Origin of the sequence: Desulfatibacillum aliphaticivorans DSM 15576 (assembly GCF_000429905.1) — a bacterium.
Lineage (GTDB): Bacteria > Desulfobacterota > Desulfobacteria > Desulfobacterales > Desulfatibacillaceae > Desulfatibacillum > Desulfatibacillum aliphaticivorans.
The window spans coordinates 56,541-171,883 of sequence record NZ_AUCT01000008.1; the positions used below are offsets into that span (position 1 = coordinate 56,541).

A 115,343-nucleotide genomic window follows, 5' to 3' on the forward strand; every position below is an offset into this window, starting at 1 on the left:
GATAGTAGACGAAATAAATGACGAACAGGGCCTCTCCAAGAGCGCAGAAAAGAGCCACAAAGGTGGCCATGCGGTCAAGCACAAGCCCGAACCAGGTAATGGCCAGAGCAATCTTGACGATGACGCCGATAACCAGAACCCCGTGATTTTTCTCCGGGCCTTTGGATACAACGCCGAAGCCCACGCCCAAAGCCAGGATAAATATCCAGAAGCACCTGTTCAGGATGATAGCGTAATCCTCTCCATAGAGCACGTCGTAAAAAATTTTCATGTTGAATTCCGGCCAGAAGGAGGCCGGAGCGGCGAAAAAAATATTCCAAATGGCGGCAATTATAAAGAATTTTCGCCATTGCGAGTAGGACCACTTCGACGGCGCCAGTTGAGAAAACCTGCTAAGCATGTCACCCCCCATTTCTTTTGGGAATAAAAGACGATTAATGAGGTATTTGTATTGCAAGCCCCGTTGACTGTCAAGGGTTTAGGGATTGGATGAGGTCCGGAGCGCAGGTTGCGGGCTCCGTGCGGATTAACTCGGCTTCCAGGCGGTCCAGAAATCTTTCCGCCAGATCCCGGCTCAGTACGTTTTGGCAGAACCCTAGCGTAACCAAAAGGCTGTCGCCCAGGCCGGAGATGCAGACAGTCACCACGGGCGGAGTGGATCGGGTTGCTGTGACGCCCGCCCAGGCGGCTGGCGCGCCGTTAAACCGGAATTTTTCCGGGTCGATCACCCCGGCGTTGGTGAACATGAGGCCCAAGTCGCCGGTGGAGGCGGACTTTTTCTTGAGGATGTCGCCTATTCCGTCGTGAAAGCGCAACCCCACGGAAAAGGGCATGGTTTTAAATACGGCGGCGGACAGGGGAATGTTGCCCATGCCAATGTATTCCTGCTTGAGCTTCTGAAAAGCGTCATGGACGATTCGGAGCAGGGAATTGTAATCCCCCGGCAGTCCGCGCCCCACATTGATGTAGGAAAAGCCGGAAAGGTTGCACACGGACTCGGCCTGGCCGCCGGGAATGTAGCGCCTCAGGTCCGCCGTGGCCACCATTCTGGCGTAGGCTTTGGGATCGGAGTTCAGCAGGGAGTAAAAGGCCCGGATGGCGGCCGTGGCCGCAGTATCGTTGATGGTCGCGCCCCGGGCCTTTCCATAGGCCTTTAATCGTCTGAAATCTTCCCCGGCGATCACCCGGGTCAACAGGGTTCGTCCTTCAGGAGGCTGAAAGTCCAGGGGAGCCCTGCGCTTGCTCCGTCCCCGGAGAAATACATGGGCGTCCGCCATGGTTCTGCGCAATACGCCCAAACGATCCCGCCAACCCATGTGGCGAAAAACCTGGGCAAGGCCCCGGGCGCCATGGATATTGGAGGGGGGGATGTAATAAGGATCGCGTTCCAGGCGGTTGTAGGTTCTAGCCAGCAGATAAGCCAGGTCCTTGACTCCCCCGCCGTCGCTGGCCACGTGATTCACCCGAAGGCACAACAGGTCGTTCCGGCCCCGCAGCACCCAGACGCGGGCCTGGGGCCCCTGGTGCACGTCCAGGTCCGGCAGGGAATCCCAATAGCCTCCGGGGTCGTCCTCATCAAGGGGATTTTCCACCAGCGTACAGATTTCCTCCGCGTTCAGATCGGGCAGGCGCTCCCAATGTTGCCCAAAGGCGGTTTCCACGAATCGGCATCCCAGGATCGGCTCCGCGTCCAGGCACATGCGCATGGCTTGCTTAAGGCGAACGAAATCAAGCCTGCCGTTCAATTGGGCGATCAAACCGAAATTGGCGCAATGGGAGTTGCGCATCCAATAGAGGATTTTATCCTCCAGGACTACGGGAAACCGCTTTGGAATGTTCTGGTTTTCGGGTTGCATGGTTGGTCCGCTTCCTTTAACGGCCGCGTTGCCCAGCCGGCCCATTTCAACCTGCCTTTGTTTCATGTCATGCCTGGTCTTTGCGAATCTTCCTGAAGCTCCGCATCATGTACCATCCCATGGGAGTCAACAGCGCCGGGGATAAGCGATAGGCCCTCCAGGCCAGCTTGGCGTGAAAGGGAAACACAATGATTCCCTTGTTCCTGGCTACGCCCTTAAGAGTAAGCTCCGCCGCCTTGTCCACCGGCAGCATGGGAAGGGTGAAAATATTCTTCACATCCTTGTTGTCAGCCTTGTGTATGGGGGTTTTTTCCCAGATTTCCGTTTCAATGAGGCCGGGGCAAACCAGGCTGACCTTAACCCCCAAACGGGCGGCTTCGGCCCGCAGCGTGGACGTGAGCCCCACCACCGCGTGCTTGGATGCGGAATACGGCCCCTTGACCGGAAAGGGCAACAGCCCTCCCAGGGACGAAACGTTTACAATATGCCCGTGGCCCTGGGCGGCCATGGCTGCATAGGCGTAGTGGGAGCCGTACAGGACGCCCATGAGGTTTACGTCCAGCACCCTGCGCCAGTCGTCCAGGGACAGGTCGCGCATTTCTCCCGCAATGCTGATGCCCGCGTTGTTGAAATAATAATCCAGCCGTCCGCGCTCCTGCACGGTCCGGTCAATGATCTTTTTAACGTCCTCTTCCTGAGTCACGTCCACCTGGGCGGCGGTTGCGGACCCGCCCTGGTCCCTGACTTCCCGGGCCGTTCTTTCCACCCGGTCCAGGTGATGGCCCGCCGCGATTACAAAAGCGCCGCTCCGGCCCAAAGCCAAACAAAGGGCCTTGCCGATTCCGGCCGCCGCTCCGGTGACTACGGCAATCTTTTCGTTGAAAACATCCATTTCACCGCCTATTCACGGGATTAGTCGATTTCATCGTCCTGTGAATACAAGGGTATGGCTCGACGCCTGGGTTTTGCAACCCTTTCCCCAAAATAAAACTGCTTGTATTAAAATATTAGCGATGGGCCGAAAGCCCCCTCCGAGCTTCGGCGTCTTAACAAGGCCGACTTTTCCCGGGCTTCAAAGAAATCCGGAATATATGATTGACCGCTGTGCGATGAGTCGTGGTCAGCGGTCAGGCCAGTCCGTTATTTTGAAAGAACTCGGTAATCTCCCGTTTAATCTCCTGCTCCGAGGCGAAACGGGGGTCAAAAGAGTCCGTAGATAGAAATAATACAGGAAGATCGGACTTTTGGCAAACATCCCGTATTAATTTTCCCATGGCCCAGCCCCCTTTACAGCCCTGGTGCCGGGTGAAAATCATGCAATCGCCCGAGTATTCCTCCAAAATGCGCTTTAATTCCTCGGTGAAAAACTCGGCCGGGCCGCGCAATTGGCGCGCCATGGCAATATTCAAATGGGATCGGGCCAGGTCCCGGATCATGGTTTCCCGGGAGGACAGGTCGATCATGTTGGTATTGACCCTGCCCATGAAATCCGCCACGGTCACGGCGCCGAAACGCCGGTTCAACCAGGGCTCCAAAAAATGAAAGCCGATGGGGATGTCCCACCAGATGACCCGGATTTTCTGCTTTTTGATAAATCCCTTGCCCTTGGCGAGCCGGGCCTTGGCGTTCTCGCAAATCATTCGGGCGAACTGAAGCCCGTTTTCCGTGCCATGGGCCGCAATGCTGTGCTGCCACCCCAAAAGCAGGCAGGTCAGGTTGCACGGCGACGGCACAGCCCGGGCCATTTCCGTATATTCCTGCAGCAGGGCGTTGGTCCTGTTAATGTTGTCGCACACCTGAGCCAAATCGTCCCAGTTTACTTTCAGGCCGGTGTTGTCCTCCAGAAAACCGATCAACTCCAGGAGGTTGTCTGCGTAATAATCCACGCTGTCGTCATCGTCCCAATAGGGGGTGTCCACGGAAAACAGCGGCGCTTTGGTCAGGTATTCCAGGGTTTGATAGCTGGAAACCACGGAATCGCACGGATGGGAGCTTGAAATAAGCAAATCCGGCTTGGGCGCCTGATGAGTCAAATAAGCGCCTATGGCCGCCTTGCCTGCGGAGCAAAACTCCGTGGGCAGCCCTTCCCGCTCTGCAGCCTCGATGATCTTCACCGTGGTGTGCGTGCCCATATTATGCCCCATGATGGCCATGGACTCGGGCACATACATGACCACGTCCAGCACCCGCAGGATTTCGTTGGACAGGTTGAACTCGGACCACACCACCGGCCAGGTCCCTTTTTCCGCATACAACAGGTCGTCCATGTATTCCAGGTAATCAAGGTATACATAGCGCATGGCCTTGAGGTCCGCGGGCCTGACCAGGCCCCCGCCGATCATGGAGAAACTGTGGCGACGGGCGCTGTTGGACCGGGTTTCCCTGCCGGGTATGACAAAACGCAGCAGGCGCGTGAAGACATACACCAGCCTGGGAAACCTAAGCAGAAAGATCAAAAGCCTGAGCCTGCGCCGTTGATACTTCCACACCTGGAGTTTTTTTAATGCTTTTTCCCCCACACTGACTTCCTGCATCTATTGTAAAACAAAGGAATGGTAAGGCACGGAGCGCAAATCGGGGATGCCTTGCGGCTTTGGGACAACCGTACAGAAAAGGTATGGCACGGGGCCGAATTATTGTCAAGGCGTTGAAAACTGACAAACCGGAGCGTCAGGCTTGAACAGATAGTATTTTATCCTGCCGGAATTCACCCCGGCTTGGACTAAGCCGCTCCTGCAAAACTCCATTTATCCTGCTACTCCGGCTTGACCGCCTGATGGGTTGCGTAGGCCTTGGCCAGGAGTTTGTCCTCGAGATTCTTAAAGTCCACTTCCACGTGCACGGTGGTTCTGCTGCGGTTGATGACTATTGCGGTTGCATGGACCACGCCTTCTTTCATGGGGCGAAAATAAGACACCCGAAGGTCTGTGGTTTTGACGATTTCATCAGGCTTTAAGACGGTCATGGCCGCAATGGCCGACAAGGTGTCGCCCAGGGCCGCGTAAAAGCCTCCGTAGACCTCGCCCCGGCTGTTGCCCATGCGTTCGTCAAAGGCCCATTCGGCGTGGACCATGCCTGGCGCCCATTTTTTCAATTTGGGCAGGCCAAGGGTTTCGTGCGCCCTGGACGTAATCAGGGGTTCGCCGGGCGAGTCTTCCAGCAGGCTGTCCAGCACCTTGTTCCAATCGGTCATCAATATGGTCTCCGGGCGTCAAAAATTATGGGGCAATGCAGGGCGTCCAATCCTTAAAGATAGATACTTAGCACAATAATCGCGTTTACGACCAATCCAGAAGAACACCTTTTATCCATCCGCATTTTTATTGTGCATGTCCCTGACTCCAAGACGCCTTATTCTCATGCCACCATTGGATATATTTTTCTGCAATGTCAGGCTCCGATTCAAACAAATCCCATTGTTCAAGATCCACTCCCGTAATCTCCTTGACAGCATACCATAAAAGAAAATCGCCCCCTTGCCAGTCGTTATCCTTATCCTTCTGCAACTTTTCCATTATAACGGGCAAGGCGGGAGGGCCGAGGTTTATTATGGCGCCAAACGGCTCATTTTCCACGTACGTAGAACGCAATGAGCTATACATCACGTCCGGCGTGTCACAATAAATTTGCCAGTTTCGATAGGCTTCATCAAATTGGCCTTTTATGGTCACGGTTTTTTCCGGCTGGGTGCTGGAATGGCCGACGCCCTGATCGGACGCGATTCCATGAGACGTCAGAGCAACCAACGATAACCCCACACACAGCATAACCATTTTAATATACAATGATTTATTCATACTCCCCCTAAAGTCCTGAGTATTGAGTTTGCAGCAGTTTCAAAAAAAACGTTTGCGCCTTATTCGTAGAACTTATTTGAATACCATGTCTTTTCAACGACGTCGGAAAAATTTGTCAGCAACACCTCCCGTTCATAAACAAGCTGCTCGTCAAACCGTAAGGTAGCGATATATACTAAAAAATCAGATCCATAGTGAAGTTCCAGGCAATAGCCCTTGTCAGTTGAAATGAGAGCGGCTGTGCTCACATCAGCAATGTCACAAAAAGCGCTTCGAGCGATATATATCGGCTTTGAGTTTACGCTGATCATAATATTATCGACAATACTGCACGGAAACTTGGAATATGTGCAGCTGGTATGCTTTGTTGCTGGAGACGGCTCATGTGGGGAGCCAATATCAACCTCATGAGCGCTAATCACAACTTCAATATTCTCTGTTTCAGACTCGAATCTTAAAGTAGTTTCACCGCTGGAATTCACTTGCTGCTTGACGGGCTCGAAAGACGCCTGTGCGTAAGTTGCGAAGCCAAAACAAAAAATGAGCATTAGTGCGGATAATATTCGCATAGCGCCTCCTGCTTTAACTGCCCCATATCAACCATAAAATAAGCATGTTATAGAAATCAATCAGCATATGAAAGCCTAAAAAGCAGATTTTCATTGTTTTTCCATCATCGGAGTTTCTGTAATTGTAAAACTTGCCAAAATACAGTCAATGGCCTCCTGGTCCAGGCCGATGAAATCGATCTCGTATGATTTGTCATCTTTCCCAAAAACCCAACACCTGACAGGGCCAAAGGCCGCTCCAATATCCGGGGGATTTGGCGTTGGAAATCCCAACTGGATAATGTTCAAGTTTTCGGTGGAGGCAGTATATTGATGCTCATCTGCATTGAGCGGCTTCATCATCAGCAGAAGAAACGCTCGCCAGATCTCTTCCTTGGAGTCAAAAAAGGAAATTTGATCCGGCGTGACCTGGAGCTGACGCCTGTTGAATTCATATAAGCTCACAGGTTCGTCGCCGTACAGCATGTTCTTCAGGTCGCGATACTCCTCGCTTTCCTGAAAATCAGAGGGGCATTTCCTTACGTGCACTGCGGCGGCGCTTTCAAGAGAATATGAAAAAACCCATTCCGTCGCCGACATTTTTTCAACAGGGTGTGGAGAAACAAAGAAAAAACCCGGGGCGGCGATTTCAACCTCACTGGGAGAATGGCTTGTACACTCTATGCGCCCCCGGTCTTCCAAAACAGCGTTGTAAGCGCTGGACTTGTCCCGCCCATACTTGAATTTTACCATACTCCAGAGAAAAAGCCTCTCATGCATGGCGACCAGGGCATACATACAAACAACTATCACAACGCTAACGACGATCCACACATCCCGCTTCCGCTTAAAAGTGTTCGCCATTAGTGCGTCTCCACGCTGCGGCCCTCGCCGTCTCCTATCTGTAATGGGAATTGCCACTTTTGAATTAACCAGAACAATCTCAAAAACTCAACAATTATGGCATAATGCTGAAAATAAAACCGCCTCGCCCTTGGAAAATATGGCCATCTCGTATACAATCAGCCAAAGGGCGTCGGATGAACCTGCGCGCATGCTTTTTCCTTAATGAACGGCATTAGTCATATTTCAATCTTTTTATGAGGGAAACGGATATTGGCGTTTTGGAATAAAATAAACTATCCAAGAACATTCATCCCGTTGGGAATTTTCTGTCTAATCGTCATTGTTATCGCCTTATCATGGTGGAAAGCAGTTTCCCTTTCTTCGGGAAAAAGTTTCGACATCACCCCTGAAAACTATCAAATCCCCGTTTATCCCATAGCCAAAGTAATCAATAGATATTCCAGGCTTGATCGACAGGCGAAAGGGTTGGACTTTAGAGTCAGACAAAACTTTCCCGCAAGGGACCTGAGGGATTTCTATGAAAAGGAGATGAAAGCATTGGGCTGGAGCCCATACCAGGATCGAAAAAACAAAAAGTCTGACAGAACGTGGATGGGACGCGTTTCCAGGTCAAAGGAAAATCCTCGATACATTGCCGAGTATACGGCGGATTGGATACATTACGAGCGTTTGGAAAAGGCACGGCTGATGCTGAGCTATTCTTGGACGAACTATGACGACCGCTCAAAAATCGACTATTCCAACAACCAAGACCTGTCCGGAACTATTACTATTACGCCTTATGCTAAAAGGCGCTTTCATTAAGCGGGAGCCTGGAATGGCAGTTTGCTCTATTCAATTTTAGGACCACAAATTAATTTCCGGGCCGCCTTGTTATGTAAAATTAATGTCTTATCTTTTACGGGCGGTCCGGAACCCGGCTTTGAACTGGATTTACAATTCTCGATAACGCCGGGCGCCTGTTCCCTTGACTTTAGGCGGCAGGTAACATAGAAATCACAAGCAATCAGGCGGGGGAATCCACCGGACGGATTTCGCCTGAAACAAATTGAATCAATTGGGTAAAATCCTCATGCGCAGGCGCAGCCGACAAATATTGTCCCTTTTATGGACCTTGCTGGTTTTGGGATTGTTAGTCCCACTAGGAAGCCTGTTTGCGGACCAGACACGCCCGGAGTCCGGCGCGGAGCAAGGCGCGCTGCAGGAGAGGACCGACGTCGCCCATTTGTATTTTATCAGCCCCAAGGGGTATCACCTGGCGGCGGAGGATCGCCGTTTGGAAGCCAATCAGGCGCCGGCCTTGCACGCCAAAGCCCTGATACAAGCCCTGTTGGACGGCCCCCGGGGCGACGGTTTGCGATGCATACCCGAGGATACGCGGCTTTTGGCCGTTTATGTTCGGAACGGACTGTGCTATGTTGATTTTTCCCGGGAGATCTCGCAAGGGCTTCCCGGAGGCGCCGAGGCGGAGTACATGACCGTATTCGCCCTGGTCAACACCTTGTGCCTGAACGTCCAGGATATCTCCTCCGTTAAAATCCTGATTGAAGGTAAAGAAGCTGAAACCCTTGGCGGCCATGTGGAACTGACTTATCCATTTGGCGCAGACATGACGATAATACGATGAGTAAAAAAATACCTGTAAGCAAAATGCGCAATATCGGCATCATCGCTCATATTGACGCTGGAAAAACCACGGTGACCGAGCGCATCCTGTACTACACCGGACGCTCTCACAAGCTCGGCGAGGTCCACGACGGCGAGGCCGTTATGGACTGGATGACCGACGAACAGGAACGGGGAATCACCATTACCTCGGCGGTGACCACCTGCCATTGGGACGGCCATGAAATCCATATTATTGACACTCCCGGGCATGTGGACTTCACCATCGAGGTGGAGCGCTCCCTGCGGGTGCTTGACGGCGCCATCGGCGTTTTCTGCGCCGTGGGCGGGGTTCAGCCCCAGTCGGAAACCGTGTGGCGGCAGGCCGACAAGTACCATGTCCCCAAAATGGCCTTTGTGAACAAAATGGACCGCATCGGCGCGGACTTCTTCGGCACGGTCCAGGAATTGAAGGACATCCTGGGCATTAAGCCCCTGCTGCTCCAGATCCCCATTGGCGCGGAAGACGCCTTTGAAGGCGTTATCGACCTGTTGAACATGGAGCAGATCACCTGGGACGAAACCAGCCTGGGCGCCTCGTTTCAAAGATCGCCTCTGGAAGGCGACCGGGCCGAAGAGGCCGAGACCTACCGGGAGCAGCTTGTGGAAGACGTCGCGGAATTCGACGACGAGCTGATGGAGCTCTACCTGGAGGAAGGGGAAGTCTCCAAGGATAGGCTGATCCAGGGCATCCGCAAGGCGACCATCGAATCCGGCGCCGTGCCGGTCCTGTGCGGATCCGCCTTGCGCAACGTGGGAGTTCAGCCCCTGCTGGACGCCATCACGGCCTTTTTGCCGAGCCCCAAGGAAGTTCCTCCGGCCCGGGGCGTGCATCCCGAGTCCAAGGAGGAAATCATCTGCGGCAATTCGGAGAAGGACCCCCTGGCCGCCCTGATTTTTAAAGTATCCATGCCCGAAGGCCGAAAGCTATGCTTCGCCCGCATATACAGCGGCAAGCTCATCGCCGGCCAGGACGTGTTCAATCCCACTTTGGGCCGCAAGGAAAAGCCCGCCCGCATCTTGTCCATCCACGCCAACAAGCGGGAACGCATCGAACAGGCGGGCGCGGGAAACATCGTGGGCATCGTGGGCATGAAAGACTCCTCCACCGGCGACACCTTGTGCACCATGGACAAGCCGGTCATGCTGGAGCGCATCGAAACCTACGAGCCGGTCATTTCCATCGCCGTGGAGCCCAAGACCCACAGCGATCAGGAAAAACTTCCCGCGGTTCTGGATAAGCTCATGGCGGAAGACCCCACATTCAAGGTGCGGGAGGACGAGGAAACCGGCCAGACCATCATCTCAGGCATGGGAGAATTGCACCTGGAAATCCTGGTCAGCCGCATGCAGCGGGAATTCAACACCCAGGTCAACGTGGGCAAACCCCAGGTCGTCTACCGCGAAACCGTGGGCAAGGAAGCCGTGGGAACCGGATTGTTCGACCGCGAGGTCGCCGGCCACAATCATTTCGCCCAGGTGGACATCCGCCTGGAGCCCCGGTCCAGAGGGACGGGCAACACATTCGCCGTGGCCCCCGGGTTCGACGCCATCCCGGAACACCTCATTCCTCATATAGAGCAAGGCGTGATGGAAGCCTTTGGCAGCGGCGTGGTCATGGGTTACCCCGTGCTGGACGTAGCCGCCACACTGGCGGGCGGCGTTTTTCGGGAAGGCGCAGGGACCGACCTGGCGTTCCGCGTGGCCGCCTCCATGGCCGTGAACGACGCCTTGCTGGCTGCGGACTCCGCATTGCTGGAGCCCATCCTGGACCTGGAAATCACGGCGCCGGAAGCCAATACCGGCGACGTCATCGGAGATTTGAACTCCCGGGGCGGCAAAATCGAAGCTCTGGAATCCGCCACCGGCGTGGGAATCATCAAGGCTGTGGCGCCCTTGTCCAAGATGTTCGGGTACTCCACCGATCTGAGGTCCGCCACCCAGGGCCGGGGAACCTTTAGCATGAAGTTCTCCCATTACGACAAAATTTAGCACTCCCCATAAACAGCAAAGCCAGGCTGCGATCGCCGCAGCCTGGCTTTTTTTGTCTGCTACTCCCCTGCGTATTTGGCCAAGTCTGCTTCAAAATCCAGGGTGGAGCGGATAAAATCGTATTTTTCCGGCTGGAAGGGCGCCACCCGTTTTTCCTCCGGCTGAATCTCCAGGCTCAGGGCCTCGGTGGGGCATGTGGTGGTGCAAAGCCCGCATCCAATGCAGCGGCCGGGATCCACGCTGATAACGTCCTCGCCTTCCGTAAAGGCGTCCATGGGGCACCTTTCCACGCAGGTTCCGCAATTGATGCATTCTTCTTCATTTAATTGCACCACGTAGTCCGAAGTCGCCATCAAAGCCGGTTTGGGGAAAAATTTGAAGCTCTTTAAAATCCCGCAACACTCCCGGCAGCAGTTGCAAATGCCTTCCACGCTCCGCTTGTCCCCGGCCAATTGGTGAACCAGGCCTTCCTCCTCCGCCTGCTTGATGATGGCAATGGCTTCTTCCTGGGAGATATACCGGCCGATTTTCAGGGTTTCGGCGTAAAGCTCGGCGTAAAAGCCAAAGCTGATGCACATTTCCTTGGTCTGGTTGCAGGGCTTGCCGATAATCCGGGTTTTGGCCTCGCAGGCGCAGGGGGTGACGGCGATTTTATCCTTACCCTGGATGATCTTGACCACATCGTAATAAGGGGCCACCGGCAGGTCGGCATTGACCTGCCCCTCCACAGGGATGGTTCTCACAAGGCGGCCTTTGGGTATGTATTCTTTTGCAAGATACTTTTGCAGCTTTTTGGCGACCTCTTTGAACTCCGGGTTGTCCGCCATCAACAGGCAGGCGTGTTCCAGCAATCCGTGCATGAAAGGAGCCACGGAATAATATTTGGCGTCTTCCTTTATCTTGGGAAAGGTCAGGCCCTTTTTCAGCATGCCGGTAAGAATTCTTTCCGCTTCCGCCAACTCCATCCCGGCCTTTTCCGCAATGATATGGGTAGGCTGCAGATACCGGCGAAGATGCAGGTACATCCGGGCTTCTTCTTCCGTAAACAGCACTTTTAAAAACTCAATTTCCACCTGGGATTCGGAGGCGTTGAATCCCACGGAGTATTGGTCGACATGTTCCCTGAGTTGGTGATAAAGCTGGTCGTCCATTGCCATGGCTCCATGTGTGCGGGTTAATGAAAGGCGGCTTTGCCGGAAAAGAGAATTCGCCGCCAATTAATCGAACGTTCGCTCGATTTTATAAGAATATACCCATGGGTATTTTATGTCAAGCGTTGGAAAGCAGGGCTGAATTTCACGCCCACCCTCGATCATCCTCAAGCAGAAAATGAGGCCCTAAACTTTTTGATGAAATCCACGGGATGATAGGACATCTTGGCCTTGCGCAGGCCTTCGTCGCCTGTGTCCTGCTCCCGATTGACCAAGGCGAAATCCGCGCCGGCGTTTTCCAGGAATTGCTGGTTGACGGCCTGATAGGAGCCATGGAAATCGGGGGATCCTTTTTCAAAATGGATCAGCATCATATGGGGTAAAAAGGCCTCGCCTATGGTGTAGGCCGCAAGTTGATCCTCCACATAGATAAGCCCGCCCATGATGTTGGATAGGGAGTCCCAGTGGTCCAGGACTTTGGAAATGCCATCATTCTCGGCGGCCAGGGTTTCCACGGACTCGCAGTCCCGCCATTGGCACCAGGACTCCTGCAAACTCAGGGCCTCTTTGGCGTTGGAGGCGTCCATGGGGACGTACCGGGCCGGGTAGGATTTTTTGAAGCGGTTCAGGTGATTTTTCTTGGAGTGGTACTTTTTGCCGCTAAGCGCAACCAGGTCAGGGACGGAGTACAGATAATCCCATTGGCCCCGGTCCTCTTCCAATTGCATGGAAAGGCCCTGTGCGTTTCTCCAGAAAACCGCCAGCTTTTCGGGAATGCGGGAAAACGCGGCCGAGCCGCCTAATCCTTCCAGGGCTTGGGGCCAATCCACAGACTCCCAATCGCCCATGGGCGCCCAATACACGGTTTGCGGGCGGGTCTGGCGAATCCAGACCAGAGGGCCGGTCCAGGCCCATTCCAGGCCGTGGGCTTCCTGCCAGGCGAACAGGTTGATGAAGCTGTATTCCGAACTGGGCTCCGGGCACTTTGCAAGGAAATCCAGATAGGCATTTTGACGGTCCAGATTGATTGGCTCGAATGATAAAGTCATGACGTCTTCCGGCTTGGTTATAATTCAAAACTGCCGGAATGAATTGTAGTCCAGGGTCAGGCGCAGTTCAACTGATTGTTTGAAAGGAAATCAGGCAGGGGAAAAATTTGGTTGATGATGGGGGCGGCCTCTCCGGATTTAAGGGCCGCAACCAGGTCTTGCCACCCGTTGACGAACCGGGGGAAGTGCGTGGCGGACCGGCCCAACTCCTCCAGGGAATGGGCGTCGCTGCCTCCTACGGTGTTGATGGGGTATTTGGCCTTCCACTGGGCGATCATGCCGTTTTCTTCAAAAGTGTTCCGGCCGTTCATCTCTTCCACGGCGGCGACCATTCCGTCGGCGGCGAGCCGCTCTTCTCCGGGCCTTTTTTTCCGGAACGGATGGGCTAAAATCGCCGCCCCGCCCATGGCGTCCATCCTGGCCAGAATCTCGTCCGCGGACAGACCGCCGGGGAAATCCAGGTCCGGCCCGAACAAAAGCAGATCTCCTTGCGGCGTGGCGTACTCCGTCCCCACAATCACAACCAGGCCGTCCAGCATAAACCCGTCCCGGGAGGAGACGGGGCCGCTGGCCTCATAGTGGTCCGTGATGCACACCCCGTCCAGGCCGCGCAGACCGGCAAAGGCCTTGATCTGGTCCATGGTCAGGTTGCTGCACGGAGACGCCGTGCTATGTACGTGGAGGTCAAGTATCATGGTGAAAAGTATAATAATATTTTCTCAATAGATCAAATCGATAATTCCAATCTTTCGCGGCGCATTTATAGGATGGAATAATGTATGGCTTGGCGCCGATTACCGCCCCATGATATGCTTGAAGCATGGCTAAGACGTGCATCCTCATATTGCTGGACGGCCTGGGAGACCGGTCCTATCCTGACCTGGGAAACAAAACGCCCCTGGAGGCGGCGCGCACCCCTTTTTTGGACCTGTTGGCATCCCGGGGATCGTGCGGCGCCTACCACGCCGGGCTTGCCGGCCAGGCCTTGCCCAGTGAAAACGCCCATTTCGCCATGTTCGGATACCGGCCCGAGGAATTTCCCGGCCGGGGCTTCCTGGAAGGCCTGGGCTGGGGCCTGGACATGCATCCCGGGGAAATCGCCCTGTTGACCCATTTTTCCCACGTAAGCGTCCAGGGCGGCGCGTTGATTCTGGAGGAAAAAAGGCCTGGGGCCAGCGTTCAGGAAGCCAGGGAGCTTATTGAGGCCGTGGCCTTCTGGCAGACCGGGGACATCTGGTTTCGATTTCATCACACCAAAGGCGTGGACGGCATTTTGTCCGCAGGAGGGCCGGTTTCCCGGTTCATCACGGACAGCGACACCATGACGCCCGGCGGCCCCTTGTGCGCTGTGCGCCCCTGGTCCACGCACGCCAGCGATCCCAAGGCCGTAAACACGGCCAAGGCTTTGTACGAGTATCTGCGATTCGCCCATCAGCGCCTGGATGAGCATCCCGTAAACATCAAGCGCAAGGCGCGGGGGGAATCCCCGGCCAACGCCGTGGTCACGCAACGGGCGGGGGCGTATTCGGACGTGGAGCCCTTTCACAGGCGGTGGGGCATCCGGGGCCTGAGCATATCCTCCGGCGCCGTCTACCACGGTCTGGCCCGTTTTATCGGCATGGACGTCATCAAGGATGGAGACACGGACAACCCAGGCGAAGACCTTGCCCGCCGGCTGGATAAGGCCCTGGAAAAATCCGGCCAATACGGTTTGATTCACGTGCACACCAAAGCGCCGGACGAAGCGGCGCATAAAAAGGACGCAGGCTTGAAGGTGCAAGCCATCGAAGCCCTGGATAAAGGCCTGAAAAAGGCCCTCGCCAACCGCCTGGACGATCCCGACATCCTGATTGTCGTGACCTCGGACCATTCCACCCCGTCCACGGGGCCGCTGATCCACTCCGGAGAAACCGTGCCTTTGGCCTTGCTCGGCCAGGGAGTGCGGGTGGATCAGGTTAAGGCGTTCAGCGAAATCGCATGCGCCCAAGGCGCGTTGGGGCAGTTGAGGGGCCGGGAGTTTTTGCTGACCATCCTGAATCACCTGGACCTGGCCAAACTGCACGGGACTATGGACACCCCGGACGACCAGCCTTTCTGGCCGGGCGCAAGGGAGCCTTTCACCATTTGACCTTCGGCTGCACAAATTCCACATGGAGAAATTGATGTACGGACTCGTCCACGGAAGATTTCAAATTCTGCATAACGATCACATGAAATACATTTTGGCCGGGGCGGAACAATGCGACCGCCTTGTCATAGGCATTACCAATCCAGACCCCGCCATGACCCGGGAGGACGGCGCGGACCCCGCCCGCAGCCAGCGGGAATCCAACCCTTTGTCTTATTGGGACCGTTTCCGCATGGTGGACGCAGCCCTGCGGGAAGCCGGCCTGCCCCAAGACAACTTCTCCGTAGTCCCCTTTCCCATCAATTTTCCGGAATTATGGGGGAATTATGCGCCCCTGGACGCCAAATTCTTTTTGACCATCTACGACGCCTGGGGAGAACGCAAACTGGCCATGCTCCAGGAAAACGGGCTCAATGTCCATGTTCTTTGGAAACGCCCCCCCGAACAAAAAGGCATTACCTCCACCCAAATCCGTCAGGCCATCATTGCAGGCCAGCCCTGGGAGCACCTGGTTCCGCCCTCCGTTGCGGAAATCATAAAGGAAAAAAGCGTCATGGCCTGTATTCGCTCCTTGGCCGCCGCAAACTGACTTCGCTCGCAACCCTTTGATATTCTAATAATCTATTCTACAAATAGACATTCGGAATATCGCCGCTCTTATTTATCAATATTATCAATTTGACTGATTAATACTATCTATATATTCTTCCCGCGTTTTTGCATCATAAGACTCTATCCATAAGGAGAACACTGTGGAATCGCCTATTGTCATTGGAAAAAGAAGTAAAAGCGCCTTGATCAATAAAGTCATGGAAATCCTGCCTGACGGCGGAAATCTTAATTTATGCCTCACTTGCGGCGCCTGCGCCTCCGGTTGTCCGGCGGCCGGCCTGGAGGGAATGGATCCCCGCAAGTTCCTTCGCATGGCGGCCCTGGGCCTGGATGAGGAAATTGCCAAAACAAACTGGGTTTGGTTTTGCTCTCAGTGCCAGCGGTGCACCTACGTTTGTCCCATGAACATCGACATCGCCGGCCTGGTTTTTGAGGCCCGCCAGCTTACTCCCCGCGAAGAGCGTCCCAAGGGCATCCTGGGAAGCTGTGACATGGCCTTGCGCAACGAGTCCTGCAGCGCAATGGGCGCTTCGCCGGAAGACTTCCAGTTTGTGGTCGAGGATGTGGCGGAGGAAGTCCGCGAGACCCAGCCCGGATGGGAAGAATTGCAGGCGCCCGTCAACAAGCAGGGCGCGGAATTTTTCGTCTCCCAGAACTCCCGCGAGCCCGTGACCGAACCGGATGAAATGATTCCGTTGTGGAAAATTTTGCATCTTGCCGGCATTGACTGGACCTATGCCACCACCGGCTGGGGCGGCGAGAACTACTGCATGTTCCTGGCTGACGACGAAAACTGGAAAAAGATCGCCAAGATGAGCCTGGATTCCGCCCGCGATCTTGGCGCCAAGGTGTATTTGAACACGGAATGCGGCCATTCCACATACAGCATCTGGAAGGGCCAGCAGAAATTCAATATTGAGACTGAGCTCGAAATCGCGCCCATGGTCATGTACTACGCCAAGTGGATCAGGGAAGGAAGGCTCAATCCCAGCTCCGATTGGAACAAAGACCTGCAAATCAAGTTCACGGTCCAGGATCCCTGCCAGCAGGTGCGTAAGAGCTTCAAAGACCCACTGGCTGACGACCTCCGGTTTGTGGTCAAAAAGATTGTGGGCGAAGACAACTTTGTGGATATGACCCCCAACAAGTGCAACAACTTCTGCTGCGGCGGCGGCGGAGGATTCCTCCAATCCGGCTTTCCCGAAGCGCGGTATGAATATGGACGGCTGAAGTTCAACCAGATCAAAGCCACCAAGGCGACATACGTTGTGACGCCCTGCCATAACTGCCACGCCCAGATTCATGACCTGAACGAGCACTACGATGGCGGCTATCAGACGGTTCACCTCTGGACCATGCTGGCGCTTTCCCTGGGCGCGCTGGGCGAAAACGAGCGCGAATATCTTGGAGACGACCTGAAGGAAGTGTGGCTGCCCGGAGAACCCGGAACCCCTGATCCCTTTGCCAAGAAATAACCAAGGAGAAAACAATGTCCGAATGGGAACCCAAAATCGCAGCGTTTTTCTGCAATTGGTGCACATACGGCGCAGCGGACTTGGCGGGAGTGAGCCGCTTGCAGTATCCACCCAGCTTCCGGGTGATCCGCGTCCCGTGCAGCGGCAGGATCAGCCCCAAGTTCATTCTGGCCGCATTCCGCCACGGAGCGGACGGGGTGTGGGTGTCGGGCTGCCATCCTGGAGATTGCCATTACATTGAAGGCAACTTTTACGCCAGGCGCAAGTTCGCCCTTTTCAAAAATCTCATGGAGCACATGGGCATTGAAAAGGACAGGCTGCATTTTTCGTGGATCTCGTCCGCCGAGTCCACCAAGTTCCAGAGGGTGGCCTTGGAAGTCATTGACGCCGTCAAGGCGCTTGGGCCGGGAGATCATTTTGTAAAGCATCCCGTCAACAGCCTGGACGCCCTGCCCGGGGAGTTGAGATAGGATTTGCTCACGGAAGGTGACGTGACTATGGAAGGTCAAACTGTAATAGGCTCCACCCTGGTTGTGGGAGGGGGCGTTGCAGGAGTCAAGGCCGCGCTGGATCTGGCCGACTCCGGCTACTACGTCTATTTGTTGGAAAAGGAGCCCGCCATCGGCGGCATTATGTCCCAGTTGGACAAAACCTTCCCCACCATTGATTGCTCCATGTGCATTCTGGCGCCTTATCTGGTGGAAACCGCCCGCCACCCCAACATCGAACTGGTGACGTACTCCCAGATCGAAAAGGTGGAAGGCAAGGAAGGCGCTTTTCGGGTCTCCGTCAAGAATAAAGCCAGAAGCATTAAACTGGAAGATTGCACCGGGTGCAGGGCCTGCGTGGACGCCTGCCCGGTGGAGAATATCGTCAATTAATAAGCGGGCGGGCGATCCTGCAGCGCCGGGGTCGCCCGCCTGAAGCAATTGTCAGCGTTTTCGTCATGATTAAATGCGTATATTTAGACGCCAAATTCGATAAGCAGGTTCGGACCGTGTCCAGAGCCGGGAAAAAAGGGGCTCTCGCCGCTGACAAGGTCAAAAGCATCATTGACGCCCTTGTGGACGGAGAGACCGACGACTTCGGCAGACTGGGGTCATTGACCAAGCACGGGGAAGCCCGCATCGACAAATGCGTCAAGTACGATCTGGGCGCCGGCTACAGAGCGGTCTGCGCCTGGGACAAAGAGTCCTTCTACGTCCTTTTCGTCGGCAGTCATGATGAGTGCGATCGCTGGATAGAAACCAACCGCGGCCTTTCTTTAGACCAGGATCTTTCCATCGGAAGGGCTTTAAAAGTCCGACAAAATTTCCCATCCAGCGCCTGCTCTGAAAGCCAGCCGGAACCGGACGAAGAGGATCATTTTTACCCCGAGTCCATCGACCAGCAGACCTTGCGCAAAGTCTTTTGCGGCCTTTGCGGCCAAAGCGCTTAAGGTCTGAGAAAGTTTTCAAACAAACATCATTTAAGGAGGGCTGAATGGCTTCTGAATACGGAGGCATGTGGAAATCGTTAGGCATGGACCTGGGCGCGCACGACCAGCTGTTGGCGGTTTTGGGCCAGGGGTATACGGATGTATTTCTTTCCCAGGCCAACAGGCCCAAAGGCATGGACTATTTCAATTTTGTCATGTCCGAAGTGCATGGTCTTAGAATCAAGGAAATGCTGGAAGCCAGGGAGCAAGGCGAAAAGATCGTCGGCTCCTACTGCGTTTTCGTGCCCGAGGAAATCGTCCGGGCTGCAGGCGCCACCCTGGTGGGTTTATGCTCCGGCGGCGACTTCGCCATGGAGGAAGTGGAACGGGTGCTGCCCAGAAACACCTGCGCACTCATCAAGTCGTCCTTCGGCTTTAAACTCGGCAAGGTCTGCCCCTACCTGGAATCCGCGGACATGATCGTGGGGGAAAACACCTGCGACGGCAAGAAAAAATCCTACGAGGAGCTGAACAAGCTGGTTTCCAATCTTTACGTCATGGACCTGCCCCAAACCAAATCGGAAAACGCCAGGGCGCTGCTGAAAGCGGAATTCGTCCGGTTCGCCAGGGCCGTGGAGGAATTGACCGGAAACCCCATTACCGTGGAAAGCCTGAAAAAGGGCATTGCCATTACCAATGCAAAGCGCCAGGCCATGCACAGGCTGGAAGCTCTCCGCAAGGCCGATCCGGAACCCATTTCCGGCCTGGACGCACTTTTGGCCAGCCAGGTGTCCTTTTATGATGCGCCCGTCCGCTTTACCGAGTCGGTAAACGCCTTATGCGACGAGTTGGAAGAGCGCATTAAGGACAATGTGGCCGTGTTCCCGGAAAAGACGCCCAGAATCCTTATGAGCGGCTGCCCCATGGCAGTGCCCAACTGGAAGCTGCCCTGGATTGTGGAAAGCTCCGGCGCCGTCATCGTGGGCGAGGAATCCTGCGTGGGCGAAAGAGGGCTTCGCAACCTGACCGACGACTCGGGCCAGGACGTGGAATCCCTGATGGAAGCCATTGTGGATCGCTATTTCAAAATCGACTGCGCCATCTTCACCCCCAATGAAGACAGGGCGGACCACATCGTCCAAATGGCAAAAGACTACAAGGCGGACGGCGTCATCCAATACGCCCTGAACTTTTGCCAGCCTTACCAGATAGAAGCCATGGGCCTGGAATCCAGGATGGAGAAGGAAGGCATCCCCATGCTCAGAATTGAAACGGATTACAGCCCGGAAGACGCCGAACAGCTTAAAACCCGGGTGGAAGCCTTTGTGGAAATGATCGGCTGATTATGATTTTTGCAGGACTGGATATTGGCTCTCGCAGCATGGAGCTTGTGCTGCTGCAAAAGGGCCGGATTGTGGAATGGAGAAAGACCGACACCGGTTACGATCCCCTGGGGCAGGCCTCCCATATTATGGAGGGCTTGTCCTGGGACAGCCTGACGGCCACCGGCTACGGGCGTAAGCTGATTTCTGACAACCTGAACGCTCAGGCGATTACGGAAATCCAAGCGCACGCCCTGGGAGTCAGGGAACTGTTCCCGGAAGCGCGAACCGTCCTGGACATAGGCGGCCAGGACACCAAAGCCATGGCCCTTTTGCCCAACGGCAAAATCTCCCGCTTTGAAATGAACGACCGCTGCGCCGCAGGCACGGGCAAGTTTTTGGAGTTTATGGCAACCAGCCTGTCGCAGCCCTTGGAGAAATTCGGGGGCTTTGCATTGACCGGAAGGCCGGGAGTCAGCATAAACAGCATGTGCACGGTTTTCGCCGAGACGGAGGCCACCTCATTAATGGCCAAAGGATGCAAAGCCTCTGACATCGCCCTGGCCCTTCATCATTCGGTGGTGAGGCGCAGCCTGTCCATGCTTAAGCGGGTGGGTTTGAACGACCCAGTGGTGTTTACGGGCGGGGTTGCACGCAATCCGTGCATGGTGAAATTGCTGGAGCAGGATCTTGCCATGAATCTTTGCATTCCGCAAAATCCTGAAATGACGGGCGCCCTGGGCGCCGCTCTTTACGGGGCTTCCAAAGCTCGGGCCCATTCCACCGCCTCCAAATAGCAGGCGGGTATATTATGATCCGGGAGGCCAAGTTTTTGGGCGCATTTGTGCACCTCCTCCCAGTTGCCGCGCTCGTAGTTTTGCACCAATTTTAAAAAAAATGCGCCCTCTCCCTTATTATGGATCAAGGCGTCCTTGATGGCGCCTTCCAAAGGAAGTTGGTTAATGCAGTTTTCCATGGAGTCGTCCAGCAAGGCGTCCAGTTGAGAAAAAAGGCCTAAAGTAAACAAGTCTATCTGCATGTCCCCCTTGGACGTGGAGCACCGCCCCAACAGGTCGCAAAACCTGGCTCGGATAGCCGAGCTAAGCACCAACTCGTCAGGTTTGTCCACCCCCAGTTGATTCATCATCAACAATGAAGTGAAGCGCCTGATCGCATCCAGCCCCAGCAGGCTGACGGCATGCCGTATGGAGGATACTTTCTGCACCGTGGCGAAATAGGCCGAATTGATGTAACGCAGCAGCTTGTAGGAGATGCCGGCGTCCCTGCCGATCAGCTCTTCCAGTTCGTTCAGGGATAAATTTGGATTCGCTATTTTAGCCATGATTGCCAACAGATTGATTTTTAGGGGAGGAATCCCTGTGGACTGGACAATGGCGGGCTTGGAAAAAAAGTAGCCCTGAAAATACTCAAAACCCATCCCTAAGTACTTCTGAAACTCTTCATGGGTTTCCACCTTTTCCGCCAGCAAACGCACCGGATAGCAGGATACTTGGTCCAGCATATCCACCAGTTCGTTTTGGGGAGTGGAAAGGACGTCGAACTTCACAATGTTCGCAATTTCCAGGAGGGGATGCCAATCCGGCGTCAGCACAAAATCATCCAAAGCAAAGCGAACGCCTTGATCCGACATACTCCTGCAGGCTTCCACCAATTCCGGGGTGGGCCGCACGGTTTCCAGGATTTCCACCACCATTCTGGTAAAAGGCAGATGCAGCGGAATTTTCTCCAAAAGCAAATTTTCGGGAAAATTTACAAAAGCCCTGGATTTTCCGGCCAGATTTTCAAGGCCGACAGTCAAAAAGCTATCGGAAAGCAATCTGTTGGTGGCGGTCTCGTGATCCAGGTCCGGAAAACTGTTTTCCATGCTTGTGCGAAACAGGAGTTCATACCCATACACCCTTTGCTTTCTATCCAAAATTGGCTGCCGGGCTACATATGCCTTCATGCGTTAGTCCTCTTCGTATCGCTTCCTTCATATATACAAAATCTTATTATCTATCCGTCATCAAGGCTCCCGGCCCCAACGAAATATACGCCGGCACCAGTTCCGCCATTTTAGGAAGCATGTGAGGCCCAAGCCCCAGGGTTTTCATACTGGATTCCATATGCGCGGGGCTCATATTCTCCAACTCCAGGCCGGTGTTGAATCTGGACATTAATACCTCACACACATAGACCAGGCAGGCCATGGTTTTGCCCTTTTTGGCCTGGGAAGGATTATGGTGGCAGCAAATGGCAGCCTGCAAAATATTGGGCAATTCCCACGCTTCCGCCAGGCGTCGCCCGGCTTCCGTATGGCTGATCCCTATGAGATCCTGCTCGGCTTCGGTCAAGGATTCCTCTCCCACCTGGGTGCGGCGATAAAACAGGGGAAACGCCTTGCACACGTATTGATCCAGGGCGGCCCGGCCTATGTCGTGGAGAAGGCCGGCGGTATAGGCCACCTCCGGCGGCACAACCTTTAGCTTTCGGGCAAGCCTTTCGCACAAACGGGCCATGCCGACAGCATGGTGGAACAAGCCGCCTTTGCAGAGCGAGTATCCGTCATGATTATGGCTGGAGTAAAATATCTCCACATACGCGGAAACGGCTATCTGCAACAGGGTTTTGTCGCCCAGTACAAGGATGGCTTCATCAATGGACCTCACCTTCCTGCCCAGGCCGATAAAGGCGGAATTGCACAGATTCAACACTTTGGCGGCGATCACCTGATCCTGCCGGATTTCCTGGGCCAAATCCTTTAGATCCGATTGCTCATCCTGGATCATCCTGGTGATTTTAAGGGCGATCTGAGGGATGGGCCGAACCCGGCTGATCAGGGAGTTCAACTCTTCCTCGGTGGGTTTTTTCAAATCAATTTCGGTCGCTGGTATCAAATCCTCAGGGGGAATGATTTCCGGCTCCATGGCGCTTAAATCCAGCCTTAAATTGCAGGTGAAATACCCCCCTGTTTCCGAACGGACGACGGGAATCCCCTCCTTCGCTAGGATTTCAAAAACCTTTTCCGCAGTCCGCCCGCCTACGTCCAACTCCAAGTCCAGGTTGGATATGGGCCCCACCAGGGCGCCGCCCGCCACAAAGGCTTCCATCCGCTTTTTAGAAGCGCCGTGCGCTTCCAGGTCAGCTATGAATAAGGGGAGGCCTGTGGTCGCATATCGTTCTTTGGGCCAAGCCTCATAAGTTCCGGCGGGCTCCGGCAGCAGCAGATGGCAAATGCCCCCTATGCCGGCCTCACGATCTCTAATGACCACTCCCACACAGGTTCCTAAAACAGCTTGCAGCACCGCCTTGCGCCTTCCGCTGATGGCGTAGCATCCTGAATCTACATATTCCGTGCCTAAAAACATTTGTTTCATCATTGTCGTAGGCCTTTTAGTTTATTTGCAAATGGGTTCGGCAAAAAACTTCGCCCTAAAGCAACACAATACTTGGATTTGATGCAAAAAGCAGTCCAGGTTCCTAATTTTTTCAAGAGACGATAAAAAACAAAGGAAAGAAGAGTGAAATTTTATGGAGACCGCGCTCATACAAAGTGCTGAAAAATTTCACGGATGCAAACAAGCGGTGCGGTCGGTAAGCCTGGAGCAAAAAAGGCGAAGGATAAATGACGTCAAGAATATGTCATGCCGGAGGAAAAATTCCTATTTACCAGCCAAGACAATAATTTTACCAGTAACAAACAAACCAAAACTCCCTGGATTCCCAGCTTGGGCAACAGGACCAAACCCATCACCAGAGCGCCGCCCGCGGCGCCCGCCAGGTCCGCCCAATAGAGATTGGCCGTAATTTGCGCTTCGTGCCCGGAGCATATCCTGGAAGCGGCTGCGAATTGCCCGCCGACAAACCAGCCGGAGGCTGCAATCAAAAGAGGCAGGACAACGTAGCCCATGAGGGACAAAACCCACCCGTGGGCCGCATGAACGCACACAGGTCCGCACGCAAGGGCCAGCAACGCCGCCGCCATAAGCCCTGTTTCGCCCCTTTTATAGCGTTTCACGGCGTTTTTTTCGCCCTTCAGGGACAAGTATCCCCCGGCGGCCGCGCCGACCATAAAAAGGGTGATGAACAGGCAAAGGATCGTATAGGCGTAGCCGTAAACCACCTGGAACAAAAGGACCAAAGCAAGCTCCACGCCCATGCCGGCAAAGCCGGAAGTCATTATGGCAAAGCGAATCCGATCTTTAAAGCCCGCCATAACCGCCAGGCTTAAAACCAGCATGGTAACGCCCCAAAACAGCCATTGAGAACTTTTTGACTTTGTCATCCATAGATCCAACATGTGGCCGAAGGCCCAGGGGCTTAAGTCCCTGTTTGGCTTCACCGCCTCTTCATTCAGGAGGTCTGCCAGGTTGTCCATACGGAACGGATCCGTCATGGTTGCCAAATCTATGTCAACCAATTGTCTTGTGGAAATGTTTCTTGCAGCCAGGACGCCGGAGACGTCCGGGTCCAAGGGCGATTCGGAAGCCATAAAATAGTGGGTAATGCCCGGAAATACCAGTACGTGGGCAAAGGTTTTTTCCAAAGCCTGGAAAACGGTCCGGTTAAGGGCCAGGCCGCCTTTCTCCAGGTAGTTGTCCGCTCCCGCCAGGGAGAAGTAAAGGACGCCTTCCGGATGCAGAGACCTTTTGGCTTCCTTGAAAAAATCCTGGGTGTAAAACCGGTTGATCTGGGCGTTTTCCGGGTCAGGCAAGTCGATGATGATTACATCGTACTTCCGCTTTGACTCTTTGATGAACAGTCGCCCGTCGCCCACGTGGGCGCTGACTTCCGGACGCTTCAGGCTGTGAAACAAACGGTCGTCCAGATTAAGAATGCTTTTGTCCAGTTCCACATAATCTATTCCGGAAGGCGCGTGTTTGGCTATTTCTTCAATGGAGCCAAATACGCCGCCTGCAACAACCAGCACCCTCGCGCCTTCCGGAACCTGGCACATGGCCGGATGCACCAGAGCTTCCACGCTGGCTTCATCGGAAGAAAAAAGCAGGATGCCGTCCTGCCACACATTGTATTGATCGCCCGTCCGGGTAATGGCAAGCTGGCAAAACGGGCTGTTTTTCCAGGTGATGATTTCCTGCCCCGGGAGTCGCCAGGACCGGGACGCGGGGGCCAGCAAAAAGCTAAAAGCAATCATTGCGGCAATGCAAGCGCTCAGGGCATAGGAAAGCAGGGGCCGATCCTTTCGCCCCAGGATCGCGGCGGCCAAGGCATGCAGCAAGCCGAAAAAAGCCAAGGTCTGCCAATGGGAGAAAAAATGGACCAGGATAAGGGAAAAAACCAGCCCGCCCAGGATATCCCCCACTGTGTCCGTGACATACGCCCTGGCCGCGGCGCCGCCGCTTTGATCCAGCCTGACGGCTAAAGGGATCATGGCTCCGCTGACCAGCACATAGGGAAGAATGATGATGGCGCCGAACACCGTGGAGGAGCTTAATCCCAGCATCTGCCCCCTGACCCAAAGGAGGGGAAGCGCGCGAATGGCGGCGATTTGCATCAGGGGCAATACAGCGAGAATCAGGTGGCCTGCAAAAAGGCGACGCAGAGGGGAGCCCGTGGAGCGCGCCAGACGCGCGGCGATTTTGCTGCCCAGACCTCCGGCAAGCAGCCAGATTCCCAGGGCGACGCCCACCACCAACTCGTTGCCGCCGAAGGTGGACATAAATTCCCGGACGACCACAAGCTGTGTGGCCACGGAGGAGGCGCCCACTGTCAGGAGGCATATGTGAAAACGGGTGAGCTTCATCTTTTCCGGTGCAATGGAAGGAACGGGAGAAAGACGCAAGGCGCAAAAGCGTGCATGCGCAGGCCGCGCCTTAAAACCGCCCGCACATAATACCAGCGCAATTAAAAAAATAGGCGGGCCGCGGCCTTTTTTATTTCAAATAGTCCAGCTCTTTGGGCAAAGCCACCCCTTTGCCCATGGAATCCTCTCCATAATTGACGCTGGCCAAGATGGCCAGATCGTGCAAAGCGCGGACGTCTCCGGTGAACATCACCTCGTCCACGTTTTCCTTTTTTATCTTGCCGCCGGCCCACTGCATGTCCAACACGCTGCTGGCGTCAAAGCGGTCGCCGTTCACGATCATCTCCACCTGGCCGCCGTAATGCTGCACCACCTTGGCCACCATCAGGGACGGCCGGGAGTGGAAGCCCAGCTTTTGCGGCACGCCCACGGTAATGGAGTCCCGCTTCATGTTTTCGTTCAGGACATCCTGGGCCAGATTCATGCCCTGAGTCAGGAATTCGCAGACGTAAAACAGGCCGTAGTTCACCGTGACTTCAAGCAGTTCATCGCCGTTGATCACTTCCATCAGACGATCGCTGACCTGTTTGTAGACGTTCTTGAATCCGGCGTCCAATAAATGCCGTTCATAATAGTGCAACAGGCCGCCGGTGAACTCCAACAAGTGCAGGACAATGGAAAAATAGCTGCGGAACTTCTTGAGCCCGCGATTGCCTGACCGGTATCCGCCGTGGATCACGTAAGAGTCAAACTCGCTTTGGAGGTTATGCACCACCATCTCGTATTTGCGAATTTGCACTTCATTGGCTTTGGACGGAACCAGGTTCTGAATTTGCTCAATGGTCAGGGGCTCGTAAAAGGCGAGATGATCGAATGTCTTGACAATATTCAAGAATTCGCTCGCCAGGCCGACGATGCTCTCTTTTTTCTGGTGCTTTTCAGCGTCGTCGATATCAGACTCCAGGATCTCATCCGTAGAAACCCTGGGAAAGTCGGAAGGCGAGAACATGTCGTCAGGAACGGGGATTTGCAGGCGCCTGGCTTCCTCCAGAATAGCCGGAGCAAGGCGTTGGAGGCATCTGGTTAAGAAGGCCAGGGCCCTTTCCCCCTGGGCGTCGAAATCCTTGGGGGATTCCAGCTCATAAAAGGGCATGCGGTTGAAAATATGCTTTTGAGAATACGCCGCCCTGGAAAGATGCCTGACCGTTGCGCATAGCTCCCTGTAATAATACCAGTTTCTATTATTCTTGGCGCCGTGGAAATCGAGCAAATCCTCCAATAGCTGCGAGGAGGCAATCAACAAAGAGTACAGCCTTTTAGTGAAGGTGTCCCTGCCCGGCTCCACTTGCATGAGATATTTACAGCATTTGAGGTAATCAGCGGAAAAAATCGCTACTTTTTCTTGAAAACTAAGCTCCCTGGGCGCGGCGTCCGTCATAATCAGAACATGTCCTTCTCGGTTTCGCTAATCACTTTATCCAGGCGTTGTTTCAGGCCCGAAGGCAACCCCTCAATATCCACGTTCAGGAACCCCCGGACAATGGTGGAAACCGCCTCTTCCTCGGTCAAGCCTCTGGCCATGAGATATTCAATTTCCCGGTTGTCAATTTTTCCCACCGCCGCTTCGTGGGACATTTCCACGCCCGGCACATGAGCTTCCAGCTCCGGAATGGCCAGCATCAGGCCGTCTTTGAGAATCAGTCCCTTGCATTCCAGATGGGCTTTGACTTCGGGAACCAGTCCCACCAGCTTACCTTTGGCCAGGATGTCCCCGCCGAAGGTAATCGCCCGGGAGATGATTTCCGCCTTGGTTTCCGGCGCCTCCAGGATGACGTTGGAGCCCACATCCAGGGTGCTGCCCTTGTCCGCCACCAGAATGCTGTTAAAACGGGCTATGGCGCCCCTTCCGCGCAAATGGGTGGTGGGAGACATCTGAAGCGACCCCACGGGCCTCAAAGAAATGTAATTGGATATGAGCACGCCGCCTTCTTCCACGTAGCCCACGGTCCGGGGCCGGACGTTCACTTCCTTGCCCCAGTCGTGAATCATGGTGAAAGAAAGGACTGCGCCTTTTTTAACGTAAAACTCGGTAATGCCCACGTGCAGGCCGGATATGAGATGGGGCGAGGTGGCGCATCCGTTGATAATGGACAGGTGCGAGCCTTCCTCGGCGATCACCAGATTATGCACGTTCTGGGCGAACTGCTCCTTCTCAATGTATAGACAGGACTGGACCGGCGCCTGAATGATCTGGCCGGGCTGGCTTCGGATGAAGTACCCTTCCGCGGGCTGTTCGTGCGCCCAGGAGGTGTATTCGTCTTTGCCGGGATCCACGCCCTTCCACAGGTAGGGAGACAGGTCGAACTTATCTTTGGCCTGGGTGATGGACATGATGTCCACCCCTTTTTGCTTGGTTTTGCTATGGAGTACGGACTGATCCTTGACGATGAAGGTGCCGGCCCGGAAGTCTTCGGAGGCGTCCACGCCCACGCTCAGGAACTTGTCGGCGTCCGCCGGGTTGATGGCTTTCAGGTCCGCAAGATATTCGTGATTGGTCTGACCTGCTTGATAGTCGGACAAACGAGGATTTTTTGCTTGGTTGTCATTTTTCATTGAGGGCACCCCACGCATTCCGCATAACCGTATTCACGGATCCATTTGAGGATTTCCCGGGCGTTCTGGCTGCACCGGAGCACGCCGTCGTACAGGACCTGTCCGCGATCCGCGGTGATGTAGTCCAGGATGTATCCTGTATGAGTGATGACCAGGCAGGACTTTTTCTCTCTTTTTGAGGGAAGTTTGCAGGTGGGATTCTTCGGAACGCCCCGATGAAGCAGGCGGTTGATGGCGTCGCCCACCACGGCCATGTTTTCCAGGTCCACGCCGCTTTCCGGCTCATCCAAAAGCAAAAGATCCGGCTCCTGGGCCTGCAGTTGCAGCAGTTCGGAGCGTTTGATCTCGCCGCCGGACAGATTTTCGTTCACGTCCCGCTCCAGAAAGCTCTTGAAAGCCAGGTCTTCGGCCAGGGCGTCGATGTCCGTGTTTGGATTTTTCCGGCAGATTTCCACCAGGGTGCGGGTTTTAAGGCCATGGATGGTGGGCGGCCTTTGAAAAAGCACCCCTATGCCCAGCTCCGCACGCTCGTTGATGGGCATGAAAGTGACGTCATGCCCTTTAAAGGTGATTTTACCGTGGGTGACCGTGTAGCCGGTGAAGCCCATGATAGTCATCATCAGGGTGGTCTTGCCCGATCCGTTGGGGCCGAACAGGACGTGGGTCTCCCCATCGGGAATTTCCATGTTGACGTTTTTCAGGATGGGTTTGTCCCCCACCTGCACGCCCAGGTCTTCGATAAGCAGCATCGCGCTATTCCTAGTATAAGGTTAGTCGTGTTCCAGCCCCCTCCGCGGAAGGGGCCCGGCCATCCCTGCTATTTGGATCAAGGCAGTTTAGCGGGTCAAAGGAAACCGTAAGCCGAATTCTGTTCCCTGGTCGGGTCGCCCCGGCCAGGGCGGCGGCCATTCATCTAAGGGCGCCGGTTGCCCGACGCCTCTTGCAACCTACCCGGGAGCCTACAGCGGGCCGCTGCATGAGCTCCCCTATTTGGTCTTGCACCGGGTGGGGTTTACCCAGCTTCCCCGATCGCCCGGGGAACTGGTGCGCTCTTACCGCACCGTTTCACCCTTACCGGGCAGGCCCGCTCAAAAGCGAGACTGCCAGGCGGTATACTTTCTGTTGCACTTGCCTTCGCGTTGCCGCGACTCCGCGTTACGGAGCACCCTGCCCTGCGGTGTTCGGACTTTCCTCCGGGAGGTGAAACCCGGCGGCCGCCTGGTCTCCTCTGGCCCGCTATTCTTCTTCAGGCTTTCGCCAATATAATATACGGTCGCAGTGAGGGCAAAACAACATTCTGTCGCCCACCTGCAATTCATTGTATATCTGGGGCGGAATTCCCATGTGGCAGGCCTTGCATACGGCGTCTTCCACCGCGGCCATGGCCATGGAGTCCCTGTTGCGCAAAATCAAATTGTACCGGGACAAAATTTGCGGTTCCACGGATGCGCAGATTTTCGACCTGGAGGATTCGAAGGTTTTGAGCTTTTTTTCCACGTCTGCGGAGCGGGAGGAAACGTTGGCGGTTTCATCCTCAACCGCAGTCGCCACGGCCTTCTTTTCTTCTTCCAGGCCGCTTATGACTTTTTGGGTTTCCTCCACCTGGGTCATGATTTCCATGACCTCTTCCTCCATGTCGGCAATCCGTTTGGAGCCGTCATCGATCTCCCTAAGAAGGGCTTTATACTCCCGGTTGCTTTTTATGGACGAAAGGCGCTCACGGCTTCTTTCCGCAAGGGCTTTCGCAGCCTCTATTTCCCCCTCCAATTCCCTCTGCCTTTTCTGCACGGCTTGCATTTCTTCCGTCTGGATGCTGATTTTCTCGGCCAGTTCCTGTAAATCGGTTTCCAGCGAGGTGAGCTTGGCGCGCCCCTCCTCCAGTTCGATCTGGACCTTGTTGGCCTGGTTGTCAATATCCTGTAGCTGAACCAGTGCTTGAATTTGTTCTTTCACAACTCCTCCGTTAAAAGTCAATAAATGGCAAAAGGGTCTTGTTCCAAACTGCAGGGTTCTGTGATTACATCCAGCCCCTGAGCGTCGCATTGTTCCTGAATGAAATGGGCCATGGCCTCCACCATAAGGTGCTCCGAGGCGAAATGGCCCACGTCTATAAACGCCAGTCCGGCGTCTTCCACGCTCCGTGCGTGGTGATATCCCATATCTCCGGTAAGGTAAACCTGAGCCCCAGAAGCAAAAAACTCCGGGAGCAGCGAAGAACCGCTTCCGGAGCATAGGGCAATAGCGTCCACCTGTAGATTTTTGTTTCCTACCGCCCGGACCCATTTGAGGCCCAGGCGCTCCTTGACCCGTGCGATAACGTCCTCCAAGGCGCCCGGTTCCGGCAAGCGGGCCACGCGTCCCAGTCCGGGCTGGTCCGCCTGGCCGGGGACAAGGTCTTTTTCGGACTCCAGGCCAAGGCGTTGGGTCAGGATGTCGTTGACGCCCCCGCGGGTTTTGTCCAGGTTTGTGTGGGCGGAGTATAAGGTCAGATTATGCCTGACGGCCAGGGAGATGATTGCTCCCATGGGCGTGGCAAGGTCCAGGCTTTTCAGGGGGCGGATAAGCAAAGGATGGTGGGTGAAAAGCATGTCCACATTGTTTTTACAGGCAGCTTCCACCACCAAGGGAAGAGGATCCAGGGCCGTCCAGATCTTTTTAACCGGATCGTCCATGCGGCCAAGGGCCAAGCCGGTGTTGTCCCAGGTCTCCGCCAGCGCAGGAGGCGCTGCGTTTTCAATGATTTCAACTATGTCCCTGACCCGGGCCTGCGGCATTGGTCGCCTCTCCCCTTCGCTAAATAAAAAGAGGCGCGGTGTGTGCTGCCCGCGCCCCTTTAGTCCTGGAGGGTGTTTTCTGATGCTTCCCTGTCCAGTATTTTACAATTGTGTTTAGCAATTTCCTTTTCCCCTAACGTCCGGACTCCTTTGGCGCCCTTGGACCATGCTTTCGGATCTTCAGGGCGATGATGGGCCCACCTGGGTTCGAACCAGGGACCTACCGGTTATGAGCCGGTGGCTCTTCCAGCTGAGCTATGGGCCCATTCCCAAAGCAATCTGGGCATAAAACACCACATTGGGGATGATGTCAAGCCTTAGAGGTCAATAAAACTCTTAAGTTTTTGACTTCTAGAGGGATGACGCAGCTTGCGCAGCGCTTTAGCCTCAATTTGCCTGATGCGCTCCCTGGTGACAGAGAAGTCTTTCCCTACCTCTTCCAATGTATGGTCGGCCTTTTCTCCTATGCCGAACCGCATGCGCAGAACCTTTTCCTCTCTGGGGGTCAGCGTGGCCAAGACCTTTCTGGTCTGCTCCGCAAGGTTCAAGCTGATAGCAGCTTCCGAAGGAAGCATAAACTTCTTGTCCTCAATAAAATCGCCCAAGTGGCTGTCCTCCTCCTCGCCGATGGGGGTCTCCAAACTAATGGGCTCCTTGGCGATTTTCAGCACACGACGGACCTTTTCCAAAGGAAACTCCATTTTTTGGGCGATTTCCTCGGGGGTGGGCTCTCTCCCCAATTCCTGGACCAAATACCGAGAGGTCCTGATCAGTTTATTGATGGTCTCAATCATGTGCACCGGTATACGGATGGTCCTGGCCTGATCGGCGATGGCCCTGGTTATGGCCTGTCTGATCCACCAGGTTGCGTACGTGGAAAACTTATACCCTCTGCGGTATTCAAATTTATCCACCGCCTTCATTAAGCCTATGTTGCCTTCTTGTATCAGGTCAAGAAATTGAAGGCCCCGGTTAGTGTATTTTTTGGCAATGCTCACAACCAGCCGCAAATTTGCGCGAATCAGCTCGGCTTTTGCATCCTTGGCCTTGCCGCGGCCCGACCAAATGCAGGCCCTCACCCTTTTCAGGGCCAGGCTGTTGGCCTTCAGGGCCAGTTCCCGGTCGCGGATGGAAGTTTGTATTTCCACCACTTGGTAGTAATATACTTTTAACTGGGATTCTTCCAGATCGCAGCACTCGCCGGCCCAGGAGCAGAAATCCTCCAGGCAGGAGCAGTGGCTCCTGAGATCGGAAACCGCCACCCCCAGGTTCTGGGCGCAGCAGTTCAAGCCCTCGTGCTGGGCTTCGAACCAGTCGATCTGGCGATAAATCTTGCTCTCGATTTCACTGACCACCTGGTGCTCCAGGCGCCAATCCTTCAACAAGGCGAAAATACGCCTGTTTCGGCGGTTGACGCTTCTGCGGACCCGGCGGCGTTCTTCAGGATCCAGGGGAGGCCCGGAGCCGAAGAGCTTTTCCCGGAACTCCATATTTTCCTGATGGATGGCTGCGATGCTGTCCAGAATCTCCGAGATGCGCGCCATCTGGGTGGACTCATCCACAAAATTCTCGCCTTCATCCACGTCCCTAAGCACATCCTTAAGGCGAACCTCGCCCTCGGCCATTTCGGTCCTGAGGTCTATCAAATGCTCCACGCCGATGGTGGTTTCCAGAAGGGCTTTCAGGACTTCCTGCTCCCCTTCTTCGATTTTTTTGGCGATCTCTATTTCCCCGTCCCGCGACAGGAGGGAAACCATTCCCATTTCACGAAGATACAGCTTGACCGGGTCGGAAGACCCTCCCGCATCCAGAAGGTCGGGCTTGGGGACTTCCGGTTCGGAATCCTGGTCCTTGGAGTCATCGTCCATTTTAGAGGAGTCGCTGACCGTGATTTTTTTACCGTCCAGGATTTCGATGTCCATCTCATCGAACATCATAAGGGTGTCGTCTATTTGATCGGAGGACACCATATCTTCGGGGAGGGCTTCGTTTAACTCATCATAGGTTAAATATCCCTGCTTTTTGCCTTTGGAGATAAGCTCCTGTAGTCCGGCTTGCGCTTGCTTGATTTCTTCGGACTTTGCCTTCCCTTTTGCCTTTGCCATGGAGTATCGCTCCTTTGCTAATATTTGGCCCCGACCTTGAGGTTCCGGACCTGTAACGCCTTTAACAACTCGTTCTTTTCAACCAATAAACGAAGGGCCAGGTCGTGATGGCCTTCCGTCTGGGCTTGCTGAATCCTGCGGTCCAATTCAGCATGGTTCCTTCGGGTGATGCTTTGCTCAAACTGGTCTATGATCGCCATACACCCCGGGAGCTCCAGGGGGTCGTCATGGGCCAAAATCCGCGCCAGCAGGCTCCGGTCGTCCTGTTCCACGGCCAGGTTCATGATGCCTGCGCCTTCGGGATCCCCTCCCGCCTGGATGAACTCCAGGATGCGCAGGCCCAAGGCCCGCACCCGATTGGAGGAGAAATACTTGATCAAACGCTTCTCCGCCACTTTCGGGGCGCATTCCGGGCAGCGGACCATCATTTGCAAAATGGCCGTTTCCATCCTGTCCGGAGCCGGTTCGGCGGGTTTGGCTTGTTCCTCATGGACGGTTCCCGGCAGTCTTTTGGGTCGGGTTTTTGCGGCGTCCCTTACCGCGTCAAGCACTGCCGCCTCGTCCACGCCCAGCTTTTCGGCGATTTGCTTAATGTACAGGGAACGGGTTACGCCGTCCGAGACGGCCGCGACCTGCTCCTTGATCTCCGCCACGACATTGGCCTTGCCTTCAATGGAGAGTCCGTGCCTGGCTATAGCCGATTCCATAAGAAATGGAATCATATCCTGGCTATTTTCGGCAGCTTCCAAAAAATCTTTAGCGCCAAAATCGCGAACAAAGGAATCAGGATCGTGCCCTGCAGGCAGGACAAGCACCTTGGCCTGCACCTTTTCGGCCTCAAAAAGAGGCAGGCTTTTCCGGGCTGCATTGATTCCCGCCGTATCCGAGTCAAAGACCAGCACCACTTTTTTGGCGTACCCTTTTATTATGCGGACGTGGTCCGGGGAAAGGGCTGTGCCGCAGGTGGCCACTGCATTCCGAATGCCGTGGGCGTATAGGGCCAGAACGTCAAAATAGCCTTCCACCATGAAGGCGACTCCGGTTTTCCGGCACTCCTGGCGCGCCTGATACAGGCCGTAAAGCATCCGTTTTTTATCATAAATGGGCGTTTGGGGAGAATTGAGGTATTTGGGAAGGGCGTCATCCATCACCCGGCCCCCAAAGCCTGCAATTCTTCCGCTAATATCGTGTATGGGGAAAATAATGCGGTTGCGGAATCGGTCGTAGACGTTTCCGCCGCCTTCCTTTTGCACCAGCAAACCGGCTTTTTCGGCCCTGTGCGAAGGAACCCCTTTCCCTTGCAGGAAACCGGAGAGGGCCCGCCATTCATCCGGGGCGAAGCCCAGCATAAAGGTTTTGAGCGTTTCCTGGGGCATTTCCCTTTTTTTCAGGTATTCCCTTGCCTGGGACGCCTGGGGGGCGTTGAGGCTTTTTACGAAAAAGTCCCGGGCAAAGTCGTTAGCCGCATAAAGGGCGTCCCTTTCGGCCACGATTTTTTGCTGCTGCGGCGTCATTTTTCGGGGGGCGAGCTCAATTCCCGCGCGGGCGGCCAAAGAGGCCAGGGCTTCGGGGAATGTGAGATTGTTCTGGCGCATGACAAAATCGAAGACGTCCCCTCCTTCGCCGCATCCAAAACAGTGGAAGAACTGGCGATCCGGGTTAACGGAAAAGGAAGGGGTTTTTTCGGCGTGAAAAGGACATAGGCCCACAAAGTTATTACCGGCTTTCTTCAGAACCATGTAATCCGAAATCACGTCTACTATATTGACGGAGTTTCTCACATGGGAGATCTGGTCGTCCGGAGAAAAACGAGCCAAAATACATCCTTTCAAAAGGAACCAGGGCCGGTCGCATAACACGTCCGGCGGCGAACAAAAAAGAGCCAGGGGCTATAAAATACGCAAGGCCCGCGTCTCAGGACGCAACAGTAGCTGTAGCATCCGGTGAAGACGTGAGCCCATCCGGGAATTGGCCCCTTGGCGAGCCAGCTTATTTTGTGCGGCGGTAATCAAAAAACTTTTAGCCCCCCTGGCAAAAAGCCTGACGCCACAAAACACGATCATCAACCATCAGAAGTTAGTGACAGCCTGACCGCTTGTCAAGAAAATTTTTTTTCTTGTTTTAAAAAGGGCCTTGATCGGTTGATCGAGGCCCAGGTTTGGATCAAAAAGGGTTGTAATCCGGGTCGACGCCTTCCATGGCCGCGGATACGGCTTCGGCCAGATCAAGGGTTCCCACGTATAAGGCGCGTCCCGTAATGACGCCCACCACGCCGTCTTTAGCCAGGGTTTTCACCGCCTTGATGTCCTTGATGGTGGAAACGCCGCCGGAAGCCACAACGGGTATGGATATGGCCTGGGCGAAAGCCCGGGTCTGCTCTATGTTGGGGCCGGTTTGCATGCCGTCCCGATGGATGTCCGTAAAATTGATGGCCGCCACGCCGGCGTCCTCAAAGGAGCGGGCCAGGTCCACGGCCCTGACGGAAGTGGTTTCCGTCCAGCCTTCCACGGCCACCATGCCTTCCTTGGCGTCAATGCCCACGATGATTTTGCCGGGAAAGCGCTTGCAGGCGTTCTTGACCATCTCGGGATTGCGAATAGCCTCGGTGCCGATGATGATATTGGAAACGCCTAAATCAAGATAGGTTTCCATCGTGGCAAGATCGCGAATGCCCCCGCCCACCTGGACCGGCTTTTTGACCGTTTCCAAAATCTTTTTAATGGCGCCCAGGTTTTTCGGGGTTTTTTCAAAGGCTCCGTCCAGATCCACCACATGAATGCGAGCGGCGCCCATGCCCTCCCACTTGGCGGCCATGGCGGCGGGGTCGTCGGAATATACAGTCTGGGCGTCGGCCCGGCCTTGACTAAGGCGGACGCACTTGCCCTGGCGAATATCAACAGCAGGTATGACTATCATTGTTTGGGAAAAGTCTCCAAGGCTTTGTCCAGGCCGCCGGCCGCCAGTTTTTCGGCCGTAACCCAGGCGCCGCCTCTTTTTACGAATTTACTGAAATCAAACAGGTTGTCCGAAAGGGCCTTTTGGGTCTCGTCGTAGCGGCCGGACCACAAAATTTTCTGTTGGGAAACCTGCAGCAAGTGTACGTCAAAGGCCACGGAGGCCGGGGTGTCCACGGAAAAGGCCTTGCCCACCCGGTTGCGAAAACGGTACACATGGCCGGCGGCCACCCCGTCCACGCCCATTCTCTGTCCCACCTCGCAAACCATCTGGCGGGAAAGAATAATGGAGTTATGGGCGTTCATGACCTCTTCAAGCACGCCCTCGGCGTCTTCAAAAGGAATGGGCGTAAAGCCGGTTTTTTCCTCCAGGAAAGTAAACATTTGCTGGGTCATGTAAAGACAGGCGCCCTCCTCCACGGGTCCAGTCTCAAAGGCCTGGCCCGAAATGGGAGACCGCACGCCTTCATCCGGGCCGTACAGTTCGGCCATATCCACAAAGGGGAGCACCAAAACGGTTTTGATTCCCTCGGCGTTGGCGGCGGGAGCGGGAGGAGTGGAAGCGCACCCCGCCCAAAACAGAACAGCCGCGACCGTTAAAGCGACGCATGCCGCGGCGATTGGCCTCTTACGGCCCCTTTTTCCCAGAACTGGCATATCTACAAAACCCCTTTGGTTGAAGGTATACCCCGGACGTCGGGATCTATGGAAGCAGCCTGGCGCAGAGCTCTCCCCCACGCCTTGAACACCGCCTCGATCATATGGTGGTCATTTTCGCCGTACGGAACCTGGATGTGGCAGGTCGCTCCGGCTTTATTGACAAAAGCCCGAAAAAACTCCTGGGGAAGCTGGGTGTCGAACTCTCCGATGGACGGCCCTACAAAAGGTACGCTGAAGACCAGGAACGGCCTGCCGGACAAGTCCAGGGCGACCTGGGCCAGCGCCTCGTCCATGGGAACGACGAAAAAGCCGTAGCGCCTAATTCCCGCGCCGTCGCCCAAAGCCTTTCTGAAAACCTCCCCCAAAACCAGCCCCACGTCCTCCACCGTGTGGTGCAGGTCCACTTCCAGATCCCCCACAGCCTTAATCTTCAGATCAAAGCGGCCGTGGCACCCGAACAGGGTCAGCATGTGGTCGAAAAAACCGATGCCCGTGTCCACCTGGACCTCCCCGGTCCCGTCCAGGTTCAGGGCGATTTCCACCTGGGTCTCTTTGGTGGTCCGGCTGAGCGAACCAATTCGATTTTTTTGCTTGGTTTCCATGATTATCTCCCCATTAACCCGGATTATTATATGGATCGAAGGCATAAGTCAATAAGCCGCAGCAATTCCCTCTTCCTCTGTTGAAAAAAGAGGCTTTTATCTTGAAAAACCTGTCAGGTTTTAATACCATGGCCCTAGCATGAGTTTTCGTTATGCAGGGAGGGGAAGCCAGACGCCGGGGGGGCGCCGCTTTACATCCGTATTTTTGGGCGCTATCGCCCTCCATAAGGCTTTTCGGCCTTTCCTCGTCCGCATCCGTTGCAACCACCTTTTTAATTCAGGAGAAAAAAATGAAAAAAATCCTGGTGTTAGCCTCCGCCTTTCTGATCCTTACGGTCGCGGCCGGCGCCGCTTACGCGGGCGAGGGTTTGGGCGTTTATTTTGGAGCAGGCGGGTCCTACGCTTTTGAGTGCATGGATATCGACGAATATAATGGATATTACGTGAGCGAGTACGGCATTTCTCCTGAATTGGACGGAACCTACGGGTTTTACGCCCTGTTTGGAGCGCGCATTCCCATTCCGGAAAAGGCCCGGGTCGCCCGGCTGTTTTATTTTGAACTGGAAGGCAATTATCTGCCCGGATTTGAGGGGTCGGAGGAATCCGTCCTCGCCGCAACCAAAGGCGCCAAACTGGACGTGGAATTGGACGTGACCACCGTCACCGGCGCCATCAAGTTCGCCCCTAAAATCGGAGATATCGAGGTTTTCAGGCCTTACGCGTCCCTGGGCGGGGGGCTTATGATCGGAGAGATCACCACCACAGCCTCGTACAAGGGCTTTGGAGTTACGGGAAGCAACACGGAATACGACCCGTGCTTCAAAGCCGGCCTGGGCTTTGACTATTATCTGACCGAATCCATCTCCCTGAACATGGAAGCCACCTACGTCACCGGATTCCACGACCTGGACGAGGTAAGGTACGTGAACGGCTCCGCCGGCTTCGCCTTCCACATGTAAAACTCCAATTCCATAAAGCTCACGCCCCGGCCCTTCTCCTGAACCGGCCGGGGCGACTTTAAGATGCAAAATTTCCGCGAAAATAATTTGGAAAAAAATTTCGGTCCTTACCTAAAGCCAAAACAAGCCCTAAAAATCCAAGATCTCTAAAACCAAGGTGTTATCCTGCTCATAAAGATCCCACCCTAAAATTTTTTTGCTCCCGCCGCTTAATAAGAAAATCTTATTATCTATTGACAACAGAATAATAATTTTATATTATCTCATCAGGAGGAGAATGATGGAGACGCACGATTTGGCATTGCGCCTGAAAAAGGCAAGGGAATCTGTCGGCCTCACACTAAAAAGCGCCGCCGACAAGATGGGGTTTAGCAACTATCAAACGCTGGGTTCAATTGAAAACGGAGCGAGAGAAGTTAAAGCCGCTGAGATAATTAAATTCTCAAAAATTTACTATTGCTCAATCGACGTTTTGATAGGAACCGGAGACCATAATGATGAGAAACCCCGTTTATTATGGCGCCGCGCTCCTGAAGAACACGTTCGTAAAATGATTGAAAAACGGGTCCATAAACTTGCCGAACAGTGTGTATGGCTCCAAGAGGCCCTAACTATATCCTCGCGCAGAAAATTCAAAACCTTTGTTTCGGACCGAGAGGAGATAGCAACAAATTTCAAGGTTGATGACATAGCAAGGCAAGCCAGGAAATCTCTTGACTTAGGCAGGCGTCCATCCCTTAGCTTAAAGGATGCATTAGAACAGCAGATGGGAGTAGTGGTTATTTATGATGCGTTGTCCGATGCTGGTTCAGCGGCATCCATGGTACACCCACGATATGGCGCCATCGTTGTCATCAATTCAAACGAATCCCCCTGGAGGCAAAACTATGACTTAGCTCATGAATTATTTCATTTATATACATGGGAATTGTTTACCCAAGACGAGCTTCAAGATCCGGTCCTATTCCATGATATAGAAAGGAAAGCTGATCGTTTTGCATCGACGCTCTTATTGCCAAGTGAAGAAATTCAAAGCAGAGTGCATCAAAAGTTAGATGAAAACAAAAAGCTGTCCAAGGCTGACTTTGTTGATATTGCAAGAGAATTCGGGGTTTCGACGCAGGCCTTGGCCTATCGGATGAAAAATGCAAACCTCATTTCTTGGGAAGTCGCCGACAGGATTGCTAAAAATGAAGAGGTTTTGGGTTTGAGTAAAGATCGCCGTTGGGATGAGCGCGAAAAGGCTCCAAAATCTGAAATACTTACGGACCTTGCAATACGGGGATTGCGTAAGTCAATTATTTCTCGGGGAAAATTTGCTGAGTTGTGCGGTATTGACCGTTGTGATATTGATGATTTTATAAACGAAAAGGGAATATTATATAACGACGGAGAGAGTTTTGAAATTATGGATTCTTGATGCTGACGTGATAATTGATCTCCTGTCTTTAGGGGTTTTTGACAATCTACTTAAACACTGTCAATTGCACCTCTCAACGACAGTGATTGAAGAAGTGCGTTTTTACAAAACCGGAAAAGCCAAGATCCAGATAAATTTTAGAACTGACTACGTTAATACCCGCAAGGTTATTGAAGAGTCGGCAACAGTTGACGACTTGAAAGAAATTACTGAACTACTGCCAATGGCAATTAAAAGAGGTATCGGACCAGGAGAACTTGAGTCCCTTGCCGTTCTTAATAAAAACAGAAACTTGGTATTTTGCTCCATGGATGGATTAGCCATCAAATCTCTTCCTTTTTTAGACCTATCGCAAAATGGAATCTCAGTAGAAAAACTTTTACAGAAGTCAGGCATTTCTACAAAAATTCTTAAAGAACCTCATATGGAGCAGTATTTCCAAACAAAACTAAAGGATGGGCAAGAACTTAAAATCAAGGGTTTTTAACTCATTCACCTCTTCGTTCTCGGTCCTCGCAAGGACGCCCCCTGCTGACAAATCATATACAAAAAATTGAACTAGAAAATGGAGCATCCGCCTCATGGGGATGAGGTTCGACGGGACGTCGGAACAGAACCTGAGACGTGCTGATGTTTCTCTTTCAAGCCGAATTTCCTTGACCAATCAGAACGCTTAGTTTATTTTGCGAACAGTGTTCTGTTTTATGATCAACTATCATGAGGGAGGAGTAGAGTTAATATGCAAACCAATCTTGGACACATTCTGGCCAATAGAGCCTTTTTATCGCCCAGCCTGGAAGCCTGCGTAGGCGCTGACTATCGCTACACATACGCCCAGGAAAACGCCCGGGCCAACCGCTTCGCCTCCGCCTTGAAGGCCAACGATTTCAAAAAGGGAGACCGCATTGCCGTGCTTTGCAAAAACAACGAGCACATCATCTGCGCCTTGATGGGCGCCGCCAAGATGGGCGTGGTCGCCGCCATCCTGAACTGGCGGCTCACCGCCCCGGAGTTGGAATACATCCTGAACAACTGCGGCGCGGACATGCTGATTTACGACGACGCCTTCGCGCCTGTGGTGGACGAGCTCAAAGGAAACATTCCGACCCGCCTTTTTGTGAGCAAATTCGCAAAGGGGAAGGATCCGGACTTTGAGGATTTCCTGGCCCAAGGATCGGAAGAGGAGCCTTCCATCAAGGCCGGCGGGGACGATCCCTGCGTGATCATGTACACCTCGGGCACCACGGGAAAACCCAAGGGCGCCATGATCAGCCACAACAATGCGTTCTGGGCGTCTCTGGGCCTGACCCACACCCTGCCGTGGGCGTATAAGGAGCGTTATCTGCTCGTGGCGCCGCTCTTCCATATCGGCGGGCTATCGCCGGTGTTCGCCAACATTCACAAAGGCCTTACCACGGTCTTTATGCCGGATTTCGACCCGGTCGGCATGTACAGGACCATCCAGGACGAACGCATCAATTTTATGATGACCGTGCCTTTGATGCTCATGGCCATGGCCATGGTTCCACCGGATGTGGTGGAGAAGTTCGACCTTTCCAGCCTGAATTTCTTTGTATGCGGCGCTTCGCCCGTGCCGCCCTCTTTGATTCATCTATATAATGAAAAAGGCTTCAAAATCGCCCAGGTTTACGGCGCCACGGAATACACCGGCGCCATCACCTTCTGGACTCACGAAATCGGCATGGACAAATGCGCTTCGGCCGGAAAGCCGGTTTTCCACGGCCAGGTCAAGGTCTGCAAGCCGGGGAGCGACGAGGAAGTCCCGGCCGGCGAAGTGGGCGAACTATGTTTATTCGGCCCCCAGGTGTTCTTGGGGTACTGGAACAACCCTAAGGCCAGCGAAGAGGCTTTGACGGGCGGGTGCTATCGCTCGGGCGATTTGGGAAGGATCGACGAAGACGGTTGCGTGTATGTGATCGATCGCTTGAAGGACATGATCATCAGCGGCGGCGAGAACATTTACCCGGCGGAAATAGAACAGGTCCTGCAATCTCATCCGGCGGTGGCCGAGGCCGCGGTTACGGGAAGGCCTGACGAAAAATGGGGCGAAATTCCCGTGGCCCACGTGGCCGTCCGTCCCGGCGAAACCATAACGGAAGAGGACATCCTCCAGGTCTGCCGCGACAATCTGGCTGGCTTCAAGCGAGTCAAGGAAGTGCATTTTGTGGAGGCGCTGCCCAAGAACTCCACTGGCAAAATACTGAAAACCGTTTTAAGAGAAGAATTGGCCAAGTAGTCCGGGTCATGGGGGCGCGGCCTTGAAAAGCGCCCCCTTTCCAAACTCCACACCCAAAATTCATGCGAAAGGAGTACGACCATGAGCTTGCCGGATCGCAACAACCCATACAGCTTTAACGCTTTTTTAGATTGGCGCGAAAACGTGGACTATTACGCCGACGACCCCTTCGCTCAAAAAGTCGTCCGGACTTTTTGCGGCGACATGACCGACGAGGTGGACGCCGCAGCCAGGGAGACCTCCAAAAAGGCCTCGTTCAAATGGCGCAAGCTTTCCGAGGCGTTGGCCTGGCCGGAAAAGCGGCCTTATATGAAGCATTACGACGGGCACAGAAACCGGATTGACCGGATCGAACGCCCCATGGAAACCCAGATTGTGGAAAAGGAGGTTTTCGGCGAAGCCTTGTTCTCCAAGAACACCCATCCCTGGGTCAAGCTGATCAAGATGTTCCTCATGTACCAAAACGGCGAGTATTGCGTTTCGTGTCCTTTGACCTGCACCGAGGGGTTGGTGGCGGTCATCGAGCCTTTCGCCGACACTCCGGAACTGAAAGCCATCCTCAATCATTGCAAGGAAGGCGTGGACGGCGAATTCGCCATTGGCGCCCAGTATCTTTCGGAAATCCAGGGCGGCTCCGACGTGCCTTCCAACCTGGTGGAGGCGGTGGAGGAAGACGGCGTCTGGAAACTATACGGGACCAAGTTTTTCTGCTCGGCGGCTCACGCGGATTACGCCATGGTCACGGCCAAGCCCAAGGGGTCGGAAAAGGTCGGCCTGTTCGTCATGCCGTCCTGGCTGCCAGGCGACAAGGAAAAGGAACGCCGCAACAGCTTCACCATCGATCGCATCAAGTGGAAAATGGGCACCAGCGAACTGCCCACGGCGGAGCTCACATTGAACGGCGCCGTGGCCTACCAGGTGGGGCCGTTGGATCGGGGCCTGGCTAACATGGTGGGTGTGGTGCTGACCTACTCCCGTCTGACGGTGGGCCTTTCCGGCGCGTCCTCCATGATCCGGGTATGGCGCGAGGCCGCAAAATACTGCGAGTTCCGCGAAGCTTTCGGCGTGAACATCAACTTCTTCCCCATGGTTATGGGCCAGCTGGCGGACATGGAAAAAACAGCCAAAAGGACCCTGGCCGGCGCCTTCCGCCTGTACAAGGAAGTGCTGGACCTGCCCGGCGGCTTTTTGGGGGCGTCCAAGGACGAAGACGACGCCATGAAGAAAAAGCGCTTTATGGTGCGCGAGTTGGTCATGCTGCAAAAAATCTGCACCAGCTGGGACTGCCCGGACGTTGTGCGCGCGGCCATGAGCATGTTCGGCGGCCACGGCGTGATGGAGGATTTTTCCGCCCTGCCCAGGCTGTACCGCGACGCCGCAGTGAACGAGTTGTGGGAAGGCCCCCGGAACGTGCTTTTGACCCAAATGCACAGGGACCTGCAAAAGGCGGCGGCGTGGCTCCCGCCCCGGGAACTGGTGGGAAATATCCTTGCGGGCAGGGACGAAGGTCTGATAAAAGAGTTCCAGGATGAAATAGAACAAATTTTTAAGCATCCCAACCTGTTTGAAATGAGTCCTGAAACCATTGCCGTATGCAAGCAATGGGACAGCTTCTGCCACAGGCTGTATCACGCCTACCAGGATCAAGCGCTTGAAATGGTGGAAAGCCGGGACTGATTAATCCGGCCTATTTTTAGTGAATCGCCCCGGGGGACGCTCTGCTTTGCGGAAAATCCCCCGGTTTTTTCACAGGGCGGCAAAACAAAGGATTTGGTCAACCATGCCTAAGCAGCACGCAACATTCGCCAGCCTCAAGGAGGAAGAACGCAAAGCCCGCCAGCGCGTAATCGTGGACGCCGCGGAAAGGGTGTTCGGAAAAAAGCCTTTCGAGCAGGTGAGCATGCGTGAAATCGCCCAGGAGGCGGGCATAGCGGCTTCGTCCATTTATCGGTATTTTCCGGACCAGCAAAGCCTGTTTGTAGAAGCTTTTGTGCAAGGGACGAAGGAAATCATCCATCGGGTGGATCAACGCATCGCCAACGGAAAGGTTTCCACCTTATCCGACTTTGTGCTTATTTACATTGATTTTCTCATCGAGCATGACCATCATTTTCGCATGATGACCAACTTTATGATGGGCGGCCAGTTATCCGGCCCTTTGCTGGAAAAACTCAACCAGGCGGCCCGATCCATCCTGGAGCAATTCGACCGGATTATCGACGGCAACGCCAAGCCTGAACAACTCAGACTCCACTCCCACGCCTTGTTCGCCGCATTAAACGGCATCCTCATATCCTTCCGCAACTATCCCGGCCGCGACCCGGACGACGTACGTCGCCACATGGAGAAGCTGGCCAAACTGGCGGCTTCCATGTGCGAAAGCCACCTAAAGGCGAATTCCGCCGAATAGCATCCTGTAAAAAACTAACGGCGCGCCCAGATATCGTACAGATCCATAAGGGCCAGACGCAGGTTGCCGTTGCGGGCGTGAAAAAGCCGGAAAGAATGCTCCGGCTCCAAAGGGGAGTCCTCAGGCAAAAGGCGGTTTGCCAGAATGTGAAGCAGTTCCGGGGTGGCGGCTGTTTTCAACAGGGTGGGCAAGAGGCCGGGGGAATGGGAGGACACAACCAGAATTCCGGCTTTTCGGGTTTTAAAAACAAAGGAAATCCATCCCAGCCGCGACAATTGCTCGGCGCCGTCCAGCAAAATGGCGCTTTGAAGGTCAAGGCCTGAGCATATTTGCCGGACTTCCTCCTTTTCCGGCCGTTTGCGCTCCTGGTTCAGGCGCAATAAATGAACAGTATATCCATCCATGGAAAGCCGGCGCTTTAGCTCTTCCAGGAAGGTGGTCTTGCCCGTGCCTTTGGGGCCGACTACGGCGCCGCGGCCGCTTTGATTTTTCAAGCCGCCCATAATCCTTTCCCAGTCCGTGCCAATAGGGATGTACGGCAGGGAGTCCATGTAGCGGCTGGCAAAGGGGTTGTCGTGGGCTTTCATTGATTCGGCCTTAAAGGACGATTTCCTTGTCAAAGGGGCTTAAAACGAATTCCTTGGTGCAGACCTCTTTCACGCCCTTGATGTCCAGTTCCACCCCCCAACGGAGGGTGATGAGGGTTCCCGAAAAACTGTAAGGCGCAATGGGCAGTTTAAACTTAAAGGATCGGTTATCCTGCTGCATGGGTTTGTCAAAGACTTGTTGATCCTCCACCTGGCTGTCTTCCGTTCCCTTGCCCATGGTGTACCAGAACAAACGCACCCGGGCCGCCTTGGGCCTCTTATCCAGATACCATGAAACTTGCCCTGTTATGGTTTCGCCGGGCTTGAAGATTGTTCCGCCTTCCAACTGCACGTTCATCATAGTCATAGTGAGGTCCCTTGTTAAAAACGCCCCTCCTGCAGGGGATGGATGCTTATTGTGTAATCGTTTTTGGTGTCAGGCCATTTGGGGATGTCGCAATGGGCCTTCAGCACCCACATGATTTCGTTGTTGCTGCTTTTGAAGGTGTGCATGGATTCACCGGGAATTGCAATGCGCCCCTGCCCCCTTTGCATAAAAGCGGAGTTGGTCTGCTCCGTAATTTCCACCTGATAAAAATTATGGGTGTCGGTTATGGTGTCCGTACCCCGCCTGTACGAGGCGGCTTCCGTCCCGGTCAGCGTCAACGTGAACCGGCTGATTCTGTTTGCGCTGCCTTTGAACTCCCAATTGAAGGACACCTCGTCCCCTATGCAGATAAAGTCGGAAAACAGGGTGATTGTCAGCTTGGGATTAAACGCGGCCAGAACGGCGTGAAAAAAACCGAAGATAATGGCGATCCCTATGAGGACGAAAATCGATATGAAAATCGTGAACCCTATGGATCCGTTCCCGGTCATCCAGCCTTTGACGCATTGAAATACGGCGATCCCGACAATGCCGTTCCAGAAGACGGCGGCGAAAAGCGACCCGAAAACTTTGAACCAGGGCGAATACTTGGGTTTCAGGATGGTCATCCCGCCGCCGGTTACACCAGCGTTCTCGCCCTTGAAAGACTCTGAAAAACCGGCTGTTTGGGGGCGCTTTCGGCTTCGGGTATACGAGGGCCGCTTATCCTTCGCTCCGAACAGGGAGTATAGAATCCCGACGCCGCCCACAATCATAAAAATAAGCGGAAGAATGGCAAACCAGGCCATGCCCCCCAGGGACTTGTTCAGCACGGCTTCGGAAGGATCGTCCGGGTTGACGTAGCATACGGCCTGGGATCCCGCCGGGTAGCGTCTGACAATTTCCTTTTTGCCCGAATACCCGCTGGAAGACCCGGTCATGAAGCTGTATTGGCTGGAGCGATAGGCCCGGCCGTTTGCTTTGTAGGAATACAGGATGTCCACGCTGTAGGTGTCGCCGTCGTCGCCGTCATGGGTTTGCACCCGGCTGGACAGGATGGTGCAATCGGTTCGTTGCCAATCGCCGGAGGTGAGGGAGTTTATCCAGGGAGATAAAAAGAAAAAATAGCCTATCAGGCTACCCGCCAGAAAGAAGATGCTGAAAAAAGCAGCCCCTCCAAGGCGGCCTTTCCAGGAGGAGCCCCCGTCCGCCTTGGAGCGCACCTGCCGCTCTGGCTTGGAGGAACTCGTCCATCCGCCAATGAATACGGCTGCCCCAATGACGATGAATATCATGGGTAAGAATACGGCAAAACCCATGGCCAGGCTGGAGAACTCCAAAATGGACTGGCCCGGCATTTTGGGATTGACGTAGCAATAGGCCTCCCCGCCAAGGGCGTATTGCCTGGCTTTGGCGTCCGCCTCGCCCACCTTGGAAAACACATTGTCGTCTTTCAGGTTCAGCTTGTGCGAAGTCCGTTCCCTGCCGTTGAAACTGTATTGGTAGCCCACCCGAAACCGGTAGCCGTCATTAACCACGTCCACCTGGCTTTCCATGATCACACAGGGAGTTTTTGCCCAGCTTCGGGTCTGGTAATTGTCCCAGACGTCCGTGAGGATCATGTAGGCGAAAAAGCCTCCTGCCGCCATGAAAACCAGTCCGAACAGGCTCATGAACAAGCGTTGAGTGATGCCGGTTTTTCCGTCAACAGTCATAGTTTTTTATTCCTTGGAAATTGTGAAGTGGGGGATTCCTGGCAAATCCCTTTTTCCCCTATACCACACACCCTTTTGGATCGTAAACCACAGCACTCTGATTCCGGCATGCTTAACCGGAATCTCATGAATGACGCATCTTTTGAGGAAAACATTTTTTGTTGCTTATCCAGAGGGCGCCTTGGCATCAAGCGGCGTCTTAGTCAAGACTTCGCTCTTTCCTTCTTGGATCCGGCGCTTTTAACGGAAGAATATCCAGCGGGTATTCATTGCGCGTATTGTTGCGGCCTTCCATGGCAAGGTGCACACGCAGCTTCCAGTTGACGAAATATTTTTTCTTCTCCCCGGGGGACGAAGTTCCGGCTTCCAGGGAGTGCATGGTTTCCAGGGGAATGTTCAGGATCGCTTCGCCGTTTCGCATGAGGGAATGGGCGCTGGTCCTGAATTGCTCCTCTGTATAAAACACATGCCTGCCGGACAGATTTCTCTTTCCCAGCTTATAAATGACCTTTTCCTCTCCGGCCAGAATAAAGGCCAGCCCTTGGGCCTTGCCTAAATTCCCTTTGGCTTCCCAGGTGAGCTTGACGTTATCCCCCAAATGCAGGGAGGAGGCGTGGATTGTCGCTGTGACGCGCGGGTTGAATGCGGCGAGGAAAAACGGCCTGGACTTAAAGAGGACGGTCAGGCCTACGGGCGCATAAATCAAAAATAATAATACCGCTTCCGCCCCTGGCGGGTCGGTTATTATAAAAAAAGCCGCCGCCGTCATCGCCAGGTTCAGCAACAAAGCGCCAAGGCTTTGCCCCACGCCGCTTGTCCTGGTTCGCAAAACCAAGCAATCGATGCCCGGTTGAATGCGGTTACCATCAAACCCGGCGGCATGCCTGTTAGGTTTTCTTTCGTTTCTGTTCTTACGCCGGTTTTGCAAGCTGGATTCCCGAGTCCGGAGAATGACGGGCTTAATGAGCATGGACTTGCTTTTAGGCCGATGGGTTTTCTTTCTTTTGCTATCCGGAAAGTTGACAATCCAGTCGCTGATTCCGATCCCCGGCCAAAACGCCAGAAGGATTCCGCACAGGCCCGGAATAATGATCAAAAGAGAAGAAAGCGCCCTGCTCATATCCGGGCTGTAACCCGTTTTCAGAACGGCCAGGCCCGGCTTTCTGGGATTGACGAAGCATACGGTCCTGGCGCCCCTGGGGTATTTGGCGATTATCGCCTCCTGGGAGCCGCTCTCAATGGAAGACTTTTGATCATATTTATATGCATTGGACCAGTATTGCTTTCCTTTATAGCAATACGAATACAGGACGTCCGTTTTGAACAGATCCCGGCGCCCCGAGTGTTTGGTCAGAACCCTGCTCAGGGCGACCGTGCACTCCGTCTTTTCCCAGCTTTCCGAAGGCCTGTTTGCATAGGCGGACCACAAGGCCGGAATTCGCCCGTAGGCGAGTCCGCCTGCCAGGAGCGCCGCCATCAGACAGGCGATGGCCAGGCGCTCAAGCAATGCGTAGTCGCCTATTCGATACTCCAGCGGAAGCCCCAGCCAGGCTTTTCGAAAGCCGGACGCCGCGGCGAATAGAAAGGCCAGGCAAATCGGGTATAAAAACCAAAAGCTGTATTTATCGGTTTCAAGAACCGCCTTGCTTGGATTGCTCGGATCTACGTAGCAAAAGGAATCCGCTCCCGCCGGAAATTCTCTCGCCAGTTCCATGGCTTCTTGGGCGGAATAAAAAACAATCGGGTTTAAGCGATGCCGCTTGGAAGTGAAGGCTTCTCCGTTCACCTCATATTCGTATTGCACCAAAAACTTATAGCCTTTGGGAACCGCGCGCCCGGAGCTTTGGACGACGCGGCAGGGCGTTTTGGTCCAGAACGGCAGTCCCGCGCTATCCGCCTGGGCCATTTGGATGCCCCACCACCAGCCAAAGGCCAGTGCAATAAGAACCAGTCCTCCAAAAACGTGCGCGGCTCTTACCCAAAGGGAAGCCTTTGCTGATTTTGGTTTATCCCCGGCCATTTAATGTTCCTGCCTGATGCGATCCATGGAGAATAATAAAATCTGTCAGCTTTTGGGATTGCACTCAAAATGCTGTCGGATGACCCTGCGGCCGGTCAGCAATGCTATTCGTCCCGCATCGGGGAGTTTAACTCCGTGGGATGATGCGTCCATATCACAACCCTTTTATGGGATGAATTTTCAACGGGTATTCCCGAATTGGGTTCGGGCGGCCTTTGCCCTTGCATAGCACTACCAGCAGCCAGGTAATGGAGTATTTTGTATTGAGGACGAAAAAGCTCTCCACCTCAGCTTCCAGAGAATGCATGGTTTCACGCGGAAGGTTTAACAATATTTCCCCCTTGGAGGATAAAGCAGGCCCGAGACGGCTGACGAGTTCCTTCTGGAAAAACAGATGGCTTTTTTCCTCAGAGTTCTTCTTTCCCTGTTGCCGAACGCTTTCTAACCCTGCCAAAACAATTGCAAAAGATTCGATTTTGTTCCGATCTCCATGTATCTGCCAAGTGAGCTTTACATCGTCGCCCAGGCTGAGGCGGCCGGAATGAAGCGTTACCTCAACCCAGGGGCTGAACCAGCTTAAAACCTCACGTGCGTGGGGCGCAATATATAACAAGCCCAAAAAAATCATGATAACATAGAGGGAAAAATCATCCCAGTCATCTCCTCCGGCCAGCACATCATAGAAGCAGAACAAAAAATATCCAATCCAGCACAGCAAAAACAGGAAGACGGCGGCCGTCACAATGCGCCTTTTCAGTTTGGGCTTAAAAACCTGCTTTCCCGACTCGGATGAAAATGAGCCGCCGTCCTTCCAAACGTTCCTATTCAGCCTCCTCCGCCGTCTTTTCCCGCCAGAGGCCAGCCATAAGCCGTAGACTCCGGCGCCTAAGGGCAGAAGAGGTGCAAGTAATAAAATAGGGCTAAACCCAAGCTCCCTTTTCAATACCGACTGGCTGGGCTTGAGCGGGTTGACAAAGCATTTTGCTCCAGACCCTTTGGGATAGGCTTCTATAATTTCTTTTTTTGCGGAATAGCCTTTGGTGGGCTCGCTGCCAAAGTTGTATGCATTCGACCGGTGTTCCTCGTCATTGAAGGAGTAGACATACAAAACATCCACCCAATACCTTTTCTTGCCGCCGTCAAATTCCGTTTGAACCAAAGACCGCTCAATCGTGCAAGCCGTTTCCTGCCAGAACCAACAGGTTGCATACCCTGCCATTGGCTTGAAATTTATGTACTGCCCCAAAGCAAGGCCCGACGCAATGGCGAATAGGGATAAGCAAGCCAAGCCCCAGGAATACATAGGCGAGTGGTATCTTTTTATGGGAGACGGAGAAGCAAGGCCTCCGAACCAGGCGCTTTGAATGGTATGCAAGCCAAAAATGGCGCAGCCCAGCGGCAAAAAAAAGAAAAGGAAAGGCCACGGGCTCCAACCGTTGTCCAACACCGCTCGCTCCGGGTTTGCGGCGTCCACATAGCAAACCGCGTCCTGGCCCGGCTTGTACTTTTCGGCCAAAGCGCCGGCCTCGGCCCATTGGTTAAAAACCTGGCTTTTAAAATGATATTTATAAGATTGATAGTCCACTGCATTATAACGATATGCATATGCGACGACATATTCATAGCCCGTCCGCAAGGGCCTGACGCGGCTTTCCTCTATCCGGCAAGGAGTCTTGACCCAGTTCAACTGAGGCTGCCGCCAGGATTGCACCAAAAATAATCCACAAATCTGGGCGACGGCCGCAAGGATCAAAAACAAACCGGCGGCTGTGTATCCGACTTGCTTGAGCCGGGGCGGCTTCCAATCTTTGTTGTCTGCTCCTGCCATGGCACCTTCAGCTGTCTGTCAGTGATTATGGATGGATCTTGCGATGTTTACCACGAAGCGACGCCGGGGTAAATCCCCTGAGAGACAAAACCCGCCTTTTATACCGCCAAAGCGGCCCCAATATTCAGGCCTTGGGATCAGGACCATACCACATGCAGTGCTTTGCCAAAAAATATGCCCGGATTCCTAAAGATTTTTCGCCTAAAGCCCGACAAAACGAATACCATTAGTATTCTCATAGGGCGGCTGCTCCCGGGCTGCGGAAAGGAGACAAACATATAAATAGGGAGGCTATGGAGCCAATCGCGGTTCCAATGGGTTCCAGGCAACCAACAACCTTTTTCGGATTTTAAAAAGGAGGCAGCCATGGACAAACACCTTGTCAATTACGACACTCTCATCAAAGTCACCCGGGCCATTTCCATGAGCAAAGACCCGGAAGAAATCGCCATCCTGGCGGTCAACTCCATCAAGCGGGCCCTGTCAGTCAAGGGCGTCACCCTTTTCCTGGTCAACAGAAAAACCCAGGAGCTTGAAGTCGCCGCATCCACAGGGCTCAGTCAGGAGTATCTGAAAAAAGGCCCCGTCAGCGCCATCCGCTCCATTGCGGACTCCCTGGATTCCGGCCCCATCGCCATTTACAACGTCACCGACGACCCCAGGCTTCAATATCCCCAGGAAGCCGTCAAGGAAGGCATCGCCTCCATTCTTTCCGTGCCTATTGAAATTCACGGCCAGACCATGGGCGCACTGCGCGTGTACACCTCCGAGCCTTGGGAGTTTGTCATGGGCGACGTGAGCATGGTGCAGGCTGTGGGCCAGATGGTGGGCATGGCCCTGGATATGGCCAGGCTCACGCGCGGCTACAAAAGCAGCATCGAAGTCCTTAAAACCATGCGGGATCCTTCCCGAATGAAACCGCCCATCATGGAGGGCTTTGAAGGGCTGCCCGTATGATTTCGCCGCCCCGGCGGACGGGGCTTGAACGCAACTCCGACTCCTTGCGGAGGCTGGAGAACCAAAACCGGTCTCCGCATTTTATTTCGGATTTGAAGAATAGTCCTACTACGACGCCAACGCCTTAAAACTTATTCAATATCCTGCGCACCAGCCCGACTTCGGGATCGCTTTGCCGGTATTTTTTCAAGCTGGCCATCATCTCGTTGATGGCGCCCGCCGCCGTTTCCCGCACTTCCTCCAGGACTATGGGATCGTCCTCGCATCCCTTATAAGGGGCCGTGTCGATGGGCCTGCCAAAATAGCAATAAAAGCGCTCCGGCCTTGGCAGCACGCTAAGTCCAAGCCCTCGGGCCAGGGGAGGAATGGCCTCCCCCTCCCTGACCAAATCCAGAAGCCCGGGAATTTTGGAAAGCAGCCGCCCGGGCCGGGATTTCACCACGTCCCCGCCGTCCAGGAATATGGAATAGGCGTAGTCCGGGCCCAGCGAGGCGATAGGAAGGATGGGGTATCCGTACTTGATCGCCAGCCGGGCGAAGCCGTAGCGTTCCTTCCAGATGAGATTATGAATTTCCCCTTTGCGCCGGCAGACCTCCCTGCCCCCGCCCGGATAGACCAGGATGTCATCCCCGGCCTTCATGAGCCGGGCGCAGTTTTCGGGAGTCCCCTCCACCACGCCGAATTTTTCCAGAAACCGCCTCCACACCGGAATTTTAAAATGAAACCGGTCCCCCAGCCCGCGCGGAAAAACGCCGGTCTCCCGGTATAAGGCCACGGCGTACAAGGGGGCGTCCATGACTCCGTAGATGGTGTGGTTGCCGACGAACAAGTGCGGCTGGGAAGGGTCCACATTATCAAGCCCGAAAATCAGCGGGTTGAAATAAAGCCGGGGCAAGGTCTGCAGCAGGTGCATGGTTTCCGCGGACAGGGGCGGTCTGAATACATCTCTTTTTAGGGGCATCGCTAAACTTCGCTGTATCTGAAACAGTCCACAAGGTGATCGTTAACCATGCCCATGGACTGCATGTAGGCGTAGCAAATGGTCGGGCCGACGAAATTAAAGCCTCTTTTCTTCAAATCCTTGCTGAGAGTCTGGGCCAAAGGGGTTTGAGCCGGAACCTCGTCCATGGTCTTCCAGGCGTTTTTGATGGGCGCTCCGTCCACAAAATTCCATATGTAGGAATCAAAGGACCCGAATTCTTCCTGAACCTTGAGAAAAGCCCGGGCGTTCTGCACGGCGGATTTGATCTTAAGGCGGTTGCGGATAATTCCGGCGTCCTGGGCCAGGGCCTCCATCCTGGTTTCGTCGTACCGGGCGATTTTTTCGGGATCGAATGCGTCAAAGGCTTTGTTATAGTTGGCCCTCTTACGCAGAATGGTAATCCAGGCCAAGCCGGCCTGGGCGCCTTCCAAAATCAAAAACTCAAACAGCCTGCGGTCGTCGTGACAGGGCAGGCCCCACTCCAAGTCGTGATAGACGATGTAATCCGGGTCGTCCCCGGGCCATGGGCAGCGTGCTTTCATGAAATAATACCGATTGCTGAAATAGTAAGTGTGCAGAGCAGCGTCTTAACCGACCGGTCAAACAACGTCATTTCCATAACGGCCGAGGCTTGTCCTGTCAATACCGTATTCAGGGCAGCCCTGGCGTCTGTTCAACAGGCTGATTCTAAAAGTGCGGCTCGGTTCGGAGGATGGATTAGATCTGGTTGTATCTGAAGCAATCCGCCTGGTGGTCGTTGACCATGCCAATGGTCTGCATGAATGCGTAGCAAATGGTCGGGCCGACGAAATTAAAGCCCCTTATCTTCAAATCCTTGCTCAGGGCCTTGGCCAATGGGGTCTGGGCCGGAGCCTCCTCCCAGGTTTTCCAGGCGTTCTTGATGGGCGTCCCGTCCACAAAGCGCCAGATGTAGGAGTCAAAGGACCCGAACTCCTCCCGGACCTTAAGAAAGGCCCGGGCGTTTTGTACGGCGGATTTGATCTTCAGGCGATTTCGGATAATCCCGGAGTCCCGGGCCAGGGCTTCCATTTTGGTTTCGTCGTATCGGGCGATTTTTGCCGGATCAAAGGCGTCAAAGGCCTTGCGATAATTCGCCCGCCTGCGCAAGATAGTCACCCAGGCCAACCCGGCCTGGGCGCCGTCCAGAACCAAAAACTCGAACAGCTTTTGGTCGTCATGGCAAGGCAGGCCCCATTCCAGGTCGTGATAAGCGATTAAATCCGGGTCGGCCCCGGTCCATGAGCAGCGTGTTTTCATCTTTTTTTGCTTCAAAGGGATTTTGTATTCCGGCAGCGTTCAAACCGAGCGTTAAAACAACCCCACTCCAGTATCGGCCAGGGAGAACCCTGTCAATATGATTGAGGGAATAATTCCGGGACAAATTTTCAATTTGGAGAATATAGCAAGTAGATGCTGGGAGCCTTCCCCTCCTGGCTTTGAGGGCGAGCAACCATGGTTTTCCCAAGAAGGGGAAAGGCTCCCAAGATGAAATTGTTTCTGCGGTTTGCGACTATTTTCCCTTGTTGATGAAATCAGGCTTGGTGAACTCAGGGCCGGGATAGTTGTAAAAGCCCTTGCCCGTCTTTGCGCCCAATTCCCCCTTATCCACGTAGGTTTGTAAAAAGGCTGCGTTTTCCTTCAGCCTGGGGTCGTCGTCGTATGTGGACCAATACTCGGTGATGTGATGGCAGGTGTCCAGGCCGATGGAGTCCATGATGGCGAAGGGTCCCGTGTGGACGCCCATGACGCCCATCCAGGCGCGGTCAACATCCTGGGGTTCGGCCACGCCGCGCGCCGCCAGGGATTGAGCCGCCCGGAGCCATTCGGTCAAAAGGGCGTTGAAGACGTAGCCCGGGCTTTCCTTTTTCAGGACGATGGAGACCAGTTCCATCTGATCGCTAAAAGCCTTGACAGCCTCGATGGTCTCGGGCGCCGTACCCGGATGAGGCATGATGTCCACGACATTGTTGAAGGAGACGTCATGAAAATGCAGGGCCGCGAATTTTTCCGGCCTTCCCGTGGCTTCCGCAAAGGCCGAAGGCATCAGGGTGGAGGTGTTGGTCGTAAAAATGACGTTTTCAGGGCATAGTTCGTTAAACTGGGCGAAAACCTTGCCCTTCAGCTTGGGAACTTCAGGCACGGATTCGTTGACAATGTCCGCGCCTTCGGCGGCTGCGGCAGCGTCGCTGGTGAAACTCATGCGGTTCAACGTAGCTTCCGCTTCCTCCTGGGTCAGCTTGCCCATCCTTACAAAGCGCCGGCCTAATTTGGCCGCCCTGTCCTGGGCGAAAGCCAGGCTCTCTTCGCTGATATCGTACACCGCCACGTCCAGGCCCTTGCTGGCGCACAAAAAACCGATCTGGTGCCCCATGGTGCCCGCTCCCAGGATCAATACCTTTTTAAATTCCATACTGCTCACCTTCTCTCCTTATTTAACCGTAATGGCCTTATTCTCTGCAAAGGCTTCCGCCGTCCACCGTCAAGGTCGCTCCCGTGGTGTAGGATCCGGCCTCGGAGACCAGATACAACACAGCCCCGGCCATTTCAATAGGTTCGGCGTGCCTGCGCAAGGGCAGCGTGCTGGTGACGAATTCCTTCACGTCGTCGTCGTCAAAGAGAGCCTGGGCGAACTTGGTCCTTGTCAACCCGGGCAGCAGGGCGTTGACGCGAATGTTGTCAGGCCCCAACTCCATGGCGTACGCCCGGGTCAGCATGATGAGGGCCGCCTTGGTGATGGAGTAGATGCCGCGGAACTTGGCGGGATTAATCCCGTTGACCGAGGACGTATTGACAATGGCGCCGCCTCCGCCCTTTCTCATGATCGGCGCCGCAAACTTGCACATGAAGAACGGGCCCTTGAGGTTGACGTCCAGAGTCTTGTCATAAACCGCTTCATCTGCGTTTTCCATGGGGCCGTAATACGGATTGGCGGCGGCGTTGTTCACCAGGATGTCCAGCCTTCCAAAGCGCTTTTCCACTTCCTGGAACAAGGCGTCGATCTTGTCCACATATCCCATATGGCAGGGAATCACATCCGCTTTGCCGCCTTTGTCCCTAATGTCCTGGGCCACCTTTTCCAAGGCTTCGGCCTTCCGGCTGACCAGGATGCAGTGGGCGCCGTTTTCCGCCAATGTATGGGCAATAGCCTCCCCGATTCCGCGGCTTGCGCCGGTGATCAGGGCGATTTTTCCTTCCAGGGAAAAGTTGACTGCCATGGGGGACCTCCCTTTTTGTTGGGGTTTGTTGAGTAGCAAAATTCAGCCGGTACACGGTTATTCATTTTGGCGGTCATTGTCAAGAAAAAACGAACGTTCGTTCTATTTATGAGCGTCGGGTTTGTTCCTTCAGAGCCATTTGCCCCTTCATTCCAAAATATTTTTTAAGCTTATTTCCAAATCCGGCGGATGGCCGGATTGCGCATTACAAAGATTTTTCGTCCGTCTCGCCGGCCGCCTGGGTGAAGGCCATGTGGGTCCAGGAGACCTCGTCTCTGCCCAAGAGGTCAGGCAGATCAGCGTGCAGGATTATTTTCAGCCCCTGTTCGGCCGCCAGCCTTTCAAGGGATTGGGCCGAACACGGATGCATCACCCTTTGGTCGGGCGAGGGGCCGTGCCTCAGGGTTATGACCAAGACCCCGTTTGAATCCAAAAGGGCTGCCAGGGATTCCATGGCGGCGGGTCTTTGGTCGGGAGATACATGAATCCATACAGCGTTCAGCAGAATCAGGACGAATTTTTCGTTTAGGCTCAGGACTGCGTTCAGCAGGGGAAGGCTGTCGTCAATCCACCGGACCGAGGATTGGGGGCGAAGCTCCCTGGCCCTTTCTCGCATGGCGGCCGAGGGCTCCACGGCGGTCGCCTGGCATCCCCTCTTTTCCAGCCAGGAAGCGTCCCTGCCCGATCCGGCGCCCACGTCCAAAACTTTGGCGCCCGGCTTGGGCAGCAGATGCAGCCATGGGGCGTAGGCCTGCTCCGGGCTCACGCCTTCGTAAAAGGAGGCGTATAGGCCGGCGTTTTGGGAGTAGCCTTTTTCCATCTCCGTCCCTGCTTGGCGGAACATAAACGCAATGGCGGCCGCATGAATTAGTTCTGCCCCGGGCCGTCGCCCTCTTCTATGAATTGCCGGGCGTATTTTCTATATAAATGATAAAAAAGCACGCCCATGACCTCGTGCCCCCTCAGCGCCAGTTCCTGTTTTTCCTGATTTTTAGCGTCCTCGGTGGCTTGGTGAAAGTCGTCAATGAGAATCTTGACGATATCGGTGAACTGCTTGCCTATGGCGGACATGGTGATTTCAGGGTGAAAGCTGGATTTGCGGTTGATTCCGGATTTGGCCATGGCCACCATGACCTTTCCGATGCTCACATCATCCTGGGAGTATACGCTTTCCCCGTTTTCAGTGAGAGAGCCGATCAGGTTCCATTCCTTCAACTTGGGCAGCCAGCGCGCCGCAAGGCCCGTGGCTTCCAGAAAAGCCTCGTCTCCCTTGACCCCGGCCCCCAGGTAATGCTCCATGGGCCGGAAAAACTCCATGCGCAGCTTCAGCAAGGCCTGCTTGCTGGCGCTCCTGTGCTCCCACAACACCTTTTTGATCGTGGGCAGCGGAAAAAAGAAATCGTTTTGCAATTCCTTAATTAAATGAATGCGTTCCACATAACTCTGGTCATAATCGGCGGAGTTGCTCCCGGTTTTTTCCGGCTTGGGCAACAAGCCGGCCCGGATGTAATAATGTATGGTTTGTTTGGGCACTCCGGTGCATTTGACCAATTCGCTGATTTTCATAAAACCTGCCTCCCTGTAAAATAACTGGGGTTTTCACCCCAGAGTGAACGCTATACCGGAATGGGGCCTTCTTCGCAACCAACGCAACTGCAAACGGAGTGACGTCCGACTTTTACTGGGGGGCGGACGCCAAAAAAACAGGACTCGATAAAGTGTATCCACGGGGATATTTGTCATAAGAACCGAACACTTGCTCGCAAAAAACTACCGGGGTACAGCCTTGTTTTCAACGACGGTAAGCAAAATGTGCTTGACAATGTATCCTACTGTTTATTAAAAATAAAGCAAAACTTTCGTATAGAGTCACTAAACGTATAGTGATCATACACTCTATACAGTTCTATTTATTCCGTTTTCTGTTCTTGAAGCTCGTTTTTGCGGAATTGCCCCAAATATATAAAGTCCGAAGCCGAACCCGATTTCCTTTTTAGGGTTTGGTCGCCATAAAATACAAACCTTCCCCCATCTGCAATTCCAGGAAGGTTAAGAGCCGGTTACGGCTGGACGGGATTTACACACCCGGATAAATCCGGAGGCTCGTCCCAGGCGGAAAAAGGCGGAGGCCTTGCTTGCCAAGGCCGGATGAGATCAGCCGAAAACGTTTTATTTCCTTGTTTTCACTGGAAATATCGTCTTTAGAACAAGACCTGAGTTTTTGTCTGGCCCCATACCCTCTCCTCTTGTCGCCAGAGCGCTGTGCGCCCAAGGCGGTCCGCACCGGCAATAGATGTATTGTTGCATATAAGTCGCCCAAACAATCTAAATTATCACGCTGGTGCGGTGGAGTGCGTGCTCGCCGGACAGGAGGCGTGGTTCACCCACACAAAATGAGGAGGGAGCTTATGAAATCATGCAAGATCATCGTTGTACTTATGGCGGGACTGGCATTGTCCTGGGGGCTATTCCTGTCCACCGCGGCAGCAAAGCCGATTAAAATCGGTGTATTGGGCCCCATGTCCTTTACACAAGGCGAGGGGCATTGGAACGGCGCCACCATGGCCGCGGAAGAGGTGAATGCCGCCGGGGGCATTCAAGTCGGCAAGGAAAAACGGGAAATTGAACTGGTGAAAGTGGACACCAACGAGTTTTTGAGCATCCCGGATGCCACAAACGCCGTTGAAATGGCTGTCTCGCGCCATAAAGTGGATTTCCTCGTGGGTGGTTTCCGTACGGAAGCCGTGCTGGTGATGCAGGACATTGCCATGGAATCCAAAACGGTTTTCATAGGCTGCGGCGCCGCCCATCCCCAGCTTTGCACCCGAGTTTTGGACGACTATGACACCTATAAATACTGGTTCCGCCTGACTCCCATCAATTCCAGCTACCTGGGCAAGGTGGACTTTATTCTTCTCGGCACCGCCGGCGCTATCATCAAAAAGGAGCTTGGCGTTGAAAAAGTCAAGGTGGCCATTGTGGCTGAAAAAGCCGCCTGGGCCGACCCCATTGTGGCCGCCGCCCAAAAAATAATTCCCGAAAAAATGGGCATGGAAGTGGCCGGCGTATGGCGTCCTTCCCCGGTAGCCACCGACTGCTCCGCCGAGCTTTCGGCCATCCAGAGGGCCGGCGCTCATATCGTCTTCACCACCTTTTCCTCCTCCGTGGGCCTGACCTTCGCCAAGCAGATGGGCGAGCTCAAGGTCCCGGCCGCTCCTGTGGGCATCAATGTGGAAAGCCAGAAAAGCGGCTTCTGGGAAGCCACCAACGGGGCGGGCAACTACGTGCTGACCATCAACACTTACAACCCGGTAAAAATTAGCGAATTCACCATCCCCTTTGTCGAAGACTACAGGAAACGCTATGGGGAGATGCCGAACTACACGGCCGGCACCCATGACGCAATCAAAATTTTACAGGTTGCTATTGAAAAAGCAGGAACCATCAATTCCGACGAAGTCGTGAAGATGCTTGAAGCCACAGACTTAAACACCGCCGCCGGCAGGGTTGTGTTTGACAAGTCTCACGATGTCACCTGGGGCCCCAATTACGTGACCGCCCTTGGAACCCAATGGCGGGACGGCGAAATGAAGTGTGTATGGCCCTACAACTGGGAGGGCGTTACCTATGAAGGCTCCGTGCCCTACAAACTGCCGCCCTGGATGGTGGAATACTGGAAAAACAAGTAACAAGATTTGCCTTTTGTGTCTGCCTTCCCGGCCTTGGCGCCGGGAAGGCCGATTTTTCCCGAACCAAATAGCGAGCTACCGCTTGGGCGCCGGTTTCCATTGGTGTTTGTGGGGAAGCTTGTGAGGTGATTTATGTTAGTTGATATGCTTATCGACGGCCTCATTAAAGGAAGTGTGTACGCCTTGCTGGCCATTGGATTTTCCCTGGTCCTGGGCGTGGCGCGGATTATCAATATCGCCCACACAGCTCTTTATATGACGTCGGCATACATGATTTACGTTGGAACCAAATTGCTGGGCCTGCCTGCCATTTTGTGCATGCTGGTGGCCATCGCCCTCACAATCCTTTTAGGATTGCTCGTATACAATTTTTTCATCCGGCCGATCCAGGAGCACGAGGCCGCCATGCTCATTTCCACCATTGCCGTGGGCATGATGCTTCAGGAAGTGTTCCTGATGATTTTTGGAGGCCACTACCTGGGTGTGGAACCTCTGGTCAGAGGGTACACTACCATACTGGGGGTGAAGGTAACCAACCAGCACTTGCTGGCTCTGGGACTGGCTCTTATTGTCCTTGTTTCCGTCCGTTTATTCCTTATGAAAACCCGCACGGGCCTGGCCATCCGTTCCACCGCCAACGACCGCGAAGTGGCCAATCTCATGGGCATGAACGTGACTGGCGTGGCTTTTGTTACCATGGCCGTATCCGTGGGGCTGGCGTCCATTGCGGGCGCCATTGTGGCGCCTCTGGTGACGGTGGAGCCCACCATGTGGATGCATCCCCTGATCATGATGCTGGCCATCGTGGTGCTGGGCGGCCTGGGAAGCATCGAGGGAAGTTTTGTGGGGGCGTACATCCTGGGATTCGCCGAGTCCCTGGTTGTTTTCATGGTGCCCATGGGGTCTTTTCTTAAGGATTCGGTAGCACTCACCATTATGATTTTGGTGCTGCTGGTCAGACCGGAAGGATTGTTCGGTGTATCCTTCGAGGAGGAGCGTTAGGATGCGTATTGTGGTTACATATATCCGCAGAGTGTTAAAGATCCTGCGCGCTGAAGTGTTGGTGCTGCCCAGCCGCGTGACGGTGATGGTTTTCGCTATCGCCTTGCTGGCATTACCCTTGGTGACACAGGACTATTACATTCTGCGCATCATGATATTAACGTCTATTTTTGCTATCTTAGCAGCGAGTTGGGATTTACTGTCCGGGTTTACCGGACAAATGAACTTCGGCCACGCACTTTTTTTCGGGGTGGCCGCCTATGTAACGGCCTTGCTTAATCTCAGATTAGGCCTGCCGCCGTATTTTTCCATTCCCCTGGGCGCCATGGGCGCTGTCCTGACAGGGCTTATCGTGGGCATTCCGTGCCTGCGCCTGAAAGGGTCCTACCTGGCTCTCACCACGCTGGCTTTCCCCATCATTCTCATGGGCCTCGTGTTCGCCTTTCCCGGCATCACCGGAGGCGAATTGGGGCTTTCCGGCCTGACCAAGCTGACGGGTTCCCGGGTGATGGATTATTACGTGACCACCAGTCTGATGCTGATCCTGGGCGGGGTCATGTGGAAGATTACCGACTCCAACACGGGAGTCATCCTCCACGCCATTCGGGAAGACGAAGTGGCTGCTAGAGCGGCAGGAATCAACACCACCCGGTACAAGCTCCTGGCTTTTTGCCTGAGCGGCTTCTTTGCGGGAATCGCCGGCGGGCTGTACGCCCATTTTATGCGTCTGGCCGGCCCTTCCACTCTGGAAATAGGCCTCTCGTTCCAGGTCATCATCTGGTCGGTTTTCGGCGGCATGGTCTCCATTTACGGCCCCATCGCCGGGGTGTACATCCTCAACCCATTCATGGAAGTGCTCAGGATCATCCTGGACAATTTTCCCAGCCTTCCGGAAATGCGGATGTTCATCTTTGCGGCCCTGGTTCTGCTTACGCTCCGGTTCATGCCCGAGGGGTTGATTCCCTGGCTGCGGGACAAGGTGGAGTCGGAATGCCCCAGGTGCAAAGTGCGTAATGTATTTTTCCGACGAAGTTGCCGAATATGCAACGCCGATATGACATGACAAATATTGACCCCCATACCTTAGAAATAGGGAGGTAAGTATAGATGGACGCAATGCAGGCATATATATCCAAGCCGTGGTTGCAACATTATCCGGAATCGGCGCCGCACACGATCGATATTCCGGAGGTTTCCGTTCCCGATCTTTTCAATCAAGTGACGGAAAAATTCGGCAAAAAGACCGCGGTGAATTTTTATGGCAGGAATATCAGTTATAAGGAGTTAAAAGATCAGGCGGATCGATTCGCCGCGGCCCTGGATTCCATGGGAATCAAGAAGGGGGACCGGGTCGCCCTGTACCTTCTTAACTGTCCCCAATTCATCATTTGCTACATGGGCGCTTTGATGATCGGCGCCGTGGTGACCCCGGTCAGCCCGGTATACAGCAGCAGCGAAGTGCGCCATCAGCTCACGGACAGCGGCGCCAAAGTGATTGTTTGCCAGGATTTTCTTTACGACAATGTGATCGAGGCGGAAGTGAAGCTGGACAAGATTATTCTGACGGGCGTCAATGAATATTTGCCCAAGCTGAAAAAACTGTTCACCAAGGGCATTTTAGGCAAGGCTTACGGCGGGGTGGAAGCCCCGGACTCGGCGACCATGGCCGACCAGGGTTTGATCAGCCTCCAGGATCTGCTGAAAAAGCACTCCCCCAACCCGCCCAAAGTGGAAATCGACCCGGTTAACGACCTGGCCGCCCTGCCCTACACCGGCGGCACCACAGGCCATCCCAAGGCAGCCATGATCAGCCATTACACCATTGTGTCATGCCAGGCTCAGGCCATGGAGTTCTGGGGCCACCTGCTGGAAGAGGGCAACGAAACCGTCATCGCCTTTTTACCTTTGTTCCACATTTACGGTCAGGTGATCATCATGCTGACCGGTCTGGTGCACGGATTCAACCTGGTTCTGTTCACCACCCCGGATCTGGACAAGATTCTCAACGCCATGGATCAGTATCAGGCCTCGGCATTCTACGGAGTCCCCACCCTGTTCGAATACCTGAAGGAATACGACAAAACCAACCGGGTGAACTGGAAGAAGCTCAAACTGGTGGTTTGCGGCGCAGACACCCTGCACGATACCACCGTGGAAGACTGGGAGCGCCGCACAGGCAGCCGGATCATCGAAGGCTACGGCATGACCGAGACCGCAGCCGCCAGCCTGGCCAACCCTCCTCACAGGCCCAAAAGAGGCTCTTTTGGAATTCCTTTGCCCAACATCACGGCTGCCATCATCGACGTGGACGGAACCGAAGCCATGCCTGTGGGCGAAGTGGGTGAACTGGTCCTTTCCGGCCCCAGCATCATGACCGGCTACTGGCAGCGCCCGGACGACAATCAGGAAACCATGGTGGAACTCGCGGGCATGACCTGGCTCAGGACCGGCGATCTGGTGAAAATGGACGAGGAAGGGTATTTCTACTTTTTCGACAGAAAGCGCGACCTCATCAAATACAAGGGATACTCGGTCTTCGCCAAGCACGTGGAGGAGGTCCTGTACGACCATCCCCAGGTCAAGGCCGCCGGCGTGGTGGGCGTTCCCAATCCCAAAGTCGGCCAGATGATCAAAGCCTACGTCGTTCTCCAGGCGGAAGCCCGGGGAAAAATTTCCGAAGAGGAAATCACGGAGTACTGCAAGACCAAACTCGCCCATTACAAAGTACCCCAGATCATAGAATTCCGGGGCGAACTGCCCAAGACCGACGTGGGCAAGGTGTCCAGACGCGAACTTCGGGAGGAAGTGGAGGAAGCCTAAAATGGCCCAATCTTTTTTGGAAATAAAAAATCTGCGCAAGGAGTTCGGCGGGCTGACGGCGACCAATGACGTAACTTTCAGCATGGGCCGCCGGGAGATCATCGGCCTTATCGGACCGAACGGGGCGGGCAAAACCACCCTGTTGCGCCTTATCAGCGGCATACTCAAGCCCACGTCCGGCTCCATTAAGTTCAAAGGCAAGAACATCACCGGCGCAAAAACCTGGAACATTGTGAATATGGGCATTGCCAGCACGTTCCAGAACATGCGCCCGTTCCGGCGTTTGCCCATTGTGGCCAACGTCATGGTGCCCTGCCTGAGCCCCAGAGCCATGAAACGCGGCGAATGGGTGAAAAAAGTGGAAGCCAAGGCCATGGACGCCCTGGAGTTCGCAGGCATATCGGACATGGCTCTGGAAAAGGCCTCCACCCTGTCTCAGGGGGACCTCAAGAGGCTTGAAGTGGCCAGGGCCGTAGCAACGGACCCGGAACTGCTTATTCTTGACGAGCCTTTTGGAGGCCTTAGCCCTGCGGAAACCGAGTTGATGGCCAAGTCCGTGGCCCGGCTCCACAAGGGCGGGCGCTTCGGCCGCCTGCACAGCGAAGGTCCGGCCATGATCATCATCGAACACAAACTGCAGCAGCTCATGAAAATCGTGGATCGCATCATTGTGCTGAACTTTGGAACCATACTGGCTGACGGCCCCCCGGACTTGGTGGTCAAAGACCCCAAGGTTATTGAGGCCTATCTGGGAGATGGAGGAACAACGTGCTCTTAGAAGTTTCCAACCTGACTGTTTGTTACGACAGGGCCGTGTTGATCAATGACGTCTCCCTCCGTGTGGATGAGGGAGAGCTGGTCAGTCTCGTGGGCCCGAACGGCGCCGGCAAGACCACTGTACTCCGTGCTATAACCGGGTTGGTGGCCTGGGATAAAATGACCCTTAGAGGGACCTCCCAGGGAGATATCACCATTAAAGGCAAGGTGATGTTCGACGGCAAGGATATCTCCAAAACCCCGGCCCATCAAATTGTAAAAATGGGGCTTGTCCACTGCCCGGAGCGGCGCAGGCCCTTTAGGGAATTAACCGTTAAGGAGAACCTCATGGCCGGCGCTTTTCTCCATATGAAAAAAGCCGACATCCAGGACGAACTGGACAAGGTGTTCAAGCTCTTTCCGGTCCTGGGAGACCGCTTGAACCAGGTGTCCGGCACCCTGTCCGGCGGCGAGCAGCAGATGCTGGCCGTCGGCAGGGCTTTGATGTCCCGGCCCAAGCTCCTGCTCATTGACGAGCCCTCCACCGGGCTGGCGCCGTTAATGCGGGAGGAGGTTTTTAACAAGATCGCCGAAATCAGGTCGCTGGGCATCACCATCATGCTGGTGGAGCAGGAAGTGGCCTCGGTTTTCAGCATGGCTTCCAGAAGCTACGTGCTTTCCACGGGCAAAATTATCGCCCAGGGCGCATGCGACGCATTGCTGGAAGACGAAATGATACGCAAGACCTACCTGGGTCTGTAGCAGTGGGCGGATAACAATCCGTCTTGTATAGGCCATGCCTTCCCCCCAAAAAAGGGCGCTGAATCCCGGCTTGCGGGCCGGTCCTGAAAAAAGGACCGCCCCTTGCCGGGACGACGGCCTTTCCCGCCTCCATGAAATTCATCAGGCGATTAAAGCCCCAATTTTGTTGGGTTTCGCGGGGCTCTACCCAACAGCGCGGCATGGAGAGACATGGGTTGGGTTAAGAAGTCCGGCGTTCAAGCTGAAAGCCAGCGATCATGCATGCGGACTTCAGACCCAACAAAATGTCGCCCGAATTGCTTCATTCAAACCCGCCTCAAAGAAGCCTCAAACGTCAAACGTAGATTTGACCCCATGTCCATTCGACCTAAAGCCGGCGAAGCACGCCCAGGGCGCCGGTCATGGGGCACTCTTCAAAGAGCTTGGACGCCTTGGCCAGGTTGTAAATCTCGTAAGGCGCCTGACCGCCCTTGGCCGGATCGTCAAAAATGTCGTGAATGGCAAGGTAGCCGCCGGGCATCACATGCCCCGCCCACGAGACATAATCCGTATAGGCCGCTTCAAAGGTATGGCCGCCGTCAATGAACACCAGCGCCAAAGGCGTGGCCCATTGCCTGGAGGCGATGCGCGACTTGGTCACCATGGCGATGACCGTATCTTCCAGGCCGGCGGTTTCCAGGGTTTTCCGGAAAAAGGGAAAGGTATCCATCCGGCCTTCGCCGTCCACCAGATCCGAGTCGTGATACTCCTCGCCTGGCTGCTGCTCCTCGTTGCCCCGGTGGTGATCGATGGAAAACAGCACTGCGCCGGCTTCCTTGCAGGCGGTTCCCAAAAACAGGGTGGACTTGCCGCAATAGCTGCCGATTTCCAGGCAGGGGCCTTTGGCGCCCGCTTCCAGGGCGATGTCGTAAAGCCTTTGGGCTTCGTCTTCGGCTAAAAAGCCCTTAACGGGCAGATTGTACAGAGTTTTGATATCCATATGCTTCTTTCGGCCTCATTTTTCAAGGCGAAGATATTTATAGTTTTGATTACTGCCCGGCTTATCTGACTGGATGCCCGGCGGCGACCATCATAATGATTCCCTCTTCCTCCGGGTCCAGTTGCAGGAGGGCGTCTGCTTCTTCGTCGTATATGGCGCCGATGGCGCAGGTTCCCAAGCCCAGGCCGGCGGCGCTCAGGGCCAGGTTTTGCCCCATGTGCCCGGCGTCCAGATAAATGTATCGGTAGGCCCGCTGTTTGTATTTCCACTTGCTGCGCTCCCAGACCGCCGTGAATAAAAAGGTCACGGCGGCGGACATGCACATTTTCTGATCCAGGGCCGCACGGGTCGCATGGGGGCGAAAATCGCCCTCTTCCATCAATTCCAGGGAATGATCCAGGGGAAAGTAATGGTACAGGCCGGGGGGCGCGTCCTCGACGTTATGAACAACCAGGTAGGTTTCAATGGGATACAACGCGCCGGCTGAGGGGGCGGTGCGAAAGGGGTAGTTTTCCTCAATACGCTGAACGCCGGCCGCGGCCCAGGTTATGTAGGAAATATCCTGAAACGAGACGGCCTTGCCGGAAAAGCGCCTGACGCTTCTGCGGGTTCTGATGCACAGGTCCAGGGGAGCGATAAGCCGGGGTTTGGGCTTGTCCAGGACGATTTTTTTCGCCCCTTCGTATTCTTTATACGGCTTGGGCCGCGTGGAAAGATCCAAGCGCCCGCCCGGCAGTTTGTCGCGCCGGTATTTGGTTTCCTTTTGAAACCTGTCCCCTATTCCATCCATATTCCCTCCCTGTTTTTTCGGCTGCGCTTTAGTGCATTGTCCGGGGTTCCTGGGACGGCTGGATTTCCCCGTACATTTCTTCGTAGTTTTTCAGGTTTTCCAGCAGTGCGGAAATCATGCGTTTAAGGTGTCCCGGACTGGTGACCACCCGGGAGGTGACGGCTCCGGCCGGAGGCGCTATCATCAAAAAATCCAGAATGAATTCCTCGCGGGTGTGGGAAACGGTCATATTATTGGCGTAATTGCCTCCATGCAAAGATTCCGGAAAATGAACGCGGATTTCCTTGGGTTCGTCCTTCATGATCTTCTCCTGATAAGGGTTTGGCGCAGATGGAGAGAATTCAGTCGCCACTGGAATCGCCTGGGCGAATCACCACAACGGGGGGCCTTCATCCAGTACAGTAGTGTAAAATACAGGGCCGACCTTGGCGGTGGCGGATACATCCTCGGGGTCCAGATACTTAATGACCTCTTCCTTGCCTTCAAAGACGCCGGGAATGGAGGCGTACTTGTCCGTATAAAAGCAGTACTGAATTTTGAAATAATTGCGGTAAAACACAAACAACGCCCTGTCGTGATTGTCTTTCCGGCAGTCGTAGATATGATAGTCGCCCACTTTTTCCATGGGCCGTTTTTTCCATTCCGTGGCCTGGGAGGCCAGTTGCACGCTATCCACTTCGGCGTTCAACACAAGGGAGTCATGGACGAAAAATATTCCTTCGTGGGTGACCCCGTACAACGGCTTTTCTTCCGGGATGGGATGCGTCGGGGTTTTTTCCCCCCGGGAGGCGCAGGCCGCCAGGAGCAGGGAGCAGACAAACAAAATTGCGAACTTTTTCATGATTCCTCTTGTAAGTTGGGTTTCCCCGGGACCGGGTCAGTCCTTTTTTTGCCTGACTTGGCCTGTAATGTCAAGAAGACCTATGGAGCGGGCCGGCCTTCCTGCCTTTTCGTTCAGGAATTTTGCTCCAAAAACGACTGTATTAAAGTAAAATACTCCCTGCCCGCCCTGTACATGATGTCATTGTGATCGGCGCCCTGGACCATGAAAAATTGCTTCACCGGGGCCGGGCAAGCCTCATGGAGGTTCTTCCCGTGCGACAGCGGGATAATGTGGTCGTGCTCCGCATGAATGACCAAAGCGGGCTTTTTGCATACGGCCATTTTCGCCAGGTTGGCCACGGGATCGTCCTCTCGGGTGAGCCCCATGTCCATGGTATTAACGCCGATGGTGCGCAAAAGAGGAACCACCTGGGCGAACCCGGACTCTATAATCACCCCATTGATTTCGGGCTGACGGGAAGCCGCAATTTCCAAGGCGGAAGCGCTGCCCAGGGACCGGCCCATGATCCATAGGCTTTTCGTCCTCCCCTCGCGTTTGAGCCAACTCCATACATGGTCGAAAACCGTCTGGGCGTCCGTCAGCATGGATGACACACTGGGCGAGCCTTCGCTTTTTCCGTAGCCCCGATAATCCACCACCAGAAAACTGATGCCCAGGGAGGTGTAAATCGGGCCTATGTCGTCATAGTCCGCGGCTATCTCCCCGTTGCCGTGAAAAAACAGGATATTGTGGCTGTCCTTATCCGCAAGATATATGCGGGCGCCCAATTGTACGCCGTCGTTGGTCGGGATGGTCATATCCCGCCCGGATGGGGGGACCGGAGAAGGATATTGGGGGCGCGGATGAAACAAAAACTGCGAGACCAGGGGGCTGTCGAGCTTTTCCAGGAGTTCTTGGGGGTCCATGCTTGCCTCCGAGTTTAAGTTATTCCTCATCGTCCCGGTATCGTTCCCGGATGGATTTGATGACGTCCACGCAGGAGAAAAAGATGTCCACCAGCTCCGGATCGAACTGGCTTCCCCTTCCTTCTTTCAGGACCTTGAAGGTTTCCTCGTCGGTCCAGGCTTCCTTATAGACCCGTTTTGAGCACAGAGCGTCAAACACGTCCGCCAGGGCCACGATGCGCCCCAGAATGGGGATTTCCTCGCCTTTTTTCCCCCGGGCCATGCCGTTGGGCCCTGCGTAGCCTTCCAGGGGCTCTCCGGTCAGATAATCCACGTGCCCCGGGTATCCCTTCCCGTCCCACCTTTCATGGTGGTTGAGGGCCACGATCCGTGCGGCGTCGTCAAAATCCGACTGGGACTCGGCGAAAAGCCGGGCGCCCAAAACGGAGTGCTGCTTCATGATCTCGAACTCTTCGGGAGTAAAGCGGCCGGGCTTTTTCAAAATCAGGTCCGATATGGCCACCTTTCCCACGTCGTGAAGCATGGCCGCCATGCGGATGCTGTCCCGGGTGGATTCGATTTCCCCGGTGGATATGTTGCGTCTGGCCGCCCAGCGCTCGTAAAGCTCCAGGGAGTAGCCGCCCACCCGGTTGACGTGGGCGCCGGTTTCCTTGGGGTCGCGCATTTCGGCCATTTTGATCATGCGCAGCAAAATGGCGCGGGTCATCTGAGCCCGGACCAGGGCCACGGACGCGATGCCCGCAAAATGGGACATCATCTGCTCGTCTTCCTGGGAGAAGGAAATGACCTCGCCGCTTTCGTCCTGGGCGTTGATGATCTGAAGTACGCCCATGACCTCATCCTTCATGTTCTTCATGGGGATGGCCAAAACCGAGCGGGTGCGGTATCCTGAGGTTTCGTCGAATTTCTTGTTAAAGCCGTACGGCTTGGACGGATCTATGGCGTGGGCGTCCTCCAGGTTCAAGGGGCGGCCGGTTGCAGCGGCGTAGCCCGCCACGCTTTTCTGATCAATGGGAATGGAAAAGGTGGAGTAGATGAGCTTTTCGCCTTTGGGAAGCCTTTTTCTGAGGGTGTCGTTTTGGGTGTAGGTAAAGTCAAGAGCCCCGTTGTTGGCAATGTAAATGGAGCCGGCGTCGGCGTTGACGAACTTTCTTGCACGGGCGAGAATCCGCTCCATGAGAATATCCAGGTCGTGCACCTCATTCAGGTCCGCGCCCAGGGTGGCCAGAGCCTGAATTTTTTCGTTTTCCCTCATCATGGCCAAACTCCTTCTCCAATCATGAAACCAAACCAGGTTACTCGCAAGGAATGAACAGGGGTCTGCGCTTTATCCGGGCGCCCAGGTCAAACGATTTTTTTTCGCGTATAGAATCCATTGTCTTTACTACTTAAGTCAAGCCAAGAAAATTTTCAACCCCTCCGGGCCATACGCCGGGCTTTTTAGGGCTTGTGATTAGTGCGTTCCCTATGGTATATTTGAACGGAACATTAACTCATCAGCTTTTATGCTCTTTTTCAGGGGGACCCATGGATAATAAGGATATTCCCAGTGTAAATAACGATTTTTTCGAAGGCCTGACCGGAAAAATCTCTCAGGAAGACTCCAAGGACTCGGAGGATGTAGGGAAGCGCATTCAGGAAATCCGCACCCAACGCGGCCTTTCTTTACAAGAGTTGTCCCAAATGACGGGCTTTGACGTAGATCTTCTGGACGGTATCGAAAACAACACGATTCATCCCCAGTTGGGAACCGTCATGAAGCTTTCCAAGGCCCTGGACAGCGCTCTATCCCGGCTGATTTCCGGTCAGGGCAATAAACCGTACGAGATTACAAGGAAAGGCGAGCGCAAAAGCATCGCCCGCTCCACCTCGGGCAAAGGCGGCAAAAAGGTGTACAGCTACCACGCCCTGGCCCATGACGTTCACGGCCGGAACATGGAGCCCCTTATGGTGGAGTTGGAGGAAAACCCGGACGCGGAAATGTCGGTCCACGAAGGCGAAGAATTCATCTTTGTGCTCAGCGGCGTAGCCCACTTGAAAGTCGGGGACGATTCTTTCGACCTGGAGCCCGGCGACAGCGCTTACTATCTTTCCACCACCACCCACAGCATCACCGGCAAGGGCGGTAAGGCGACCATCCTGGCCGTATTATTCGAATAGGCGCCCGAACGGTGAAATTCACCTTATCCTGGTGAATTTCACCGTTGCATCCATTCCCGCTCTGATTTCCTAACTTTTGGTTAACACAGTTATCCCATTTTTTTCTTGTTTTTTTCCTGAGCTAATTCTAATTTCTTCCCTCTTGGTGGAAAATTGCCAGACAAAGCCCTCGCTTTGGCATTGTCATTGCTAATCCCTATTCACAACTTTTTCAGTTCAGGCGGGCCGGCCCTGCTTAGCCGGAAAACCGGTCCGCCGCAACCCGATGCATAAATGCTGTCCGTATTGGAAAGAGGTTTTACAAAATCTTTGCCAATACGCAGAACAGGACGGTTTTGTGTTGCCTGGTGCAAGCCAAAGGAGAATAAAAGCAATGATTCGCCTGAATAAAAGGAAACAGCAAGGGTTCACACTGATTGAACTTATGATAGTCATCGCCATCATCGGCATCCTGGCAGCCATCGCCATCCCCAACTTTGTTTCTTACCGGAAAAAAGCCTATAACCGCACGGCCCAGGCCGACCTTTCCAGCGCGTACTCTACGGTAATGGCTTATTACGCAGACGAAAAACACAAGGAAATCAATAACTTCACCCTGGATAACCTTAAAGACGCAGGCTTCAAGCAAACCGTCGGGGTTGCCATCACGGTGACCAGTGTGAATTTCCAGGATTTTGAACTGACTGCCAGGCACGGCCAAGGGGACATCGTGTACACAATTGACGCCGCGGGCGCCCGGTCTCAAAATTAGTTCTGCGTTTTTGTATGCGGCGGTTAATCAGGACCGCCGGTTACGACGGGCTTGATATCCAGGATAGGAGTTCCGTCCATCATGTCCAAACCTTTTACGTGAATAACATTGCCCTGGACGTCCAGAACGGAAAGCGTCGACATGCCGATGGCGTTGGGCCTGACCGGGGAGCATATGGAAAAGACTCCCTTGGCCTTGGGGCCGTGTGGAGGCGTTTGATGAATCAGTTCCGGCGAAAAAGCCGGACTTTTGTGAAAATGAAACAGCACAACAATCCGGTCGCCAGCTTTGACGTCGTCCAGCCCGGCCTGGAATTCCCGCCTGATTTCCAGGGTTCCTTCCACGTCTGAAATCGAGCAGTGCCGGGGCATCTTTTTTTCCGAAGTATGTACAATTCCAATAGGTTCAAAAACAATAGCCATGGGCGGCTCCTCCGGTTTTATCTGTCAGCCAGTTCAAATTGATGGCGGGCGACGCTGCAGGCGCCGTTCACGCCGTCCGGGCCGAAGGTCCTTTCCTCCACTTCCACCCGCCCTGAAAACGAGACGGTCAGGACGGTGGAGCATCTTGTTCCGTATCCTGGGCTTTTGACGAAAATGGAGCTGAGTACGCGCTCCCAATCCAGGCCCACGCCGGTATCGGGCAGTTTGTCGTCCGGCGCTGTTTTGGAATCCGCCAGCATGGAGAAGAGCGCCTCCCTGTCAAGGCGGCCGCTTTCCAGAGCGTCCTCCACAATGGAAGCCAGGGCCTTTTTGCCTTTTTCCACCTTGGGCCAGGGGGTGTCCAGGCCCCAGTTGGACAGGCCGAACACGCCCTCGTCCAGTTTTCTGACCTTGTTGTCCACCCCCGTAAGACAGCACAGGCCGCCCAGGTCCCCCGCCACCAGGTTGAACGGATTGTATTGATCCGCCTTTTTTTGCACCGTTGTCAGATAATCCTTGGGCGCGTCCTGATTTTGGAGAAACCCGGAGACGAGCAGCCCCCGGCTCTTGGCCTCCTGCTTGATGCGGGAGATATCCCTTACATTGGTCAAAGCGGCGAATCGTCCGCGATCATTGACGCCCATCCAGGTTCCGCCGCCCTGGAGGTCCCTACCCGCCAAAATATGGGGAAAATCGTCCCACCTGGCCATGGAGGCGGTGGGGCGGTTGAAAAATTCATCCCGGTTAGCCGCCAGAATCAGGGGGTAATCAGGATGTTTTCGATAGGCCCACAATAAGATGCACAAAAGATGATGCTCCGTTTTCTTTAATTCAGTTTCGCCCAAAGCGCCGAAGCGCCTGCCAAACTCGCAAGCTGGGAAAAAATGCCCGGTGAAAATTCCCGGTTTGCGGCGAAAATTCCCTCCCGGGCCGCAGCCGTTTTACTTTTCCTGATTGCAAAACAACCAAAAAAAAACAATGGAGGTTTTCTTTCATCCCCAAACCACGCAGGATTCATGGATTTGTGACAAAATTCACACTAAAACAGGCTGTTTCTGGCATTTTGTTTGCAAATGAAATCAGGCAAGGGGATAAGCAAAATCCCCGCTAAAACGCCGAAAAGGCCGGCCTTGATCCGGTTTACAATTTGCTTATGAAGGATACTTGGGCGTTGGTGCTCAGGGCTTGTTGGCGGATGCTCCAAATAAGGCGAATGCCCACGCGTCTTGCCAAGGGTGTCACACGGCGCCTTCAGGTTCCTTTCATAAGCACATAAGGGCATACGCGGCTCGGCCGTGCATGCCCTTTTTTTTTGGGGCTATCCGAACGTTTTGCCGTTCCAGCCCAGTTGCTTGGGATTAACGTCTTCAAAGGCCGCAAACACCCTATCGGGCGGCACATCCAGCTCCTGTTGCAGGAAGTCGCAGACGGCCTTGGCGTATTCCGAGCATTTTTCCGCGTCCAGTCCGATTTTCTTGATGGTCACTTGGGCGGTGGGGCCGGTCGTTGCTCCAAACATCATGTCTTTGCCTGGCTCCAGAGTCACCATGACGTATTGCTCGGTCTTGCCGAACAGGTTGGCGACAAAGGCCGAAGCCTTTTCCATAACGCCCTGGCGGGCGGGTTCGCTGATGGCCTGATTGGTTTCAATTTTAATTAAAGGCATGCGTGATCCTCCTAAATCAGCTCGTAATAGTCGCCGTTTTTGACGGCCCTGCCTTGGGCGATGAGGCTTTCCAGGTGCTTACCCATGATTGCGCGTTCGCCCATCTCAAAAAACTCTTTGGGCTCCCGGGCCTTTAAATAAACTATGTGCTGCCCGATGACGTCTTCCATGGTCCTGGGTTCGGTCATGAAGCTCAGGAGCTTGTCCTCCCTGGTGCGTATGACTTGCAGATAATCGTCCCAGACCTGTCCGGGCTGTTCCGTAAACAAGCCGGTTTCGTGGCAGGCGGTCCACACTTTGGCCGGAACCTGGCGCAGCTTTTTGACCGAGGCCTCGGTCTGCTCGATGCTGGAAAGAACGTCCCCGTACCAGGGGCCGAAAGGCGTGAGGTCGTAGTCCCCCAAAAGAAGCACGCCTGGCTCCCGGAAGTAAAAACAGGTATGGCCCGGAGTGTGGCCCGGAGCGTGAATGACGTCCACGGTCACGTTTCCCAGGTTGATGGTTTCGCCGTCCACAAGCAGGCGGGCCGGCTTCCGGGGCTTGAAATGAAACTGGGACTCCAGGATGTCCATCCAGTAGGCGCGCACGTTTTCCATGCCCGGCTGATCCAGGGCGTACCAGTCGCAAAAGATGTCCTTGCTGGATAGGGGAAGGGCGTCTTCCTCGCAAATCCACAAGGGGAGATCGTCGAACAAATCCAAGTGGGCGATGTGGTCCTCGTGCCAGTGGGTGAGCCAGACCACCTGGACCTTGCCCTGGTCCCGCAACTCCTTGAGGCGCTCCCTGTCTGACGCGGGATCGATGAGCACCCCGGCCTCCTCCACGAACAGCGAATGGCAATGGGGGTATTTCCCGCGATTGGGTCCGGGCAGAAACCGGACCGGTCCGAAAGTCTGCTCCACACACTCTTGCTTGCGATTACTCACCGAAACTCCTTTCCAGCCCTCGCTTCAGCCAGCCTGACCGCGCCGTAAAAAACGCCTCTTCTATTGCACGATAATGCCCAGCCATAAAACATAGGTCAAGGCCGAAGCCAGGGTATTAAGGGATATGGCCGAGGAAGCCAGGGCGGTGGCGCCGCCCATTTCCCGGGCCATGACATAAGTGACCGTCGCTGTGGGAGCGCCCAAAAGAATGATCCCCACCAGTTGGAGATCATGGGGCACGCCCATCATAGTGAACAAAAACCATCCCGCCGCAGGCAGGAATAGCAACTTGATGAAGCCCGTGGCCAAGGTGGGCGCCCAATGCGCCTTGATTACGGGGAACGACAAGGATCCGCCGATATCCAGCAAGGCCAGGGGCAAAGCCATGCCGGAAATAATGTGCAAAAAACGCGAAATTATCTCGGGAATGGGTATGCCGGCCAGGGAGACGGCGGAGCCCGCCACCGCGGAAATAATCACCGGGTTGCCCGCCACATTTTTAAGGAACACGGAAAACTTGCCCCTGGTTTGTTCGTTATTGGAAAAATATTGCAGCCCGGCCACGGACAAAAAATTCTGCAAAATCAGAATGAACGCGGACAGGATGCTGGCCCGGGTGAGCCCCAGATCGCCCAGAAAGTAATAGGCCACGGCCAAGCCGATGTAGCCGATGTTGCCGTGAAACGAGGCCTGGGCGAAAGTGCCTTTGTGTCGCGGGTACACAGGGAAAATGGAAACGACCAGGACGGCCAGAAAAAACCCGGAGGCCGCAGCCAACAGCACGCCGACAACCAGGGTGGTGGAAAAGTTGGCGGAAAAATCGGCGTGGGCCACCTTTTCGAAAATCATTACCGGAATAGCCAGGTAAAAAACGATTTTGTTCAGCGGGCCGCTGACTTCCTGGGTGAGAATTTTTTTGTGGGATAACCCCCATCCCACCATAATAACCATGAAGATGGGGGCTATGGTTTCAATAATGGAAAGCATAAAACAAACCTATCCGATGGCGATTTCCTTCAAGGGGTTTTCCAACTGCTCGTTGGCTTTCTCCAACAAGGACTTGCTGGTTATGGCCGCCACCGGCGCAATGTCCTGGGGTTTCCTAAACCATGTTTTCGCCGCTTCCATAACCTGCGTTCTGGTTACGGCCGCCACCCGTTTTTTGTAATCCTTGCGCGCCTCGTCCGTCAGGCCAAGGAGCTTGGCGTAAAAGGCCTTTTGAGCCAAAGTGGAAGGCGCGTCCGGCTTGTCGATGTCCGAGCACACCTGCAGGATGGCCTCGGTCACGTCCTGATCCGAAAAATCCCCCTGGAGGATAAAGTCATAGGTGCGCGCAAAAACGTCTATGGTCCGGGCGAGCTGGGGGTCGCGGTAGGATGCGAACCCGAACAGACCTTCCTCGGCGTTGGACATGGCGTAACCGCCGTAGGCCCCGCCTTTTTCCCGGATCTCCCGATGGATGAAAAGGGACCGGAGCATTTTTGCAATGACCGCCAAGGCCGGGGCGTCCGGATGGGTCATACGCACCGTGGGGAACACATGCGCCACAAAAGACACCTGGGAGGAGGTGGTCCAGGCTTCCCTCTCGGGCATGGGGAAGGAAAAATCCGCAACGCCTTCCCGGGGAGTTCCCTGAGCGGCCAGATCCTTTTGCAGGGCCTCGGCCGTTTTTACGGCCTTTGCCAGAGTTTCCGCCTCGCCCACCAGGCCCGTCTCCAGGCTGTCTCCGACGAACAGAGCCTGGGCGATTTGCTCCAGTTTATCCGCCAAGTCCGCCAGCCCGGCTTCCTTGTCGTCGGCGATGGACTTGGCCAGGTCCTTGGCGGTCTGCAATTGGTGCACTCCGTGCCACGCCTCCTCAATGGCCTTGGCCCGGGAGTATCCCCTGGAGGCCAGGGAAATGGCGTATTGATGCCCGCTGGGTACGATGCTGGATTCCAGGGCTGCCACGTACTCGCCTACCAGGGTGTCCAGGCGTTTGTGGTCTGCAAAGCTGCGTTCGAACAGGATTTCCTTGATCAGGTCGAACATCCTGTCCAGGTTGCGGTCCAGGCACTTGGAGGCGAAGGCGACCATTTCCAAGGTCTTGCCGTCGCCATTGTAGCCGGTGCGGGCCGTGGCCTTGGCGCCGATTCCGCCGGTGTAGGCGGCCATGTCGCGGGTCAATTCCACATAGCCCCTTTTTTTGCTGCCCATTTTCGGAAGCACATGACAGAACAGGGGAAGCAGGGGCAGAAGATCGACCGGAAGGTTCTGCGTCCGGGCGACGAGGGAATAATACACAATCCCGTTGGTGGGCTGCACATAAGCAGACACGCCGTCCGTGCTCAAATCCGGGTCCGGGTGGGCGGTCTGGATTTGGTCGTCAATATCCCCCCGGCCCAAAGTAGGCAGGCAGGATACATCTTCGGCGGCTTCCTGGAGCTTTTCCAGAGCCTGGGCCTGGGCCCTGATCGTCTCCCGATCCTCCTGGGTCAGGGTTTTTGCAATGGCTTCCAGCTTTTCCTTTTCCTCAGCTTCCATATCCGCGGCTTTTTCTTCGTCGGGATGGAGGACCATCAAAATTTGATGATTGTTCTCCAGGAAGTGCTTTTTGATGAGGCCCTCAAAAAAGCCGCCCTTCGCCGCTTCCTTTCTCAGCCGGTCCAGGTCGTCGTCAAACTTCAGGTTGGACACCGGGTCGCCGTGATGGAACCAGGGCGAGCACAGGTTTAAAAGCAGCTTGATGCCGTATGGCATGGGGTTGTTGGTGACTTCCTTTTTCTGGAATTCGTACTGATGAATGGCCGCATCCACCAGGGTTTTGTCTATGCCCTCCTTAACCAGTTCGTTAAGGGAGTCGAACACGATTTTTTTGACGGCGTCAGGGTCGGAGTCGTCCGCATTTTTCAGCCCCACGGAAAACATGGTGTCCAGGCTGTCGGCGTGAAACCCGGTTCCGTCAGCCAGGGAGGAGCCCAGGCCGGATTCGATCAGGGCCTTGCGCAACGGGGACGCCGAATTGCCTAAAAGCACGCTTTCCAACAGATCCAGGGCCAGAACCTCAAACGAATCCGTAGCCGGACAGGTTAGCCACGCCACGGCGATCTGGCCTTTTTTGTTGGTATCCGAACCGGGGGCCACGGGATAGGACTGGTGGACTTCCTTGGGCATGTCCCACCGGGGTTGAAACTCCACGTCGGTCTTGGGGTCGATGGCTTCGAACTCCGACAGCACGCGTTCTTCGATCATCTTCAGGTGGCCTTCCAGAGGAAGGGCGCCGTAGGTGTAGAAAAAGGCGTTGCTGGGGTGGTAATGCCTTTGGTGAAAGGCGACCAGGTCCGCATGGGTGAGGTCCACAATATGGGCGGGATCGCCGCCGGAGTTGTTGCCGTAGGTGACGTCCGGGTAAAGGGCTTCCATGAGCGCATGCCCCATGATGTCCCGGGGGGAAGACATGGCCCCCTTCATTTCGTTGTACACTACTCCTTTAAATACCAGCCCGTCGCCGTCTTCCTCCACCCGAAAGCCTTCCTGCTTGAAGCTCAGCTCATCCAGTTTGGGGAAGAATGCGGCGTCCAGATACACCTGCATGAGGTTATAAAAATCCTTTTGATTGCAGGTGGAATAGGGATACATGGTCCAATCGGACGAGGTAAACGCGTTCATGAAGGAATTCATGCTGCGTTTGATCATGGAGAAAAAGGGATCGCGCACGGGAAAGGACCGGGAGCCGCACAAAGCCGTATGCTCCAGGATGTGGGCCACGCCCGTGGAATCCTGGGGGACGGTCTTGAAGGCCACCGAAAAGGTGTTCTCGCGGTCTTTATTGGCCAGGTGGATGTACCTGGCGCCGGTCTTATTATGCTTCAGTTCATAAAACACGGCTGACAGCCGGGGCAACGGCACAGCGCGTTTGAGGGTGAATCCTGATATCTCGTCGCCGGGTTGGTAAGCGGGCGTCAAATCTTGTTTATCCATGGCGTTAGTAATCCTTTATGAGGGTAACCGGGATTAAAATTCAAAGGCCCGTGTCCCTCCAAAAAACGGGGAGCGGGCCTTTAAACAATATAAGGCGGAACAGCCTTAGATCAACAACCGGATTGGAAAAAAATCAGGGAACGATGTACACCCCTCTGGATTTTCGGGTAATCCGGCCCAATTTGTTCAGGCGGAATATGATATTGCGCAACTTTTTGTCTTCAAATCCGGTGGCGTCCTTGATGGCTGGGATGCCTATTCCGGTATCGCCGGAAGCGCGAATAACCTCCTCAACCATGTCGGAGGCGGTCATGCCGGCGCCGGGGTCTTCCTTTTTCCGGACCGACCGGCCTCGAATTTTTCCGGCTTCCACGACTTTTGTCTTGATGGTTTTTTCCAGCCTGTCGATCCTATCCATGAGCTTTTCGAGATCTTTTTTGGTAGGAATTCGGTAGTACTGAAGAAAAAGTTTTACCATCCTGTCCAGGCTCATATTGCGCTTTTCTTTTTCCGCCTTATCCATCTCCCCATTCTCCTTTACTAGGCATTTTGCTTTTTCTACTAATGTTTCATAGACGAGGGGCAAACCAAAAGTCAAGTATTTTAAGGAATTAAAACGGGTTTTACTATTTAACTCCTAACAAACAATTTACAAATGATTTTTTCAGTTGCTTCGGTTATAATAGAATCATGAACGATTTCGAAACAAATAACAGGGCCCTTTCCGCCAAAGCGCTGCTGGCTGCTTTTGACTTAAAACCCAAAAAAGCAAAGGGCCAGAATTTCCTGGCCGACCCGGCGACCGCCCGGGCATGCGTGGAAAGAGCGGGCCTTTCGCCGGACGACTCGGTTTTGGAAATAGGCCCCGGCCTGGGCGCTTTGACTATTCCCATGAGCCGCAAGGCAAAACAAGTCATCGCCGTGGAATGGGACTCCAACCTGGCCAAGGTCCTGGAAAATCAAATCGAATCCCTGGGGCTGAGCAACATAACCATCCTGAACCAGGACATCCTGAAAACCGACATCAGAGGGATTGCCGAACGGGCCGGCGGAAACATGGTTGTAGCGGCCAACCTGCCCTATAATATTTCCTCCCAGGTTTTGATCCGCTTGATCCAAAACCGCGATTTATTTAAAAAAGCCGCCCTCATGTTCCAGACCGAGCTGGCCCAGCGCATCATGGCCGAACCCGGCGGCAAGGATTACGGACGCATTACGGTCCTGGCCCAGTACTCCTCCCGCATCCGGGTGCTTTACTCGTTGGGGCCGGCCCATTTCTATCCCAAACCCCAGGTTGACTCCCAGGTTCTGGAATTTCTCTTTAAAGAACCCGATCCCGCGATGAATGAAGACATCCTGTTCGCGGTAGTCAAAGCGGCCTTCGCCAAAAGAAGAAAAACCCTTAAAAACGCCCTGTCCAACAGCGAACTGCCTTTTTCCGGCGAACAGGCGCAAGCCGCCCTGGATGAAGCGGGCATCGACCCTAAACGCCGGGCCGAAACCCTGTCCGTAGACGAGTTCGTAGCCCTGGCCAAGGCTGCGGGCAAACAACTCAAATAGTCCCGCACAAAGTAAAATCCTGTTAGAGCCTCTGCTATGCATTGCCTGAAAGGGACTTTTATGTTCTTATGCCGGCTGCTATACCATTGCTAACCGATAGGGTTTAAAATCAGACTGACATGCAGGACGGCCTGGCCGGATCTTGCTTTAAATCACTTCATGGAGGTTTTGGCATGAACGCACAGGAAATTTTGCAAAGCGACGAATTCAAACAATGCGCCGATTTCCACGGGCATATCTGCCCGGGCTTGGCCACAGGCTTTAAAGGCGCCAAGGCCGCTTTGGCGTGGCTTAAGGAAAATAAGTCGGAAGACGAAGACCTTGTGGCCGTGGTGGAAACCGACGCCTGCATGGTTGACGCCATCCAGGTTTTGACCGGCTGCACCTTTGGCAAGGGCAACCTTTTGTACAAGGATTACGGCAAGGTGGCCTTCTCCCTGTTATGCCGGAAAACCGGCCAGGGCGTGAGAGTGTCCATGAAACCGGGCGCTTTTAAATTATCCGACGAGCACATGGCCTTGGTCAAAAAACGTCTGGCGGATACGGCAACAAAGGAAGACAATAAGCGTTTCTGGGAATTGCACCATGAAAGATCCAACCTGATCCTGGAGCAGGATCCGGTAAACATCTTTGACTTGAATCCCGCCTCCATTGAAATGCCGGCCAAGGCCAACATCCTCCAGTCCAAGCCTTGCGCAGAATGCGGCGAGCCGGTCATGGAATCCAAGCTCTGCGAATCCAGCGGAAAAATGATTTGCCGGGGGTGTTTGGAGAAAAATTGATAGGCTGCTGCGGGCAGGCGGGCGAACAATGGTCGTGATTTCCAGCTTTTATTTGTTCTTGGACAAAGATTACGTCCGCAGAATGCCTATGGCTTTAATAACTACAAGGCCGATCCTTCTGCGCTCCGCGCCCAGGCAAAAACCGCCTTGCCTGGGCCACCCAACATCTGCGAAGGATTTATTTATGCCTATTGCGGTACACTTTTCCGGGCCACCCGCAGCATGCAATGCCGGGGGCCGCAAGGCCAATAAGGGCGATCTGTATTGATGCGGGGGTCGGGGATAATCGGCGGGCGAATGATATGGGTTGGATCCTGGATGCAATGGGCTTCAAGAAAATAGACAGACGCAAACAAAATATATAATTTCAGATAGTTCAATATGCATTCCCACGCGAAGCATGGGAACGAGAGGGCAGAGTTGGGAAGGGCGTCCGCTGTTCTCAGGTTTTCGGTTTCAGGCTTCGCAAAGGCCGTACGACATGTGCTTGCGCACCCTGGCAGGATACTGCTCTGCCAGGGCTACCCATAACAATTGCCAGGGCGAGCCTTGCGGATGCGGTTACTCTAAAGCCAAAGCCCGGTTGTATTCGTTTAGCAGGAATTGCTTGCGGGTGCGGTTATCGATGAAATCCCAGGGGAAGACTTCTTCGGGAAAACGTTGGCGGGTGACGTAAAAATCCGGGTTGATGGGGGTTTGTTTGAGGGTCTGGGGCCAGTTGCCGTTATTCTTGTGGGCCAGCTCCAGAATTTCGCCGACCCGCCGGTCTCCCCGAGCGATCAAAGCCTGTATAAACGCCCACCGGGGTACATCGGCCGCGACGGTCACGTTGGCCACCCGGGCCAAGCCGTTTTTCACCTGCTTAATCTTATTTTTGAGCGTTTTCACGTCGTCCATGGGCGCCCATTGAAAGGGCGTGAACGGCTTGGGCACAAAGGAATTCAGGCTGATGTGGATGGTTCCGATGCGGCCGATGGGCTGGCTTGCCTTCAGGAACCGATGCTTGATCCGTTTTGTGAGAGCGACGATTTCCTCCACATCCTCTTTGGTTTCCGTGGGCAGACCCACCATAAAATACAGCTTAAGGTTGGGTATGCCCGCCTCCACCAGAATCTGGGCGGCGTCCAGGATGTCTTGTTCCGTGATGTTCTTCTTAATCACGTCCCGCATGCGCTGGGACCCGGCCTCGGGCGCCAGGGTGGCGGTCTTGACTTTGCCGCGCGCCAGGGATTTGACCAAATCTTCACTCATATTATTGGCCCGGAACGAAGAAAAGGACAGGACGGCCTCCGTCTCCTCCCCCCGTCTGCATAACTCGTCCAGACAGGGAAGATCCGAAACCGCCGCGCCCATAAGCCCGATTTTTTTGGTGTGCTCCAATCCTTCATCCAGGCAATCCAAAAGCACTTTTTCGGACCGAAACCTGACAGGCCGATAGATGTACCCCACGGTGCAAAAGCGGCATCCATGGGGGCAGCCCCGGCTGACCTCCACCAGGCAGGTGTTATCGAACGTGGTGTCTTCGGTATAAATTTTTGTCACGGCCGGCGCCTGATCCACGTCCTTCACATACACCCGTTCAATGGTTTCGGGTGCGCCGGAATAAGGATTCATGGAAAGGAGGGTTCCGTCCTCCTTGTAATCCGGTTGGTAAAACGAAGGGACGTACGCGCCGGGGACGTTGGCGGCAAAGTCCTTCAGGACTTGCTCCCTGGATTTTTCCAAATCCAGGTTTTCAACAAGGTGGTCAATGACGGGCTCGGCCTCGCCCAGAATAAATGCGTCAAAAAAAATCGCCAGGGGTTCGGGATTCATAAAGCATCCCACCCCCCCGGCGATCACTAGGGGATGGGAGGCGTCTCGCTTGTCAGACCTTAACGGGACGCCTCCCGCATGCAACATGGAAAGAATGTTTGGGTAGTCGTTCTCGAACGACAATGAAAAAGCGATTACATCAAAAGCGTTAAGAGCCTGTTTGCTTTCCACGGACTCGGGCGCGCCTTGAACCGGGCTGAAAACCCTTTCGCAAACAACATGGTCGAAGCTGTTGAACAGGTGGTAAACCGTCTGGAAGCCTAGGTTGGACATGCCCACCTGATAGGAGTTGGGAAAAGCCAGGGCGATGCTCAATCGATTGCGCCAGTTTTTCCTGACTGCTCCAATTTCCGTCACGGACGAAGGAGCTTTGCTTCCTCTTTTACCCACCTGCCTTCTCCCGGTTCGCAAGGCCGCTATGGACTAATCCGCGGTCTTGCGCATAAACGTGGGGCGATCCAGGTCGTCGTCCTCCGAAATATAGCTCTGGTATCCCCGGTACATGGACCTGGCCGACTCGCCTACGGCCCGCTGCTGGCGGGAGCGCATGAAAGTGGGCTCGTCCAGATCCAGGACGTTCTCCAGGTCGTCCGGCGTGACGTCCCTGACTCTGCCGCGGGTTCCGGCGTCCTGGCATCCCTTGGGCTCGCTGATGGGCACGGGCTGCTTAAGGCCGCCGGGAGCATCGGAGCCGATGCCGGTTGCGATAAGGGTGACCCGCACTTCGTCGCCCATGTTTTCATCCACAACGCAGCCCCAGATGATGTCCGCGTCGTCTCCGGCTTCCTCGTGGATGCGTTCGGAGGCTTCGGCCACTTCGTCCAGGCTGATGTCTGCGCCGCTGGTGATGTTCATGAGCACGCCGCGGGCGCCGCTGATGGACAGGTCTTCCAGCAAAGGATGGTACAGGGCGCGTTCAGCGGCTTCCAGGGCGCGGTTTTCGCCCCGGCCCATGCCGATGCCCATGAGGGCCATGCCCGCTTTATCCATGGTGGAGCGCACGTCGGCGAAATCCAGGTTGACCAGACCGGTTTTCATGATCAGGTCCGTAATGCCGCGCACCGAGTGCAGAAGCACTTCATCCGCCCTTTTGAACATGTCCACCATGGAGGTGCCTTTTTCGGCCAGGGTCCGTAAACGATCGTTGGGAATGGTGATGACCGTATCGGCGTTTTCCTTAAGGCGCTCCAGTCCTTCCATGGCCATTCTGGTTCTTTTCTTGCCCTCAAACTTAAAGGGTCTGGTGACCACGCCTACGGTGAGCACGCCCAAATCCTTGCAGATCTTTGCGATGACCGGCGCTGCTCCGGTTCCGGTGCCGCCGCCCAGGCCTGCAGTGATGAAAACCATGTGGCTGCCTTCCAGCGCCTTTTTGATTTCCTCCTGGTTTTCTTCCGCTGCAGCCTTGCCGATTTCCGGCTTGGCGCCTGCGCCCAGGCCTTCGGTCAGGCGTTCGCCCAACTGGATTTTGGTGGCGGCCTTGCTGGCCATGAGGGCCTGGGAATCCGTGTTGGCGACGATGAAGTTCACCCCTTCCAGACCCGCCTCGATCATGTTGTTGACTGCGTTTCCGCCTGCGCCGCCGGCGCCGATCACTTTGATCCTTGCTGACTTCTCCTTGGGCACCATTTTGAACATCATGTCTGACATATTATTTCCTCCTGTTGCATGGCTTCATGTTAGCCGGCAAGGCCCCCTAAAACCCGCCGGCTGTTTTCGCCAAAAAACCTTAACCTTTATACAACGTCTTTAAACCATTTCTTCAGCCAATTGACTAGCTTGTCGAACATTCCCTTTTCCCTGAGACGGGAATGGCCCGGATTTTGATTCCTGGCGCCGTAAAGCACCAGGCCCACGGCCGTGGCGTACATGGGGCTATTGACCATATCCACCAGGCCGGTGACTCCGGCGGGCTTGCCAATGCGAGCGGGCACGTTGAACACCTGCTCTGCAATCTCCGCCATACCGTCCAGGAGCACGGCGCCTCCCGTAAGAACAACGCCCGAGCTGATATTGTTTTTCATACCAGCTCTCCATAACTCCTGATCCAGCAGTTCAAACATTTCCTGCACCCTGGGCTCCAGGATTTCCCCAAGGATCTGCCGCGGCAACATGCGGGCTTTACGCCCTCCCACCCCGGGTATTTCGATGGAATCGTCCTTCCCTATTTTTCCCGAAGCGCAGGTTCCGTAATGCTGCTTGATCTTTTCAGCGTCCACCAAAGGCGCCCGCAACCCGATGGATATGTCGTTGGTCAGGTTGGCGCCGCCCAGGGGCAAAACGTATGTATGGCGGATGCAGTTTTTCGTAAAAACCGCCAGGTCCGTGGTTCCGCCGCCGATATCAATGAGGGCGACGCCCAGGTCCCTTTCCTCGGGAATGAGGACGGCTTCGCTGGAAGCCAGGGGCTCCAGGACCATTTCCAGCACGTCCAGATCCGCCTTTTGCGCGCATTTGACAATGTTCTGGGCCGCCGCGGAAGCGCCGGTCACCACATGGATGTTGGCCTCCAGCCTGACGCCGGCCATGCCCACCGGGTTGCGGATGCCCCGCTCGCCGTCCACAATGTATTCCTGGGGCAGGACGTGGATAATCTCCCTGTCCTGGGGAATGGCCACGGCTCTGGCCGCTTCCAGAACCCTTTCCTTGTCCGCGGGCGTAATTTCATTTCCTTTGATGGCGATGATGCCGTTGCTGTTAAACCCGGCCACATGGCCTCCGGCAATTCCGGCGTAGACATTGGAGATATCGCACCCAGCCATGAGTTCGGCTTCCTGCACGGCCTTCCTGATGGACTCCACAGTGGATTCGATGTTCACCACGACGCCTTTTCGCAGCCCGTCGGACGGATGGTGTCCGATTCCCACAATCTGAACGCCTTCCTCAGTGACCTCTCCCACCGCCGCGCAGATTTTTGTGGTGCCTATATCCAGGCCCACGATCAACTCACCCTGACTGCGCATACCTACACCTCCTCCCGGGGACGCACGACCACACGGTCCACGTCCACAATGTCTATCAATGCCACATCTATTCCCTGCTCCTTATTGCATTTTAAAAGCACCTGATTCAGCCGCATGAGCTTGTTGGCGTAATCTCCGTAGCCAAAACGCACGGCGAATTCGGGCTCCCGGGAAACCAGGGTCAAACCCATGTCCCTATCCACCTTGATGGCAGCCACGCTTGAGCAGGGCAAAGCCCATTCGTATTCTTTTTTAACCTTCAGAAACTCGTAAACCGCTTCATAAATCGGAGACATTTTTTCTCCGGCCACGCTGATGTCGGAAAATTTCAGCCCGGTGATTATGGGCAGATCCCTTGGGTCCGCCGCTTCAAAGCGTTTAAAAATTTCGCCCTGGGCGTCCATGAGAAAAGCCTCGCCCAAATCCAGGACGGCGATGGCTTCGCGTTCCGTAACGGTTATGGTCATTTTATCAGGCAGGTTCCTGCGAACCTTGGCCTTGGCAACCCAGGGATGGGCCGTCACGCTGTCCTGCACTTTTTTCAAGCTGACGGAGAGGATGTTATCCCCCAGATTAAGGCCGGCCTGGTCCAAAACATCCTGGGCCGAAAGCCGGCTGTTTCCCTGGATTTCAATATTCTTGGCGTTGAAATACGGGCTTTGGGTGAACACGTCGTACACCAGGATGGACAGGACCGCAAAAAGGGCCAGTCCCGCCAACAGCCCCGTTCCCACAAAGCACCGCAAGAAGACCTTTTTAAGATTGGTCTTCGCGGGAGCCGTGCTTTTTTTGTACCTGTTTTTCCGGACTTTTTTACGTACCAACAATTTTCACCTCCGGTTCCAGGCTGACCCCGTGTTTGTTCAATACTTCCTCTTGAACCAATTCCATAAGCGCCAGTATTTCCGACGCAGTTGCTTTACCCGTATTGACGATCCAGTTTGCATGGACCGGGGAAACCATGGCCCCGCCGATGGCTTTTCCCTTTAAACCTGCTTTGTCTATCAATGCCCCGGCCGAAGGACCGCCCGGGGGATTTTTAAAAAAACTGCCCGCGCTTCGCACTCCCTGGGGCTGGGTCGCCTTACGGCGCTCAAAATGTTTTTTGGCCTGCTTTTGCAGGGCCTCCGGATCGGCCGGCTTGGTTAAAAAACTACCGCCGGTTACGATAACGGGCTTGCCCGGCTTGCTTTCCAAGCCGTGATCCATGGTGCGGTATCCCCAGGCGATTTCCTCGGCGGCCAGGCGTTTTTCCGCTCCAAGATTATCCATGATCCGAACTTCCCGGATGGAATCCGCAACACACCCCTCGTGCGTACCCGCATTCATCAGGATGGCGCCGCCGACGGTTCCGGGTATGCCCACGCCGAAGTTAAGGCCTTCCAGGCCTTTTTTCACGGCGTAAGAGCAAAGTTTCGCCAGCATCACGCCTGCGCCGGCCCGAATCAGAACCCCATCATTGGCCGCCTCTTCCTCCATGAGCTTGAAATCCCCGGACAGCCGAATAACGACGCCTGAAATTCCACCGTCCCGAACCAGGAGATTGGTTCCCTTGCCCAAGACGAAATAGGGAAGGTTCTTTTCTCCGGTCCATTGGACCAGGTCCGAAAGTCCTTTTACGGTCAATGCCTTGACCAGGGCGCTTGCCGGACCTCCCACTCCAAAGGAGGTGTGCGTTCCCAATGGTTCGTCAAAGAACACGCTCCGCCCGAAGCGCTGGGACAACCAGTCCCGATCTTCGGCGGACAGGCTTTTTAAAAGCCCGCTTTTCACGCGGCTCAACTTCTGCTCGCCAGGAAGGATTCTCCCACCCTGTATACATCTCCTGCGCCCAGGGTGATGAGTACGTCCCCTTCCCGCACGGTTTTATCTAACTCCTGCAAGGCTGACTCCTTGCTGGGAGCGTGGATTACATGTTTATGCCCGTAGGCTTTAAGAGCCTTGCAAAGGCTCACGCTGTCCACCCCGGGAATGGGCTTTTCGCCCGCCGGATAAATGGGCAGCACGACCAGGTAGTCCGCCTGATAAAAGGACCTGGCAAAGTCCTCAAAAAGGCTTTGGGTCCTGGAATACCTGTGAGGTTGAAAAATCACCCCGACCCGGCGCTCCGGGTAGCTGTCGTTCACGGCCTGAAGCGTGGTCCTGATTTCCGTGGGATGATGTCCGTAATCGTCCATCACCACAATGCCGCCGACCTTGCCCTTGGTTTCCAGGCGGCGATGCACGCCGCTCAGGCTTTCGAGGGCCGCCTTAATATTTTCAAAGGGCACGTTCAACTCCAGGCCGACCGCAATGCTCGCCAAGGAGTTGTATACGTTGTGAAGGCCGGGCAGATTCAACGTAATCCGGCCCAAGCGCTTCTTATTGTGGCGCACCGTAAACCGGCTGGTCAGGCCTTCGGTTGTCACGTCCCCGGCCTGCAAGTCCGCCTGGGTGGTGAGGCCGTAAGTGACATACCGTTTATTGATAAACGGAATCAGGTCCTGCACGGGCTCGGAATCCAGGCAAAGCACGGACAGTCCGTAAAAGGGAATCTTATCCACAAACTGGGCGAAGGCGTCCTTGATTCCGTCCATGTCCTTGTAATGGTCCATGTGCTCGCGGTCGATATTGGTGACCACCGCAATGCTGGGGGACATCTTAAGGAACGACCCGTCGGATTCGTCCGCCTCGGCCACGATAAACTCGCCATGGCCCAGTTTTGCGTTGGAGCCGATGCTCAAGAGCTTGCCGCCGATGACCACCGTAGGATCCAAGCCGCCTGCGGCCAGGACGTCCGCCACGATGGACGTGGTGGTTGTTTTGCCATGGGCGCCTGCAATGGCCACGGAGTATTTCAACCGCATGAGCTCGGCCAGCATCTCCGCACGGGGGATGACGGGAATTCCTTGCTCCCTGGCCGAGGCCGTCTCGGGATTCTCCTGGCGAATCGCCGAGGAAACCACCACGACGTCGCAGCCTTTGACGTTTTCGGCGCGGTGGCCGCGATATATGGTCCCGCCCAATTTTGCCAGACGCTGGGTAATGTCCGATTCCTTGATGTCGGAGCCGGAAACCTGGTAGCCAAGATTCAGAAGCAGTTCGGCAATACCGCTCATTCCGATGCCGCCAATACCCACGAAATGTATGCTGTACTTTTTACGGTACATGGCTTTCTCCTGCGTTCATTGCCGGTTGCGGTTGAATGTTCAGCCATGCCAGGACGTCTTCTGCAATGTCCGCTGCTGCGCGGGGTTTGCCCAGGCTCTTGGCGGCGGTCTCCATGTCCATCAATCTGGCTTTATGGTCTTTGTAAAAGGCGATTCGCTCCGCCAATAAGGTTCCGGTCAACACGTCTTCCAAAATCACTTCCGCAGCCCGGACGTCTTCCAAAGCCCTGGCATTGTATTCCTGGTGGTTATCCGCAGCAAAGGGAAAGGGGATGAAAATGCACGCCTTGCCCAATGCCGTCACTTCGGCCACCGTAGAGGCCCCTGCGCGGCACACAACCAAATCCGCCTTTTTGTATTGCGCGCCCATGTCGTGAAAAAAAGCCCGGACGTCCGAAGGCCCATTCCAGTTTTCGTAGGCCTTTTGCGTCGTCTCCAGGTCTTGCTGCCCGGTCTGATGGATAAACCCGATCTCTTCGGGATTCTGCAACTCCCCCAAAGATTCGATCACGGCCTGATTAATGGCGTGCGCTCCCTGGCTGCCGCCCAGAACCAGCACGGTAAAGGGCTTCTCGGCGGCCTCCGGATCGGCCTGGACCGTTTCCGCCAACAGGCTGCCCCTGATGGGGTTGCCGAAAACCTTGGCCTTGCCGGGCTTGAAATACTCCGTGCTTTTTTCGAAAGACACATAAGCCCTGCCCGCGATCTTGCCCAGCCACCGGTTGACCATGCCGGGCATCAGGTTTTGCTCCTGGATGCCGGTCTTTTTAAAAAGCATCAAACCCGCCAACATGCACGGCGCTGAGGCGTAGCCGCCCACGCCCAAAATCATTGCAGGACGAAAACGGATGATAAGCGCCAGGGCCGTAACCATGGATACGGCCAGTTTGAACAGGGACCGGATTTTCAGCAGCAGCCCCCTGCCTTTCAGGCCTTCCACGCTGATTGCCTTGTGCGTATATCCGGCTTTATCCACAGCCTGCTTTTCAAAGGGCTTTTGGCTCCCTACAAACAAAATGTCCGCATTGGGAGCCAGAGACTTTAGCGCCTCGGCTACGGCGATTCCGGGGTACAAATGCCCTCCCGTTCCTCCGCCGGCTATAATCATTTTGAGTGCTGTTTCGTTTTTCATGCCACAGCCCTCCTTTTCCAAAAAACCAGCCTGCCGAAAAACGGCGCACGCGCCCCCGGGCTGGCCGGATGCGCGTAGGCGATATTCTCCAGAATTCCTATGGAGACCATGTTTATCAGCAGGGAGCTTCCCCCGTAGCTGATAAAAGGCAAAGCAAGCCCTTTTGTCGGCAGCAGGTTGGTGGTCACCGCCATGTTCAGGCAGGCCTGCAGCCCGATGGAAGCTGTAATTCCAAAGGCCAAAAGCCTTGCAAAGCCGGCCGGAGCCCGCTGGGCGATGGTCAGCCCTCGCCAGACCAGAAGCGCGAACAAGCCGACCACTATGCCAACGCCGATGAGCCCCATCTCCTCCCCCAGGACCGAAAAAATAAAGTCCGTGTGCGGCTCGGGCAGGTAGAACAGCTTTTGGTATCCGTTGCCCACGCCTACTCCCGAGTAGCCCCCGGTGCCGAAAGCCATAAGGGAATGGGTGATCTGGTAGCCGTCGCCCATCTGGTTTTCCCAGGGGTTTAAAAAGGCGGCGATCCGGTTTCTCCGGTATCCTTCGCTCATGAGCAGTTTAAAGCCCACCAAACCGGCGAGGGCGACCAAGCCGCTTAGATGCCCTATGTGAGCTCCGCCCACAAACAGCATGATCCCAATGACAAAGACCAGCATGGCGAAAGAGCCGAAATCCGGCTGAAAATAAAACAAGCCTCCAATGAGTCCCATCAGAAAAAGATGGGGGATGATTCCCACGGAGAAGTCCTTCATTTTTTCGCCTTTTTTAGTCAGGGAATAGGCCATGTATATAATGATGGCCAATCGCATGATTTCCGCAGGCTGAATATTAATCGGCCCCACGCGCATCCAGCGGGTGGCGCCGCCCACGTTCACGCCGATTCCCGGAACCAGCAAGAGTCCCAGCAACAGTACGGAAAGGCCCAGGATCGGATAGGCCAACACCTGATAGACCCGGTACGGGATGTACCGGACGGAAAACAAGAGGACCAGACCGGTCAGGGCGAAAAACAACTGCCTTTTGAAAAAGTAGGTGTCGGAGCCGTAGGTTTTGACGGCCATGGCCGAACTGGCGCTGTACACCATGACCAGTCCCATGCCTATCAAGCCCAGGACAGCCACCAGGATCACTTTGTCAAAAGCCCCCTGATTTTTCTTTGCTGTCTTTTCCGGCATCATAATCCTCTCTTGCAATCCTAAGCCGGCAGAGCGTTTACCACTCTGCGGAAATCCTTGCCGCGTTCCTTGTAATTCTTGTATTGATCAAAGCTGGCGCACCCAGGAGAAAGCACCACAACCTCCCCTGGCCTTGCAGCCCGTTTGGCGAATTCCACCGCTTTTTCTATGGTTCCCGCCTGGACGACCTCCACGGAGCCTGAAAGAGCCGAGGTGATGATCCCGGCGGCTTCTCCCGTGACGTACAAACGCGCCGCCTTTTGCTCCACCATGTCTTTTAAATCGCGAAAATGACCGCCTTTATCCCTGCCTCCCATGATCAGATGGACCGGCGCGTTAAAACCTTCCAGAGCCCGGAGTACGGCATCCACGTTGGTGGCCTTGGAGTCGTCGTAATATTTGACTTCCATGACCTCCCGGACGAATTCCAGGCGATGGGGCAAACCTTTAAAGGAATCGATTGCCTTTTGAATTCCCTCAATGCTTGCGCCCGCAGCGTAAGCGGCCAGGGCGGCGGCGGCGGCGTTTTCCTTGTTATGCTCGCCGGACAGGGTCATTTTTTCCAAAGAAAGAGACCACTGCTTTTGAGTCCCTTTGAAAAAATCCATGGCGCCGGCGTTCATGGCGATCCCGGCTTCTGCCGCTTCCCTGCCCGTAAAGAACCATTGGGAAGATTGGATGCCGCCGCACATTGCACGGGACCATTTATCGCAGCCGTTCAGAATCGCAAAGTCCGCCCCGGTCTGATTCATAAACACCCGGGCTTTGGAGGCGGCGTAGCCTTCCATGCCGTCGTAGCGATCCATGTGGTCTTCGGTGACGTTGGTCAACAGGGCGACTTTAGGAGCGAACGACTCGATGGTGTCGAGTTGAAAGCTGCTGATTTCAGCGACGATCACCTGGGCTTTGTCCTGGCCCCTGGCGTAATTGACTAACGGATTGCCGATATTGCCGCCCACAAAGGCCGAAATTCCCGAGGCTTCCATCATTTCGCCGATGAGACTTGTTACAGTTGTCTTCCCGTTGGTGCCTGTCACAGCGATGATTGGCGCCTGGATGAACCGGCTGGCAAGCTCCACCTCGCCGACGACCGGGACGCCCTTTTCCCGCGCGGCTTCCAACACCGGAATGGTATGGGGCACTCCCGGGCTGATCACGATCAGGTCGGCCTGGGTGAAAGTCTCCATATTATGAGGCCCCAGCTCCACCTTGGCGCCCATATCCCGCACATTTTGGACGCGTGCTCCCAGACTGGTTTCCGAAGCTATGTCGGCGACGGTCACGCTGGCGCCTTTGTCCAGGCAAAAAGCGGCCGCGGCTTCTCCTGTGAGGGCCAGGCCTACTGCAACGATTTTTTTGCCTTTAAGATCCATATTCTCTTTTCTCAACGCAATTTCAGCGTACTTACGGACAACAGGGCCAACATGATGGCGATAATCCAGAATCGGACGATCACCTTGGGCTCGGGCCAGCCTTTAAGTTCAAAATGATGATGGATCGGCGCCATCTTGAAAATCCGCTTTCCCTTAGTGATCTTAAAGAAGCTCACCTGGAGGATGACGGACACCGCTTCCATGACAAACAAACCGCCTACTATCACCAAAGCCAGTTCCTGCTTGGTGAGTATGGCCACCACGCCCAGGGCGCCGCCCAAAGGCAGGGAGCCCACGTCGCCCATAAAAATCTGGGCCGGGTAGGCGTTGTACCAAAGAAAACCCAGGCCGGCCCCCACAAGGGCGCCGCAGAAGACCGACATCTCGCCGGATTGGGGCACGTGGCGGATGCTCAGGTACGTGGCGAAGTCGTAATGGCTGGCCACGTAGGCGAAAATCATATAAGTCCCGGCGGCGATGGCGACCGGTACAATGGCCAGTCCGTCCAGACCGTCAGTAAGGTTTACGGCGTTTGACGCTCCCACCATGACCAATATGGCGAAGAGCACGTATCCAGGCCTGGTGAGGTCCGGATTCAGGTTTTTAAAAAAGGGAATGTTCACGGTTGTGTCGCCGTTCAACCCGTAAACCAAAACCGTCCCGGCTATACCGGCCACAACCACCTGTAAGCAGAACTTCCCTCTTGCGGACAGGCCTTTGCTCCGCTTTTTCACCTGCATGAGGTAGTCGTCCACAAAACCGATGAGGCCGAAGCCGAAGGTCACTCCCAGGGCTATCCACACGTAAGCATTGGTTAAATCCGCCCACAACAAGGTGGAGAACATCACGGCGCTCATGATCAACACCCCGCCCATGGTGGGGGTGCCCGCCTTTTTCAGGTGGGTCTGGGGGCCGTCTTCCCTGATGTGCTGGCCAACCTGCATTTCGCCCAGTTTCCTGATGAGCCACGGTCCCAGCACAAAGGAAATCACCAGGGCGGTCAGCGAAGCATAGATCGTCCTGAACGTGATGTACCGAAACACGTTGAAGACGGTCATGTACTTGGCCAGCGGTGTGAGCAGATGATAAAGCATGTTTAACCTGTTTGTTGGTGCGTTACATTTACGTACGGCGTGATTTTAAACCGATAATGCGTCCTTAAGGCCTTGCACCACTTCGCTCATGCCGGTGCTGTTGGAGCCTTTGACCAGAATCCGGTCCTTGGCTTGGACGGCCTCGGCCAGCCTGGTTACGATATTAGGCTTTTCGTCGATAAACACCTGATCTATTCCCATGCCCGCTTCCCGGGCGCCTTTGGCGGTCCAGCCCGCGTAATAACCGGAAATGAAAAGCAGGGACACGCCGGCTTGGGCGGCCATCCTGCCTAGTTCCATATGGGCGTCTACGCTGTAATCCCCCAGTTCCATCATGTCGGAGACGGCCATGATCATCCTGCCCTTGGAGGCCTTGGCCAGGGCTTGCAGCGTCATGACCGCCGCGGCGAAGCTGGCGGGATTGGCGTTGTAGGCGTCGTCGATCATTTGAACGTCATTGCCCAGGGAAACCACGTTTTGACGGCCCTTCACCGGGTTGACCGTTTCCAGAGCGTCGCGGATTTCCTTAGGAGAAACGCCGGCGCTAACGCCGACGGCGGCGGCGGCCAAAGCGTTGTGAACCATGCAGTCCCCGTGAAGCCGAAGCTGCACGGGCAGTTCCTCGTCCTGGATGCACAGGGTAAAGCGAACGCCCTCATTGGCGTGCTTGATGTTTTTAGCCCGCACCTGGGCTTTGGCGCCTTTGCCGAATAAAACGGTTTCGCCCTGGTATTTGTCCGCCAGGGTGGAAACCAGCTTATCGTCCAGATTTAACACCGCAGTTTTGTTGGCCATATTCTCCAAAAGCTCCCCTTTAGCCGCCAGGACTCCTTCAACGGAACCCAATCCTTCCAGGTGCCCGGGACCTACGTTTGTAATCACCCCTATGTCGGGCTCGCAGATTTGCGTGAGCTTGGCTATCTCCCCAAAATGGTTCATGCCCAACTCAACCACGGCCCATTGGTGGTTCGGCCCGAGCCCCAGCAATGTAAACGGCAGGCCGATTTGATTGTTATGGTTGCCGCTGGACTTGTGGACCTTGTACTTGGCGGCCAGCACGGCGGCGGTCAGTTCCTTGGTGGTCGTCTTCCCGTTGGAGCCTGTTATGGCCGCGATGGAAACGCCAAACCCCTTACGATATTGGTTGGCGATCTTGCCCAACGCCTCGGTGGTGTCCGGGACGACTACGCATCCCAATTCCAGCTTGGCCATTCTGGCATAGGAAAAGCTCTCGGCGTGCTTTTTGTCGATGACAATGCCCCGCACGCCGCCGTTGATTGCCTGCCGCACAAAATCGTGGCCGTCCAGCCTTTCACCTACGATTGCTATAAACAGATCGGAGGACATGGCGGTTCGGGAGTCGATGGCTATGCCGCTGAAGCACAGATCCGGCGTTCCCGAAAATCTTTCGCCGCCTGTTGCCTGAACAATCTCAGACAAGGTAAATGTAACGTTCGCTCTCACCGATGGTCCTCCTGCAAAATACAACTAACACGCTGAAAAAAAGCCCCTTGGACTTCAGCGGGAACATACACAGCGCCCGGAAAGGGGGCCCTCCTGCCTGGAATGCATGTTTCTGGACAGGCATTCCAGAGCTTTCCCGGCCTCCACCCGATCATCAAAGGCGAAACGCTCGTTCTTGATGACCTGATAGGTTTCATGCCCTTTTCCGGCTATCAACACCATGTCTCCCGGGCCGGAAGACATGATCGCAGTCAGAATGGCCTTGCGCCGGTCCGGCTCCACCATAAAGGCGGATTTCCGCGAGCACATCATGCAATAGGAGGCGTTCAACCTTTGCGCGCCTTCGCCTGATATGCCCGGCAGGATATCGTCTATGATGGCATCGGGATCCTCTGATCTTGGATTGTCGGAGGTCACCACAACCAGGTCGCTGTGTCTGGCCGCAGCCGCGCCCATTTTGGGGCGCTTTCCCTTATCCCTGTCTCCGCCGCATCCGAACACGGTGATGATTTTCGCCTTGGACACTCTCCGAAGCGCTTCCAGGACGTTTTCCAAGGCGTCCGGAGTGTGGGCGTAATCCACGAAAACATGGCGATCCAGTCCGTTTTCGACCTTTTCCAAACGCCCGGGTACGTTTACTGCCGCATTCAGTCCCATCTCCACCTCCTCCAGGCTCAGGCCGAAAGCCAGGCCGACGCCCGCCGCGCTCATGAGGTTGTAAAGATTGTGCCTGCCAACCGCCGGAGATTCGAACACCAATTCTCCGGCCGGAGTTTCCATTACACCTTTCAGGCCGTCCGCTCCGGCCTTGACGTCAATGCTTCGGATGCTGCTGCCTTCGGTTAAGCCGGTGCACAAAACCGGAGTTTTTACTTCCCGGCACAGGACCGCGCCCTGGGGGTCGTCCAGGTTGATGACGGCGGTCTTGTTTTCCTTGGCGGAAGCGGCCAGTAAGTCGTCAAACAAAATCCGCTTGGCCTGAAAATAGGACTCCATGTCCTTGTGATAGTCCAGGTGGTCCTGGGTAATATTCGTAAACACTCCCGCGTCGAACTGGCAGAAAGCCGGCCGGCTTTGGGTCAGTGCGTGGGAGGAAACCTCTATAATGGCGTGAGTCACGCCGGCGTCCACCATCCGGGCCAGGGCTTCTTGAAGCTCCAGGGATTCGGGGGTGGTTACGCTGCTTTCTTTTTCATGGCCGGGCCAACGGCTGCTTACGGTGCCTACAATGCCTACTTTGCAGCCTGCGGCGCCCAACATGGCCTCCGCAAAATAGGTGACGGTCGTTTTACCGTTAGTGCCTGTAATACCGGCTAATTTCAGCTTTTCCGTGGGACGCCCGAAAAATTCAGAGGCCATATTGGCCAAAGCCCTGCGGGAGTCCTTGACCCGAATCACGGCCACGCCTATCGGGGCTTCCGCCGGATCTTCCGTCACAACGGCGGCGGCGCCTTTTTTTACGGCGTCCTGCACAAAAATGTGCCCATCCACGGCATTGCCTTTGATGGCCGTAAACAAGCCCTGGGGCTTCACCAGCCGGGAGTTGTACTGGATGGAAATGATGTCGGGATCGCCTTGGGCGCCCGTTATCTCCAGCACGGGGTTCCTCTGGTCGGCCTTAAGGCCGTCTATGAGCCGGCTTAGCTTCATGCAGGGCCGTTTTTCCTTTTCAAGGATGCGGTTAAATGGGTTGTATCCACTTCCGGCGCCACCTTGAGGTAGTGCAGGGTTTTCTGCATAATCTCCCGGAACGCAGGGGCCGCCACCACGCCGCCGTAATGATCCGTTGTCGGCTCGTCAATAACCACCACCACGGTCACGGCGGGGTTGGACAAGGGAGCGAAGCCCACGAAGGAGGCTATGTATTTATTGTCCTCATAGCCGCCTTTGGCAGCCGGTTTTTGCGCCGTCCCCGTCTTGCCGCACACCCTGTAGCCGTCCAGAGCGGCCTGGGTGCCGGTTCCGCCCTCGGTGGTCACGGTCTTCATGATCCGGGCGACCACCTGGGCGGTTTCTTCGGAAACCGCTCTCTCCAAAGGTTCGGGCTGAAAGCTTTCCACCAGCCGGCCTTTGGAATTGGTGATGGCCTGCACCAGCCTGGGCCTCATGAGCACGCCGCCGTTGGCGATGGCCGAAACCGCCGAGGCCAGTTGCAGCCCGGTGACGGACACGCCCTGGCCGAATGCGATGGTTCCAGCGTCAATGGCGGTCCATTGATTGTGCGGCCTGAGCATTCCCGAGGCCTCGCCGGGGCAGTCCACGCCCAGCTTTTTGCCGAACCCGAAGGCGTCCAGGGTCCGGAACAGGGAGTCGGGGCCGATTTTCTCGCCCACCTTCACTGCGCCGATGTTGCTGGACACCTTGACAATCTGCTGCAGGGACAGCCAGGAGTGGGGATGGGTGTCATGCACCACATTGGGCCCAATCCGGTAATTGCCCTGCTCGCAATAAAAAATAGAGTTGGGGCCGCACTTTCCCGACTCAACGGCGGCGGCGGCCATAAAAATCTTTAGCGTGGACCCCGGTTCGAAGGTGTCCGTCACGGCCCTGTTTCTCCAATCGCTGAAGCTGTACTCGCTGATGGCGTTGGGGTTGTACAGGGGCGCGTTAGCCATGGCCAGGATGGCGCCGGTGTCCGGAACCATCACCACGGCGATGCCCGACTTGGCCTGGAATTTTTCCACGGCTTCGGCCAGGGCTTCTTCGGCTATGTACTGCACCGTACGGTCCAGGGTCAGGACCAGGTTGTCTCCGGTCTTTTTGGAGTACGTCTGCCTTTCCCGGGCGAAGCTGCGGCCCATGGCGTCCTTAAGGATGGTCCATTTGGAGCCCTTGCCGGTGAGCAGATCGTCGTATTTATATTCCAGGCCTTCCAGGCCGTGGCCTTCAGCGCCGCAAAAGCCCAAAACCTGGGCGCCCAGGCCCAGGTTGGGATAAAACCGGCTGGCGTCCTCTTCCAGTTCCAGGCTGGGAATGTTGGGGTTCCGGCCCGGGCCGTTGTATTCAAACGACGCCTTGGCGGCGTCCCATTCCTTTTTGACGGCCTGGGCCGTGGCCGTGCTGACCCGTTTATCCACATAGATGTAGGCTCTGTCTTTATTTTCCAGCTCCTTTTGGAACTCCGCGGCGCTCCTATCCAGGTAGGAGGCCAGGATCTTGCCGGCCGCCTTGGCGTCCTTAATCAGCCCGGGGCGGACCGCTACCTTGGCCACGTCCAGGTTGACGCCCAGCTCCCGGTATTGGGCGTCGTAAATGACGCCCCGCTTGGGCTGGGTTTCCACGGACTGGGAGTACTGGCTTTTAGCCTTTTTGGACAAAAAACTTTTGTCCAGCACGTGCAGCTCGACCAGCCTGCCTGCGATGATCATGAAGCCTGCGGCGAAAAGCAGGCCCACAAAGACAATGCGTCCCGAGGCTTTGTTTTTTCCCGTCTGTTTCATCACGGCCTCACCATTTGATCAGGGTCGGGATGTTTCAGGCCCAACCACTCTTCGGCTATCTTGGAAATCCTTTCGGGATTTCTTAAATGCTCCAACTTGACTTTCAACTCCTCCTGCTTGTCCAGGAGGTCTTCCTTATGGGACAGTTCGGCGGTTATTTGGTATCCTCTTTGGGTGCATTGGTTCCGGCACCACGCAAAAAGGAAAAGCTCCAGGAATAGAATCCCTGCAAGCAGTCCGTAAGCCCAATTCCTGAGCGCCTCATTGTCATTGCTTCGCCCGCCCATCTTCCCCCCCGGCGCCCGAGCCCTCGACGGCCAGCTTTTCCATGGCCCGTATTTTGGCGCTCCGCGACATGGGATTTTTCTCCACCTCGGCCTGCGAAGGCTTGACCACCTTTTTGGTCAAAAGCTTGACCTTGGGCTGATTCCCGCAAATGCACACGGGAAAATCCGGGGGGCAGGTGCAGCCCTGGGCCAAAGCGGCGAAACGCCTTTTGACGATCCTGTCCTCCAACGAATGAAAGGAGATGATGCACAACCTGCCGCCGGGAAGGAGGCAGTCCAGGCACGTCTCCAAAAACTTTTCCAAGTGGGCCAGCTCATTATTTACGTGAATGCGCAAGGCCTGAAAAACGCGAGTGGCCGGATGAATGCGGCCGGGCTTCCCCTTAACGGCTGAGGCGACAATATCGGCCAGGCGGCCGCTGGTCGTGATGGGCTCGTCTTCCCGGCGTTGGACGATGCGGCGGGCTATCCGCTTGGCCTGACGCTCCTCCCCGTATTCCAGGAAGATCCTGGCAAGCTCATCTTGGGAGTATGCGTTGACAACGTCCATGGCCTTGGGTCCGCCTCCGCTTCCGTCCATGCGCATATCCAGGGGCTCTTCGCGCTGAAAGCTAAACCCCCGTCCGCTCTTTTCCAGAAGATGGAGGCTGACTCCCAGGTCCAACACAATGCCGTTGGCGCCCGCCAACCCGCATTGATCCAGGACAGCCCGGATATTGCTGAAATTATCGTGGAAGATCCTGAAATTATCTTGAACATCCGCAAAGCAGGCCTGAGCGTTGGTGACGGCGTCTTCGTCCAGATCCGTGCCGATCAGTAGTCCGTCAGGTAATATCCGCTCTAAAATTGCCCGGGCATGCCCTCCTCCGCCAAAGGTTCCGTCCACCACAACATGGCCAGGGGCCGGACTCAGCAGGCTTAAGACCTCCTGCTTCATGACCGAAACATGATGAAATGCCATGTTTAAAGCCCCATATCCTCAATTTCGTCATCCAGTTCGCCGCTGTTGAGCACCTCCTCGAAGTCCTCGTAGGCGACGTCATATTTTTTCTTGTCCCAGATTTCAAAGTGGCTTACCGCTCCCACCAGGGCGATTTCCTCTTTGGCCCCGATGCCTGCGTAATCCCGCAGATCCTTGGGAACCAGGATGCGCCCTTGCTTGTCGCACATGCACTCCTGGGCGCCGCCCACAAAAAACCGCCGGAACTGCCGGAGTTTGGCGTTGCGCTTGGATTTGGTCATGATGCGGTTTTCAATGACCTGCCACTCGTCAAAGGGGTAGGCCACCAGGGCGCCGTCCATACGGGACACCATGACGCCGTCGACTTCGCCGTCCCTGAGGACTTCACGAAACCGTGCGGGTACGGTGATGCGGGCTTTCTCGTCCGTGGAATGGTACGAGGTGCCCCGAAAGTTTTTGGACTTGGCAGCCATATCTAACCCCACTTTAAACCACTTTCTACCCTCAATGACATATTATCCAGAGGCATGTCAAGAGAAAATCCCAGGGGGTGAACAATTTTTCATAATGATTTATAAAATTTATATACAACCAGGAGACCTGAAATGCAAGGGTAAATTGTGGGGAATTTGCGAAAAAACGACAATAATCCAAAGCTGATACCAACGAGGCGTCCGCCCGGAATGGGATTAAAGCCCTGGATTTTCCTAAAATAGGGGGAAATGTGGGGAGAATTTTCTATAAAATAGAAAATGAGAAATTTCTTTTGATGAAATTCTAAAAAAGGCGCCGGCGTTGTGGGGGGAAGTGGACCCCTTTGAATGGAAAATATTTTTAGATATTAAATCAGATAGTTACAATAGAAGTTAGATGCCAAGGGCCGTTTCCTTGGGGGAAAAGCATCAAAAGACTTCGACGGCGCCGTCCACCCGGCGGCCATTCTCAATCCCGGCATGCGTTCCAGGCCGCGCCTTTTGTCGCTTCGCGACCTTGGCAGCCAACTGCGCTGCCAAGGCCACCCATCCAGACAGGATCTTATTCAACCTAAGGGCCTCATGGTCAGCCGCGGCATGCAATGCCGGGGGCCGCCAGGCCAATAAGTGCGGCCGTTCGACTTTATCTATGGCGAAAAAGGTCAGCGGAAGGACGCCGGTCTTGAAACGAGAGTGGCCCAGAGAGGCCGTCATCCTCGCAAGGCCGGTTCGTTTTTCGAGCCGGCCGCAAGCGGGGACCCAGCGTTATTTCTGACTCGCAGGGCGGCTGTCATTGGGCGCCTTTGTAATATATGCCCCTGTTGGGCTTACTGAGACATGCCGGGGAAGGATTTTTCGTACAGCATGAGCAGGTTGCTGGCCGCGGCGATGGAGGGGTCCAGTTCCAGGGCCTTGCGCAGGTCGGCCTTGATGACTTCCTCCTCCTTGCTGCCCATGGCGATGCGGCTGAGGGCCCGGTGAAAATACGCCTGCCCCAGGGCGGGATCCAGGCTGACGGCCTTGTCGTAGTCTTCAAAGGCCTTTTGGAGGTCCTTCATTTTAATGTACACGTGGCCCCGTTGGAGATAGGCCTGGGCGGAGTCGGGTTTGAGTTCAACGGCCCGGGTGTATTGGTCCACGGCCTCCCGGCATTTGGCCTGGCTGATTCCGGAGGAAAAGGCGGCCTTGCCTTTATCCATGGCCTCCTGGAATTCCTTGTCGTTATTCCCGCAGCCCGAAAAGACCGCCAAGCATACAACCGCCAAAACCGCCGCCAGCCAATATTTACGCATCCCCGCCTCCTGTCGCTGAAAATGCTGCATCCATAGCCTTTTTTTAAAAAATTCTCAAGCTGGAGCAGAGAGTGTGCAAAAGTTTTGCAAATATCCTGAAATTAGGCTTGAAACGCCTTGCAAAGCCTTGACACTTATGGGGCTCTCGTATAGTCTCTGAGCTATCAAAGCGGCGTCCACGCCTCATGAAACATTCAAGCATCCTACTGTAATTACGGGGAAATTATGACTGGTGCAAGTTCTGACATTTTTAAGTTGGTGACCCAATCAGGATTGATGGTCCAATTCGTCCTGTTTGTACTCCTGAGCTTTTCCGCGGCCTGTTGGACGATTATCGGGCTGAAAATCCGCCAATTGTGGCTCGCCAAAAATGAGACCGCCCAATTTGTGGAGTTTTTCTGGAAAAGCGGGAACATGGCCAAGTCATACGCCAAGGCCAAGCAACTGACCAACAGCCCCGTGGCCCGAGCCTATCGGGTGGCTTATATGGAAATGGTGCGGATCAACCAGAGCAGCGGGAACGGCCAAAACCAGGAAGGCTTTTCCATGGGCACGGACAATATCAAGCGCGCCCTGCGCCGGGCCAACGTAAGCGAGTTGACCCGCCTGACCCAGTGGGTGCCTTTTTTGGCCACCATCGGCAACACGGCGCCGTTTATCGGCCTGTTCGGCACGGTCTGGGGCATCATGAGCGCCTTCCACGGCATCGGACAGCGCGGGACCGCCACCCTGGCGGTGGTTGCGCCCGGCATATCAGAAGCTCTGGTAGCCACGGCGGCCGGCCTGGCCGCAGCCATTCCGGCCGTCATGGCGTACAACCATTTCACATCCCGGATTCGCGTGGCCGAGTCCCAGTTGAACAACTTCGCCTCGGATTTCATCAATGTGGTGGAGCGGGAAGTGGTGAACAAGCCCGCCCAGCCTCAGCAGCAGGCCCAAAAGCCCCAACAGCCGGTTCGCAAGCCCCAGCAATAAGGAACGTCAGGAGGAGCAAGGCATGGCCGGAACAAGCGAAACCGATCGCCTGATGTCGGAAATCAACGTGACTCCCTTTGTAGACGTCATGCTGGTTTTGTTGATCATATTCATGGTAACCGCCCCCATGATGGTGCAGGGGGTGGACGTGGCCCTGCCCACCACCACATCCGCGCCCATGGAGACGGACGAAAGCAACGTCACCATCACCATTGATAAAAGGGAGCGGGTCTACATTAACGACGCGCAAATTCAAATTGACATGCTCGGCCAGAAAATCGCCGCAATCTACGACCAGAACAGGGACCTGCGCTTTTTTCTGAGAGCGGATAAAGACGTGCGGTACGGCCTGGTGGTCCGGGTGATGGCGGACGTGAAGGAAGCGGGCATTCCCAGGCTGGGGGCCATCACAGTCCCCCTGCCGGACGAAGAATCCAAATAGCGGCGAATCGGCCCAAAGCCTAACCATAGCAGCGCATGACACTAAAAACGCCAAAAAAAATAAATCCTCCCAAGGCAGACCAGGCAGTCAATAATTCGCCGGACCTGCCTAACGAGGACGACCCGGTCTGGATGGCTTTCGCCGGAGGATCCGTAGCGCTTCACATTATCGTCCTTGCGCTCATGATCTTTTTGCCCCAGATGGTAAGCTCCAAAAAGCCGAGCCTGCCGTATCTGGACATCGCCCTGACCTCTTTGCCCACAGTGGCGCCGGGCGCTCCCGGCCCCAAGGCGGCGCCGCCCAAGCAGGAAGAACCCAAGGTGGAGCCTCTTCCCAAGGAAGAGCCGGAACCCGAACCGGAGCCGGTGAAAGAGCCGGAACCGGTCAAAGAGCCCGAGCCGGTGAAGCTGAAGCCTGCCGAACCCAAGGTGGTGAAGCAGCCTGTAGTCGTCAAGCCGGTGGAAGCGGCGGAAATCTCCACGGCCCCTAAAAAGGAGCCGGACGAAATTCCGGTTTTGACCTCCCTGAAAAAACGCACCTATAAAGTGGAAGTGGCCAAGGAAAAGGCCTTGCGGGAAATTAAGGAAAGGGTGGAGTCGGGCAGGCCCAGTTCAGTGGAGGACGCCATTGCAAGAATGCGGAAAAATCCCGGAGAGCGGCCCAAGCAAGAAGCCCAACAAGGCGGAGGAGATGGCGGCAGGGCCTATTTGACCAAAATGGAAATGCTGCGTAACCGCTACATCGACGAGGTCGGTACGCTTATGCAGAAAAATTGGGCCATGCCGCAGCAGTTTACCGGAACTGGCCTGGAAGCGTGGATAATGTTCACGGTTCATTCTGATGGGAATATTACAGACATCAGCTTCGATAAACGATCAGGGAATACGTTTTTTGACGACTCCGGGGAAAGGGCGGTGAGAAAATCCATCCCCACCAAGCCTTTTCCTCCGGATCTAGACAAAGAACCTTTTCAAATGCTTGTATATTTCATAGCACCAGCAAACTAAGGACTGTTTGGGATGATTTTCAATAAAAAGCTATTCATCATGTTCCTTATGTCGGCCATGGCCCTGACCGCCTTTGCCGGGTGCGTGGAAAAGGAGCCGCAGCCGCCTCATAAGAAATTGCGGGACTTGTCGGAACTGACGCCGCAAGAGCGGTTGCGTATAGAATACATTGAAGAAGTTGGTAAAACTATACAAAAAAACTGGGCCATGCCGGAACGGTTTGTCGGTAAAAAGATGGAAGCAAGGATTGCTTTTACGGTCAACCCGGACGGACGTTTGACCAACCTTTGGTTTGAAAAGCGGTCTGACAGCCGCAAATTCGACGACTCGGCGGAAAAGGCTGTTAAAAAAAGCAGTCCGGTTTCTCCTTTTCCCGAGGACCTGGAAAAGAAGCCGATAGAAATGGCAGTAACCTTTACGCCGCCCAAAAAATAACTTTGGCAGAGGAAGGACTTAGCGTGCCAACAAAAAAAACAGGTGGAAAAATGAGCAAAACATTCAACAGGACAGCCTGTACGTGTTTTTTATTCCTCCTAATCATGACTATACTGGCCGGGTCGGCGTCGGCGGCCCGGTATGAATACTGGATCAACAATCCGTTTTTACGCAAAATCCCCATCGCCATCAAGGATTTCGAGCCCAAGACGGTGAACGAAGAGCCCCGGCAGGCGGCGGTCCAGGCCAAGGAATGGCTGGTTTCGGGCCTGGAGTTTGTCAGGTATTTTCAAATCCTTCCGGAGGAGTCCTATATCATCGGCGACGGGGAGGGGCTGACCGCCCAGACCATTAATTTCGCCAACTGGATAAGCATCGGTGCGGACCATTTGGTGACCGGCGGCCTGGACCTGCGGGACGGGGTTCTGGTGCTGGAGCTGCGTTTGTTCGACGTGCCCCGGAACCGCCTGATCGTGGGCAAGCGCTATAAGGGCCGTGTGGAGGACATGCGCAAGATGATCCGGCGCTTTTGCGTGGAGATCGTTACGGAGTTGACCGACTCCCGGGGCGTGTTCGGCACAAAAATCGCCTTTGTATCCAACGGCCCGGGAAACAAGGAAATTTTCGCCTGCGAGTATGACGGCTTCGACCCTCAGCAGCTGACTTCCGGCAGCAAGATCGCCCTGTCTCCGGCCTGGTCCGGGGACGGAACCCACATGGCTTATGTGTCTTACGCCGACGGTCCTCCGGAGATATTCATCCGCAACCTGGCCCAAAAGCGGGGAGTCAAAGTGGCGTACAAGGGCATTAATGTCACACCGGCCTGGGACCCCACGCGTTTCGCCCTGGCGGCCACCCTGTCATTAAATGGGGATCAGGAGATTTACTCATTGACCGGAAACGGAAAAATTATTAAGAAGTTGACGAATAACTGGGGCATTGACGTATCCCCCAGTTACTCCCCGGACGGAAAGCGAATGGCTTTTGTTTCCAACCGGGGCGGCAGTCCCCAAATTTACATCATGGAATTGGACACAGGGCAGACCTCACGAGTCACCTTTGACGGCAAATACAATTCGGCCCCGGCCTTTTCGCCCAGGGGAGACCGGATTGCCTACTGCGGCATGGTGGACGGAACCTTTGACGTCTTTACGGTGGCGACGGACGGCACGGACGTGCAGCGCCTGACCGATCATCCGGGGGATGACGAGGAGCCTTCCTGGTCCCCGGACGGCACCCTGATAGCGTTCAGCACCACCCGGGAGGGGAAGGCCAAAATTTACGTGATGACGTCCCACGGGACGGACCAAAGAAAGCTGCTTGAGCTGGAAGGGGCGCAGACCCAACCGGCGTGGTCGCCTTGGTTAGGGGATTATTAAATCTTACTCTGAAAAAAAGACCATGGGTTGCAATCTATTCACGATTGTGAAAGGTTGACCTTTGGATTAAAGCAGCCTTATAATATAAGGATGTTCCATGAAAACGAGCGAGCGGGAGGCAAATGATGAATAGGGCTTCCAGCGCGCAGACAAATTTGAAGCATATTACCCATTCTGTCCATCTGTTAAAAAGGAGGAACACCATGCAAAGGCGGTATTGGAAGGGATTGATGATTGCAGCGGCCATCCTGGCCCTGGTTTGCACCGGCGCACTGACGGGTTGCCAGAAAAAAGTTCCATCGGAGGCCGGCGTAAAGTCAACCGGCACCAGCGTTAGCCAAGGGACAGTTCAGTCCACCACCCCGAGCACCACCGCTTCCAGCTCAAGTGTGAGCGAAGAACCCATGGGCGGCGACACCGGCCCCGAGGCCGTGAAACCCGGTGTAAACGTCGATGAGATGAGAGTTCGCTTCAACACGGAAAACGTCCACTTTGCCTTTGACAGCTCGGATCTCTCCCCCGAAGCCATGGCTATCCTCAAGGATAAAGCTTTCTTTCTGCGCCTGAACCCCTCCAAGGGCGTTCTCATCAAAGGCCATTGCGACGAACGCGGCTCCCTGGAATACAACCTGGCCCTGGGCGACAGACGCGCCAACAGCGCCAAGAACTTCCTGACCGACCTTGGCATTGACGCCCGCCGCATCAACACCATCAGCTACGGCGAAGAAATGCCTCTGGATCCGGCCAGCAACGAAGCCGCCTGGGCCGTCAACCGCCGTTGCGAATTCGCTCTGGAATAAGCATTCATTACTGAATAAAAAAATAGCGGCCTTTCCCCGTCTTTCAAGGACGGGGAAGGGTCTTTGTTTTTAACGCCTGTTTTCGTCTATCTTTTGGAGGGACCGCATGACCGGGATCAATCAAATGCCTGTGCTGAGAGGCTGTTTGAAATCTTTTCCCAAACCTGTTCTTTTCGCTCTTCTGGCCGCCTTGCTGATGACCGGCTGCGCCACCCAGGACGACCTCCTGGTGGTGTACAATCGGGTCATGACCCTGGAAGGCCAGCAAAAGGAAGCGACCGCAGACAGGGAGCAAATGCGGAGCCGCCTGGATGAGTCCGTCTCCAACATGGAAATGGACGTAACCAAGCTGAGAGAAGACCTGGCGGAAATGCGGGTCAACACCAACAGCCTGCGTAACGAAGTTCGCGCTATCAACGGCCTGATGGAAGAGCAGGGATACCAGTTGCGGTCCCGAGTCGGATCTGCCCAGACCACGGGCGGTCAGGCCCAGGAGCATGCGGCCATTCTGGAGGCTCGCGTGGAGTCCCTGGAAAAAACCCTGCTTAAGATGGAATCCTACCTTGGCATGGAAGGAAAAACCGGCGAGGTTCCAACGCCCGCCCAAACCGAAGCCCAAGCCGCCCCAGTTCCCGCCACGGAGCTGGACGAGGACCAGGCCTACGCCCAGGCCAAGAAGGATTTTGACGAAATGCGCCTGGAAAAGGCCCGGGAGGAGTTTAAAAACTTCCTGGCCAGGTTCCCCAATTCCTCCAAGGCGGACAACGCCCTGTTCTGGATGGGGGAGACCTTTTTCAAGGAAAAATGGTACGAAAAGGCCATTTTACAGTATCAGGACGTCATCGAAAAGCACCCCAAAGCCAACAAGGTTCCTGCAGCCTACTTTAAGCAGGGGCTTGCTTTCTCCATGCTGGGCGATAACTCCAACGCCAGGCTGATCTGGACCGAATTGATCAAGAAGTTCCCCAACTCCGCGGAGGCGGGCTGGGCTCAGAAAAAACTGGATGCGCTTTAAAAACGCCCGGGAAAGCAGGATGCATCCCATGCTCTTGCCTTGTAACCATAGCCCTAAAAGGCGCCCGTCGTGAAGGTCCTGGGCATAGATCCGGGACTGGCGGCCACGGGCTTGGCCCTGGTTAACGGAACGTCCACCCAGGTTTTCGGCTATTCGTTCGGAACCATCACCACTCCGCCGGAGTCGCCCCTGACTGACCGGCTTATCCACATTTACGACCGCATACGCGAAGTCGCCGAGGCCGAACGCCCTGACCTCATGGTGGTTGAGGATATTTTTTCCCTTGGCAAATACCCCAAATCCGGCATAACCTTGGGCAAAGTCACAGGAGCCATTCTGGTTGCAGGCCGCCACGGACGAATTCCGGTCCGGGAAGTGGCCGTGCGCGAGGTGAAAAAAATCCTGACCGGAAACGGAGCGGCGGACAAAAACCAGCTTGAACGGGCCGTACGCCAGCGTTTAGGCAGGGAGGAGGCCATCAGGCCTTCCCATGCTTCGGACGCCATGGCCCTGGCGTTGATCGGCCTATACCGCGGAGACCATTATCTGAGGAACGGACTTGATCGGATATCTTGAAGGAAAAATTCTGCACAGGCAGGGGGAACGGATTATGATCCTGGCCGGCGGCGTGGGCTACGAGGTGCTTTTGCCCTCGGTGGTCAGCGCCTCCATGACCAAAGGCCCCGGGGATGAAACCGGGCTGTATATCTACTTCCACCAGACGGAAAAGCAGCCCAAGCCCGTGCTCATCGGCTTCAACTCCCTGGAGGAGCGGGAGTTTTTCGAACGATTCATTTCCGTGGAGGCCATCGGCCCCATCAAGGCGGTTTCGGCCTTGTGCATCCCCATCGGAGAGATCGCCGCAGCCATCGAAAACAAGGACTCGGGGGCTTTGCGCAAGCTCAAAGGCATTGGCGCCAGGACGGCGGATAAAATCATCGCCACCCTTCGGGGCAAAATGGCCGTCTTCGCCGGAGAGCACGCCGGAGGGCCAGTTGGACCTGCGCCCGTGGAGGAGAATTTCCACTTGCTGGTGCTGGACGTTCTGGTCAATCAGTTGGGACATAAGGCGGCCGAGGCCAAGGAATTAATCAATCAGGCCATTAAACGCAACCCCGCCATCTCCTCGCCCGAGGAGTTGTTCGACGAGGTGTACCGGGGGGAAACAGGGTAAATGGACGGAGAAAACAAAAAAAGCTGGTTTTCGGAATCCTCCGGCGTCATGTGCGCCGTGGAAAGTCCGGCGGACCAAACGCCGGAGTTGATCTCCCTGCGGCCCGAGCGGCTGGATGAGTACATCGGTCAAAAAGACGCGGTGGAAACCCTGCAGATCGCCATTGAAGCGGCCCTGGCTCGCAACGAAGCCCTGGACCACACCCTGTTCCACGGCCCTCCAGGCCTGGGCAAAACCACCCTGGCCCATATCATCGCCAACGAGCTGGGCTCCCGGCTTACCGTCACCTCGGGCCCTGCCCTGGAAAAGGGAGGGGACCTGCTGGGCCTCCTGACCCATCTGGAGGAAAAGGACGTCCTGTTCGTGGACGAAATCCACCGCCTCCCCAAGACTGTGGAGGAATTGCTCTACCCGGCCATGGAAGACTTTGCCGTGGATTTCATCTTTGACAAAGGCATGCACGCCCGCAGCCATCGCTACAGGCTGAAAAACTTCGTGCTGGTGGGCGCCACCACCCGGGTAGGGCTCTTGTCCGCGCCCCTGCGGGACCGGTTCGGCATATTCCGCAACCTGGATTTTTACGAGGAGCCCGACCTGATCAAGATCGCCCGCCGTTCCGCACTGCTCCTGAACGTGGAAATGGACAACGAGGGCGCCTTGGAGCTTGCCCGAAGATCCCGGGGAACGCCCCGCATCGTCAACAGGCTCTTAAAAAGGGTGCGGGATTACGCCCAGGTGCGCAGCCACGGACGCATCGACAAAAAAACCGTGTCCGAATCCCTGGCCCTGGAAGGGGTGGACGAGATCGGCCTGACCAACCAGGACCGCCGGTATCTGGAAACCATCATCAATTTTTACGGCGGAGGCCCGGTGGGCATCGAGGCCATCGCCGCCACCATCCAGGAGGAGTCCGACACCCTGGTGGACGTGGTGGAGCCCTTTTTGCTGAAAATCGGCTTTCTCATGCGCACGTCGTCTGGCCGTAAAGCCTCGGAAGCGGCGTACAAACATTTGGGCATCGCCTATAAAGGACAGGTGGGGTTGTTATAGGTTCAGTATGGGTAGCCCTGGCAAAGCAGTATCTTGCCAGGGTCGCAAAGCGACATTTTTTGCAAGCCGGATAGCGTGTAAAAGCCATAGTTATTCTGCGGACGAACGGTGCTGTTTGAAGTTTTATGTCGGTTTGAAATAAGGCCATCTTCCGCCCAAAAAGATTGGTTTTCGGGCGCCGCATAGGCCGCACCTTTTGTCCTGCGGACCCAGGCAAAAAAAGCCTTGCCTGGGCCACCCTGTCACAGCCGCCTTCGCTTTTCGAGGGTGGCCTTGGCAGCGTAGTCGGCTGCCAAGGTCGCGAAGCGACAAAAGGCGCGACCTGAAACGAATGACAGGATTGAGGATGGCTGGCGGGCGAACGGCGATGATTAAAGTCGTTTTTTTGCGGCGCCCACATTTTTCCCGGCTTCACTTATTGGCCTGACGGCCCCCGGCATTGCATGCCAAGGCTTCCAAATAATGTTGTGCTGAAATATGTGCATGACGTATAAGGGCTGCATGGGCTTGTTTAAAAATATCTTGTGAGGACGCAATGGGAATAATCACCTTGTTGACGGATTTTGGATTGACCGACGAGTACGTGGGGGTCATGAAGGGCGTTATTCTGGGGATTAACCCCAAGGCTAAAATCGTGGACCTCACCCATCACATTCCGGCCCAAAGCATTCGAGCGGCGTCTTTTTTGCTGAAAACCAGCTACGCCTATTTTGCGCCGGGAACCATCCACGTGGCCGTGGTGGACCCGGGCGTGGGCTCAGATCGCCAAATACTGGCGGTTAAGGCCGACGGCCATTATTTTCTGGCGCCGGATAACGGACTTTTGCGTCCTATCCTGGATGAAGCAGCCGAAGTGGAAGCCGTCATCGTGTCCAATCCCAAAATCTGCCTGCAACGAATCAGCCGGACATTCCACGGCCGGGACATATTCGCCCCGGCGGCGGCCCATCTTTCCCTGGGAACGCCCTTGGAAGACATGGGATCTTCCATAAGCCTGGAAGCCATGCAACAAGAGGAGGCGGCCCGGGAAGAGCAAATGCCCGAGCAGCTTCTGGGGCAGATTGTGTGGGTGGACCATTTCGGAAACCTGGTGACCACCATCAGCAAGGATGGGTTGGATATGTTCGCCCAGGGCCGGCCGTGGGAGGATATGGTCGTCCAGGTGCAAGGCGGAGACGGCCTGAAAATCCTGGACACCTACTCCGAGGTGGGCAGAGGCGAACTGCTGGCCTTGATCGGCAGCCGGGGCTTTCTGGAAATCTCGGTGAACATGGGCAACGCTCAGGAGGCCCTTTACGCCGGACCAGGCGCCCGGGTTACGGTCAGCTTTTCCAAGTAAACTCGCAATACACCTGAAAATGGTCCGAGGGATAGACTCCGCCGAACCGGCCCCGAATGATTTTCCGTGAGGCCTTCACCGATTCAATGCCGCCGCGGTAAAGAATCCAGTCAATGCGCCTGCCGTCGTCCTTTCCCGTAAACCCGTGATGCGTGCCGCCGAACCGCTTGTCAAAGGGGTCCTTGAATCCGCCCTGCTCGAACTCCTTGCGGCAGGAGCTGTCAGGCTTTGCGTTGAAATCCCCCATGACCAGGGTGGGAAGGCCGGGGGCGAAATCCTCCAAAATATTCAGCAACAGCCTTGCGCTGCGGGCCTGGACTTCGGGCTTGAAATCATAATGGGTGTCCACGCAGGCCAGGGTTTTTCCGCCCTTTTCCAGTTGAACCAAAGTCCCTTGCCGGGGCCATTTGGAATCCTCCCACTTGCTTTCTTCGTCCGGCGTGTCGGAGTAAAAAATGTGGCGATGCTTTTTTAAACTCCATGGCTTTTTGAAAAACAGGATATTGCTTTGCCAGAAATCCGGGGCGTTTATACGAAACCCCGCATGATCATAATCCTCCATGCGTTGAATGAGATGCTCCGCCTGGAAGTCATTGGCCTCCTGAACGGCCAGGATGTCGGGTTTGTAGGTTCTGAAAAGCTCCATAAAGGCGTCCTTGCGGAACTCCCAGCCGTGTTCGCCGTCCTTGGCCCTGCCGAATCGCAAATTGGCGGTCATCGCCGAAAAAGAATCCATTATTCAACCTTGTCCGCTTTAAATTGATCGATGTATTTTTCCATGTTTATGGTGAGGCCTTCAAAGGTTTCGAACACAAAATCCCGGGACTCTATCCCCTCCCCCTTCCGCAAAATTTCGAATATTTGCATATAGTTCAAAACAATGCGGTCATTCCAGTCCTGACCAAGCCGGGCCGCCAAATCCTTGATGGGGCCCCGGCGCCCTTCCAGTTCCAAAAAGGCGCCGCAGGGCATGTCGTCCAAAAGCAGCTTGGTTTGCCCAAGGGTGAATGTTTCGCGCCATTTTTCGTACTTCCGCACCGGTTGGAACCCCAAGGAGCAAAGAATCTGCTCCATTCGATCAAAGTCGTTTACTTCCACTTCCAATTCCTTTACGATTTTGAAAGCGGGATCGGAGCCCGGGACCGGCTCTTTGTAAGTCAGGGTGATTTTTTTATCCTGGCGGAGCCTCAGGACGGAAAGTCTGTGAAAAAGTTCGTCCCCCCGATCATATAAAGTGTTCTTTTCAAAGAACCTGCCCTCGGATAAAGCTCCCGCCTCCAGGATAAGATTCCTGGTTTTTTGGGGATTCGGACAGTAAAACTTCACTTCAATTTCTAGGTCATCCATGCATAACTCCCTAAAAGCACGCAATATTGACGCACGACATATTTTATGTCAGCTATGGAAAAGCCCCTTCATCCATAGGGGAGAGAGGGCTTGTTGTCAAATGATGATTACAATTCTGTTGACACCCTCCATCATTTGATGGATAAACTAGTAAAGTTAATAATAGGTCTGTCCTGAACTCCGGGATGGGGGAATGCAGCCCGCATTTTGCGGGAGTCCGGGCTGTGAGAATTTCAAATGCATGAGGAGGTAAAATGGACTGGGTCAAGGGGACGTTTGGAACGTCCATAGGAAAAAAACAACTCATGGCGGTGACCGGATTGGGCTTTATCGGCTTTTTGACCGGCCACCTATTAGGTAATCTGACGATTTACCTAGGGCCGGACGCTTTCGACTCCTATGCGGAGCATTTGCATGCGTTGGGTCCGCTGGTGAACGCCGCTGAAATCGGCCTGCTTTTGTTCGCGATTATTCACGTGGGCACGGGTCTGCTTTTGTTTTTGCAGAACTACAAGGCGCGGCCGGTAAAATACGTGGGCAAAAAATGGGCGGGAGGCCGGACCATTTTTTCCGCGACCATGCCGTACACGGGCATCCTTATCCTATTGTTTTTGATCATTCATTTAAAAACCTTCCATTTTGTGGATCATGACAGTCAGACCATATCGCAGATCGTTTCCCATGCTTTTTCCAGCGTGGGCTACGTGCTGTTTTATATGTTTTCCATGATCGTGGTGGCTTTTCACGTCAAGCACGGGTTCTGGAGCGCCTTCCAGACCTTGGGCTTGAATCATCTGAAATACATGCCCACGATTTTCGTGCTGTCCGCCCTTGCAGCTTTGGCGGCCGGCTTCGGCTTTGGATTTTTACCGGTAGTGTCCAGGCTGGTATTATAAAGGAGGGTGATAATGCAATTAGATTCCAAGGCTCCGGGCGGTCCGATAGAGACCAAGTGGGATCGCCACCGCCAGGACATGAAACTGGTTAATCCCGCTAATAAAAGAAAATTCAATATTATCGTGGTCGGGTCCGGCTTGGCCGGCGGCTCGGCCGCCGCGTCCCTGGCGGAGCTTGGCTACAACGTCCAGTGCTTCTGCATCCAGGACAGCCCCCGCCGCGCCCACAGCATTGCGGCCCAGGGCGGCATCAATGCGGCCAAGAACTATCCCAACGACGGCGACAGCGTGTTTCGGCTGTTTTACGACACGGTCAAGGGCGGCGATTTTCGCGCCCGCGAGTCCAACGTGTATCGTCTGGCCATGTGCAGCAACAGCATCATCGACCAATGCGCGGCCCAGGGCGTGCCTTTCGCCAGGGAATACGGCGGCGGCTTGGCCAACCGCTCCTTCGGCGGCGCCCAGGTTTCCCGTACCTTCTACGCCAGGGGACAGACGGGCCAGCAGCTTTTGTTGGGCGCCTACAGCGCCTTGATGCGTCAGGTCGCTGCGAAAAAAGTCACCATGATGCCCCGCCGCGAAATGCTGGACCTGGTTGTTGTCAACGGCAAGGCCCGGGGAATCATCGTCCGCAACCTGATCACGGGCGAGCTGGAACGCCACGCGGCTCACGCGGTGGTGCTTTGCACCGGCGGCTACGGCAATACGTATTTTCTTTCCACCAACGCCATGGCCTGCAACGTCACGGCGGCCTGGAGATGCCACAAGCGGGGCGCTTTGTTCGCCAACCCCTGCTTCACCCAGATTCACCCCACGTGCATCCCGGTGCACGGGACGTATCAGTCCAAGCTGACCCTCATGAGCGAGAGCCTTCGCAACGACGGCCGGGTGTGGGTGCCCAAGAAACCCGGGGACAGCCGCAAGCCGGATCAAATCCCTGAAAGCGAGCGGGATTATTACCTGGAACGCAAATACCCCAGTTTCGGCAACCTGGTGCCCAGGGACGTGGCCTCGCGCAACGCCAAGGCCATGTGCGACGAAGGCAAGGGTGTGGGCCTGACCAAGCTGGCGGTTTATCTGGATTTCGCCGACGCCATCAAGCGGGACGGCGAGGACGTGATTCGGAAAAAATACGGCAATCTGTTCGCCATGTACGAAAAAATCACGGCCGACGATCCTTACAAGACTCCCATGATGATCTACCCGGCCATCCATTACACCATGGGCGGCCTGTGGGTGGACTACAACCTCATGAGCAACCTGGAAGGCCTGTTCGTCCTGGGCGAAGCCAACTTTTCCGACCACGGCGCCAACCGCCTGGGCGCCAGCGCCCTCATGCAGGGCCTAGCCGACGGCTATTTCGTCATTCCGTACACCATGGGCGGCTATCTGGGCGGAACTCCCCTGGACGACGTGGACGAAAACAATCCGGCCTTCGCTGCTGCGGAGAACGATTGCAAGGAACGCGTCAACACGCTCCTGAACATCAAGGGCAAACGCACCGTGGACGACATCCACCGTGAACTGGGCCTGTGCATGTGGGACCATTGCGGCATGGCCCGGAACGACGCCGGACTCAAGGAAGCCCTGGACATCATCCCCAAGCTGAGAGACGAATTCTGGCAGAACGTCACGGTTCCCGGCGATTCAGGCGACTTCAACCAGTCCCTGGAAAAAGCCGGCCGCGTGGCTGACTTCCTGGAATTCGCCGAACTCCTGGCGAAAGACGCCCTGGACCGGAGAGAGTCCTGCGGCGGCCATTTTAACGAAGCGTTCCAAACCGAGGAGAACGAAGCCCAGCGCGACGATGAAAACTGCTGCTATGCGGCCGCCTGGGAGTTTACAGGCGTAGGCAAGGAGCCGGTTCTTCACAAGGAGCCTTTGACCTTTGAGAACGTCCATCTGACGCAAAGGAGCTACAAGTGACAAAGAAAATCAATCTCACACTCAAAGTTTGGCGCCAGAAAGGCCCCAACGATAAAGGCGTCATGGAAACGTATTCC

Annotated in this window: 110 protein-coding genes, 1 tRNA gene and 1 other RNA gene (2 of these 112 cut by a window edge); 42 read left to right on the plus strand and 70 right to left on the minus strand. The window is 55.0% G+C overall.

Features of this window, described 5'->3' with window-relative positions; genetic code table 11:
- From G491_RS0108920 to G491_RS0108960, 8 genes are all read right to left on the minus strand, one after another.
- Positions 1–400, minus strand: partial view of a hypothetical protein gene (locus G491_RS0108920; RefSeq protein WP_028314350.1) — the 5' portion only. 44 nt of this gene lie to the left of the window's left edge; the window shows 400 of its 444 coding nt (coding positions 1–400); the start codon lies at positions 398–400; its stop codon lies beyond the left edge, outside the window.
- Positions 401–470: 70 nt separating this feature from the next.
- Positions 471–1,856, minus strand: coding sequence for a hypothetical protein (locus G491_RS0108925; RefSeq protein WP_136360643.1), 1,386 nt, complete (start codon positions 1,854–1,856; stop codon positions 471–473).
- Positions 1,857–1,923: 67 nt separating this feature from the next.
- Entirely contained in the window at positions 1,924–2,748 is an 825-nt protein-coding gene (locus G491_RS0108930) for an SDR family NAD(P)-dependent oxidoreductase (protein ID WP_028314351.1), read from the minus strand.
- 235 nt (positions 2,749–2,983) lie between these two features.
- Positions 2,984–4,375, minus strand: coding sequence for a 2-hydroxyacyl-CoA dehydratase subunit D (locus G491_RS0108935; protein WP_028314352.1), 1,392 nt, complete (start codon positions 4,373–4,375; stop codon positions 2,984–2,986).
- 236 nt (positions 4,376–4,611) lie between these two features.
- Complete coding sequence (locus G491_RS0108940) at positions 4,612–5,049, minus strand: PaaI family thioesterase (protein ID WP_028314353.1); 438 nt, start codon at positions 5,047–5,049, stop codon at positions 4,612–4,614.
- Between the two features lie 127 nt (positions 5,050–5,176).
- Positions 5,177–5,653, minus strand: a complete 477-nt coding sequence (locus tag G491_RS0108945; protein WP_028314354.1) for a hypothetical protein — start codon at positions 5,651–5,653, stop codon at positions 5,177–5,179.
- Positions 5,654–5,712: 59 nt separating this feature from the next.
- Complete coding sequence (locus G491_RS0108950; RefSeq protein WP_028314355.1) at positions 5,713–6,222, minus strand: hypothetical protein; 510 nt, start codon at positions 6,220–6,222, stop codon at positions 5,713–5,715.
- A 90-nt stretch (positions 6,223–6,312) separates the two neighbouring features.
- A complete protein-coding gene (locus tag G491_RS0108960) occupies positions 6,313–7,065 on the minus strand; it encodes a hypothetical protein (protein ID WP_028314356.1) in 753 nt (250 codons plus the stop codon).
- Positions 7,066–7,317: 252 nt separating this feature from the next.
- On the opposite strand from G491_RS0108960, the gene G491_RS0108970 reads away from it, so the two are divergent.
- The 3 genes from G491_RS0108970 (at position 7,318) to fusA (ending at position 10,725) form a co-directional block, all read left to right on the plus strand.
- Positions 7,318–7,872 carry a hypothetical protein gene (locus tag G491_RS0108970; RefSeq protein ID WP_028314357.1) on the plus strand — a complete coding sequence of 185 codons (555 nt, stop codon included), beginning with the start codon at positions 7,318–7,320 and terminating at the stop codon, positions 7,870–7,872.
- A 244-nt stretch (positions 7,873–8,116) separates the two neighbouring features.
- Positions 8,117–8,695 carry a GerMN domain-containing protein gene (locus G491_RS30060; protein WP_084511440.1) on the plus strand — a complete coding sequence of 193 codons (579 nt, stop codon included), beginning with the start codon at positions 8,117–8,119 and terminating at the stop codon, positions 8,693–8,695.
- Positions 8,692–10,725, plus strand: a complete 2,034-nt coding sequence (gene fusA / locus G491_RS0108980) for an elongation factor G (RefSeq protein ID WP_028314358.1) — start codon at positions 8,692–8,694, stop codon at positions 10,723–10,725. Before G491_RS30060 ends, fusA begins: the two co-directional genes overlap by 4 nt.
- A 59-nt stretch (positions 10,726–10,784) precedes the next feature.
- Here fusA and G491_RS30065 read toward each other — a convergent pair whose 3' ends face one another.
- The 3 genes from G491_RS30065 to G491_RS30070 all read right to left on the minus strand — a co-directional run bounded on the left by G491_RS30065 (position 10,785) and on the right by G491_RS30070 (position 13,620).
- Positions 10,785–11,876, minus strand: a complete 1,092-nt coding sequence (locus G491_RS30065) for a 4Fe-4S binding protein (RefSeq protein WP_051327140.1) — start codon at positions 11,874–11,876, stop codon at positions 10,785–10,787.
- A 167-nt stretch (positions 11,877–12,043) separates the two neighbouring features.
- Positions 12,044–12,925 carry a DUF2156 domain-containing protein gene (locus G491_RS0108990; protein ID WP_028314359.1) on the minus strand — a complete coding sequence of 294 codons (882 nt, stop codon included), beginning with the start codon at positions 12,923–12,925 and terminating at the stop codon, positions 12,044–12,046.
- A gap of 56 nt (positions 12,926–12,981) precedes the next feature.
- Positions 12,982–13,620 (minus strand): PHP domain-containing protein, encoded by a 639-nt coding sequence (locus tag G491_RS30070; RefSeq protein ID WP_015947809.1) that lies wholly within the window; start codon positions 13,618–13,620, stop codon positions 12,982–12,984.
- A gap of 125 nt (positions 13,621–13,745) precedes the next feature.
- Between G491_RS30070 and apgM the strand changes: the two genes are divergently transcribed.
- The 8 genes from apgM (at position 13,746) to G491_RS0109035 (ending at position 20,676) form a co-directional block, all read left to right on the plus strand.
- Complete coding sequence (gene apgM, locus G491_RS0109000; protein ID WP_028314360.1) at positions 13,746–15,053, plus strand: BPG-independent phosphoglycerate mutase family protein; 1,308 nt, start codon at positions 13,746–13,748, stop codon at positions 15,051–15,053.
- Positions 15,054–15,087: 34 nt separating this feature from the next.
- The gene (locus G491_RS0109005; protein WP_084511444.1) at positions 15,088–15,642 is read left to right on the plus strand and encodes a nucleotidyl transferase family protein; all 555 of its coding nucleotides are present in this window, start codon (positions 15,088–15,090) and stop codon (positions 15,640–15,642) included.
- 220 nt (positions 15,643–15,862) lie between these two features.
- Positions 15,863–17,140, plus strand: coding sequence for a (Fe-S)-binding protein (locus G491_RS0109010; protein ID WP_051327151.1), 1,278 nt, complete (start codon positions 15,863–15,865; stop codon positions 17,138–17,140).
- 14 nt (positions 17,141–17,154) lie between these two features.
- On the plus strand, positions 17,155–17,610 hold the full coding sequence (locus G491_RS0109015) for a hydrogenase iron-sulfur subunit (protein WP_015947813.1): 456 nt from the start codon (positions 17,155–17,157) through the stop codon (positions 17,608–17,610).
- 27 nt (positions 17,611–17,637) lie between these two features.
- Entirely contained in the window at positions 17,638–18,021 is a 384-nt protein-coding gene (locus G491_RS0109020) for an FAD-dependent oxidoreductase (RefSeq protein WP_028314363.1), read from the plus strand.
- A gap of 65 nt (positions 18,022–18,086) precedes the next feature.
- Positions 18,087–18,578, plus strand: a complete 492-nt coding sequence (locus G491_RS0109025; RefSeq protein WP_028314364.1) for a hypothetical protein — start codon at positions 18,087–18,089, stop codon at positions 18,576–18,578.
- 44 nt (positions 18,579–18,622) lie between these two features.
- Entirely contained in the window at positions 18,623–19,900 is a 1,278-nt protein-coding gene (locus G491_RS0109030) for a double-cubane-cluster-containing anaerobic reductase (protein ID WP_028314365.1), read from the plus strand.
- Between the two features lie 2 nt (positions 19,901–19,902).
- On the plus strand, positions 19,903–20,676 hold the full coding sequence (locus G491_RS0109035) for an acyl-CoA dehydratase activase (protein WP_015947817.1): 774 nt from the start codon (positions 19,903–19,905) through the stop codon (positions 20,674–20,676).
- On the opposite strand, the gene G491_RS0109040 is transcribed toward G491_RS0109035, so the two are convergent.
- The 15 genes from G491_RS0109040 to hisB all read right to left on the minus strand — a co-directional run bounded on the left by G491_RS0109040 (position 20,631) and on the right by hisB (position 37,351).
- Positions 20,631–21,845, minus strand: a complete 1,215-nt coding sequence (locus tag G491_RS0109040; protein WP_028314366.1) for an EAL and HDOD domain-containing protein — start codon at positions 21,843–21,845, stop codon at positions 20,631–20,633. The genes G491_RS0109035 and G491_RS0109040 overlap by 46 nt on opposite strands.
- A 46-nt stretch (positions 21,846–21,891) precedes the next feature.
- The gene (locus tag G491_RS30075; RefSeq protein ID WP_015947819.1) at positions 21,892–23,259 is read right to left on the minus strand and encodes an HDOD domain-containing protein; all 1,368 of its coding nucleotides are present in this window, start codon (positions 23,257–23,259) and stop codon (positions 21,892–21,894) included.
- 251 nt (positions 23,260–23,510) lie between these two features.
- Entirely contained in the window at positions 23,511–25,643 is a 2,133-nt protein-coding gene (locus G491_RS0109050) for a fused MFS/spermidine synthase (protein ID WP_028314367.1), read from the minus strand.
- Between the two features lie 130 nt (positions 25,644–25,773).
- Positions 25,774–27,081 (minus strand): HPr family phosphocarrier protein, encoded by a 1,308-nt coding sequence (locus tag G491_RS0109055; protein ID WP_015947821.1) that lies wholly within the window; start codon positions 27,079–27,081, stop codon positions 25,774–25,776.
- A gap of 2 nt (positions 27,082–27,083) precedes the next feature.
- A complete protein-coding gene (locus G491_RS0109060; RefSeq protein WP_028314368.1) occupies positions 27,084–28,256 on the minus strand; it encodes a SufB/SufD family protein in 1,173 nt (390 codons plus the stop codon).
- Positions 28,253–29,005 (minus strand): ABC transporter ATP-binding protein, encoded by a 753-nt coding sequence (locus G491_RS0109065; protein WP_015947823.1) that lies wholly within the window; start codon positions 29,003–29,005, stop codon positions 28,253–28,255. The genes G491_RS0109060 and G491_RS0109065 overlap by 4 nt, the downstream gene beginning before the upstream one ends.
- A gap of 93 nt (positions 29,006–29,098) precedes the next feature.
- An RNA gene (rnpB, locus tag G491_RS33665) (RNase P RNA component class A) lies at positions 29,099–29,486 on the minus strand.
- A gap of 6 nt (positions 29,487–29,492) precedes the next feature.
- Complete coding sequence (locus G491_RS33615) at positions 29,493–30,209, minus strand: zinc ribbon domain-containing protein (RefSeq protein WP_015947824.1); 717 nt, start codon at positions 30,207–30,209, stop codon at positions 29,493–29,495.
- Positions 30,210–30,226: 17 nt separating this feature from the next.
- A complete protein-coding gene (locus G491_RS0109075; protein ID WP_015947825.1) occupies positions 30,227–31,030 on the minus strand; it encodes a Nif3-like dinuclear metal center hexameric protein in 804 nt (267 codons plus the stop codon).
- A gap of 192 nt (positions 31,031–31,222) precedes the next feature.
- A tRNA-Ile gene (locus G491_RS0109080) sits at positions 31,223–31,295 on the minus strand.
- Between the two features lie 52 nt (positions 31,296–31,347).
- The gene (gene rpoD / locus G491_RS0109085; RefSeq protein ID WP_028314369.1) at positions 31,348–33,135 is read right to left on the minus strand and encodes an RNA polymerase sigma factor RpoD; all 1,788 of its coding nucleotides are present in this window, start codon (positions 33,133–33,135) and stop codon (positions 31,348–31,350) included.
- Between the two features lie 17 nt (positions 33,136–33,152).
- Positions 33,153–34,952, minus strand: coding sequence for a DNA primase (gene dnaG / locus G491_RS0109090; RefSeq protein ID WP_035218286.1), 1,800 nt, complete (start codon positions 34,950–34,952; stop codon positions 33,153–33,155).
- A gap of 346 nt (positions 34,953–35,298) precedes the next feature.
- Positions 35,299–36,051 (minus strand): 1-(5-phosphoribosyl)-5-[(5-phosphoribosylamino)methylideneamino]imidazole-4-carboxamide isomerase, encoded by a 753-nt coding sequence (hisA, locus tag G491_RS0109095; protein ID WP_028314371.1) that lies wholly within the window; start codon positions 36,049–36,051, stop codon positions 35,299–35,301.
- Positions 36,048–36,746 (minus strand): hypothetical protein, encoded by a 699-nt coding sequence (locus G491_RS33620; RefSeq protein WP_051327141.1) that lies wholly within the window; start codon positions 36,744–36,746, stop codon positions 36,048–36,050. The genes hisA and G491_RS33620 overlap by 4 nt, the downstream gene beginning before the upstream one ends.
- A 2-nt stretch (positions 36,747–36,748) precedes the next feature.
- Positions 36,749–37,351: an imidazoleglycerol-phosphate dehydratase HisB gene (hisB, locus tag G491_RS0109105; RefSeq protein WP_015947830.1), complete on the minus strand. Its 603-nt coding sequence runs from the start codon at positions 37,349–37,351 to the stop codon at positions 36,749–36,751.
- A gap of 290 nt (positions 37,352–37,641) precedes the next feature.
- Between hisB and G491_RS0109110 the strand changes: the two genes are divergently transcribed.
- The 6 genes from G491_RS0109110 (at position 37,642) to G491_RS30090 (ending at position 44,397) form a co-directional block, all read left to right on the plus strand.
- Complete coding sequence (locus tag G491_RS0109110) at positions 37,642–38,310, plus strand: outer membrane beta-barrel protein (protein WP_169829411.1); 669 nt, start codon at positions 37,642–37,644, stop codon at positions 38,308–38,310.
- A 277-nt stretch (positions 38,311–38,587) separates the two neighbouring features.
- The gene (locus G491_RS0109115) at positions 38,588–39,730 is read left to right on the plus strand and encodes an XRE family transcriptional regulator (protein WP_084511448.1); all 1,143 of its coding nucleotides are present in this window, start codon (positions 38,588–38,590) and stop codon (positions 39,728–39,730) included.
- Entirely contained in the window at positions 39,711–40,217 is a 507-nt protein-coding gene (locus G491_RS0109120; protein ID WP_028314374.1) for a hypothetical protein, read from the plus strand. Before G491_RS0109115 ends, G491_RS0109120 begins: the two co-directional genes overlap by 20 nt.
- A gap of 252 nt (positions 40,218–40,469) precedes the next feature.
- On the plus strand, positions 40,470–41,987 hold the full coding sequence (locus tag G491_RS0109125; protein ID WP_028314375.1) for a class I adenylate-forming enzyme family protein: 1,518 nt from the start codon (positions 40,470–40,472) through the stop codon (positions 41,985–41,987).
- 81 nt (positions 41,988–42,068) lie between these two features.
- On the plus strand, positions 42,069–43,664 hold the full coding sequence (locus G491_RS0109130) for an acyl-CoA dehydrogenase family protein (protein WP_028314376.1): 1,596 nt from the start codon (positions 42,069–42,071) through the stop codon (positions 43,662–43,664).
- 103 nt (positions 43,665–43,767) lie between these two features.
- On the plus strand, positions 43,768–44,397 hold the full coding sequence (locus tag G491_RS30090) for a TetR/AcrR family transcriptional regulator (RefSeq protein WP_015947836.1): 630 nt from the start codon (positions 43,768–43,770) through the stop codon (positions 44,395–44,397).
- 14 nt (positions 44,398–44,411) lie between these two features.
- On the opposite strand, the gene G491_RS0109140 is transcribed toward G491_RS30090, so the two are convergent.
- The 5 genes from G491_RS0109140 to G491_RS0109160 all read right to left on the minus strand — a co-directional run bounded on the left by G491_RS0109140 (position 44,412) and on the right by G491_RS0109160 (position 50,914).
- Positions 44,412–44,984, minus strand: coding sequence for a P-loop NTPase family protein (locus G491_RS0109140; RefSeq protein ID WP_028314377.1), 573 nt, complete (start codon positions 44,982–44,984; stop codon positions 44,412–44,414).
- 10 nt (positions 44,985–44,994) lie between these two features.
- Positions 44,995–45,351: a hypothetical protein gene (locus G491_RS0109145; RefSeq protein WP_157468142.1), complete on the minus strand. Its 357-nt coding sequence runs from the start codon at positions 45,349–45,351 to the stop codon at positions 44,995–44,997.
- Positions 45,352–45,365: 14 nt separating this feature from the next.
- Positions 45,366–47,066, minus strand: coding sequence for a DUF3592 domain-containing protein (locus G491_RS0109150; RefSeq protein WP_028314379.1), 1,701 nt, complete (start codon positions 47,064–47,066; stop codon positions 45,366–45,368).
- A 199-nt stretch (positions 47,067–47,265) separates the two neighbouring features.
- Positions 47,266–49,086 (minus strand): DUF3592 domain-containing protein, encoded by a 1,821-nt coding sequence (locus G491_RS0109155; RefSeq protein WP_028314380.1) that lies wholly within the window; start codon positions 49,084–49,086, stop codon positions 47,266–47,268.
- A 154-nt stretch (positions 49,087–49,240) separates the two neighbouring features.
- Positions 49,241–50,914 carry a DUF3592 domain-containing protein gene (locus G491_RS0109160; RefSeq protein ID WP_028314381.1) on the minus strand — a complete coding sequence of 558 codons (1,674 nt, stop codon included), beginning with the start codon at positions 50,912–50,914 and terminating at the stop codon, positions 49,241–49,243.
- Positions 50,915–51,280: 366 nt separating this feature from the next.
- Here G491_RS0109160 and G491_RS0109165 point away from each other — a divergent pair, with 366 nt between their 5' ends.
- Positions 51,281–51,871, plus strand: a complete 591-nt coding sequence (locus tag G491_RS0109165) for a GAF domain-containing protein (RefSeq protein WP_015947843.1) — start codon at positions 51,281–51,283, stop codon at positions 51,869–51,871.
- Positions 51,872–51,995: 124 nt separating this feature from the next.
- Here G491_RS0109165 and G491_RS0109170 read toward each other — a convergent pair whose 3' ends face one another.
- The 7 genes from G491_RS0109170 to G491_RS33625 form a co-directional block, all read right to left on the minus strand.
- Positions 51,996–52,832 (minus strand): lysophospholipid acyltransferase family protein, encoded by an 837-nt coding sequence (locus tag G491_RS0109170; RefSeq protein WP_028314382.1) that lies wholly within the window; start codon positions 52,830–52,832, stop codon positions 51,996–51,998.
- 2 nt (positions 52,833–52,834) lie between these two features.
- Positions 52,835–53,395 (minus strand): DNA-3-methyladenine glycosylase I, encoded by a 561-nt coding sequence (locus tag G491_RS0109175; protein ID WP_028314383.1) that lies wholly within the window; start codon positions 53,393–53,395, stop codon positions 52,835–52,837.
- A gap of 175 nt (positions 53,396–53,570) precedes the next feature.
- Positions 53,571–54,131 carry a DNA-3-methyladenine glycosylase I gene (locus tag G491_RS0109180; protein WP_028314384.1) on the minus strand — a complete coding sequence of 187 codons (561 nt, stop codon included), beginning with the start codon at positions 54,129–54,131 and terminating at the stop codon, positions 53,571–53,573.
- 253 nt (positions 54,132–54,384) lie between these two features.
- On the minus strand, positions 54,385–55,284 hold the full coding sequence (locus tag G491_RS0109185; RefSeq protein ID WP_028314385.1) for a 3-hydroxyacyl-CoA dehydrogenase: 900 nt from the start codon (positions 55,282–55,284) through the stop codon (positions 54,385–54,387).
- Positions 55,285–55,321: 37 nt separating this feature from the next.
- A complete protein-coding gene (locus G491_RS0109190; protein WP_028314386.1) occupies positions 55,322–56,089 on the minus strand; it encodes an SDR family oxidoreductase in 768 nt (255 codons plus the stop codon).
- Positions 56,090–56,294: 205 nt separating this feature from the next.
- On the minus strand, positions 56,295–56,909 hold the full coding sequence (locus G491_RS0109195) for a class I SAM-dependent methyltransferase (protein WP_028314387.1): 615 nt from the start codon (positions 56,907–56,909) through the stop codon (positions 56,295–56,297).
- A 47-nt stretch (positions 56,910–56,956) separates the two neighbouring features.
- Positions 56,957–57,655: a MerR family transcriptional regulator gene (locus tag G491_RS33625; RefSeq protein ID WP_015947850.1), complete on the minus strand. Its 699-nt coding sequence runs from the start codon at positions 57,653–57,655 to the stop codon at positions 56,957–56,959.
- A gap of 842 nt (positions 57,656–58,497) precedes the next feature.
- On the opposite strand from G491_RS33625, the gene G491_RS0109205 reads away from it, so the two are divergent.
- From G491_RS0109205 to G491_RS0109230, 6 genes are all read left to right on the plus strand, one after another.
- On the plus strand, positions 58,498–59,778 hold the full coding sequence (locus G491_RS0109205) for an ABC transporter substrate-binding protein (protein WP_028314388.1): 1,281 nt from the start codon (positions 58,498–58,500) through the stop codon (positions 59,776–59,778).
- A gap of 132 nt (positions 59,779–59,910) precedes the next feature.
- Positions 59,911–60,780 carry a branched-chain amino acid ABC transporter permease gene (locus tag G491_RS0109210; protein ID WP_015947852.1) on the plus strand — a complete coding sequence of 290 codons (870 nt, stop codon included), beginning with the start codon at positions 59,911–59,913 and terminating at the stop codon, positions 60,778–60,780.
- A gap of 1 nt (position 60,781) precedes the next feature.
- Positions 60,782–61,843: a branched-chain amino acid ABC transporter permease gene (locus tag G491_RS0109215; protein WP_028314389.1), complete on the plus strand. Its 1,062-nt coding sequence runs from the start codon at positions 60,782–60,784 to the stop codon at positions 61,841–61,843.
- A gap of 44 nt (positions 61,844–61,887) precedes the next feature.
- Positions 61,888–63,600, plus strand: coding sequence for an AMP-binding protein (locus G491_RS0109220; RefSeq protein ID WP_028314390.1), 1,713 nt, complete (start codon positions 61,888–61,890; stop codon positions 63,598–63,600).
- A gap of 1 nt (position 63,601) precedes the next feature.
- On the plus strand, positions 63,602–64,378 hold the full coding sequence (locus tag G491_RS0109225) for an ABC transporter ATP-binding protein (protein ID WP_028314391.1): 777 nt from the start codon (positions 63,602–63,604) through the stop codon (positions 64,376–64,378).
- Positions 64,369–65,118: an ABC transporter ATP-binding protein gene (locus G491_RS0109230; protein WP_028314392.1), complete on the plus strand. Its 750-nt coding sequence runs from the start codon at positions 64,369–64,371 to the stop codon at positions 65,116–65,118. The genes G491_RS0109225 and G491_RS0109230 overlap by 10 nt, the downstream gene beginning before the upstream one ends.
- A gap of 367 nt (positions 65,119–65,485) precedes the next feature.
- On the opposite strand, the gene G491_RS0109235 is transcribed toward G491_RS0109230, so the two are convergent.
- The 6 genes from G491_RS0109235 to G491_RS0109260 form a co-directional block, all read right to left on the minus strand.
- Positions 65,486–66,097, minus strand: a complete 612-nt coding sequence (locus tag G491_RS0109235; protein WP_015947857.1) for a class I SAM-dependent methyltransferase — start codon at positions 66,095–66,097, stop codon at positions 65,486–65,488.
- A gap of 61 nt (positions 66,098–66,158) precedes the next feature.
- Positions 66,159–66,887, minus strand: a complete 729-nt coding sequence (locus tag G491_RS0109240; RefSeq protein ID WP_015947858.1) for a SagB/ThcOx family dehydrogenase — start codon at positions 66,885–66,887, stop codon at positions 66,159–66,161.
- 28 nt (positions 66,888–66,915) lie between these two features.
- Positions 66,916–67,188: a DUF3467 domain-containing protein gene (locus G491_RS0109245; protein WP_015947859.1), complete on the minus strand. Its 273-nt coding sequence runs from the start codon at positions 67,186–67,188 to the stop codon at positions 66,916–66,918.
- 69 nt (positions 67,189–67,257) lie between these two features.
- Entirely contained in the window at positions 67,258–67,728 is a 471-nt protein-coding gene (locus G491_RS0109250) for a putative periplasmic lipoprotein (protein WP_015947860.1), read from the minus strand.
- A 113-nt stretch (positions 67,729–67,841) separates the two neighbouring features.
- Positions 67,842–68,636: an alpha/beta hydrolase gene (locus tag G491_RS0109255; protein WP_015947861.1), complete on the minus strand. Its 795-nt coding sequence runs from the start codon at positions 68,634–68,636 to the stop codon at positions 67,842–67,844.
- 19 nt (positions 68,637–68,655) lie between these two features.
- Positions 68,656–69,894: an HD domain-containing phosphohydrolase gene (locus tag G491_RS0109260; protein WP_015947862.1), complete on the minus strand. Its 1,239-nt coding sequence runs from the start codon at positions 69,892–69,894 to the stop codon at positions 68,656–68,658.
- Positions 69,895–70,163: 269 nt separating this feature from the next.
- On the opposite strand from G491_RS0109260, the gene G491_RS0109265 reads away from it, so the two are divergent.
- Together G491_RS0109265 and G491_RS36640 are read left to right on the plus strand one after the other, a co-directional pair.
- Entirely contained in the window at positions 70,164–70,796 is a 633-nt protein-coding gene (locus G491_RS0109265) for a helix-turn-helix domain-containing protein (protein ID WP_015947863.1), read from the plus strand.
- Between the two features lie 373 nt (positions 70,797–71,169).
- Positions 71,170–71,547 (plus strand): prepilin-type N-terminal cleavage/methylation domain-containing protein, encoded by a 378-nt coding sequence (locus G491_RS36640; RefSeq protein ID WP_028314393.1) that lies wholly within the window; start codon positions 71,170–71,172, stop codon positions 71,545–71,547.
- 23 nt (positions 71,548–71,570) lie between these two features.
- Here G491_RS36640 and tsaA read toward each other — a convergent pair whose 3' ends face one another.
- The 7 genes from tsaA to G491_RS0109305 all read right to left on the minus strand — a co-directional run bounded on the left by tsaA (position 71,571) and on the right by G491_RS0109305 (position 79,044).
- Positions 71,571–71,969: a tRNA (N6-threonylcarbamoyladenosine(37)-N6)-methyltransferase TrmO gene (gene tsaA, locus G491_RS0109275; protein ID WP_028314394.1), complete on the minus strand. Its 399-nt coding sequence runs from the start codon at positions 71,967–71,969 to the stop codon at positions 71,571–71,573.
- 17 nt (positions 71,970–71,986) lie between these two features.
- On the minus strand, positions 71,987–72,814 hold the full coding sequence (locus tag G491_RS0109280) for an NRDE family protein (RefSeq protein ID WP_248635354.1): 828 nt from the start codon (positions 72,812–72,814) through the stop codon (positions 71,987–71,989).
- Between the two features lie 473 nt (positions 72,815–73,287).
- The gene (locus G491_RS0109285; RefSeq protein ID WP_015947867.1) at positions 73,288–73,635 is read right to left on the minus strand and encodes a phenylpyruvate tautomerase MIF-related protein; all 348 of its coding nucleotides are present in this window, start codon (positions 73,633–73,635) and stop codon (positions 73,288–73,290) included.
- Positions 73,636–73,646: 11 nt separating this feature from the next.
- Complete coding sequence (locus tag G491_RS0109290) at positions 73,647–74,561, minus strand: MBL fold metallo-hydrolase (RefSeq protein WP_028314396.1); 915 nt, start codon at positions 74,559–74,561, stop codon at positions 73,647–73,649.
- Positions 74,562–74,621: 60 nt separating this feature from the next.
- Complete coding sequence (locus G491_RS0109295; protein WP_028314397.1) at positions 74,622–75,548, minus strand: AEC family transporter; 927 nt, start codon at positions 75,546–75,548, stop codon at positions 74,622–74,624.
- 9 nt (positions 75,549–75,557) lie between these two features.
- Complete coding sequence (locus G491_RS0109300; RefSeq protein WP_028314398.1) at positions 75,558–78,521, minus strand: insulinase family protein; 2,964 nt, start codon at positions 78,519–78,521, stop codon at positions 75,558–75,560.
- Positions 78,522–78,654: 133 nt separating this feature from the next.
- Positions 78,655–79,044 carry a hypothetical protein gene (locus G491_RS0109305; RefSeq protein ID WP_015947871.1) on the minus strand — a complete coding sequence of 130 codons (390 nt, stop codon included), beginning with the start codon at positions 79,042–79,044 and terminating at the stop codon, positions 78,655–78,657.
- A 167-nt stretch (positions 79,045–79,211) separates the two neighbouring features.
- On the opposite strand from G491_RS0109305, the gene rsmA reads away from it, so the two are divergent.
- Both rsmA and G491_RS0109315 read left to right on the plus strand, forming a co-directional pair.
- Positions 79,212–80,081 carry a 16S rRNA (adenine(1518)-N(6)/adenine(1519)-N(6))-dimethyltransferase RsmA gene (gene rsmA / locus G491_RS0109310; RefSeq protein WP_084511452.1) on the plus strand — a complete coding sequence of 290 codons (870 nt, stop codon included), beginning with the start codon at positions 79,212–79,214 and terminating at the stop codon, positions 80,079–80,081.
- A 173-nt stretch (positions 80,082–80,254) separates the two neighbouring features.
- Positions 80,255–80,863: an FmdE family protein gene (locus G491_RS0109315; RefSeq protein WP_028314401.1), complete on the plus strand. Its 609-nt coding sequence runs from the start codon at positions 80,255–80,257 to the stop codon at positions 80,861–80,863.
- 561 nt (positions 80,864–81,424) lie between these two features.
- On the opposite strand, the gene G491_RS0109325 is transcribed toward G491_RS0109315, so the two are convergent.
- The 17 genes from G491_RS0109325 to G491_RS33635 all read right to left on the minus strand — a co-directional run bounded on the left by G491_RS0109325 (position 81,425) and on the right by G491_RS33635 (position 101,481).
- Positions 81,425–83,068, minus strand: a complete 1,644-nt coding sequence (locus G491_RS0109325; protein WP_028314403.1) for a radical SAM protein — start codon at positions 83,066–83,068, stop codon at positions 81,425–81,427.
- A gap of 33 nt (positions 83,069–83,101) precedes the next feature.
- Positions 83,102–84,328 (minus strand): cell division protein FtsZ, encoded by a 1,227-nt coding sequence (gene ftsZ, locus G491_RS0109330; RefSeq protein ID WP_084511454.1) that lies wholly within the window; start codon positions 84,326–84,328, stop codon positions 83,102–83,104.
- Between the two features lie 86 nt (positions 84,329–84,414).
- Entirely contained in the window at positions 84,415–85,641 is a 1,227-nt protein-coding gene (gene ftsA / locus G491_RS0109335) for a cell division protein FtsA (RefSeq protein WP_028314405.1), read from the minus strand.
- Positions 85,642–85,643: 2 nt separating this feature from the next.
- Positions 85,644–86,465 (minus strand): cell division protein FtsQ/DivIB, encoded by an 822-nt coding sequence (locus G491_RS0109340; protein ID WP_169829412.1) that lies wholly within the window; start codon positions 86,463–86,465, stop codon positions 85,644–85,646.
- Complete coding sequence (gene murB / locus G491_RS0109345) at positions 86,455–87,414, minus strand: UDP-N-acetylmuramate dehydrogenase (protein ID WP_035218365.1); 960 nt, start codon at positions 87,412–87,414, stop codon at positions 86,455–86,457. Before murB ends, G491_RS0109340 begins: the two co-directional genes overlap by 11 nt.
- Before the next feature lie 5 nt (positions 87,415–87,419).
- On the minus strand, positions 87,420–88,790 hold the full coding sequence (gene murC / locus G491_RS0109350; protein ID WP_028314408.1) for a UDP-N-acetylmuramate--L-alanine ligase: 1,371 nt from the start codon (positions 88,788–88,790) through the stop codon (positions 87,420–87,422).
- On the minus strand, positions 88,780–89,922 hold the full coding sequence (gene murG, locus G491_RS30100; RefSeq protein WP_051327143.1) for an undecaprenyldiphospho-muramoylpentapeptide beta-N-acetylglucosaminyltransferase: 1,143 nt from the start codon (positions 89,920–89,922) through the stop codon (positions 88,780–88,782). The genes murC and murG overlap by 11 nt, the downstream gene beginning before the upstream one ends.
- The gene (ftsW, locus tag G491_RS0109360) at positions 89,919–91,100 is read right to left on the minus strand and encodes a putative lipid II flippase FtsW (RefSeq protein WP_248635356.1); all 1,182 of its coding nucleotides are present in this window, start codon (positions 91,098–91,100) and stop codon (positions 89,919–89,921) included. The genes murG and ftsW overlap by 4 nt, the downstream gene beginning before the upstream one ends.
- Before the next feature lie 17 nt (positions 91,101–91,117).
- Positions 91,118–92,470, minus strand: a complete 1,353-nt coding sequence (gene murD, locus G491_RS0109365) for a UDP-N-acetylmuramoyl-L-alanine--D-glutamate ligase (protein ID WP_028314410.1) — start codon at positions 92,468–92,470, stop codon at positions 91,118–91,120.
- A gap of 11 nt (positions 92,471–92,481) precedes the next feature.
- Positions 92,482–93,564, minus strand: coding sequence for a phospho-N-acetylmuramoyl-pentapeptide-transferase (mraY, locus tag G491_RS0109370; protein ID WP_015947884.1), 1,083 nt, complete (start codon positions 93,562–93,564; stop codon positions 92,482–92,484).
- Between the two features lie 45 nt (positions 93,565–93,609).
- Positions 93,610–95,028, minus strand: a complete 1,419-nt coding sequence (locus G491_RS0109375; RefSeq protein WP_028314411.1) for a UDP-N-acetylmuramoyl-tripeptide--D-alanyl-D-alanine ligase — start codon at positions 95,026–95,028, stop codon at positions 93,610–93,612.
- Positions 95,029–95,082: 54 nt separating this feature from the next.
- Complete coding sequence (locus tag G491_RS30105; RefSeq protein WP_051327144.1) at positions 95,083–96,678, minus strand: UDP-N-acetylmuramoyl-L-alanyl-D-glutamate--2,6-diaminopimelate ligase; 1,596 nt, start codon at positions 96,676–96,678, stop codon at positions 95,083–95,085.
- A complete protein-coding gene (locus tag G491_RS30110) occupies positions 96,675–98,468 on the minus strand; it encodes a peptidoglycan D,D-transpeptidase FtsI family protein (protein ID WP_051327145.1) in 1,794 nt (597 codons plus the stop codon). Before G491_RS30110 ends, G491_RS30105 begins: the two co-directional genes overlap by 4 nt.
- Positions 98,468–98,755, minus strand: coding sequence for an FtsB/FtsL family cell division protein (locus G491_RS0109390; protein ID WP_028314412.1), 288 nt, complete (start codon positions 98,753–98,755; stop codon positions 98,468–98,470). The genes G491_RS30110 and G491_RS0109390 overlap by 1 nt, the downstream gene beginning before the upstream one ends.
- Positions 98,736–99,716 carry a 16S rRNA (cytosine(1402)-N(4))-methyltransferase RsmH gene (gene rsmH, locus G491_RS0109395; protein WP_028314413.1) on the minus strand — a complete coding sequence of 327 codons (981 nt, stop codon included), beginning with the start codon at positions 99,714–99,716 and terminating at the stop codon, positions 98,736–98,738. Before rsmH ends, G491_RS0109390 begins: the two co-directional genes overlap by 20 nt.
- Before the next feature lie 2 nt (positions 99,717–99,718).
- On the minus strand, positions 99,719–100,189 hold the full coding sequence (gene mraZ / locus G491_RS0109400) for a division/cell wall cluster transcriptional repressor MraZ (RefSeq protein WP_028314414.1): 471 nt from the start codon (positions 100,187–100,189) through the stop codon (positions 99,719–99,721).
- A gap of 827 nt (positions 100,190–101,016) precedes the next feature.
- Entirely contained in the window at positions 101,017–101,481 is a 465-nt protein-coding gene (locus G491_RS33635; RefSeq protein WP_028314416.1) for a tetratricopeptide repeat protein, read from the minus strand.
- Positions 101,482–101,706: 225 nt separating this feature from the next.
- On the opposite strand from G491_RS33635, the gene tolQ reads away from it, so the two are divergent.
- From tolQ to G491_RS0109465, 11 genes are all read left to right on the plus strand, one after another.
- The gene (tolQ, locus tag G491_RS30120; protein WP_051327146.1) at positions 101,707–102,456 is read left to right on the plus strand and encodes a protein TolQ; all 750 of its coding nucleotides are present in this window, start codon (positions 101,707–101,709) and stop codon (positions 102,454–102,456) included.
- 22 nt (positions 102,457–102,478) lie between these two features.
- Complete coding sequence (gene tolR / locus G491_RS0109420) at positions 102,479–102,898, plus strand: protein TolR (protein WP_015947893.1); 420 nt, start codon at positions 102,479–102,481, stop codon at positions 102,896–102,898.
- A 35-nt stretch (positions 102,899–102,933) separates the two neighbouring features.
- Positions 102,934–103,905 carry an energy transducer TonB gene (locus tag G491_RS0109425; RefSeq protein ID WP_028314417.1) on the plus strand — a complete coding sequence of 324 codons (972 nt, stop codon included), beginning with the start codon at positions 102,934–102,936 and terminating at the stop codon, positions 103,903–103,905.
- A 12-nt stretch (positions 103,906–103,917) separates the two neighbouring features.
- On the plus strand, positions 103,918–104,340 hold the full coding sequence (locus G491_RS33640; protein WP_028314418.1) for an energy transducer TonB: 423 nt from the start codon (positions 103,918–103,920) through the stop codon (positions 104,338–104,340).
- A 50-nt stretch (positions 104,341–104,390) separates the two neighbouring features.
- Positions 104,391–105,719: a Tol-Pal system beta propeller repeat protein TolB gene (gene tolB / locus G491_RS0109435; RefSeq protein WP_035218294.1), complete on the plus strand. Its 1,329-nt coding sequence runs from the start codon at positions 104,391–104,393 to the stop codon at positions 105,717–105,719.
- A 203-nt stretch (positions 105,720–105,922) separates the two neighbouring features.
- Positions 105,923–106,519 carry an OmpA family protein gene (locus tag G491_RS0109440; RefSeq protein ID WP_028314420.1) on the plus strand — a complete coding sequence of 199 codons (597 nt, stop codon included), beginning with the start codon at positions 105,923–105,925 and terminating at the stop codon, positions 106,517–106,519.
- 106 nt (positions 106,520–106,625) lie between these two features.
- A complete protein-coding gene (gene ybgF / locus G491_RS33645; protein ID WP_028314421.1) occupies positions 106,626–107,534 on the plus strand; it encodes a tol-pal system protein YbgF in 909 nt (302 codons plus the stop codon).
- Positions 107,535–107,603: 69 nt separating this feature from the next.
- A complete protein-coding gene (locus G491_RS30135; protein WP_015947899.1) occupies positions 107,604–108,110 on the plus strand; it encodes a crossover junction endodeoxyribonuclease RuvC in 507 nt (168 codons plus the stop codon).
- Positions 108,094–108,708 (plus strand): Holliday junction branch migration protein RuvA, encoded by a 615-nt coding sequence (gene ruvA / locus G491_RS0109455; RefSeq protein WP_028314422.1) that lies wholly within the window; start codon positions 108,094–108,096, stop codon positions 108,706–108,708. Before G491_RS30135 ends, ruvA begins: the two co-directional genes overlap by 17 nt.
- Positions 108,709–109,758, plus strand: coding sequence for a Holliday junction branch migration DNA helicase RuvB (gene ruvB / locus G491_RS0109460; protein WP_015947901.1), 1,050 nt, complete (start codon positions 108,709–108,711; stop codon positions 109,756–109,758).
- Between the two features lie 535 nt (positions 109,759–110,293).
- Entirely contained in the window at positions 110,294–111,097 is an 804-nt protein-coding gene (locus tag G491_RS0109465) for an SAM hydrolase/SAM-dependent halogenase family protein (RefSeq protein ID WP_035218297.1), read from the plus strand.
- Here the strand turns inward: G491_RS0109465 and G491_RS0109470 are convergent.
- Together G491_RS0109470 and G491_RS33650 are read right to left on the minus strand one after the other, a co-directional pair.
- Complete coding sequence (locus G491_RS0109470; protein WP_028314424.1) at positions 111,081–111,833, minus strand: endonuclease/exonuclease/phosphatase family protein; 753 nt, start codon at positions 111,831–111,833, stop codon at positions 111,081–111,083. The genes G491_RS0109465 and G491_RS0109470 overlap by 17 nt on opposite strands.
- Positions 111,833–112,444: a class IV adenylate cyclase gene (locus G491_RS33650; protein ID WP_051327147.1), complete on the minus strand. Its 612-nt coding sequence runs from the start codon at positions 112,442–112,444 to the stop codon at positions 111,833–111,835. The genes G491_RS0109470 and G491_RS33650 overlap by 1 nt, the downstream gene beginning before the upstream one ends.
- A 254-nt stretch (positions 112,445–112,698) precedes the next feature.
- On the opposite strand from G491_RS33650, the gene G491_RS0109480 reads away from it, so the two are divergent.
- The 3 genes in view from G491_RS0109480 to G491_RS0109490 are tightly spaced (at most 12 nt apart) and all read left to right on the plus strand, a layout consistent with a single transcriptional unit that may run on beyond the window.
- Complete coding sequence (locus tag G491_RS0109480) at positions 112,699–113,340, plus strand: succinate dehydrogenase cytochrome b subunit (protein ID WP_015947905.1); 642 nt, start codon at positions 112,699–112,701, stop codon at positions 113,338–113,340.
- Positions 113,341–113,352: 12 nt separating this feature from the next.
- On the plus strand, positions 113,353–115,266 hold the full coding sequence (locus G491_RS0109485; RefSeq protein WP_028314425.1) for a fumarate reductase/succinate dehydrogenase flavoprotein subunit: 1,914 nt from the start codon (positions 113,353–113,355) through the stop codon (positions 115,264–115,266).
- Positions 115,263–115,343: the 5' portion of a succinate dehydrogenase/fumarate reductase iron-sulfur subunit gene (locus G491_RS0109490; protein WP_028314426.1), read on the plus strand. It continues 684 nt past the right edge of the window; 81 of the gene's 765 nt are visible here — the first part of the coding sequence; the start codon lies at positions 115,263–115,265; the stop codon falls past the right edge of the window. Before G491_RS0109485 ends, G491_RS0109490 begins: the two co-directional genes overlap by 4 nt.

Coding starts and splice junctions, on each gene's coding strand:
- G491_RS0108925 (WP_136360643.1), bottom strand. CDS start 1,856: ATGCAACCCGAAAACCAGAACATTCCAAAGCGGTTTCCCGTAGTCCTG.
- G491_RS0108930 (WP_028314351.1), bottom strand. CDS start 2,748: ATGGATGTTTTCAACGAAAAGATTGCCGTAGTCACCGGAGCGGCGGCC.
- G491_RS0108940 (WP_028314353.1), bottom strand. CDS start 5,049: ATGACCGATTGGAACAAGGTGCTGGACAGCCTGCTGGAAGACTCGCCC.
- G491_RS0108945 (WP_028314354.1), bottom strand. CDS start 5,653: ATGAATAAATCATTGTATATTAAAATGGTTATGCTGTGTGTGGGGTTA.
- G491_RS0108950 (WP_028314355.1), bottom strand. CDS start 6,222: ATGCGAATATTATCCGCACTAATGCTCATTTTTTGTTTTGGCTTCGCA.
- G491_RS0108960 (WP_028314356.1), bottom strand. CDS start 7,065: ATGGCGAACACTTTTAAGCGGAAGCGGGATGTGTGGATCGTCGTTAGC.
- fusA (WP_028314358.1), top strand. CDS start 8,692: ATGAGTAAAAAAATACCTGTAAGCAAAATGCGCAATATCGGCATCATC.
- G491_RS30065 (WP_051327140.1), bottom strand. CDS start 11,876: ATGGACGACCAGCTTTATCACCAACTCAGGGAACATGTCGACCAATAC.
- G491_RS0108990 (WP_028314359.1), bottom strand. CDS start 12,925: ATGACTTTATCATTCGAGCCAATCAATCTGGACCGTCAAAATGCCTAT.
- G491_RS30070 (WP_015947809.1), bottom strand. CDS start 13,620: ATGATACTTGACCTCCACGTACATAGCACGGCGTCTCCGTGCAGCAAC.
- apgM (WP_028314360.1), top strand. CDS start 13,746: ATGGCTAAGACGTGCATCCTCATATTGCTGGACGGCCTGGGAGACCGG.
- G491_RS0109005 (WP_084511444.1), top strand. CDS start 15,088: ATGTACGGACTCGTCCACGGAAGATTTCAAATTCTGCATAACGATCAC.
- G491_RS0109010 (WP_051327151.1), top strand. CDS start 15,863: ATGGAAATCCTGCCTGACGGCGGAAATCTTAATTTATGCCTCACTTGC.
- G491_RS0109015 (WP_015947813.1), top strand. CDS start 17,155: ATGTCCGAATGGGAACCCAAAATCGCAGCGTTTTTCTGCAATTGGTGC.
- G491_RS0109020 (WP_028314363.1), top strand. CDS start 17,638: ATGGAAGGTCAAACTGTAATAGGCTCCACCCTGGTTGTGGGAGGGGGC.
- G491_RS0109025 (WP_028314364.1), top strand. CDS start 18,087: ATGATTAAATGCGTATATTTAGACGCCAAATTCGATAAGCAGGTTCGG.
- G491_RS0109030 (WP_028314365.1), top strand. CDS start 18,623: ATGGCTTCTGAATACGGAGGCATGTGGAAATCGTTAGGCATGGACCTG.
- G491_RS0109035 (WP_015947817.1), top strand. CDS start 19,903: ATGATTTTTGCAGGACTGGATATTGGCTCTCGCAGCATGGAGCTTGTG.
- G491_RS0109040 (WP_028314366.1), bottom strand. CDS start 21,845: ATGAAGGCATATGTAGCCCGGCAGCCAATTTTGGATAGAAAGCAAAGG.
- G491_RS30075 (WP_015947819.1), bottom strand. CDS start 23,259: ATGATGAAACAAATGTTTTTAGGCACGGAATATGTAGATTCAGGATGC.
- G491_RS0109050 (WP_028314367.1), bottom strand. CDS start 25,643: ATGAAGCTCACCCGTTTTCACATATGCCTCCTGACAGTGGGCGCCTCC.
- G491_RS0109055 (WP_015947821.1), bottom strand. CDS start 27,081: ATGACGGACGCCGCGCCCAGGGAGCTTAGTTTTCAAGAAAAAGTAGCG.
- G491_RS0109060 (WP_028314368.1), bottom strand. CDS start 28,256: ATGAAAAATGACAACCAAGCAAAAAATCCTCGTTTGTCCGACTATCAA.
- G491_RS0109065 (WP_015947823.1), bottom strand. CDS start 29,005: ATGCTGCTTATCGAAGACCTGGGCGTGCAGGTGGGGGACAAACCCATC.
- G491_RS0109075 (WP_015947825.1), bottom strand. CDS start 31,030: ATGCCGCAGGCCCGGGTCAGGGACATAGTTGAAATCATTGAAAACGCA.
- rpoD (WP_028314369.1), bottom strand. CDS start 33,135: ATGGCAAAGGCAAAAGGGAAGGCAAAGTCCGAAGAAATCAAGCAAGCG.
- hisA (WP_028314371.1), bottom strand. CDS start 36,051: ATGATAGTCATACCTGCTGTTGATATTCGCCAGGGCAAGTGCGTCCGC.
- G491_RS33620 (WP_051327141.1), bottom strand. CDS start 36,746: ATGCCAGTTCTGGGAAAAAGGGGCCGTAAGAGGCCAATCGCCGCGGCA.
- hisB (WP_015947830.1), bottom strand. CDS start 37,351: ATGGAAACCAAGCAAAAAAATCGAATTGGTTCGCTCAGCCGGACCACC.
- G491_RS0109110 (WP_169829411.1), top strand. CDS start 37,642: ATGAAAAAAATCCTGGTGTTAGCCTCCGCCTTTCTGATCCTTACGGTC.
- G491_RS0109115 (WP_084511448.1), top strand. CDS start 38,588: ATGATGGAGACGCACGATTTGGCATTGCGCCTGAAAAAGGCAAGGGAA.
- G491_RS0109125 (WP_028314375.1), top strand. CDS start 40,470: ATGCAAACCAATCTTGGACACATTCTGGCCAATAGAGCCTTTTTATCG.
- G491_RS0109130 (WP_028314376.1), top strand. CDS start 42,069: ATGAGCTTGCCGGATCGCAACAACCCATACAGCTTTAACGCTTTTTTA.
- G491_RS30090 (WP_015947836.1), top strand. CDS start 43,768: ATGCCTAAGCAGCACGCAACATTCGCCAGCCTCAAGGAGGAAGAACGC.
- G491_RS0109140 (WP_028314377.1), bottom strand. CDS start 44,984: ATGAAAGCCCACGACAACCCCTTTGCCAGCCGCTACATGGACTCCCTG.
- G491_RS0109145 (WP_157468142.1), bottom strand. CDS start 45,351: ATGACTATGATGAACGTGCAGTTGGAAGGCGGAACAATCTTCAAGCCC.
- G491_RS0109150 (WP_028314379.1), bottom strand. CDS start 47,066: ATGACTGTTGACGGAAAAACCGGCATCACTCAACGCTTGTTCATGAGC.
- G491_RS0109155 (WP_028314380.1), bottom strand. CDS start 49,086: ATGGCCGGGGATAAACCAAAATCAGCAAAGGCTTCCCTTTGGGTAAGA.
- G491_RS0109160 (WP_028314381.1), bottom strand. CDS start 50,914: ATGGCAGGAGCAGACAACAAAGATTGGAAGCCGCCCCGGCTCAAGCAA.
- G491_RS0109165 (WP_015947843.1), top strand. CDS start 51,281: ATGGACAAACACCTTGTCAATTACGACACTCTCATCAAAGTCACCCGG.
- G491_RS0109170 (WP_028314382.1), bottom strand. CDS start 52,832: ATGCCCCTAAAAAGAGATGTATTCAGACCGCCCCTGTCCGCGGAAACC.
- G491_RS0109175 (WP_028314383.1), bottom strand. CDS start 53,395: ATGAAAGCACGCTGCCCATGGCCCGGGGACGACCCGGATTACATCGTC.
- G491_RS0109180 (WP_028314384.1), bottom strand. CDS start 54,131: ATGAAAACACGCTGCTCATGGACCGGGGCCGACCCGGATTTAATCGCT.
- G491_RS0109185 (WP_028314385.1), bottom strand. CDS start 55,284: ATGGAATTTAAAAAGGTATTGATCCTGGGAGCGGGCACCATGGGGCAC.
- G491_RS0109190 (WP_028314386.1), bottom strand. CDS start 56,089: ATGGCAGTCAACTTTTCCCTGGAAGGAAAAATCGCCCTGATCACCGGC.
- G491_RS0109195 (WP_028314387.1), bottom strand. CDS start 56,909: ATGGAAAAAGGCTACTCCCAAAACGCCGGCCTATACGCCTCCTTTTAC.
- G491_RS33625 (WP_015947850.1), bottom strand. CDS start 57,655: ATGAAAATCAGCGAATTGGTCAAATGCACCGGAGTGCCCAAACAAACC.
- G491_RS0109205 (WP_028314388.1), top strand. CDS start 58,498: ATGAAATCATGCAAGATCATCGTTGTACTTATGGCGGGACTGGCATTG.
- G491_RS0109210 (WP_015947852.1), top strand. CDS start 59,911: ATGTTAGTTGATATGCTTATCGACGGCCTCATTAAAGGAAGTGTGTAC.
- G491_RS0109215 (WP_028314389.1), top strand. CDS start 60,782: ATGCGTATTGTGGTTACATATATCCGCAGAGTGTTAAAGATCCTGCGC.
- G491_RS0109220 (WP_028314390.1), top strand. CDS start 61,888: ATGGACGCAATGCAGGCATATATATCCAAGCCGTGGTTGCAACATTAT.
- G491_RS0109225 (WP_028314391.1), top strand. CDS start 63,602: ATGGCCCAATCTTTTTTGGAAATAAAAAATCTGCGCAAGGAGTTCGGC.
- G491_RS0109235 (WP_015947857.1), bottom strand. CDS start 66,097: ATGGATATCAAAACTCTGTACAATCTGCCCGTTAAGGGCTTTTTAGCC.
- G491_RS0109240 (WP_015947858.1), bottom strand. CDS start 66,887: ATGGATGGAATAGGGGACAGGTTTCAAAAGGAAACCAAATACCGGCGC.
- G491_RS0109245 (WP_015947859.1), bottom strand. CDS start 67,188: ATGAAGGACGAACCCAAGGAAATCCGCGTTCATTTTCCGGAATCTTTG.
- G491_RS0109250 (WP_015947860.1), bottom strand. CDS start 67,728: ATGAAAAAGTTCGCAATTTTGTTTGTCTGCTCCCTGCTCCTGGCGGCC.
- G491_RS0109255 (WP_015947861.1), bottom strand. CDS start 68,636: ATGGACCCCCAAGAACTCCTGGAAAAGCTCGACAGCCCCCTGGTCTCG.
- G491_RS0109260 (WP_015947862.1), bottom strand. CDS start 69,894: ATGATGAGGGAAAACGAAAAAATTCAGGCTCTGGCCACCCTGGGCGCG.
- G491_RS0109265 (WP_015947863.1), top strand. CDS start 70,164: ATGGATAATAAGGATATTCCCAGTGTAAATAACGATTTTTTCGAAGGC.
- G491_RS36640 (WP_028314393.1), top strand. CDS start 71,170: ATGATTCGCCTGAATAAAAGGAAACAGCAAGGGTTCACACTGATTGAA.
- tsaA (WP_028314394.1), bottom strand. CDS start 71,969: ATGGCTATTGTTTTTGAACCTATTGGAATTGTACATACTTCGGAAAAA.
- G491_RS0109285 (WP_015947867.1), bottom strand. CDS start 73,635: ATGCCTTTAATTAAAATTGAAACCAATCAGGCCATCAGCGAACCCGCC.
- G491_RS0109295 (WP_028314397.1), bottom strand. CDS start 75,548: ATGCTTTCCATTATTGAAACCATAGCCCCCATCTTCATGGTTATTATG.
- G491_RS0109300 (WP_028314398.1), bottom strand. CDS start 78,521: ATGGATAAACAAGATTTGACGCCCGCTTACCAACCCGGCGACGAGATA.
- G491_RS0109305 (WP_015947871.1), bottom strand. CDS start 79,044: ATGGATAAGGCGGAAAAAGAAAAGCGCAATATGAGCCTGGACAGGATG.
- rsmA (WP_084511452.1), top strand. CDS start 79,212: ATGAACGATTTCGAAACAAATAACAGGGCCCTTTCCGCCAAAGCGCTG.
- G491_RS0109315 (WP_028314401.1), top strand. CDS start 80,255: ATGAACGCACAGGAAATTTTGCAAAGCGACGAATTCAAACAATGCGCC.
- ftsZ (WP_084511454.1), bottom strand. CDS start 84,328: ATGTCAGACATGATGTTCAAAATGGTGCCCAAGGAGAAGTCAGCAAGG.
- ftsA (WP_028314405.1), bottom strand. CDS start 85,641: ATGCGCAGTCAGGGTGAGTTGATCGTGGGCCTGGATATAGGCACCACA.
- murC (WP_028314408.1), bottom strand. CDS start 88,790: ATGTACCGTAAAAAGTACAGCATACATTTCGTGGGTATTGGCGGCATC.
- murG (WP_051327143.1), bottom strand. CDS start 89,922: ATGAAAAACGAAACAGCACTCAAAATGATTATAGCCGGCGGAGGAACG.
- ftsW (WP_248635356.1), bottom strand. CDS start 91,100: ATGATGCCGGAAAAGACAGCAAAGAAAAATCAGGGGGCTTTTGACAAA.
- murD (WP_028314410.1), bottom strand. CDS start 92,470: ATGGATCTTAAAGGCAAAAAAATCGTTGCAGTAGGCCTGGCCCTCACA.
- mraY (WP_015947884.1), bottom strand. CDS start 93,564: ATGCTTTATCATCTGCTCACACCGCTGGCCAAGTACATGACCGTCTTC.
- G491_RS30105 (WP_051327144.1), bottom strand. CDS start 96,678: ATGAAGCTAAGCCGGCTCATAGACGGCCTTAAGGCCGACCAGAGGAAC.
- G491_RS30110 (WP_051327145.1), bottom strand. CDS start 98,468: ATGAAACAGACGGGAAAAAACAAAGCCTCGGGACGCATTGTCTTTGTG.
- G491_RS0109390 (WP_028314412.1), bottom strand. CDS start 98,755: ATGGGCGGGCGAAGCAATGACAATGAGGCGCTCAGGAATTGGGCTTAC.
- rsmH (WP_028314413.1), bottom strand. CDS start 99,716: ATGGCATTTCATCATGTTTCGGTCATGAAGCAGGAGGTCTTAAGCCTG.
- mraZ (WP_028314414.1), bottom strand. CDS start 100,189: ATGGCTGCCAAGTCCAAAAACTTTCGGGGCACCTCGTACCATTCCACG.
- G491_RS33635 (WP_028314416.1), bottom strand. CDS start 101,481: ATGCGTAAATATTGGCTGGCGGCGGTTTTGGCGGTTGTATGCTTGGCG.
- tolQ (WP_051327146.1), top strand. CDS start 101,707: ATGACTGGTGCAAGTTCTGACATTTTTAAGTTGGTGACCCAATCAGGA.
- tolR (WP_015947893.1), top strand. CDS start 102,479: ATGGCCGGAACAAGCGAAACCGATCGCCTGATGTCGGAAATCAACGTG.
- G491_RS0109425 (WP_028314417.1), top strand. CDS start 102,934: ATGACACTAAAAACGCCAAAAAAAATAAATCCTCCCAAGGCAGACCAG.
- G491_RS33640 (WP_028314418.1), top strand. CDS start 103,918: ATGATTTTCAATAAAAAGCTATTCATCATGTTCCTTATGTCGGCCATG.
- tolB (WP_035218294.1), top strand. CDS start 104,391: ATGAGCAAAACATTCAACAGGACAGCCTGTACGTGTTTTTTATTCCTC.
- G491_RS0109440 (WP_028314420.1), top strand. CDS start 105,923: ATGCAAAGGCGGTATTGGAAGGGATTGATGATTGCAGCGGCCATCCTG.
- ybgF (WP_028314421.1), top strand. CDS start 106,626: ATGACCGGGATCAATCAAATGCCTGTGCTGAGAGGCTGTTTGAAATCT.
- ruvB (WP_015947901.1), top strand. CDS start 108,709: ATGGACGGAGAAAACAAAAAAAGCTGGTTTTCGGAATCCTCCGGCGTC.
- G491_RS0109465 (WP_035218297.1), top strand. CDS start 110,294: ATGGGAATAATCACCTTGTTGACGGATTTTGGATTGACCGACGAGTAC.
- G491_RS0109470 (WP_028314424.1), bottom strand. CDS start 111,833: ATGGATTCTTTTTCGGCGATGACCGCCAATTTGCGATTCGGCAGGGCC.
- G491_RS33650 (WP_051327147.1), bottom strand. CDS start 112,444: ATGGATGACCTAGAAATTGAAGTGAAGTTTTACTGTCCGAATCCCCAA.
- G491_RS0109480 (WP_015947905.1), top strand. CDS start 112,699: ATGGACTGGGTCAAGGGGACGTTTGGAACGTCCATAGGAAAAAAACAA.
- G491_RS0109485 (WP_028314425.1), top strand. CDS start 113,353: ATGCAATTAGATTCCAAGGCTCCGGGCGGTCCGATAGAGACCAAGTGG.